106 protein-coding genes (2 of these 106 running past the window's edge) are annotated in these 111,305 nt (G+C 68.2%); 58 read left to right on the plus strand and 48 right to left on the minus strand.

Features of this window, described 5'->3' with window-relative positions; genetic code table 11:
- Together ACPTTC_RS16945 and ACPTTC_RS16950 are read left to right on the plus strand one after the other, a co-directional pair.
- A protein-coding gene (locus tag ACPTTC_RS16945) for an ABC transporter substrate-binding protein (RefSeq protein ID WP_423393146.1) crosses the window boundary here: on the plus strand, positions 1–319 show its final stretch. Its footprint begins 1,277 nt before the window's first position; 319 of the gene's 1,596 nt are visible here — the last part of the coding sequence; the start codon falls outside the window, past its left edge; the stop codon is at positions 317–319.
- A gap of 199 nt (positions 320–518) precedes the next feature.
- Positions 519–2,159, plus strand: a complete 1,641-nt coding sequence (locus tag ACPTTC_RS16950; protein ID WP_423393147.1) for an ABC-F family ATP-binding cassette domain-containing protein — start codon at positions 519–521, stop codon at positions 2,157–2,159.
- A 16-nt stretch (positions 2,160–2,175) separates the two neighbouring features.
- On the opposite strand, the gene ACPTTC_RS16955 is transcribed toward ACPTTC_RS16950, so the two are convergent.
- A complete protein-coding gene (locus tag ACPTTC_RS16955) occupies positions 2,176–3,255 on the minus strand; it encodes an MBL fold metallo-hydrolase (RefSeq protein WP_423393148.1) in 1,080 nt (359 codons plus the stop codon).
- A 304-nt stretch (positions 3,256–3,559) separates the two neighbouring features.
- Here ACPTTC_RS16955 and aceK point away from each other — a divergent pair, with 304 nt between their 5' ends.
- The 9 genes from aceK to bioB all read left to right on the plus strand — a co-directional run bounded on the left by aceK (position 3,560) and on the right by bioB (position 13,686).
- Positions 3,560–5,377 carry a bifunctional isocitrate dehydrogenase kinase/phosphatase gene (gene aceK / locus ACPTTC_RS16960; protein ID WP_175951392.1) on the plus strand — a complete coding sequence of 606 codons (1,818 nt, stop codon included), beginning with the start codon at positions 3,560–3,562 and terminating at the stop codon, positions 5,375–5,377.
- A 56-nt stretch (positions 5,378–5,433) separates the two neighbouring features.
- Complete coding sequence (gene can / locus ACPTTC_RS16965; RefSeq protein WP_423393149.1) at positions 5,434–6,201, plus strand: carbonate dehydratase; 768 nt, start codon at positions 5,434–5,436, stop codon at positions 6,199–6,201.
- A gap of 93 nt (positions 6,202–6,294) precedes the next feature.
- Positions 6,295–6,972, plus strand: a complete 678-nt coding sequence (locus ACPTTC_RS16970) for an SDR family oxidoreductase (protein ID WP_175970754.1) — start codon at positions 6,295–6,297, stop codon at positions 6,970–6,972.
- Positions 6,973–7,009: 37 nt separating this feature from the next.
- Positions 7,010–7,447, plus strand: a complete 438-nt coding sequence (locus tag ACPTTC_RS16975; protein ID WP_423393150.1) for a YchJ family protein — start codon at positions 7,010–7,012, stop codon at positions 7,445–7,447.
- A 106-nt stretch (positions 7,448–7,553) separates the two neighbouring features.
- Entirely contained in the window at positions 7,554–8,825 is a 1,272-nt protein-coding gene (locus tag ACPTTC_RS16980) for a dienelactone hydrolase family protein (protein WP_423393151.1), read from the plus strand.
- 496 nt (positions 8,826–9,321) lie between these two features.
- Entirely contained in the window at positions 9,322–10,668 is a 1,347-nt protein-coding gene (gene bioA / locus ACPTTC_RS16985) for an adenosylmethionine--8-amino-7-oxononanoate transaminase (protein ID WP_423393152.1), read from the plus strand.
- The gene (gene bioF / locus ACPTTC_RS16990) at positions 10,665–11,891 is read left to right on the plus strand and encodes an 8-amino-7-oxononanoate synthase (RefSeq protein ID WP_423393153.1); all 1,227 of its coding nucleotides are present in this window, start codon (positions 10,665–10,667) and stop codon (positions 11,889–11,891) included. Before bioA ends, bioF begins: the two co-directional genes overlap by 4 nt.
- Complete coding sequence (bioD, locus tag ACPTTC_RS16995; RefSeq protein ID WP_423393154.1) at positions 11,888–12,607, plus strand: dethiobiotin synthase; 720 nt, start codon at positions 11,888–11,890, stop codon at positions 12,605–12,607. Before bioF ends, bioD begins: the two co-directional genes overlap by 4 nt.
- Positions 12,608–12,663: 56 nt before the next feature.
- A complete protein-coding gene (gene bioB / locus ACPTTC_RS17000; RefSeq protein ID WP_423393155.1) occupies positions 12,664–13,686 on the plus strand; it encodes a biotin synthase BioB in 1,023 nt (340 codons plus the stop codon).
- 108 nt (positions 13,687–13,794) lie between these two features.
- On the opposite strand, the gene ACPTTC_RS17005 is transcribed toward bioB, so the two are convergent.
- From ACPTTC_RS17005 to ACPTTC_RS17025, 5 genes are all read right to left on the minus strand, one after another.
- A complete protein-coding gene (locus ACPTTC_RS17005) occupies positions 13,795–14,844 on the minus strand; it encodes a suppressor of fused domain protein (protein WP_423393156.1) in 1,050 nt (349 codons plus the stop codon).
- Positions 14,845–14,921: 77 nt separating this feature from the next.
- On the minus strand, positions 14,922–15,647 hold the full coding sequence (locus ACPTTC_RS17010; RefSeq protein ID WP_423393157.1) for a copper homeostasis protein CutC: 726 nt from the start codon (positions 15,645–15,647) through the stop codon (positions 14,922–14,924).
- Positions 15,648–15,741: 94 nt separating this feature from the next.
- On the minus strand, positions 15,742–16,146 hold the full coding sequence (locus ACPTTC_RS17015; protein ID WP_423393158.1) for a hypothetical protein: 405 nt from the start codon (positions 16,144–16,146) through the stop codon (positions 15,742–15,744).
- Positions 16,143–16,526 (minus strand): hypothetical protein, encoded by a 384-nt coding sequence (locus ACPTTC_RS17020; RefSeq protein WP_423393159.1) that lies wholly within the window; start codon positions 16,524–16,526, stop codon positions 16,143–16,145. The genes ACPTTC_RS17015 and ACPTTC_RS17020 overlap by 4 nt, the downstream gene beginning before the upstream one ends.
- 154 nt (positions 16,527–16,680) lie before the next feature.
- A complete protein-coding gene (locus ACPTTC_RS17025) occupies positions 16,681–17,967 on the minus strand; it encodes a sensor domain-containing phosphodiesterase (RefSeq protein WP_226198516.1) in 1,287 nt (428 codons plus the stop codon).
- A 297-nt stretch (positions 17,968–18,264) separates the two neighbouring features.
- Here ACPTTC_RS17025 and ACPTTC_RS17030 point away from each other — a divergent pair, with 297 nt between their 5' ends.
- Positions 18,265–19,932 carry a Na+/H+ antiporter gene (locus ACPTTC_RS17030; protein WP_423393160.1) on the plus strand — a complete coding sequence of 556 codons (1,668 nt, stop codon included), beginning with the start codon at positions 18,265–18,267 and terminating at the stop codon, positions 19,930–19,932.
- 71 nt (positions 19,933–20,003) lie between these two features.
- Here the strand turns inward: ACPTTC_RS17030 and ACPTTC_RS17035 are convergent, their stop codons facing one another.
- Positions 20,004–23,576 (minus strand): indolepyruvate ferredoxin oxidoreductase family protein, encoded by a 3,573-nt coding sequence (locus tag ACPTTC_RS17035; RefSeq protein WP_423393161.1) that lies wholly within the window; start codon positions 23,574–23,576, stop codon positions 20,004–20,006.
- Between the two features lie 1,901 nt (positions 23,577–25,477).
- The gene (locus ACPTTC_RS17040) at positions 25,478–26,035 is read right to left on the minus strand and encodes a sugar O-acetyltransferase (RefSeq protein WP_423393373.1); all 558 of its coding nucleotides are present in this window, start codon (positions 26,033–26,035) and stop codon (positions 25,478–25,480) included.
- A gap of 371 nt (positions 26,036–26,406) precedes the next feature.
- On the opposite strand from ACPTTC_RS17040, the gene ACPTTC_RS17045 reads away from it, so the two are divergent.
- Positions 26,407–27,021 carry a glutathione S-transferase family protein gene (locus ACPTTC_RS17045; protein ID WP_089426459.1) on the plus strand — a complete coding sequence of 205 codons (615 nt, stop codon included), beginning with the start codon at positions 26,407–26,409 and terminating at the stop codon, positions 27,019–27,021.
- A gap of 51 nt (positions 27,022–27,072) precedes the next feature.
- Here ACPTTC_RS17045 and ACPTTC_RS17050 read toward each other — a convergent pair whose 3' ends face one another.
- Both ACPTTC_RS17050 and ACPTTC_RS17055 read right to left on the minus strand, forming a co-directional pair.
- Entirely contained in the window at positions 27,073–28,035 is a 963-nt protein-coding gene (locus tag ACPTTC_RS17050; protein ID WP_423393162.1) for an ion channel, read from the minus strand.
- A 177-nt stretch (positions 28,036–28,212) separates the two neighbouring features.
- On the minus strand, positions 28,213–29,232 hold the full coding sequence (locus ACPTTC_RS17055; protein WP_226198522.1) for a sulfate ABC transporter substrate-binding protein: 1,020 nt from the start codon (positions 29,230–29,232) through the stop codon (positions 28,213–28,215).
- A gap of 451 nt (positions 29,233–29,683) precedes the next feature.
- Here ACPTTC_RS17055 and dapA point away from each other — a divergent pair, with 451 nt between their 5' ends.
- Positions 29,684–30,577: a 4-hydroxy-tetrahydrodipicolinate synthase gene (gene dapA / locus ACPTTC_RS17060; RefSeq protein WP_423393163.1), complete on the plus strand. Its 894-nt coding sequence runs from the start codon at positions 29,684–29,686 to the stop codon at positions 30,575–30,577.
- Positions 30,578–30,632: 55 nt separating this feature from the next.
- Here dapA and ACPTTC_RS17065 read toward each other — a convergent pair whose 3' ends face one another.
- From ACPTTC_RS17065 to ACPTTC_RS17075, 3 genes are all read right to left on the minus strand, one after another.
- Positions 30,633–31,013 (minus strand): type II toxin-antitoxin system VapC family toxin, encoded by a 381-nt coding sequence (locus ACPTTC_RS17065; protein WP_423393164.1) that lies wholly within the window; start codon positions 31,011–31,013, stop codon positions 30,633–30,635.
- On the minus strand, positions 31,013–31,204 hold the full coding sequence (locus ACPTTC_RS17070) for a hypothetical protein (protein WP_423393165.1): 192 nt from the start codon (positions 31,202–31,204) through the stop codon (positions 31,013–31,015). The genes ACPTTC_RS17065 and ACPTTC_RS17070 overlap by 1 nt, the downstream gene beginning before the upstream one ends.
- Positions 31,205–31,321: 117 nt before the next feature.
- Complete coding sequence (locus ACPTTC_RS17075) at positions 31,322–32,362, minus strand: LysR substrate-binding domain-containing protein (protein WP_423393166.1); 1,041 nt, start codon at positions 32,360–32,362, stop codon at positions 31,322–31,324.
- Between the two features lie 106 nt (positions 32,363–32,468).
- Between ACPTTC_RS17075 and ACPTTC_RS17080 the strand changes: the two genes are divergently transcribed.
- Positions 32,469–33,740 (plus strand): MFS transporter, encoded by a 1,272-nt coding sequence (locus tag ACPTTC_RS17080; RefSeq protein WP_423393167.1) that lies wholly within the window; start codon positions 32,469–32,471, stop codon positions 33,738–33,740.
- A 68-nt stretch (positions 33,741–33,808) separates the two neighbouring features.
- Here the strand turns inward: ACPTTC_RS17080 and ACPTTC_RS17085 are convergent, their stop codons facing one another.
- A complete protein-coding gene (locus tag ACPTTC_RS17085; protein WP_423393168.1) occupies positions 33,809–34,447 on the minus strand; it encodes a glutathione S-transferase family protein in 639 nt (212 codons plus the stop codon).
- Between the two features lie 112 nt (positions 34,448–34,559).
- On the opposite strand from ACPTTC_RS17085, the gene ACPTTC_RS17090 reads away from it, so the two are divergent.
- The 3 genes from ACPTTC_RS17090 to ACPTTC_RS17100 all read left to right on the plus strand — a co-directional run bounded on the left by ACPTTC_RS17090 (position 34,560) and on the right by ACPTTC_RS17100 (position 38,197).
- Positions 34,560–35,480, plus strand: a complete 921-nt coding sequence (locus ACPTTC_RS17090) for a LysR substrate-binding domain-containing protein (RefSeq protein ID WP_423393169.1) — start codon at positions 34,560–34,562, stop codon at positions 35,478–35,480.
- Positions 35,481–35,746: 266 nt separating this feature from the next.
- The gene (locus tag ACPTTC_RS17095; RefSeq protein ID WP_423393170.1) at positions 35,747–36,028 is read left to right on the plus strand and encodes a hypothetical protein; all 282 of its coding nucleotides are present in this window, start codon (positions 35,747–35,749) and stop codon (positions 36,026–36,028) included.
- A gap of 48 nt (positions 36,029–36,076) precedes the next feature.
- Positions 36,077–38,197 (plus strand): phosphocholine-specific phospholipase C, encoded by a 2,121-nt coding sequence (locus ACPTTC_RS17100; RefSeq protein WP_423393171.1) that lies wholly within the window; start codon positions 36,077–36,079, stop codon positions 38,195–38,197.
- Between the two features lie 51 nt (positions 38,198–38,248).
- On the opposite strand, the gene ACPTTC_RS17105 is transcribed toward ACPTTC_RS17100, so the two are convergent.
- Positions 38,249–38,872 carry an RBBP9/YdeN family alpha/beta hydrolase gene (locus tag ACPTTC_RS17105; RefSeq protein WP_423393172.1) on the minus strand — a complete coding sequence of 208 codons (624 nt, stop codon included), beginning with the start codon at positions 38,870–38,872 and terminating at the stop codon, positions 38,249–38,251.
- Positions 38,873–39,220: 348 nt separating this feature from the next.
- Between ACPTTC_RS17105 and ACPTTC_RS17110 the strand changes: the two genes are divergently transcribed.
- Genes ACPTTC_RS17110 through ACPTTC_RS17125 form a run of 4 tightly spaced genes read left to right on the plus strand, consistent with a single transcriptional unit; the run spans position 39,221 to position 41,863 of the window.
- A complete protein-coding gene (locus ACPTTC_RS17110; protein WP_423393173.1) occupies positions 39,221–40,162 on the plus strand; it encodes a 2-hydroxyacid dehydrogenase in 942 nt (313 codons plus the stop codon).
- A gap of 26 nt (positions 40,163–40,188) precedes the next feature.
- On the plus strand, positions 40,189–41,121 hold the full coding sequence (locus ACPTTC_RS17115; RefSeq protein WP_423393174.1) for a hydroxymethylglutaryl-CoA lyase: 933 nt from the start codon (positions 40,189–40,191) through the stop codon (positions 41,119–41,121).
- Between the two features lie 26 nt (positions 41,122–41,147).
- Positions 41,148–41,654 (plus strand): YbaK/EbsC family protein, encoded by a 507-nt coding sequence (locus tag ACPTTC_RS17120; protein ID WP_423393175.1) that lies wholly within the window; start codon positions 41,148–41,150, stop codon positions 41,652–41,654.
- Positions 41,651–41,863, plus strand: coding sequence for a DUF1289 domain-containing protein (locus ACPTTC_RS17125; protein ID WP_175970782.1), 213 nt, complete (start codon positions 41,651–41,653; stop codon positions 41,861–41,863). The genes ACPTTC_RS17120 and ACPTTC_RS17125 overlap by 4 nt, the downstream gene beginning before the upstream one ends.
- 263 nt (positions 41,864–42,126) lie before the next feature.
- On the opposite strand, the gene ACPTTC_RS17130 is transcribed toward ACPTTC_RS17125, so the two are convergent.
- Positions 42,127–43,029 carry a DMT family transporter gene (locus ACPTTC_RS17130; RefSeq protein ID WP_423393176.1) on the minus strand — a complete coding sequence of 301 codons (903 nt, stop codon included), beginning with the start codon at positions 43,027–43,029 and terminating at the stop codon, positions 42,127–42,129.
- Between the two features lie 112 nt (positions 43,030–43,141).
- On the opposite strand from ACPTTC_RS17130, the gene ACPTTC_RS17135 reads away from it, so the two are divergent.
- Positions 43,142–43,633 carry an Lrp/AsnC family transcriptional regulator gene (locus ACPTTC_RS17135; protein WP_226198536.1) on the plus strand — a complete coding sequence of 164 codons (492 nt, stop codon included), beginning with the start codon at positions 43,142–43,144 and terminating at the stop codon, positions 43,631–43,633.
- Between the two features lie 30 nt (positions 43,634–43,663).
- Here the strand turns inward: ACPTTC_RS17135 and ACPTTC_RS17140 are convergent, their stop codons facing one another.
- Positions 43,664–44,560: an alpha/beta fold hydrolase gene (locus ACPTTC_RS17140; protein WP_423393177.1), complete on the minus strand. Its 897-nt coding sequence runs from the start codon at positions 44,558–44,560 to the stop codon at positions 43,664–43,666.
- Positions 44,561–44,836: 276 nt separating this feature from the next.
- Here ACPTTC_RS17140 and ACPTTC_RS17145 point away from each other — a divergent pair, with 276 nt between their 5' ends.
- On the plus strand, positions 44,837–45,796 hold the full coding sequence (locus tag ACPTTC_RS17145) for an NAD(P)H-dependent flavin oxidoreductase (protein WP_047852303.1): 960 nt from the start codon (positions 44,837–44,839) through the stop codon (positions 45,794–45,796).
- Between the two features lie 115 nt (positions 45,797–45,911).
- On the opposite strand, the gene ACPTTC_RS17150 is transcribed toward ACPTTC_RS17145, so the two are convergent.
- The 3 genes from ACPTTC_RS17150 to ACPTTC_RS17160 all read right to left on the minus strand — a co-directional run bounded on the left by ACPTTC_RS17150 (position 45,912) and on the right by ACPTTC_RS17160 (position 48,950).
- The gene (locus ACPTTC_RS17150; RefSeq protein ID WP_175951356.1) at positions 45,912–46,874 is read right to left on the minus strand and encodes a LysR family transcriptional regulator; all 963 of its coding nucleotides are present in this window, start codon (positions 46,872–46,874) and stop codon (positions 45,912–45,914) included.
- Between the two features lie 181 nt (positions 46,875–47,055).
- Positions 47,056–48,132: a porin gene (locus tag ACPTTC_RS17155; protein ID WP_175951355.1), complete on the minus strand. Its 1,077-nt coding sequence runs from the start codon at positions 48,130–48,132 to the stop codon at positions 47,056–47,058.
- A 335-nt stretch (positions 48,133–48,467) separates the two neighbouring features.
- Positions 48,468–48,950 (minus strand): peptide-binding protein, encoded by a 483-nt coding sequence (locus tag ACPTTC_RS17160; RefSeq protein ID WP_423393178.1) that lies wholly within the window; start codon positions 48,948–48,950, stop codon positions 48,468–48,470.
- 347 nt (positions 48,951–49,297) lie between these two features.
- Here ACPTTC_RS17160 and ACPTTC_RS17165 point away from each other — a divergent pair, with 347 nt between their 5' ends.
- The 6 genes from ACPTTC_RS17165 to ACPTTC_RS17190 all read left to right on the plus strand — a co-directional run bounded on the left by ACPTTC_RS17165 (position 49,298) and on the right by ACPTTC_RS17190 (position 56,441).
- On the plus strand, positions 49,298–50,329 hold the full coding sequence (locus ACPTTC_RS17165) for a bile acid:sodium symporter family protein (protein WP_011353419.1): 1,032 nt from the start codon (positions 49,298–49,300) through the stop codon (positions 50,327–50,329).
- A gap of 359 nt (positions 50,330–50,688) precedes the next feature.
- On the plus strand, positions 50,689–52,527 hold the full coding sequence (locus tag ACPTTC_RS17170; protein WP_423393179.1) for an EAL domain-containing protein: 1,839 nt from the start codon (positions 50,689–50,691) through the stop codon (positions 52,525–52,527).
- Between the two features lie 368 nt (positions 52,528–52,895).
- On the plus strand, positions 52,896–53,918 hold the full coding sequence (locus ACPTTC_RS17175) for a LacI family DNA-binding transcriptional regulator (RefSeq protein WP_046544274.1): 1,023 nt from the start codon (positions 52,896–52,898) through the stop codon (positions 53,916–53,918).
- Positions 53,915–55,195, plus strand: coding sequence for an AGE family epimerase/isomerase (locus ACPTTC_RS17180; RefSeq protein ID WP_423393180.1), 1,281 nt, complete (start codon positions 53,915–53,917; stop codon positions 55,193–55,195). Before ACPTTC_RS17175 ends, ACPTTC_RS17180 begins: the two co-directional genes overlap by 4 nt.
- Complete coding sequence (locus ACPTTC_RS17185; protein ID WP_226198541.1) at positions 55,192–56,100, plus strand: carbohydrate kinase family protein; 909 nt, start codon at positions 55,192–55,194, stop codon at positions 56,098–56,100. The genes ACPTTC_RS17180 and ACPTTC_RS17185 overlap by 4 nt, the downstream gene beginning before the upstream one ends.
- A gap of 119 nt (positions 56,101–56,219) precedes the next feature.
- On the plus strand, positions 56,220–56,441 hold the full coding sequence (locus ACPTTC_RS17190; RefSeq protein WP_129513135.1) for a hypothetical protein: 222 nt from the start codon (positions 56,220–56,222) through the stop codon (positions 56,439–56,441).
- Positions 56,442–56,463: 22 nt separating this feature from the next.
- Here the strand turns inward: ACPTTC_RS17190 and ACPTTC_RS17195 are convergent, their stop codons facing one another.
- Both ACPTTC_RS17195 and ACPTTC_RS17200 read right to left on the minus strand, forming a co-directional pair.
- Positions 56,464–56,658, minus strand: coding sequence for a DUF2905 domain-containing protein (locus ACPTTC_RS17195; protein WP_006484654.1), 195 nt, complete (start codon positions 56,656–56,658; stop codon positions 56,464–56,466).
- An 11-nt stretch (positions 56,659–56,669) separates the two neighbouring features.
- On the minus strand, positions 56,670–57,866 hold the full coding sequence (locus ACPTTC_RS17200) for a class I SAM-dependent methyltransferase (protein ID WP_423393181.1): 1,197 nt from the start codon (positions 57,864–57,866) through the stop codon (positions 56,670–56,672).
- 13 nt (positions 57,867–57,879) lie between these two features.
- On the opposite strand from ACPTTC_RS17200, the gene ACPTTC_RS17205 reads away from it, so the two are divergent.
- The 10 genes from ACPTTC_RS17205 to ACPTTC_RS17250 all read left to right on the plus strand — a co-directional run bounded on the left by ACPTTC_RS17205 (position 57,880) and on the right by ACPTTC_RS17250 (position 65,399).
- Positions 57,880–58,623: an SDR family oxidoreductase gene (locus tag ACPTTC_RS17205; protein ID WP_047852306.1), complete on the plus strand. Its 744-nt coding sequence runs from the start codon at positions 57,880–57,882 to the stop codon at positions 58,621–58,623.
- A gap of 78 nt (positions 58,624–58,701) precedes the next feature.
- Entirely contained in the window at positions 58,702–59,106 is a 405-nt protein-coding gene (locus ACPTTC_RS17210; RefSeq protein WP_043186999.1) for a dihydroneopterin aldolase, read from the plus strand.
- On the plus strand, positions 59,103–60,098 hold the full coding sequence (gene ttcA / locus ACPTTC_RS17215; protein WP_423393182.1) for a tRNA 2-thiocytidine(32) synthetase TtcA: 996 nt from the start codon (positions 59,103–59,105) through the stop codon (positions 60,096–60,098). The genes ACPTTC_RS17210 and ttcA overlap by 4 nt, the downstream gene beginning before the upstream one ends.
- Positions 60,099–60,233: 135 nt before the next feature.
- A complete protein-coding gene (gene glmU, locus ACPTTC_RS17220) occupies positions 60,234–61,595 on the plus strand; it encodes a bifunctional UDP-N-acetylglucosamine diphosphorylase/glucosamine-1-phosphate N-acetyltransferase GlmU (protein WP_423393183.1) in 1,362 nt (453 codons plus the stop codon).
- A gap of 55 nt (positions 61,596–61,650) precedes the next feature.
- Positions 61,651–63,468, plus strand: coding sequence for a glutamine--fructose-6-phosphate transaminase (isomerizing) (gene glmS, locus ACPTTC_RS17225; RefSeq protein ID WP_423393184.1), 1,818 nt, complete (start codon positions 61,651–61,653; stop codon positions 63,466–63,468).
- Between the two features lie 130 nt (positions 63,469–63,598).
- A complete protein-coding gene (locus ACPTTC_RS17230; protein ID WP_175951345.1) occupies positions 63,599–63,964 on the plus strand; it encodes a type II toxin-antitoxin system RelE/ParE family toxin in 366 nt (121 codons plus the stop codon).
- The gene (locus tag ACPTTC_RS17235; RefSeq protein ID WP_175951344.1) at positions 63,957–64,277 is read left to right on the plus strand and encodes a helix-turn-helix domain-containing protein; all 321 of its coding nucleotides are present in this window, start codon (positions 63,957–63,959) and stop codon (positions 64,275–64,277) included. The genes ACPTTC_RS17230 and ACPTTC_RS17235 overlap by 8 nt, the downstream gene beginning before the upstream one ends.
- Positions 64,278–64,344: 67 nt before the next feature.
- The gene (locus ACPTTC_RS17240) at positions 64,345–64,812 is read left to right on the plus strand and encodes a hypothetical protein (protein ID WP_423393185.1); all 468 of its coding nucleotides are present in this window, start codon (positions 64,345–64,347) and stop codon (positions 64,810–64,812) included.
- The gene (locus tag ACPTTC_RS17245) at positions 64,812–65,030 is read left to right on the plus strand and encodes a hypothetical protein (protein WP_021162109.1); all 219 of its coding nucleotides are present in this window, start codon (positions 64,812–64,814) and stop codon (positions 65,028–65,030) included. The genes ACPTTC_RS17240 and ACPTTC_RS17245 overlap by 1 nt, the downstream gene beginning before the upstream one ends.
- Before the next feature lie 168 nt (positions 65,031–65,198).
- Positions 65,199–65,399 (plus strand): heavy-metal-associated domain-containing protein, encoded by a 201-nt coding sequence (locus ACPTTC_RS17250; protein ID WP_011353438.1) that lies wholly within the window; start codon positions 65,199–65,201, stop codon positions 65,397–65,399.
- A gap of 64 nt (positions 65,400–65,463) precedes the next feature.
- Here ACPTTC_RS17250 and ACPTTC_RS17255 read toward each other — a convergent pair whose 3' ends face one another.
- Both ACPTTC_RS17255 and ACPTTC_RS17260 read right to left on the minus strand, forming a co-directional pair.
- Entirely contained in the window at positions 65,464–66,954 is a 1,491-nt protein-coding gene (locus ACPTTC_RS17255) for an aldehyde dehydrogenase (protein WP_423393186.1), read from the minus strand.
- A gap of 97 nt (positions 66,955–67,051) precedes the next feature.
- On the minus strand, positions 67,052–67,603 hold the full coding sequence (locus tag ACPTTC_RS17260; RefSeq protein ID WP_226198572.1) for a cupin domain-containing protein: 552 nt from the start codon (positions 67,601–67,603) through the stop codon (positions 67,052–67,054).
- Positions 67,604–68,058: 455 nt separating this feature from the next.
- Here ACPTTC_RS17260 and ACPTTC_RS17265 point away from each other — a divergent pair, with 455 nt between their 5' ends.
- The 11 genes from ACPTTC_RS17265 (at position 68,059) to ACPTTC_RS17315 (ending at position 80,957) form a co-directional block, all read left to right on the plus strand.
- Positions 68,059–68,244, plus strand: a complete 186-nt coding sequence (locus ACPTTC_RS17265; protein WP_043184603.1) for a hypothetical protein — start codon at positions 68,059–68,061, stop codon at positions 68,242–68,244.
- Between the two features lie 283 nt (positions 68,245–68,527).
- A complete protein-coding gene (locus tag ACPTTC_RS17270; protein WP_423393187.1) occupies positions 68,528–69,316 on the plus strand; it encodes a gamma-glutamyl-gamma-aminobutyrate hydrolase family protein in 789 nt (262 codons plus the stop codon).
- A gap of 29 nt (positions 69,317–69,345) precedes the next feature.
- Complete coding sequence (locus ACPTTC_RS17275; RefSeq protein ID WP_175951338.1) at positions 69,346–70,683, plus strand: glutamine synthetase family protein; 1,338 nt, start codon at positions 69,346–69,348, stop codon at positions 70,681–70,683.
- A 37-nt stretch (positions 70,684–70,720) separates the two neighbouring features.
- Positions 70,721–72,163 carry an aspartate aminotransferase family protein gene (locus ACPTTC_RS17280; RefSeq protein WP_423393188.1) on the plus strand — a complete coding sequence of 481 codons (1,443 nt, stop codon included), beginning with the start codon at positions 70,721–70,723 and terminating at the stop codon, positions 72,161–72,163.
- 61 nt (positions 72,164–72,224) lie between these two features.
- Positions 72,225–73,340, plus strand: coding sequence for a polyamine ABC transporter substrate-binding protein (locus tag ACPTTC_RS17285; protein WP_423393189.1), 1,116 nt, complete (start codon positions 72,225–72,227; stop codon positions 73,338–73,340).
- Between the two features lie 188 nt (positions 73,341–73,528).
- Positions 73,529–74,683 carry an ABC transporter ATP-binding protein gene (locus tag ACPTTC_RS17290; RefSeq protein ID WP_423393190.1) on the plus strand — a complete coding sequence of 385 codons (1,155 nt, stop codon included), beginning with the start codon at positions 73,529–73,531 and terminating at the stop codon, positions 74,681–74,683.
- Positions 74,684–74,693: 10 nt separating this feature from the next.
- Positions 74,694–75,680 carry an ABC transporter permease subunit gene (locus ACPTTC_RS17295; RefSeq protein WP_423393374.1) on the plus strand — a complete coding sequence of 329 codons (987 nt, stop codon included), beginning with the start codon at positions 74,694–74,696 and terminating at the stop codon, positions 75,678–75,680.
- A complete protein-coding gene (locus ACPTTC_RS17300) occupies positions 75,677–76,516 on the plus strand; it encodes an ABC transporter permease subunit (RefSeq protein WP_423393191.1) in 840 nt (279 codons plus the stop codon). Before ACPTTC_RS17295 ends, ACPTTC_RS17300 begins: the two co-directional genes overlap by 4 nt.
- A gap of 114 nt (positions 76,517–76,630) precedes the next feature.
- Entirely contained in the window at positions 76,631–78,214 is a 1,584-nt protein-coding gene (locus ACPTTC_RS17305) for a DUF3138 family protein (protein WP_423393192.1), read from the plus strand.
- Between the two features lie 111 nt (positions 78,215–78,325).
- Entirely contained in the window at positions 78,326–79,630 is a 1,305-nt protein-coding gene (locus ACPTTC_RS17310; protein ID WP_423393193.1) for an NAD(P)/FAD-dependent oxidoreductase, read from the plus strand.
- Between the two features lie 25 nt (positions 79,631–79,655).
- The gene (locus ACPTTC_RS17315) at positions 79,656–80,957 is read left to right on the plus strand and encodes an NAD(P)/FAD-dependent oxidoreductase (protein ID WP_423393194.1); all 1,302 of its coding nucleotides are present in this window, start codon (positions 79,656–79,658) and stop codon (positions 80,955–80,957) included.
- A 96-nt stretch (positions 80,958–81,053) separates the two neighbouring features.
- On the opposite strand, the gene ACPTTC_RS17320 is transcribed toward ACPTTC_RS17315, so the two are convergent.
- From ACPTTC_RS17320 to ACPTTC_RS17330, 3 genes are all read right to left on the minus strand, one after another.
- Positions 81,054–81,716: a DUF799 domain-containing protein gene (locus ACPTTC_RS17320; RefSeq protein ID WP_175970987.1), complete on the minus strand. Its 663-nt coding sequence runs from the start codon at positions 81,714–81,716 to the stop codon at positions 81,054–81,056.
- Positions 81,717–81,726: 10 nt separating this feature from the next.
- On the minus strand, positions 81,727–82,170 hold the full coding sequence (locus ACPTTC_RS17325; RefSeq protein ID WP_423393195.1) for a DUF4810 domain-containing protein: 444 nt from the start codon (positions 82,168–82,170) through the stop codon (positions 81,727–81,729).
- 67 nt (positions 82,171–82,237) lie between these two features.
- Positions 82,238–82,915 (minus strand): CsgG/HfaB family protein, encoded by a 678-nt coding sequence (locus tag ACPTTC_RS17330; RefSeq protein ID WP_175951328.1) that lies wholly within the window; start codon positions 82,913–82,915, stop codon positions 82,238–82,240.
- 440 nt (positions 82,916–83,355) lie between these two features.
- Here ACPTTC_RS17330 and ACPTTC_RS17335 point away from each other — a divergent pair, with 440 nt between their 5' ends.
- Positions 83,356–83,556 (plus strand): hypothetical protein, encoded by a 201-nt coding sequence (locus tag ACPTTC_RS17335; RefSeq protein WP_423393196.1) that lies wholly within the window; start codon positions 83,356–83,358, stop codon positions 83,554–83,556.
- Here the strand turns inward: ACPTTC_RS17335 and gor are convergent.
- The 6 genes from gor to ACPTTC_RS17365 form a co-directional block, all read right to left on the minus strand.
- Positions 83,553–84,911 carry a glutathione-disulfide reductase gene (gor, locus tag ACPTTC_RS17340; RefSeq protein WP_423393197.1) on the minus strand — a complete coding sequence of 453 codons (1,359 nt, stop codon included), beginning with the start codon at positions 84,909–84,911 and terminating at the stop codon, positions 83,553–83,555. The genes ACPTTC_RS17335 and gor overlap by 4 nt on opposite strands.
- Positions 84,912–85,153: 242 nt before the next feature.
- On the minus strand, positions 85,154–85,378 hold the full coding sequence (locus ACPTTC_RS17345) for a hypothetical protein (protein WP_175951326.1): 225 nt from the start codon (positions 85,376–85,378) through the stop codon (positions 85,154–85,156).
- Between the two features lie 374 nt (positions 85,379–85,752).
- Positions 85,753–86,874 carry a porin gene (locus ACPTTC_RS17350; protein ID WP_107314348.1) on the minus strand — a complete coding sequence of 374 codons (1,122 nt, stop codon included), beginning with the start codon at positions 86,872–86,874 and terminating at the stop codon, positions 85,753–85,755.
- 329 nt (positions 86,875–87,203) lie between these two features.
- Entirely contained in the window at positions 87,204–87,902 is a 699-nt protein-coding gene (locus ACPTTC_RS17355; protein ID WP_226198584.1) for a YoaK family protein, read from the minus strand.
- Between the two features lie 57 nt (positions 87,903–87,959).
- Positions 87,960–88,487: a chromate transporter gene (locus ACPTTC_RS17360; RefSeq protein WP_043184629.1), complete on the minus strand. Its 528-nt coding sequence runs from the start codon at positions 88,485–88,487 to the stop codon at positions 87,960–87,962.
- A complete protein-coding gene (locus tag ACPTTC_RS17365) occupies positions 88,484–89,122 on the minus strand; it encodes a chromate transporter (protein ID WP_423393198.1) in 639 nt (212 codons plus the stop codon). Before ACPTTC_RS17365 ends, ACPTTC_RS17360 begins: the two co-directional genes overlap by 4 nt.
- Before the next feature lie 96 nt (positions 89,123–89,218).
- On the opposite strand from ACPTTC_RS17365, the gene ACPTTC_RS17370 reads away from it, so the two are divergent.
- The gene (locus ACPTTC_RS17370) at positions 89,219–90,103 is read left to right on the plus strand and encodes a transcriptional regulator GcvA (RefSeq protein WP_089457063.1); all 885 of its coding nucleotides are present in this window, start codon (positions 89,219–89,221) and stop codon (positions 90,101–90,103) included.
- Between the two features lie 58 nt (positions 90,104–90,161).
- Here the strand turns inward: ACPTTC_RS17370 and ACPTTC_RS17375 are convergent, their stop codons facing one another.
- The 13 genes from ACPTTC_RS17375 to ACPTTC_RS17435 all read right to left on the minus strand — a co-directional run bounded on the left by ACPTTC_RS17375 (position 90,162) and on the right by ACPTTC_RS17435 (position 103,667).
- Positions 90,162–91,469 carry a solute carrier family 23 protein gene (locus ACPTTC_RS17375; protein WP_226198586.1) on the minus strand — a complete coding sequence of 436 codons (1,308 nt, stop codon included), beginning with the start codon at positions 91,467–91,469 and terminating at the stop codon, positions 90,162–90,164.
- A gap of 316 nt (positions 91,470–91,785) precedes the next feature.
- Positions 91,786–93,024 carry a flagellar hook-associated protein FlgL gene (gene flgL / locus ACPTTC_RS17380; RefSeq protein ID WP_423393199.1) on the minus strand — a complete coding sequence of 413 codons (1,239 nt, stop codon included), beginning with the start codon at positions 93,022–93,024 and terminating at the stop codon, positions 91,786–91,788.
- A 17-nt stretch (positions 93,025–93,041) separates the two neighbouring features.
- Positions 93,042–94,973, minus strand: coding sequence for a flagellar hook-associated protein FlgK (gene flgK / locus ACPTTC_RS17385; protein ID WP_423393200.1), 1,932 nt, complete (start codon positions 94,971–94,973; stop codon positions 93,042–93,044).
- Positions 94,974–95,168: 195 nt separating this feature from the next.
- Positions 95,169–95,924 (minus strand): flagellar brake protein, encoded by a 756-nt coding sequence (locus ACPTTC_RS17390; RefSeq protein WP_175951319.1) that lies wholly within the window; start codon positions 95,922–95,924, stop codon positions 95,169–95,171.
- A gap of 217 nt (positions 95,925–96,141) precedes the next feature.
- A complete protein-coding gene (flgJ, locus tag ACPTTC_RS17395) occupies positions 96,142–97,125 on the minus strand; it encodes a flagellar assembly peptidoglycan hydrolase FlgJ (protein WP_226198589.1) in 984 nt (327 codons plus the stop codon).
- Complete coding sequence (locus ACPTTC_RS17400; RefSeq protein ID WP_423393201.1) at positions 97,126–98,304, minus strand: flagellar basal body P-ring protein FlgI; 1,179 nt, start codon at positions 98,302–98,304, stop codon at positions 97,126–97,128.
- A 5-nt stretch (positions 98,305–98,309) separates the two neighbouring features.
- On the minus strand, positions 98,310–99,002 hold the full coding sequence (flgH, locus tag ACPTTC_RS17405; protein ID WP_226198591.1) for a flagellar basal body L-ring protein FlgH: 693 nt from the start codon (positions 99,000–99,002) through the stop codon (positions 98,310–98,312).
- A 20-nt stretch (positions 99,003–99,022) separates the two neighbouring features.
- Positions 99,023–99,811: a flagellar basal-body rod protein FlgG gene (gene flgG, locus ACPTTC_RS17410; RefSeq protein ID WP_174937548.1), complete on the minus strand. Its 789-nt coding sequence runs from the start codon at positions 99,809–99,811 to the stop codon at positions 99,023–99,025.
- A gap of 34 nt (positions 99,812–99,845) precedes the next feature.
- Positions 99,846–100,604 (minus strand): flagellar basal-body rod protein FlgF, encoded by a 759-nt coding sequence (flgF, locus tag ACPTTC_RS17415; protein ID WP_226198593.1) that lies wholly within the window; start codon positions 100,602–100,604, stop codon positions 99,846–99,848.
- 19 nt (positions 100,605–100,623) lie between these two features.
- On the minus strand, positions 100,624–101,865 hold the full coding sequence (gene flgE / locus ACPTTC_RS17420; protein ID WP_226198594.1) for a flagellar hook protein FlgE: 1,242 nt from the start codon (positions 101,863–101,865) through the stop codon (positions 100,624–100,626).
- A 33-nt stretch (positions 101,866–101,898) separates the two neighbouring features.
- A complete protein-coding gene (locus ACPTTC_RS17425; protein WP_226198595.1) occupies positions 101,899–102,657 on the minus strand; it encodes a flagellar hook assembly protein FlgD in 759 nt (252 codons plus the stop codon).
- Positions 102,658–102,712: 55 nt separating this feature from the next.
- Positions 102,713–103,138: a flagellar basal body rod protein FlgC gene (flgC, locus tag ACPTTC_RS17430; RefSeq protein ID WP_021164156.1), complete on the minus strand. Its 426-nt coding sequence runs from the start codon at positions 103,136–103,138 to the stop codon at positions 102,713–102,715.
- Between the two features lie 40 nt (positions 103,139–103,178).
- Positions 103,179–103,667 carry a flagellar basal body rod protein FlgB gene (locus ACPTTC_RS17435; protein WP_175016540.1) on the minus strand — a complete coding sequence of 163 codons (489 nt, stop codon included), beginning with the start codon at positions 103,665–103,667 and terminating at the stop codon, positions 103,179–103,181.
- Between the two features lie 204 nt (positions 103,668–103,871).
- Between ACPTTC_RS17435 and flgA the strand changes: the two genes are divergently transcribed.
- The 4 genes from flgA to ACPTTC_RS17455 all read left to right on the plus strand — a co-directional run bounded on the left by flgA (position 103,872) and on the right by ACPTTC_RS17455 (position 107,603).
- On the plus strand, positions 103,872–105,119 hold the full coding sequence (gene flgA, locus ACPTTC_RS17440; RefSeq protein ID WP_423393202.1) for a flagellar basal body P-ring formation chaperone FlgA: 1,248 nt from the start codon (positions 103,872–103,874) through the stop codon (positions 105,117–105,119).
- Between the two features lie 118 nt (positions 105,120–105,237).
- On the plus strand, positions 105,238–105,567 hold the full coding sequence (gene flgM, locus ACPTTC_RS17445) for a flagellar biosynthesis anti-sigma factor FlgM (RefSeq protein WP_423393203.1): 330 nt from the start codon (positions 105,238–105,240) through the stop codon (positions 105,565–105,567).
- A 68-nt stretch (positions 105,568–105,635) separates the two neighbouring features.
- Positions 105,636–106,076: a flagella synthesis protein FlgN gene (locus tag ACPTTC_RS17450; protein WP_226198598.1), complete on the plus strand. Its 441-nt coding sequence runs from the start codon at positions 105,636–105,638 to the stop codon at positions 106,074–106,076.
- Positions 106,077–106,247: 171 nt separating this feature from the next.
- Positions 106,248–107,603 carry an SGNH/GDSL hydrolase family protein gene (locus ACPTTC_RS17455; protein ID WP_423393204.1) on the plus strand — a complete coding sequence of 452 codons (1,356 nt, stop codon included), beginning with the start codon at positions 106,248–106,250 and terminating at the stop codon, positions 107,601–107,603.
- Positions 107,604–107,622: 19 nt separating this feature from the next.
- Here the strand turns inward: ACPTTC_RS17455 and ACPTTC_RS17460 are convergent, their stop codons facing one another.
- Entirely contained in the window at positions 107,623–109,473 is a 1,851-nt protein-coding gene (locus ACPTTC_RS17460; protein ID WP_423393205.1) for a M24 family metallopeptidase, read from the minus strand.
- A gap of 425 nt (positions 109,474–109,898) precedes the next feature.
- Between ACPTTC_RS17460 and ACPTTC_RS17465 the strand changes: the two genes are divergently transcribed.
- A complete protein-coding gene (locus ACPTTC_RS17465; protein WP_423393206.1) occupies positions 109,899–110,696 on the plus strand; it encodes a helix-turn-helix domain-containing protein in 798 nt (265 codons plus the stop codon).
- A gap of 34 nt (positions 110,697–110,730) precedes the next feature.
- Here the strand turns inward: ACPTTC_RS17465 and ACPTTC_RS17470 are convergent, their stop codons facing one another.
- Positions 110,731–111,305, minus strand: the end of a protein-coding gene (locus ACPTTC_RS17470; protein WP_423393207.1) for a multifunctional CCA addition/repair protein. The gene runs 667 nt beyond the window's last position; 575 of the gene's 1,242 nt are visible here — the last part of the coding sequence; its start codon lies beyond the right edge, outside the window; the stop codon is at positions 110,731–110,733.

The following is a 111,305-nucleotide window of genomic DNA, read 5'->3' on the forward strand; positions in this document are numbered from 1 at the left end:
CATGGGCTGGGCCGGCGACAACGGCGATCCGGACAACTACCTGACGCCGCAGTTCAGCTGCAATGCGGTGAAATCGGGCATCAACTTCGCGCGCTTCTGCGACGCGCAGCTCGACAAGCTGATCACCGACGGCAAGTCGACCGCCGACCAAGCCAAGCGCGCGAAGCTGTACGAAGCCGCGCAGAAGATCATCCACGACCAGGCGCTATGGATCCCGCTCGGCTACCCCACCGCCGCTGCGCTGACGCGCACGAACGTGAGCGGCTATCGCGTGAGCCCGTTCGGACGGCAAAACTTCACGACCGTCGCCGTGCAGTAACGCGACCCTCGCGCGTGGCGCGCAGGCGACGGTGCGCCGGGCCGTCGCTTGCGGCCCGCGCGCCGCGCTTGCTACACTGCGCGCTCATTCCTCATACCGGACGCCAGCCAAAGTGAACAACTAAGCCTTCCCGAAATGTTTTCGCCGCCGTGCCACGCACGCCGCGCGCGAAGGTCTTCACGCATTTTCGGAGGTGCTTATGGCTGCCGCCACGCCCACCGGCGCGCTCGTCGCGCTTCATCACGTTTCCTTCCGCTTCGACGACGGCGTCACGCTGTTCGATTCGCTCGACCTTTTGATCGACCGCACGCCGACCGGCATCGTCGGCCGCAACGGCATCGGCAAGAGCCAGCTCGCGCAACTGATCGCGGGCCGCTGCGCGCCGAGTGCGGGGACGATCGACCGGCGCACGCCAGTCGTCTACGTCGCGCAGCAGCACGACGACGCAGCCGCCGGCCCGCGAACCGTCGCGCAGGTTGCCGCGCTCGATGCGCCGCTCGACGCGCTCGCGCGTCTCGCCGACGGCCGCGCGGAACCGCACGACTTCGACCTGATCGGCGATCGCTGGGATCTCGCCGAACGGCTGCGCGCGGCGCTCGATGCGACCGGCCTACACGACGTGCGCGCCGACACGCCGGCGCAAGCGCTGAGCGGCGGGCAACTCGCGCGCGTCGCACTGATCGGCGCCCTGCTGTCCGGCGCCGGCCTCCTGGTGCTCGACGAACCGACCAACCATCTCGACGCGCAGGGCCGCGCATGGCTGCGGGCGGCGCTCGACGGCTGGCGCGGCGGCCTCGTCATCGTGAGCCACGACCGTGCGCTGCTCGCCGACGTGCAGCGCATCGTCGAGCTGACGCCGCAAGGCGTGCGCTCGTATGATGGCAACTATGCGCTCTACCGTGCGCAGCGCGACGCTGAACAGGATGCCGCGCAGTCTGCACTCGACAACGCGCGTGCCGAGCGCGGACGCGTCAGGCGCAGGCTCCAACAGGAGCACGACACGATCCAGCGTCACGCGGCCGCGTCGCTGCGCGAGGCGAAGACAGCCAACCTGTCGTCGGGGGCCCGCCAGAGCCGCAAGGGCGCGGCGCGCAACATCATGGGGCAGGTCCGGCGCCACCAGAACGAATTCAAGACGACGCTCGACGAACGCGTGCAGGAGACGGCCGCGCGCGTCGACGCCGATGCGCCCGTGCTCGTGTCGCTGCCGGGCACCGAGGTCAGCGCGCGCCGCCAGCTGTTCACGCTCGACCGCGCGCAACCGCCGTGGCGCATCGCCAGCGATGCCGACGCGCTCACATGGTCGGCAAGCGGCCCGGTGCGCATCGCGCTGACCGGCCCGAACGGCTGCGGCAAATCGACCTTGCTGCGCATGCTCGCGGGCGAGCTCGCGCCGCGTTCAGGCACCTGCACGACGCACGTAGGCGCCGCGTATCTCGACCAGCGGCTCGCGCTGCTCGATCCTGATCGTTCGGTCGTCGAGCAACTGGGGCTGCTCGATACGCCGCTCGCCGAAGGCGACCTGCGCAGCCGGCTCGCGCTGCTGCAGCTCGACGCGGCGCGCGCGACGCAGCCGGCACGGCAGCTGAGCGGCGGCGAACGGCTGAAGGCCGCACTCGCGTGCGCATTGTGGCGCGGCACGCCCGCGCAACTGCTGCTGCTCGACGAGCCGACCAACCACCTCGATCTCGAATCGGTGCGTGCGATCGAAGCCGCATTGGCCGGCTTCCCCGGCGCGATCGTGGTCGCGTCGCACGACACCGCATTTCTCGCGGCGCTCGACCCGACGCACACGATGCAATGGCATCGCGACGGGTGGCGCTACGAACCCGTCGCATGAGAAAACCGCAGCGGTATCAGCCGGCGGTACGGAACCGCAGCACGCCGTCGTCGCCCTGCTCGCGCACGAGTTCGCCCGCGAGCCACAGCAGGTTCAGGTGCGCGAGCGCCTCGCCCAGCGCGAACGTCATCTGGTGGATGTCGAGCTCGCGGCGGCGGAACATGATCGGCACGATGTCGGCCGCGCTCATCGGCTTTTCCGCGCACGCGACGCGCACTTCGGCCAGGCGCGCGTCGTGGTGTTCGCGCAGTTGCGTGATGCGCGTGCGCACGCCACGGAACGGCTTGCCGTGCGACGGCAGCACCAGCGTATCGGGCGCCATCGTCTCGTAGCGGCCGAGCGACTGCAGATACAGCGCGAGCGGATTCGCCTCCGGTTCGAGGTCGAACACGGACACGTTCGTCGAGATGCGCGGCAGCACCATGTCGCCGGAGATCAGCACGCCGTCCGCTTCGCTGTGCAGCGCGCAATGTTCAGGCGAATGGCCGAAGCCGGTCACGACGCGCCAGGTGCGTGCGCCGATCGTCACCGCATCGCCTTCGCGCAGGCGCCGGTAGCGCGGCGGCACGGCCGGCACGAGATCCGAGTAGTAGTGGCGGCGGTTGCGCAGCTTGTCGAGCGCGGCCGGATCGGTCAGCCCGTGGCGCGCGAAGTGTTCGGCGGCAGCCGCACCGCCCGCGTTCGAGCCGTTGCCGGCCGCCATCAGGCAGCCGAACATGTACTCGCCGAGCGTCATCCACAGCCGCACGCTCCAGCGGCCCTTGTCACCGCCTTCGCACAGCCAGTTCGCGAGGCCGAAGTGATCGGGGTGGCAGTGCGTGACCAGCACGCGCAGCACGGGCAGGCCGTCGAGATGCGTGTCGAAGATCTGCTCCCAGTGCGTGCGGATCGCATCCGACGAGATCCCGCAATCGACGATCGTCCAGCCGGCCTGCCCGTCGATCTCGTCACGCAGCAGCCAGAGGTTGATGTGATCGAGCGAGAACGGCAGCGGCATGCGCAGCCAGCGTACGCCGGGCGCGACCTCGAACGTGTCGCCCGCGGCGGGCAGCGTGTCGGCGAAGGGATAGTCGAGTTGGTGTTCCAGTGCGTTCATCGGTGGGGCGTCTCATCGTTATCGGTACGAATGCGCGCCGGCGGCAGGCCGCGGCGGGCGGTGCGTCGATTCTATCGCCGTCGCGCGGAACACGTGCCCGGCGGCTTGCCGCCCGTCAAAAAAAGTTCGTGCCAGAATCGGTTCCGTACCCGTATCTTTACGCGAAGATGCACCGAACGGCATCCAACGGCGGACAACCCGCCGCCTGCCGGCCGGCCGCACATTGCCGCAAAGCCCTTGAACCGCCCGCTTGGGCGCTAAAATGGCGAGTGCTTACAGCCCCTCCCGAACGAGCCTGCACGCGATGAATCACTTCCCCAAACTGCTGTCTTCGCAGATCGGTTTCGACGTCGCGCAGACGATGCTCGAAAACTTCGACCGCCACTACCGGATCTTCCGCGAAGCGGCCGTCGAAGCGAAGACGCTGTACGAGCAAGGCGACTGGCACGGGCTGCAGCGGCTCGCGCGCGAGCGGATCACGTCGTACGACGATCGCGTGAAGGAATGCGTCGAGGTGCTGGAAGACGAATACGACGCGGAGAACATCGACGACGAAGTGTGGCAGCAGATCAAGCTGCACTACATCGGCCTGCTCACGTCGCACCGCCAGCCCGAGTGCGCGGAGACCTTCTTCAATTCGGTGTGCTGCAAGATCCTGCACCGCTCGTACTTCAGCAACGATTTCATCTTCGTGCGCCCGGCGATCTCGACCGAGTATCTCGAGAACGACGAGCCGGCCGCGAAGCCGACCTACCGCGCGTACTATCCGGGCACCGACGGGCTCGCGGCCACGCTCGAGCGGATCGTCACGAACTTCCAGCTCGAGCCTGCGTTCGACGATCTTCCGCGCGACATCGCATGCGTGATGCAGGCGATCCACGACGAGTTCGGCCACTTCGACGAAGCGCCGAATTTCCAGATCCACGTGCTGTCGTCGCTGTTCTTCCGCAACAAGAGCGCGTACATCGTCGGCCGCATCATCAACGCCGACCGCGTGCTGCCGTTCGCGGTGCCGATCCGCCACGTGCGCCCGGGCGTGCTCTCGCTCGACACCGTGCTGCTGCGCCGCGACCAGCTGATGATCATCTTCGGCTTCTCGCACTCGTATTTCCTCGTCGACATGGGCGTGCCTTCCGCGTACGTCGACTTCCTGTGCACGATCATGCCCGGCAAGCCGAAGGCGGAGATCTACACGTCGGTCGGCCTGCAGAAGCAGGGCAAGAACCTGTTCTATCGCGACCTGCTGCACCACCTGTCGCATTCGAGCGACCGCTTCATCATCGCGCCCGGGATCAAGGGCCTCGTGATGCTCGTGTTCACGCTGCCGTCGTTCCCGTACGTGTTCAAGATCATCAAGGATCAGTTCCCGCCGCCGAAGGAAACGACGCGCGCGCAGATCATGGAGAAGTACCAGCTCGTGAAGCGCCACGACCGCCTCGGGCGGATGGCCGACACGCTCGAGTATTCGAGCGTCGCGCTGCCGCTCGCGCGGCTCGACCATGCGCTCGTGCGCGAGCTCGAGAAGGAAGTGCCGTCGCTGCTCGAATACGAGGACGACAATCTCGTGATCAAGCACCTGTACATCGAGCGCCGGATGACGCCGCTGAACCTGTATCTGCAGAACGGCACCGACGCCGACGTCGAGCACGGCGTGAAGGAGTACGGCAACGCGGTGAAGGAGCTGATGAAGGCGAACATCTTCCCCGGCGACATGCTGTACAAGAACTTCGGCGTCACGCGCCACGGCCGCGTCGTGTTCTACGACTACGACGAGATCGAGTACCTGACCGACTGCAACGTGCGCCGCGTGCCGCCGCCGCGCAACGAGGAAGACGAGCTGTCCGGCGAACCGTGGTATACCGTCGGCCCGCACGACATCTTTCCGGAGACCTACGGGCCGTTCCTGCTCGGCGACCCGCGCGTGCGTGACGTCTTCATGAAGCATCACGCGGACTTTTTCGATCCCGCGCTGTGGCAGGCCAGCAAGGACAAGCTGATGCAGGGCGAATTGCCCGATTTTTACCCGTACGACACCGCGCTGCGCTTTTGCATGCGCTACCCGGCGCGCTTCGGCGCGACGGACCAGAACGATGGCGCAGGCGACGCGCAGCGCGCCGCCTGACGCCGGTCACACCGAACCCGCTATCGACCTGATTGCCGAAAACGGAATCCAACCCGATGAACACCCCAGTCAACCCGCTCTCACACCTGTTCGACAACAACGACGCCTGGGTCAAGCGCCAGCTCGCCGACGATCCCGAGTTCTTCACGCGTCTCGCCGACCAGCAGGCGCCGGAATACCTGTGGATCGGCTGCTCGGATTCGCGCGTGCCCGCGAACCAGATCATCGGCCTGCCGCCGGGCGAAGTGTTCGTCCACCGCAATATCGCGAACGTAGTCGTGCACAGCGACCTGAACTGCCTGTCGGTGATCCAGTTCGCGGTCGACATCCTGCGCGTGAAGCACATCATGGTCGTCGGCCACTACGGCTGCTCGGGCGTGAACGCCGCACTGCTCAACCGCCGCGTCGGCCTCGCCGACAACTGGCTGCATCACGTGCAGGACGTGCGCGAACGCCACGCGGCGCTGCTCGACGGATGGCCGGTGGGCGAAGCGCGCTATCGCCGCCTGATCGAGCTGAACGCGATCGAGCAGGTCGTCAACGTCTGCCGCACGACGATCGTCAACGACGCGTGGGCGCGCGGCCAGTCGCTCACCGTGCACGGGCTCGTGTACGGCGTGCACGACGGCCGGATGCGCAACCTCGGGATGGCCGTGTCGAACTTCGATGCGCTCGACGAGACCTACAAACGTTGCGTGGCCGCGCTCACCGCCGGCGGCAAGCATGCGCCGGACAATGACATGGTCGCCGCCGATGCCGCGCAAATGAACGAAGTCGCGCAGGCGGTGGTCGATACCCTGAAGCCCTGCCCGGACGCCGAGTAAGCACGCGAGCCGCGTCGGCGGCGGCGCAACGGCGGCAACCCGCATCGAACTGACCTGACGCCGTCACCACGGCACTGCAAAGGAGCGGCGAACATGAAAACCGTATTGATCGTCGGTGCATCGCGCGGCCTCGGCCGCGAATTCGTCCGCCAATACCGGCGCGACGGCTGGAACGTGATCGCCACCGCGCGCGACGACGCGTCGCTCGACGCGCTGCGCGCGCTCGGCGCGCATGCGCATGCGCTCGACATCACGCAGCCCGAGCAAATCGCGGCGCTCGGCTGGAAGCTCGACGGCGAGCGGCTCGATGCGGCCGTGCTGGTGTCGGGTGTGTACGGGCCGCGCACCGAGGGCGTCGAGACGGTCACCGCCGAGGATTTCGACGCGGTGATGCACACGAACGTGCGCGGGCCGATGCAGCTGCTGCCGATCGTGCTGCCGCTCGTCGAGGACGCGCGCGGCGTACTGGCCGTCGTGTCGAGCCGGATGGGCAGCATCGCCGAGGCCACCGGCACGACCGGCTGGCTGTACCGTGCGAGCAAGGCCGCGCTGAACGACGCGCTGCGCATCGCGTCGCTGCAGACGCGCCACGCCGCGTGCATCTCGCTGCATCCCGGCTGGGTGCGCACCGACATGGGCGGCGCGCAGGCCGCGATCGATCCGGAAACCAGCGTGACCGGCATGCGCCGCGTGATCGCCGAATCCGGCGCCGACGTGTCGCAGGCAAACGGCCGTTTCTTCCAGTACGACGGTATCGAGCTGAGCTGGTAGGCAGCCGACAACCTTGCGTCGTTAATTCCCGTTTCGCATGATTTTGAACCGACCTGACGCGTGCCCGTGCGGCGGCGCGTCCCCCGCTCCCGCCGGCAAAGCGCCGGCGCCCCGCTATGCGGCCTGCTGCGGCCGCTTCATCGACGGCGGCGAAGCCGCGCCGACCGCGCTCGAGTTGATGCGCTCGCGGTATAGCGCCTACGTGCTCGGCGCGAGCGACTACCTGCGCGCGACCTGGGCCGCGCGCACCTGCCCGCCGGATCTCGACACCGACCCCGAAGCGCCCGACGCGCCGCGCTGGCTCGGGCTCGCGGTCAAACACCACGCGCCGCTCGACGAACGGCACGCGGAGGTCGAATTCGTGGCCCGCTACAAGGTCGGCGGACGCGCTTACCGGCTTCACGAGACGAGCCGTTTCGAGCGCGACGAGCATGGTTTCTGGCGCTACGTCGACGGCGAAGTAAGTGAACGCTGACAAATAGTTGCCATGTCAGACGCCGGGTAATTCCCGCATTGCACAACCCCATTTTGTCCGGCTACGATGACCTCGAATTGGTCATGTTGCATGGCAGGGCTTACGAATGGCGTTCAGCAAGGGTTTGGTGGGATGGATGGCGGCCTGCGCGCTGTCGGCCGCTCAGGCCGGTACGCTGCCGAACGCCGATACGGGGACGGGTGCCGGCGCCAGCGGGTCGCTCGCCCACGCCGAACGCTTCGACTACGGCGATTCGAACCTGCCGCAGGTCGCCGCCGACCTGAACGAACAGATCCTCCGCATTCCGGCCGACGCCTCGGGCTCCGTCACGCTCGAGGCCACGCTCTTCAAGCCGAACGGCCCCGGCCCGTTCCCGCTCGTCGTCTTCAACCACGGCAAGAACACCGGCGATCTCCATCTGCAGCCGCGCAGCCGGCCGCTCGCGTTCGCGCGCGAATTCGTGCGCCGCGGCTATGCGGTGATCGCACCGAACCGCCAGGGCTTCGCGGGCTCGGGCGGCACGTACCAGCAGGAAGGCTGCAATGTCGGCAAGAACGGCCTCGCGCAGGCGGCCGACGTCGACGCGACGGTGCGCTACATGTCGCGCCAGCCGTATGTCGATGCGTCGCGCATCGTCGTCGCCGGCACGTCGCACGGCGGCCTCGTATCGGTCGCGTACGGCACCGAAGCCGCACCGGGCGTGCGCGGCATCATCAACTTCTCCGGCGGGCTGCGCCAGGATCTCTGCGACGGCTGGCAGAAAAACCTCGTCGACGCGTTCGACCAGTACGGCGCGCATACGGCCGTGCGGTCGCTGTGGCTGTATGGCGACAACGACTCGGTGTGGACGCCCGGGCTCGTCGCGCAAATGCACGACGCGTACGTTTCGCACGGCACGCAGGCCCAGTTCATCGATTTCGGCCGCTACAAGGACGACGCGCACCGGCTGATCGTCGACCGCGACGGCGTGCCCGTGTGGTGGCCGGCCGTCAACGCGTTCCTCGCGCAGCTGAACCTGCCGACCTCCGTGCGCTACGCGGTCGCGAACCCGCACGAGCCGAAAGCGAGCGGCTATGCGTCGATCGACTCGGTCAACGCGGTGCCGTATGTCGACGAAGCCGGCCGCGAAGGCTATCGCCGCTTCCTGAGCCAGCATCCGAGCCGTGCGTTCGCGGTGTCGTCGGAAGGCGCATGGTCGTGGGCCGAAGGCGGCGACGACCCGATGGCGCTCGCGCTCGACAACTGCGCGAAGCAGGGCGCCGGTTCTTGCCGGCTGTACGCGGTCAACGACCGCGTCGTGTGGAACACGACGCAGACGGCCGACAACGACGACAGCAACGCACGCGACACCGGTACGCCGGCGCTGGCTTCGCGTTGACGAGCGGCGGCCTTCGCCGCCGTTTTTCGTTCTCCTCCCCGCCTCCCTTTCGTCGCTGCGCGCAGCGTTCGCGGCGGATGTCACACATGTGGCACGGCACGCATGCCGGCATGAATGCGCCGTATCGCAACCCCACGCTCGCGTTCTCCCCGCCCCCGCTTGCCGTCAAACGCGTTCCGCTCACGTGGGGGCCACATCATTCCCCGCCACCCGCCTTCGCGCTCCGATTTTTCATCCCGCCGCCCCGCTCGGCGCACGATTTTTTTCGGTTGGGGGGGCTCACTCGAACGTCGTCATCTGCGGTCATTTCGGGACATCTGAACCGTACCGTCACGAGCCGCCCCGATCTGCGCCGAACTCCCGCCCGGCAAGGCTTTGCGGCGTTTGTAACCGGTAGTGCAACGGGTCGCGGAACACGCTAATCTCAGCGCGTTTCGTGTCTCGCCGCGCGGCATCCCATCGATGCCGCGCGGCCGTTTTATCCCCCGGAGCCGCCTTGAGTACGCCAGCCACCGACGACTGGGTCGCGCGCAGCCTGCGCGCGGTCTGGCATCCCTGCACCCAGATGAAGCATCACGAGCGCCTGCCGCTCATCCCCGTCGCGCGTGGCGCGGGCCTGTGGCTGTACGACCGTGACGGCCGCCGCTACTTCGACGCGATCAGCTCGTGGTGGGTCAACCTGTTCGGTCATGCGAACCCGGACATCAACGCGGCGCTGAAGGACCAGCTCGACACGCTCGAGCACGCGATGCTCGCCGGCTGCACGCACGAGCCCGCGATCGAGCTCGCGGAGCGGCTGCACGCGCTCACCGCGCGCACGCTCGGCCATGCGTTCTTCGCATCGGACGGCGCGTCGGCGGTCGAGATCGCGCTGAAGATGAGCTTCCACGCGTGGCGCAACCGCGGCCGCGCCAACAAGCAGGAATTCGTCTGCGTCGCGAACAGCTATCACGGCGAGACGATCGGCGCGCTCGGCGTGACCGACGTCGCGCTGTTCAAGGACGCGTACGACCCGCTGATCCGCCACGCGCATGTCGTCGCGTCACCCGACGCACGCGGCGCGCTGGCAGGCGAAACGGCCGCCGACGTCGCGGGCCGCGCGCTTGCGGACGTGCGGCGCCTGTTCGTCGAGCGCGGCGAGCGGATCGCCGCACTGATCGTCGAGCCGCTCGTGCAGTGCGCGGCCGGCATGGCGATGCACGATCCGTCGTATGTACGCGGGCTGCGCGCGCTGTGCGACGAATTCGGCGTGCACCTGATCGCCGACGAGATCGCGGTCGGCTGCGGCCGCACCGGCACCTTCTTCGCGTGCGAGCAGGCCGGTGTCTGGCCCGATTTCCTGTGCCTGTCGAAAGGCATCAGCGGCGGCTACCTGCCGCTGTCGCTCGTGCTCACGCGCGACGATGTGTTCGCCGCGTTCTACGACGACGACACGACGCGCGGCTTCCTGCACTCGCATTCGTACACGGGCAACCCGCTCGCGTGCCGCGCGGCGGTCGCGACGCTCGACCTGTTCGCCCGCGACGACGTGCTCGCGGCCAACGCCCGCAAGTCGGCCACGATGCGCGCGGCGCTCGCGCCGCTCGATGCACACCCGCGGGTGCGCCACCTGCGCGAGCGCGGCACGCTGTTCGCGTTCGACGTCGCGCTCGACGGCGACGCGGCGCGCGGCTTCTCGCGGCGCTTTTTCGAACGCGCGCTGGAACGCGAGCTGCTGCTGCGCCCGATCGGCACGACCGTGTACTTGATGCCGCCGTACGTGATGAGCGACGACGACATCGCGTGGCTCGCTCAACGCACGCGCGACACGCTCGATGCAACGCTCGCGGAGATCATTGGATGACGAACCCTCTGCTCGATCACCTGCAGCGCGGCCTCGCCGATCTCGACGCGCAAGGGCTGCGCCGCGTGCGCCGCACCGCCGACACCGCGTGCGATGCGCGCATGACCGTCGACGGTCGCAAGATCATCGGCTTCGCGAGCAACGACTATCTCGGCCTCGCCGCGCACCCGGCGCTCGTCGCCGCGTTCGCCGAAGGCGCGCGGCGCTACGGCGCCGGCAGCGGCGGCTCGCACCTGCTCGGCGGCCATTCGCGTGCGCACGCGACGCTCGAGGAAGAACTCGCAGCCTTCTCGGGCGGCTTCTCCGACGCGCCGCGCGCGCTGTACTTCAGCACCGGCTACATGGCGAACCTCGCCGCGATGACGGCGCTCGCCGGCAAGGGCGCGACGATCTTCTCCGACGCGCTGAACCACGCGTCGCTGATCGACGGCATGCGGCTGTCGCGCGCGAACGTCCAGGTCTATCCGCATGCGGACACGGCCGCGCTCGCCGCGTTGCTCGATGCATCGGAGGCCGAAACGAAGCTGATCGTCAGCGACACCGTGTTCAGCATGGACGGCGATCTCGCGCCGCTCGCCGAACTCGTCGCGCTGGCCGAACGCCATCGCGCATGGCTCGTCGTCGACGATGCGCACGGCTTCGGCGTGCTCGGCCCGCAGGGCCGCGGCGCGCTCGCGGCCGCCGCGCTGCGCTCCCCGCATCTCGTGTACGTCGGCACGCTCGGCAAGGCCGCCGGCGTCGCGGGCGCATTCGTGATCGCGCACGAGACCGTGATCGAATGGATGATCCAGCGCGCGCGTAGCTACATCTTCACGACGGCCGCGCCGCCGGCCGTCGCGCACGCGGTATCGGCCAGCCTGAAAGTGATCGCGGGCGACGAAGGCGACGCGCGACGCGCGCATCTCGCCGCGCTGATCGAACGCACGCGCGCGCTGCTGCGCAACACGCGCTGGCAGCCGGTCGATTCGCACACGGCCGTGCAACCGCTCGTGATCGGCAACAACGACGCGACGCTCGCGGCAATGCGCGCGCTCGACGCGCACGGCCTGTGGGTGCCCGCGATCCGGCCGCCGACGGTGCCCGCCGGCACGTCGCGGCTGCGCGTGTCGCTGTCGGCCGCGCATTCGTTCGACGATCTCGCGCGGCTCGAAGCGGCGCTGATCGAAGCCGGCAAGGGCGCTGCCGCCTCCGTTGACGCGGTTCCGCAGGAGGCCGCGGCATGACCGCCCCGCTCTCGCTGTTCGTCACCGGCACCGACACCGAAATCGGCAAGACCTTCGTGTCGGCCGCGATGCTGCACGGCTTCGCGCGGCACGGCCTGCGCGCGGCCGCGCTGAAGCCCGTCGCGGCCGGCGCGTATGAGCGCGACGGCGTGTGGCGCAACGAGGACGCCGACCAGCTCGACGCGGCCGCGAACGTCGTGCTGCCGCCCGGGCTGCGCACGCCGTTCCTGCTGAAAGCACCGGCCGCGCCGCATATCGTCGCCGCGCAGGAAGGCGTGACGCTCGACATCGACACGATCGTCGCGTGCCATCGCGAAGCGCTGGCGCGCGCGGATATCGTCGTCGTCGAAGGCGCCGGCGGCTTTCGCGTGCCGATGAACGACACGCAGGACATGGCCGATCTCGCGGTTTCGCTCGGCGTGCCGGTCGTGCTCGTGGTCGGCGTGCGGCTCGGCTGCATCAACCACGCGCTGTTGACCGCCGACGCGATTGCCGCGCGCGGCCTCAAGCTCGCCGGCTGGGTCGCGAACCACGTCGACCCGGCCATGTCGTTCCCCGACGAAAACATCGCGACGATGCGCGACTGGCTCGCCCGCGAGCACGGCGCGCCGCTGCTCGGCCGCATTCCGCACCTGCGTCCGGCCGCCCCCGAATCCGCCGCGGCGATGCTCGACATCGCCGCGCTCGTCGAGACGCTGCGCGCCGCGCAGCCTTGACCCAATCGAAAACAGATCCTCCGATCCCTCATCCCCGACCAGGACAGGAAAACGATATGACCCAAGCCCAGACTGCCGCCACCGTGCAACCTGACGCGATTCCCGTGGCCGCTCCGGCCTCGCAGCGCTGGCGCGTCGCCGACGTCGTCGCGCTGTTCGAGCTGCCGTTCAACGACCTGATCTTCCGCGCGCAGCAGGTGCACCGCGAACACTTCGACGCGAACGCGGTGCAGCTGTCGACGCTGCTGTCGATCAAGACGGGCGGCTGCGAGGAAGATTGCGGCTACTGCTCGCAGTCGTCGCACCACGACACGGGCCTGAAGGCCGAGAAGCTGATGGACGTCGACGCGGTGCTCGACGCCGCACGCGCGGCGAAGGCGAACGGCGCGAGCCGCTTCTGCATGGGCGCCGCGTGGCGCAACCCGAAGGAGCGCCACATGCCGGCGCTGACCGAGATGGTGCGCGGCGTGAAGGAACTCGGCCTCGAGACCTGCATGACGCTCGGCATGCTGGAAGACGAGCAGGCGCAGGAACTCGCGAACGCGGGCCTCGACTACTACAACCACAACCTCGACACGTCGCCGGAGTTCTACGGCCAGGTCATCTCGACGCGCACCTACCAGGATCGCCTCGACACGCTCGATCGCGTGCGCGACGCGGGCATCAACGTGTGCTGCGGCGGCATCATCGGGATGGGCGAATCGCGCCGCGAACGCGCGGGCCTGATCTCGCAGCTCGCGAACCTGAACCCGTATCCGGATTCGGTGCCGATCAACAACCTCGTCGCGATCGAAGGCACGCCGCTCGAAGGCACCGCACCGCTCGACCCGTTCGAATTCGTGCGCACGATCGCGGTCGCGCGGATCACGATGCCGAAGGCCGTCGTGCGCCTGTCGGCGGGCCGCGAGCAGCTCGACGACGGGCTGCAGGCGCTGTGCTTCCTCGCCGGCGCGAACTCGATGTTCTATGGCGACCAGCTGCTGACGACGAGCAATCCGCAGTCGCAGAAGGACCGGGCGCTGTTCGAGCGCCTCGGCATCCGTTCGAGCGATGCAGACGCGATGTCGGCGAACGCATAAGCGCAACGCACGGCGGATTCGTTCGCCACATGAAAAGCCGGGTACGTCCCGGCTTTTTTACGCGGTTCGTACGCAATACGCGACGGGCCGCCCGCGCGCCGCCGCGCGTCACCCGATCGTCTGCACCGCGTTGCCCTGTGTATCGCGGATCACGGTCTTCTCCACGCGCCACCGCACGCCGTCGAGACCGTCGAGCGCATACTCGCCGGCGCGCGGCTGCAGTGTGCGCGCCAGCGCCTGCACCGTCGCATCCGTGAGCCGCAGCGTCAGCGTGCCGCCCTCGTCGGTCACGCCATTCGCATCGCCGTGCACGAACCGCACCGCGCCGTCATGGCCGACCAGGCCGAACGGCCGGTCGAACGGCAACCGCAGCGGCAGCAGCATGACGAGTTCGTCGACCTGTCGTGCGCCGACGGTAATCTCGATCACGGGCGCACGCAGCAGCCGCTTGCGGGTTTCCCATCGGAGCACGTTACCGGCGTCGACCTCGGCGCGCACGTCCGCGCGCTCGAGCAGCGACGCGCGGCCGAGATCGGTCACCCATAGCGGCATGTGCGGCAGCAGCGTGTCGAGCAGCGCGCGCGTGCGCCAGCGCTTCGCGGCGCGCTCCTCGTCGAGCGTCAGCCCGACGATCTGCAGGAACGCCAGGCTGCCGTGCGGCGTATCGATCGCCGGCAGTTCCGGATCGAACGCGAAACCCATCGAGCAGAGCTGCGTAGCGGTATCGAGCGCAATCGGGCCGTTGGCCGTCATCCAGTGGCCGTCGTCGAACGCGTTGCCGCTCTGGAATACGTAGCGCGCGAGGTTCTGCAGGAAGCTGAACACCCAGTTCGGCGGCGCTTCGTCGGCGCCGCCGCGGGCGACGCGCATCGTCAGCTCGAATCCGAAGCCGCTGACGGCCGGATCATCCGATTCCTTCGCATACAGCTCCGAGAGCCCGTACGTGACGAAATGCCAGTGCGGCACGGGTGCCGCGCGCTTCCACACGCTGATTCCGTCGAGCGGATCGTGGCCGCCGAGCCGCCACTTGAGCAGCGTGGCGTAGTGCTTCGGCGCCTGCCCCGGATAGACGCGCGCGAGCGCGCCGTCGATCGCGTCCCAGCCCGGCGCGCTGTCATCGGTTGCGCGGCCCTGCGGATCGTGCGTTGCGTCCGTCATGTGGCCCTCTGTCCCGGCTCGTGTCCCGGTGGGTGGTGTCGGTGCGTGCGGCGGCGGCCTGCAGGCCGCCGAGTGCGTCACACGTGTGCCGCCGCGCCGTCGATCGCCGCGCGCACGCGCTCGACGAGTTGCTGATCGACCGGCGCGAGCACCTCGCCGCGCGGCCGCACGCCCGAACCGAAATGCACCGCGCGCACGCCCGTGGCGCGGACAAAATCGCCGACCGCATCGATCGTGAGCCCCGAGCCTGCCAGCACCGTGCAGGTCGAGCCCGCCGCCTGCCGCACCAGCCGCGTGATCGTCGCGGCCGCGTCGAGCACCGACGGATGGCCGCCCGACGTCAGCACCGACGTGACGGCCGGCACGCGCAACAGCGCGTCGAATGCGGCGTTGAGGTCGCGCGACACGTCGAATGCTCGGTGGAACGTCAGCGCGCGGCCGTCCGCCGCGGCCGCGATGCGGGCCAGTGCGCCGAGATCGACGTCGCCGCGCGCGTCGAGCGCGCCGAACACGACACCGTTCGCCCCGGCCGCGACGGCGGCACGCACGTCGCGCTCGATCACGCGCAAGTCGTCGGCGTCGTAGACGAACGACCGGCTGTGCGGTCGCACGATCACGTTGACGGGAATCGGCACGGCGGCCACGACGGCTTCGATCAGGCCGACACTCGGCGTCAGCCCGCCTTCGGTGATGGCGGTCACGAGTTCGAGGCGGTCGGCGCCCGCCCGGGCGGCGGCCTTGGCATCGCCGACGGTCGTGGCGATCACTTCGAGGAGAATGGAAGAGGCGGCGTTTCGGTTCATGGGCGGCCCGCGAATCGTCAGGACAATTCGCGCATCCTAGCCGAGCCGCGTGACGGACGCCAGCGTGCCGGCCGCGGCACCGTCGGTCGCACCGTCAGCCGCGGCGCGCGAGCCACACGCCGACGAGCGCGGACAGGCCGGTCACCGCGGCGCCGGGCACGACCCGGAACATCCGCACGTTCATGTTCACGCCTTGCTGCTGCAATACGTCGACGATCCCCGGCGCCATCAGCATCGTCGCCCAGCCGATCATCCCGAACGCGGTGGTCGCGGTCGCGATGAGGAGCGCGATGCCCGCGCCGCGCGCGCGTGGCCGGAACGCGCCGGCGAACGCACCCACGGCCAGGAGCACGGCCGACAACACGCACAGCACGGTGACGAACACGAACATCGCCCCCGTATGGCCGAGCTTCATGAACGCCATCATCTGCGCGGTGATCACGCACATGCCCGCGAGCGTGAACAGCCCGATCGCGATGGCGTTGCGCGCGAAGCTCATGCGTTCGCCTGGAAATACGCGGTCGCGGGGCGCCGGAACATCAGGTAGACGAACAGCGCGAACAGCAGGACGCCCGGAATCAGCACCGCATACATCGACGCCGGCATGTTGATGAACGAGAACGCGAAGCTGAATACGGAGATCGCGATGTAGGTCTTGCGCGACCATTCGCGGCCCTTGAGGATCGCGATGCCGACCACGACGTTCACGACTTCGAGAATCACGCTGATGCCGAGCGTCGCCCAGACGGGCAGCAGGTAGTGCGACAGCAGCGCCTGGGTGGTCGGCATGCCGATCGTGAATGGCGTATAGACGCACGTTATCGCATTGGTCACGATGATGATCCACGCGAGAATGGTCAGCGAAATCGGTCTTTTCATTGTGTTTTCCTTGTTATTCGCCGCCATGGTGGCCCCCGGGACGGCGCGCTCGCGGTCACGATGGCCGCGGTCGGGCCATTGTCGGGGAAGCTCGCGGCGAACGCAACGGCCGGCCCGCTCCGCCCGCCGCCCGCCGCTTGCGGTGCGCGCGGGACTAGCCGGCGTCCGCTTCGTCGTCGCCCCAGTCGATATCGCCGCACAGCACGCGCTGCGCATCGCCGACGCGCACGGCCACCGACAGCGTCACGCATGGCTGCGCCTCGTTGATCGACAGGTACGGCCGCGTGACCTGCACGCGCCCCGGCTCGGCGATCGCCGAGCGGAAATACGGCCGGCGCAGCCAGTTCGCGCCCTGCGCGTCCGCCAGCGGCGAAAAGCGCGCCTCGGCGAGCGCACGGTCGGCGCGCAGCACGACGTTGCGGCCCGACTGGCGGCCGTGCGCGTCGAGCAGGAAGCAGCGCGCGGCCGAGTCGAGCGCAAGGAAATTCCAGCACACCTCGTCGAGCGGCTCGCCGGCCGCGAGACGCTCGGCCGCGCGCTCGAACGCGCGCAGGTAGGGCGCGAGCCGCTGCGCATCGCGCCGCTCGCGCGCGTCGGTCTGCTGCCGGAAACGCTCGGTCAGCTCGCCGATGCAGCCCGTCGCGGCCGCGCTGTCGGGCAGCCCCGGCGCCGGCCGGCCGAAGTAGTAGCCCTGCACGAAATCGGCCTCGCATGACAGCGCGATCTGCGCCTCGTGTTCGGTCTCGATGCCCTCGACGAGCACCAGCTTGCCGGCCTCGTGCAGCAGCGTCACGAGCCCGTGCAGGATCGCGGTGAGCCCGGTACGGTGCGCCGCGTGCGACAGCATGATCCGGTCGAGCTTCACGATGTCCGGGTTCAGTTGCCAGATCCGCTCGAGATTCGAATGGCCCGCGCCGAAATCGTCGAGCGCGATCAGGAAACCGTGCGTGCGGAATTCACGCACGGCCTCGGCGAGCCGCTCGACGTCTTCCGCGCGCTGTTCAAGCACTTCGAGCACGATGCGGCGCGGCGGCATGCCGAGCCGCTTCAGGTTCGCGAGCAGCGCGGCCGCCTGGAACGGGTCGGTGAGCACGCCCGGATGGACGTTGAGGAACAGCCACTCGCGCTCGGCGCCGAGCAGCATGAAGTTCTCGAGATGCAGCGCCTGCGCGAGCCGGTCGAGCTGCAGCAGCTCGCCCTGGCGCGCGGCTTCGCCGAACACGTCGAGCGGCGACACGGCGCGGTCGAGCGCATCGTGCGCGCGCAGCAGCGCCTCGTAGCCCACCGCGCGCTGGTGCGACAGGCTGAAAATCGGCTGGAACACGGTCGTGAGCGTCAGGTCGCGGTGCTGCGTCGCCAGACGTTCGAGGCCGGAACTCACTTCCCGCTCGAAGCGGTACGGCGACGCGGCGGCCGGACGCTCCTGTTGCACGATCGTCATGCCTTCCTCCTGGTAGTGCCTTCGAACGCGGCGTCCGACGAAGCGAACGGCGCGTGCAATGTCATGGTTGGACCCTCGGTTGCCCGGTCGACGCCGGACGGCTGGCCAACATCAAGCAAGCTCCGTGCAAGGCGCGGACAACCCGTGCGCAGCACCGCTCGCGCCGTGCTGCCGCACCAACGCGGCGCATGTCTCGCGCACCATTTTCGTGCGCGCGCACCGGCCGCTCGAACGCACCCGTCACGCTGTCACGCTACACTCCGTACGATCGTTTCATTCCCCGTATTCGCCGTATCGATGGAAATCGTCTTCACCGTCCTGATCCTGCTGCTGACCGTTGCGCTGTCCGGCGCCGTCACGCGCATCCTGCCGTTCCAGCTGCCGTTGCCGCTGATGCAGATCGCGTTCGGCGCGATGCTCGCGTGGCCGAAGCTGAACCTGCACGTCACGTTCGATCCCGAAATCTTCATGCTGCTGTTCATTCCGCCGCTGCTGTTCGCGGACGGCTGGCGGATTCCGAAGCGCGAGCTGTACCTGCAGCGCCGCGCGATCCTGATGCTCGCGTTCGGGCTCGTGTTCATGACGGTACTCGCAGTGGGCTACTTCGCGCACTGGCTGATACCCGAGTTGCCGCTGCCGATCGCGTTCGCGCTCGCGGCCGTGCTGTCGCCGACCGACGCGGTCGCGCTGTCGGGCATCGCCGGCCGTGGCCGGATCCCGCCGCAGCTGATGCACATCCTCGAAGGCGAGGCGCTGATGAACGACGCGTCGGGCCTCGTCGCACTGAAATTCGCGATCGCGGCCGCGCTGACGGGCATGTTCTCGCTGCGCGACGCCTCGGTCACGTTCGTGATCGTCGCGGCCGGCGGGCTCGCGACGGGCGCGATCGTATCGTGGGCCTTCAGTGCGCTGTCGACGCGCTTCCTGAACGCCGAGCAGGAAGGCGATCCGGCCCCCGGCATCGTGATGACGCTGCTCGTGCCGTTCGCGGCCTACCTGTTCGCCGAGCACCTCGACCTGTCGGGCGTGCTGGCGGCCGTGTCGGCCGGGATGATGATGAATTACACGAGCTTCTCGCGCAAAAGCACCGTCGCGTCGCGCGTGCGCGCCGAAAGCACGTGGGCGATGATCGAGTTCGTGTTCAACGGCATGGTGTTCATCATGCTCGGGCTGCAGCTGCCGCACATCATCGGCCGCACGCTCGTCGACGCGCACCACACGAGCGACGCACTCGTCGGCCGGATGATCTTCAACGTCTGCGCGATGATGCTCGCGCTGTATGCGATCCGCTTCCTGTGGGTCTGGCTGCTGCGCTGGTTCGCGAGCCGTCGCGCCGCGCGCCAGGGCCTCGCGGGCACGATGGCCGGCGTGCGCACGATCGCGGTGATGACGGTCGGCGGCGTGCGCGGCGCGGTCACGCTCGCCGGCGTGCTGTCGATTCCGGTCGCGCTGTCCGACGGCGTGCCGCTGCCGGGCCGCGACACGGCGATCTTCGTGGCATCGGCCGTGATCCTCGGCTCGCTCATCGTCGCGGTGATCGGCCTGCCGCTGCTGCTGCGCGGCGTGCGTTCGTCGCGCAGCCCGCTCGGCGACGAGGAACGCGCCGCACGCGCGGCCGCCGCGCAGGCCGCAATCCGTGCGATCGACTCGTCGCACGACGCGATCTCGGCCGATCTCGACGAATCGGGCGCCGCGCGCTGCGCGGATATCTCCGCACGCGTGATGGACCAGTACCGCCGCCGCCTCGCGACGCTCGCCGAGGACGGCCCCACGCCGCGCGCGGAAGCGAAGCAGGCCGAAACGATGGAACTGCAGATGCGGATCGCGGCCGTGCGCGCGGAACGTTCCGCGCTTTATCGGCTGCGCAGCGAAAGCAGGATTTCCGACGAGACGCTGACGAAGCTGCTCCGCGAGATCGACCTGTCGGAGACCGCGCTGTCGACGCGCAAGAAAGGCATTCTCTAAACGGCCGGGCGCCGCCCATAAAAAACGGCGACGCACCGGCGTCGCCGTTTTCACTTCCGCCCGCGTTCGCGTTACTTCGCGACGACGACCGGAATCCCCTTCAGCATCCCCGCGCCCTTCATCTCGTCGAGCGCGTGCTGCACGGCCGCGCTCGTCGCCGCTTCGATGCCGAGCTGCAACGCGAGCTCGCGCTCCGCGCGCTTCACGCCGGCCAGGTTGCGCACCTTCACGTGCCCGAAGCCGCGCACGCGGGCGTGCAGATCGGCCAGTTGCGTGACCTGCGCCGCATTGCCGGCGGTCGTCGCGGCGAGCGCACGCGTGAGCGTCGTCTCGTAGTCGTCGGCGAGCGCGCGCTCCATCTTGCGCTCGACGGTGCGGCCGAACGGATCGAGCCACGTGCCGCGCAGGCTGCGCACGCGCGCCAGCATGCCGAACACCGGCCACATCCACTGGCCGAACACGCGCTTCTTCGGCGCGCTGCCGTCGCGGCCGGCCTTCGCGACCGTCGGCGGCGCCAGGTTGAACTTCACGCGATAAGCCTGCCCCGGCACGCCTTCGAATTGCGCTTCGAGCGCGGTGCGGAACGCGTCGTCCGTGTACAGCCGCGCGACCTCGTATTCGTCCTTCACCGCGAGCAGCCGGTAGAACGTCGTCGCGACCGCGCGCGTCAGCGCATCGTCGCCCTTCGCGCGCGCCGCGTTCACGAGCGCACGGTAGCGTTCGACATAGCGTGCGCCGCCGTACGCATCGAGACGCGCCTCGCGATCGGCGATCAGTTCGGCAAGCGTTTCCGGTGCGGCGTGTGTGGCCACCGCGTGACGCGCGTTCCACAACGCATCGAGGCCCGCCGCGTCGCCGGCCGCCATCCGGCCGATCGAGAACGCGAGCTTGTTCATCGGCACCGCGACGTTGTTCAGCTCGATCGCGCGCATCATCGCGGCGAGCGACACCGGCACGAGGCCGAGCTGCCACGCGTAGCCGAGCATCAGGATGTTCGCGCCGATCGAATCGCCGAGGAACTTCGCGGCGAGCGCTTGCGCGTCGCAGCTCGACAGGTAGCCGTCGCCGGCCGCGTGACGCATCTTCTCGAGCAGCGCATCCGCATGCAGGTTCGCGTCGGGGTTCTGCACGAACGACGCGTTCGGGATCCGGTGTGTATTGACGACGATCCGCGAGCGCTCGTGACGCACCGTCTGCAGCGCCTCGGCGCTCGCGCCGACCACCATGTCGCACGCGAGCAGCACGTCGGCCTGCTGCGTGTCGATACGCACCTGGTTCAGCCACCGGTCGCTCGATGCGATCCGCACGAACGACAGCACCGAGCCGCCCTTCTGCGCGAAGCCCATGAAGTCGAGCACCGATGCGCTCTTGCCTTCGAGGTGCGCGGCCATGCTGATCAGCGCGCCGACCGTCACGACGCCCGTGCCGCCGACGCCCGTCACGAGCATGTCGAACGGCGCCGCGTCGAGATGCGTGGCCGGCACCGGCAGCGCGTCGACGCGCGCGGCGAGCGCGGCTTCGTCGAACGCGGCACCGGCGGCCTTCTTCAGCGCCGCGCCTTCGACCGTCACGAAGCTCGGGCAGAAGCCGTTCACGCACGAATAGTCCTTGTTGCACGACGACTGGTCGATGCGGCGCTTGCGGCCGAGCGGCGTCTCCAGCGGCTCGACCGACAGGCAGTTCGACTGCACGCCGCAATCGCCGCAGCCTTCGCACACCGCGTCGTTGATGAACAGGCGCTTGTCCGGGTCGGGGAATTCGCCCTTCTTGCGGCGGCGGCGCTTCTCGGCGGCGCAGGTCTGGTCGTAGATCAGCACGGTGACGCCCGGCGTCTCGCGCAGCTCGCGCTGCACCGTGTCGAGCTCGCTGCGGTGATGGAACGTCGTGCCCTTCGGGAACAGCCCGTGATGACCGTCGTACTTCTCCGGTTCGTCGGACACGACGACGAAGCGCGACACGCCTTCCGCCTCGACCTGCCGCGCGATCTGCGGCACCGAGATGCTGCCGTCGACCGGCTGGCCGCCCGTCATCGCGACCGCGTCGTTGTAGAGGATCTTGTACGTGATGTTCGCTTTCGCGGCCACGGCCTGGCGGATCGCGAGGATGCCGGAGTGGAAGTAGGTGCCGTCGCCGAGGTTCTGGAACACGTGCTTGGTGTTGGTGAACATCGCGTGCGCGGCCCAGTCGACGCCCTCGCCGCCCATCTGGATCAGCCCGGTCGTGTCGCGCTCCATCCACGACGCCATGAAGTGGCAGCCGATGCCGGCCTGCGCGATCGAGCCTTCCGGCACCTTCGTCGACGTGTTGTGCGGGCAGCCCGAGCAGAAGTACGGCGTGCGCTTCACCGCGTCCGCCTCGTTCGACAGGATCTGCGGCGCGACGAGATCGACGACGCGTTCGCGGCGGTCGAGCGCCGGCTTGTGGCGCGCGAGCCAGTCGGCGAACACCGGCAGGATGCGCGACGGGCGCAGTTCGCCAAGCTCGGACAGCAGGCAGGCGCCGGCGGCGTCATGCTTGCCGAGCACGCGCGGGCGTGCGCCTTCCGTGCGGTTGTACAGGTAGTCCTTGATCTGCTGCTCGATGACGGGGCCCTTCTCCTCGATCACGAGCACTTCGGCGAGCCCGTCGACGAAGGTCTCGATGCGCGTCATCTCGAGCGGGTACGACAGGCCGACCTTGTAGATCCGCACGCCGGCCGCGTCGAGGTCGGCCACCGTCAGGTCGAGACGGCGCAGCGCCTCCATCAGGTCGAGGTGTGCCTTGCCGCAGGTCACGATGCCGACGTTCGCCTGCGCGCTCGGCGCGATCCACTTGTCGATGCTGTTGGTGCGCGCGAAATGGCGCACCGCGTCGAGCTTCGCGGCGAGGCGCGCCTCGATCGTGAGGCTCGGCAGGTCGGGCCAGCGGTTGTGCAGGCCGCCCGCCGGCGGCGTGTAGCCTTCCGGCGCCGGCCACTGCGTCTGCAATGCGTCGAGGTCGACGGTCGAGCCCGATTCGACCGTCTCCGAGATCGCCTTGAAACCGACCCACGCGCCCGAGTAGCGCGACAGCGCCCAGCCATACAGGCCGAATTCGAGCATGTCGGCGATGTTCGCCGGGTTCACGACCGGCATGTGCCACGCGATCATCGCGAAGTCGCTCTGGTGCGGCATCGACGACGACACGCAGCCGTGGTCGTCGCCCGCGACGACGAGCACGCCGCCATGCGGCGACGAACCGTACGCGTTGCCGTGCTTCAGCGCGTCGCCCGCGCGATCGACGCCCGGGCCCTTGCCGTACCACATCGCATACACGCCCTCGACCGTGCGCTCGGGATCGGCCTCGACCCGCTGCGTGCCGAGCACGGCCGTGCCGCCGAGTTCCTCGTTGATCGCGGGCAGGAAGCGCACGCCGCCGGCGTCGAGCAGTTTCTTCGCCTTCCACAGCTGCTGGTCGACCATGCCGAGCGGCGAACCGCGATAGCCGCTGACGAAGCCGGCCGTGTCGAGCCCCTGTTCGGTGTCGACCGTGCGCTGCATCAGCAGCAGGCGGACCAGCGCCTGCGTGCCGGTCAGGAAGATCCGGCCGCGCGTCGCGGTCAGGTTGTCGGTCAGGCGGTAGTCGGACAGGGCAGGCGTGCCGTCGATGGGCAAGCGGGCGGTCATGGGGGATGTCTCCGGATCGTGTTGTTCTGGGCTGCTCGGTGGGGCGTCGGACGACGCGTGACCAGCGGCAGCGAATGGCTCTATTTTTTCGCGCGCAGCCGAGAATGTTTTTTCTCATCTTGCTCGGGCGGGCCCTCAGTGAGAAAAACTGCGCAGCTTTTTGCCAGGATTTGAGAGAGTTTTCGCGCACGGCGGCCGGGCGGGATGGGCGACGTGTCGGGACCGGCGGGTCGCCTGCCGGGCAAACACGTGGCTGTCCGACGGTGGCCCGGGCAGGTGGCGGATGGCGCTCACGCCCCGTGTGACAAGGGTTTCAGCGGCTCGATGCGGTGACCCTCACCGATGAAATGCACAGCATTGCGATTGGTCGGTGGGGCGGGATGTCCACAATGCCGCGCCCCTCGGCCGACCGGGCTCGCGCGCTCACCGTTCGATTGCACAGCGTTTCGAGTGGCGTGGAGGCCGGGATGTCCACACCGTTGACGGCATGCGTCCCGCGCTTGCCTCGACGCTCACCGTTGAAATGCACAGCGCGGCGAGTGGGTTTGAACCGTGGATATCCACATCGATGGGGACCTGTTGCGTCGATCCACGGCTCGCCTTCAGCGCTCGAATACTCAGGGCCGCGAGTGGGTTTGTCGGCCGGAAGGGCGTGCCGGAACACGCATGCCGGGCAATCGCAGGCTCGCACTCACCGTAGAAATACGCCAGGTTGATCGTCCGGACAGGCGCGCGGTTACACGCGTGCGCCACGATCGCGGGCCCGCACTCACCGCGGAAATACGCCGGGACGCGAGTGGTTTAGGGGCCGGGCATACACGCCGGAACGCGCATGCGGCACAATCGCGGGCTCGCGCTCACCATTGAAATACACAGGGCTTCGAGTGTCTGCAACGGCGGTTATCCACGCCTGATCCGGTATTGCCGTGCGGCCACGCGGTCACCCTCACCGTTGAAAACCACAGCCCTTCGAGTGCTTCCGCGCGCAGGATATCCACATGGACGAGCATCCGCCGAGGCGATGACGGATGCGCGCCGCGGCAGGTGCGGCAGGCCGGCGATTCATGCTGCACGCGGCTCATCGGGCGATCGGGCACGGACACTCACCGTCGAAATGCACAGTGTCGCGAGTCGTTTCCGCGGCCGGATATCCACACGGGGGCCCGTGTGTTCGTCGTTCGCATGCGCGCGTGCCAGCCTGAGATACACGATGCGCCAGACGCCGCCGACGGCCGAATGATCGCATCTTGGTGCGCTGAGCGCCGATCTCGTGTTCACGCTCGCCCTTGCATCGCGCAGCGCTTCGAATCGCTTGCGAACGCGGCGGTGCGCAGCGAAATCTGCGGATTGCAGACCACGCGCCCGTGCTCGCCGTTAAAATGCACGGCCTTTCGAGCGACAGCCGGAACCGGATCTCCCCGTCGCGGCACCCGCGCGGTTGCGCCGCGCACGCGCGCGTTCGGCTAGAATGCGCGACGCTTCGAACCACGGCAACGATCGGAAAACCTCGCCAGGACAGGCGCATCGCCCGATCGGGCGCCGACCCTCACCGCTGAATTCCACAGCATTTCGCGTCGTTTCGCGGGCGAGTTGTCCACACCCTGCTTCACGCATACCGCATCATCCGGTGACCCTCACCTGTGAAATGCACAGGGCGCCGAGTCGTTTCGGCGTGAGGATATCCACAACCGACCGCGCGGCGCGACCTTCGTCGGACCATCGGCAGGAGCGGCTCACGCATCTGCCGGCGGCTATCGGGCAGTCACCGGAAAGCCCCGCCCGGACGGCCTCGGCGGCACTCTCACCGATCAAATGCACAGCATTTCGAGTCGCCTCGATGGCGGGTTATCCACATCCGTCCCGCCCGGCTGCATCGAGCGGGCACGCACCCGCGGGTCGCGTTACGGGGCAATCGACCGGATGACCGATGCCGGATTCCCCCCGACCAGCACATTCGGCGGGACATCGCGCGTGACGACGGCCCCGGCCGCGACCACCGAGTTCTCGCCCACCGTCACACCGCCAATGATCGTCGCGCCGGCGCCGATCCACACGTTCCGTTCGATCACGATCGGCTTCGCGACGACGAAGTCGCGCCGTCGCGAAGATTCGACGGGATGGCCCGACGTGATGAGGCTGACGTTCGGCCCGATCATCGCGTCGTCGCCGATTTCGAGCCCGCCGAGATCGTAGAACGTGCAGTTCTGGTTGATGAACACATTGCGCCCGAGCTTCATGCCGGTGCCGCCCGTCGCATGGAACGGCGGGATCAATACGAAGGCGTCGTCCACCTGCGTGCCGATCAGTTCTCCGAACAATGCGCGAACCTCGGCGGCATCGTCGAACGTCAGGCGATTGATCCGCGCGGCGATCGACATCGCCCGCTTGACCTCGGCCACCATCGCCGCAGATTCCGGCGTTCTTCTCGGAATGACCGTGGTGCGATCGTCGTTTGCCATGCGTGAGTTGTCTCCCATGATTTCCCTGTTTCGTGATGCATCGGCGATTGCGGAAGGATGCCAGTGTTGCCGTGTGCGCAGGCGCCGCGGACTCCGTGATGCCGTGCGCGGCATGCCGGTTCACGACGGGATTTCGATGCTTTTTATAACTAGTATTGATATGACTAGTCATTGTCCTACAACATTGTTCCATAAGACTTTTCCGGCCTTGTGCCCGATTCACGCACGGCACACGACATATCCGGCCATCACACGCAGATAGCCGCCCCTAGCCGGGCACCCCTAGCCGGGCGCCCCTGTCCGATCCTGCGGCGCTCGGGTACGCTTGAGCATCCACCGGACCGACGGCTGCACCCGAACACGGAGGCACGATGAAGCTCTACTACTGGCCGAAGACCCGGGCATTCCGGGCGTTGTGGATGCTCGAGGAGCTCGGCGTGGTGTACGAACTCGTGCCGATCGACTTGCGCTCGCACGAGCAGGGCAGCGACGCGTTCGTGCAGGTCAACCCGATGGCCAAGCTACCCGCGCTCGACGACGGCAGCGTGCCGTTCGCCGAATCGGGCGCCGTGCTGCTCTATCTTGCCGACCGCTGCCCGGGCGCCGGGCTCGGCGTCGCGCCCGACGATCCGCTGCGCGGCCGCTTCCTCCAATGGATGTTCTTCACGCCAACCTGCCTCGAACCGGCGATGGCCGAAAAATTCACCGGCGCGTCGGGCAATCCGGTCGCGTTCGGCTGGGGCAACATCACACGCGTGCAGCGCGCCCTTGCGCAAGCGCTCGCCCATCGTCCGTGGCTCGTCGGCGATCGCTTCACCGCGGCCGACCTGCTGCTCGCCAGCACGCTGAAGATCGCGTTCGACGCGCATCTGCTGCCGCACGAAGGCGTGCTCGGCGACTACGTCGCCCGCGCCGAGGATCGCGACGCCTTCCGCCGCGCGGTCGCGATCGAACAGCGCGAAGCGGCGCGCCTGCTGCATGCGTGACGTGTAGACGCGTAGCGCGTGGGCGGCACGACCCGCCGCCCGCGAGCGCACCTACGCGGCCGGGCCCGGCGTCGCGGCGCCGGCATTGACCACCGCACCCGGCGAGCCGCGCTCGTCGGTATCGGCGTCGACCGGCACCACGTCGTGAAAATGCGTGTAATCGATGTGCGTGATGCCGCCTTCGTCGTGCATCAGGTCGACATAGCGGTGACGCCAGCGGATCTCGCCATGCACCCACGAGTGACGCGCCTGCATCACCTGCGCGGTCGTCTCGTCCGAGCCTTCGATCGTGATCAGCAACGACGCGTCGCGCGCGGCAAGCGATTCGGGCGTCTCGCCGAACAGCGCGCTCGATTCGTCGATCACGTGCATCAGGTTCCAGCCGAGCAGGAAAATCGGATGCTCGCTGCGCACGAGCGGCAGGTCGTGGATCTTGCGCAGCGTGTAGCCCTCGTGCGTCCCTTCGACGCGCATCAGCCGCAGCTTCGCCTGCGCCTCGGCAATCACGTTCTGGCGCGCATTCGCGGCGCGCACCATCAGCGTCATCCGGCCGTTCAACGGCCGGACGATCGCGTAGCGCGCGAACAGGATCTTCGCCTGCGGCCGCGAAAACCGCGCGAATACGAGCCCGGTGGCCAGCGCGATGCCCGACATCCCGATGAAGATCTCGAACGTCGCGACCAGGTGCGCATAGACGGTCTGCGGATGCATGTCGCCATAGCCGACGGTCGCGAGTGTCTCGACGCTGAAGAAGAACGCGCCGCCGAATCCTGCGGGCGACTGGTTCGCGATCGACGCATGGCCAAGCAGGTAGAGGGTCGCAAAAGCGCCGTTGAGCAGCAGGAACAGCACGGCGAGCGACAGGAAGAACACGGGCCAACTCACCGTCAGCGCGCGATGATAGAGATCGCGCCAGCCGAGCGGCGGCATTCCGTACGCGATGACCGGGCGCGTGCCCGACCAGATCTTGCGGCCACGGCCGCGGGAGGATGGGGAGGACGAATCGACGTTCATCGCGCGGCGCCGGAAGCAGGGAGGCGATGAGCGTAGCACGCGCGGCGGCGGCCGGGTATGCGTGCCGGTTCGGAACGGGAATCCGCCGCGCCGCCGGCCGCGCGGCACAAAAAAACGGCCGCGGAAGCGGCCGGCTGCGTCGTCAGCGCGTGGGCAAGCGCGCGATGCGCGCGGCACTCACTTGCGGTCGACGATCACCTGGTCGAACGTGCCGCCGTCCGCGAAATGCGTCTTCTGCGCGTTCGCCCAGCTGCCGAAAACCTGCTCGACGCTGAACGTCTTCAGCGGCTTGAATTCGGCCGCATGCTTCTTCAGCACGTTCGCGTCGCGCGGGCGCAGATGGTGCTGCGCGATGATCTCCTGCGCTTGCGGCGTGTACAGGTAGTCGAGATACGCTTGCGCGACCTTGCGCGTGCCCTTCTTGTCGACGACCTTGTCGACCACGGCAACGGGCGGCTCCGCGAGGATGCTCGCCGACGGATACACCGCGTCGAACTGCGCGCCCGATGCGCCGGTGTCCATCAGCGCGACTTCGTTCTCGAACGTGACCAGCACGTCGCCGATGCCGCGCTGCGTGAACGTCGTCGTCGCGCCGCGACCGCCCGAGTCGAGCACCGGCACATTGCGGAAGATCGCCTTCTCGAAGTCGATCGCCTGCTGGTCGGTCGCGCCCTTCTGCTTCTGGAAGCCCCACGCGGCGAGATACGCATAGCGGCCGTTGCCTGAAGTCTTCGGGTTCGCGATGATCACCTGGACACCCGGCTTCGCGAGATCGCTCCAGTCCTTGATCGCCTTCGGGTTGCCCTTGCGGACCAGGAACACCATCGTGGTCGAGTACGGCGAACTGTTGTCCGGGAAGCGCGCGCGCCAGTCCTTCGGCAGCAACTGGCCACGCTCGGCGAGCAGGTCGATGTCGTTCGGCTGGTTCATCGTCACGACATCGGCCTGCAGCCCTTGCAGCACCGACAGCGCCTGCGCGCTCGACGCGCCGTGCGACTGCTTGATCGCGATCGTCTCGCCGGTTTTCTGCTTGTAGGCCGCGGCAAAACCCGCGTTGATGTCCTTGTACAGTTCGCGCGTCACGTCGTACGACACGTTCAGGATCGACGTATCCGCGTGCGCGGCCGTTGCCGCCACGACCAGCGCCGCCGCCGCGCCCGTGTGCAGCCAGCGGCCGATCCCCTTCATGCTTGCCATCGTGATATGCCCCGTTTCCAGTGTGGGTGAATGTGCATGACGGCACGCATACGCGCTGTCATCGAAACGTAAGCGGGCATTCTAGCGGCCGGACGCGGCGCGCTTTCCAATCAGTCGTGGAAAGCAAATCTCGAATCCTGCTAAACGGCGGCGCGCACTCGCGCACGGATCGGATCCGATGTTAAGATCGCCGCTCAGCCCACTCACGGTTCCTCCATGTCCGCTCCCCTGCGCTCGCTTCCGATCCTCGCCGCCGTCGCGGCAGGTGCGCGCGCGGCCGGGCTGAAACTGAAAAAACGACTCCTCGACTGACGGGGACGTCGCGTCCCGTCAGGCGAATGCCGGACGGGATGCCCGCAGGTCGTTTCTTTCTCCTTGCTCGCACGCCTCGCTCCGGCTCTCCGCCGGCGGAACGGTTCTTTCCCACTCCGTTTCCACCATGAGGCTTTGCATGAACACACGTTTCGAAGGTATCTGGCTGCCGATCATCACGCCGTTCCACGACGGCGAAGTCGACCATGCCGCGCTCGCGCGGCTCGCGCGCCACTATGCGTCCGCGGGCATCGCGGGCTTCGTCGCGGGCGCGACGACCGGTGAAGGCGTGCTGCTCGACGCGCGCGAACAGGACGCGGTGTTCGCGACGCTGCGCGACGCGGCGCCCGGGCTGCCGATCGTCGTCGGGCTGACCGCGAGCGCGACGCATGTCGCGGCCGCCCGCGCGCGCGAACTCGCGACATTGCGGCCCGACGGGCTGCTCGTCACGCCGCCCGTCTATGTGCGGCCGACGCAGGACGGCATCCGCCGCCACGTCGAGGCGATCGTCGACGCGGCCGACCTGCCGGTGCTCGTCTACAACATCCCGTACCGCACCGGCGTGAACGTCGAACTGGACACGCTGCAGGCGCTGGCCCGCGACCCGCGCGTCGCGGGCATCAAGGAATGCGGCGGCACGCTCGACCGGATGAGCCGGCTCGTGCACGACACGCCGCTCGCGATCCTGTCCGGCGACGACAACCAGAACTTCGCGGCGATGTGCGCCGGCGCGCACGGCGCGATCGCAAGCAGCGCACACGTGCTGCCCGAATGGCATGTGCGCATCCATGCGCTGCTGCGCGACGGCCGGCTCGCCGATGCGCGGCGCGTGTCGGTTGCGCTGCAGCCGCTCGTCGCGGCGCTGTTCGCGGAGCCGAACCCGGCGCCGGTGAAGGCCGTGCTGGCCGCGCAAGGGTGGTGCGAGGACGGGTTGCGGCTGCCGTTCGTGCCGGCGAGCGAAGGGTTGCGGGCGCGGCTGGCAGCGATCCGTGCGGCACTGAGCGAGGTCGAGCCGGACATCGCCGCGATATAAATCCCGACGTCACATGTCACGGGGCAACCGACGGATAGCGGGCCGAGAGATTGCTTCAAACTGTCAGAACAAGAGGTCGGCCATACCGCACAAGAAGGGTATCGGCCGTCATGAGCTGAAGCGGCTCGAGCCGGGCCTGTGCAACCAGCAAGCGATCGAATGGATCACGATGGTGATGCGGCAAATCATGGACCGTGGCCCCATGCACGGCCCGCACCGGTAGTTCACGAATCCCGCTTGAACCGATCGAGCCGATCAGCTTGCCGACGTCGATATCGAGCTTCCCCAGGCCGACCTTGATGGCCGCCTCCCAGATACTCGCGCTGCTGACGAAACGTTCGTCGGCGGCCGAGATCAGCGTGCGCGCCCGCGCGCTGAGCCTGGGGTCGTTGGTCACGATCCACAAAAAGATGTGCGTATCGAGCAACAGCCGCATCAGCGCCCTTCGAAAGCATCCAGCAGGTAATCGGGCAGCGGGGCGTCAAAATCGTCCGCGATCCAGGCCTGCCCTTGCAGCACGCCGAACCGAACGGGTGGATCGGCTGAAGCCCTGTCACTGCGAATCGCGGCATCTGTCCTTTGGGGCGGATCGACCTCACTACCGCCGGGTGTATGGGCGTTTTGCACGATGCCCTCCATTTCAAGTGATCACCACTGTAGTCAGGTTCACCCGATCGATCCATTCGACCGATCGGCAGAGGGACTGCAGAACCGCACCCCGCGCGGCGGCGATCGAACGTTTCGTCACGCCGCCAGCGCCGCCCCCTCCGTCGCATCCCGCACCGCCTGCGTCACGATCCGCGCAAGCCGATCGACGGTCGGCGTCGCCGACGACGTGCGTCGCAGCAAGATCAGCGGCAGGCTCGGCAGTGCCGGCAGCCCGCACGAAGCCGCATCGAGCACGCGCACCGACGCGGGCAGCCCGTAGTGCGAGCGCACCGTCAGCCCGAGGCCGGCCGCCGCCGCGGCCCATAGCCCGGCGAGACTCGGTGTCGTGAACGCGACGCGCCACGGCACGCCCGCGCGATCGAGCGCACCGGTCGCCGCGCCGAAGAACCGGCATGGCCGGTCGAACACGACGAGCGGCAGCGGCTCGCCCGGATCCCGCGCCGCACGGCCGCCCGTTTCGACCACCCCGCCTTCCCCCCCTTCGTCCGCACCGCCGCCCGGCATGCCGAAGCCGCCGGCCGCCCCGACCCACTGCATCGGCACCTGCGCGATCGCTTCGCTGTCGATCCCCGCGCGCGCCACCAGCGCCGCCGACGCCGGATCGCCCCACACCAGCGCGAGATCGAGCTGGTTCGCGTCGAGCCGGTCGAGCAGATCGGCATTGCGCGCCACGCGCGCCTCGATCCGCACCTTCGGATGCGCGCGCGCGAACCGCCCGAGCACGTCGGGCAGGATCGCCTCGCCGAAATCCTCCTGCAGCCCGACACGCACCCAGCCGTCGAGATTCATGCCGCGCACGGCCGCGGCCGCCTCGTCGTTCAACTCGATCATCCGCCGCGCGTAGCGCAGCATCGCTTCGCCGGCATCGGTCAGCGCGAGCCCGCGCCCGGCCTTCATGAACAGCGGCGTGCCAGCCTGCTCCTCGAGCTTGCGGATCTGCGCGCTCACCGCCGACGACGAGCGCGCGACGCGGTCGGCCGCCTTCGCGAAACTGCCGAGATCCACGCCTGCGACGAGGCTGCGCAGCGCCGCCACGTCGAAGTTGGGCCGGGCCTGCGCGACATCGGCCATTGCAAGCGGCTCGTCGTCGCCACGGGGAATATCGTGTTCCGACACGTCAATCATCCTGTTTTATCGAACGATTCATCAAAAAGTTTCCGATTTTCAGGATGAATCTAGGCGACCAGACTGTCGATGTCAATTTCCAACCAGGCCTGCCGCCATGGATACCACCTGCATCGCTTCCCCCACGTCGCCCGCCCGCGACACGCGCGGCCCGGCCCATCGCTGGCGCGTGCTCGCGGCCGGCGTCGCCGCGAACATGAGCTTTTCGGCCGCCGCGGCCGGCATTCCGACCACGGCCGTGTGGATGCGCTCGGCCTATCACCTCGACAACGGCGCGCTCGGCCTCGTGCTCGGCGCGCTCGGCTTCGGCGTCGCGTTGTCCGAGCTGCCGTGGGGCATGGCCGCCGACCGCTTCGGTGATCGCCGCGTGCTGCTGACCGGGCTCGTCGCGACGGCCGCGATGCTCGCGCTGATGGTGTGCACGATCGTCCCGACCGCGCACGCGGTGCCGCCGCTGATGCGCGTCGTCGCGGCGATGAGCTGTGTCGGCCTGCTTGGCGGCAGCGTGAACGGGTCAAGCGGGCGCGCGGTGATGCGCTGGTTCGGCGAGCGCGAACGCGGGCTCGCGATGAGCATCCGCCAGACGGCCGTGCCACTCGGCGGCGGCGTCGGCGCGGCGCTGCTGCCGTCGCTCGCGTCGCATCTCGGCTTCGCCGCGGTGTTCGGTGCGCTGATGCTGTTGTGCGCGGGATCGGCCGCGCTGACCTGGCGCTGGCTGCACGAGCCGCCCGCCGCGCCGGCCCCCGTGCACGGCATCGTGCATCGCTCCGTCGAGCAGCAGCAACCCGCCCGGCATGCGCGCAGCCCGCTCGCGAGCGGCAGCGTATGGCGCATCGTGCTCGGCATGGGCCTGCTGTGCGCGCCGCAGTTCGCGGTGCTCACGTTCGCGACGGTGTTCCTGCACGACTTCGGCCGGCTCGGCCTCGCCGGCATCAGCGCGGCGATGGTCGCGCTGCAGCTCGGCGCGATGGTGATGCGCGTCTGGAGCGGCCGTCATACCGACCGGCACGGCAACCGGCGCGCGTACCTGCGCGGTTCGGTGCTCGTCGCGGCCGGGTCGTTCGCGCTGCTTGCAGCCGCGACGGCAGGCAGTCCGCACGTGCCGCTCGCGGCGATCGTCGCGATTCTCGTGTTCGCGGGCGTCTGCGTATCGGCGTGGCACGGCGTCGCGTACACGGAGCTCGCGACGCTCGCGGGCGCGAACCACGCGGGCACCGCGCTCGGGATGGCGAACACGATCGTCTACCTCGGGCTGTTCGCGACGCCGCTCGCGATTCCGCCGCTGCTCGCCGTCAGTTCGTGGAGCGTGGTCTGGCTCGCGACTGCGCTGATCGCGGGTGCGACCTATCCGCTGTTCGCCGTGCGATAGCGGCCGCGCGTCGCGCGCGGGCGTCGTTCGCGGGCGTCGTTGTCTGCGCGGCGGCGCCCGCGCATCCGTCAGCCCGCCTCGCGCGCCAGCGCGCGCTGCGCAGCCGGTCGTTCGGCCTCGCGCTGAGCATGGGCCGTCCACGCGGGATGCCGCGTCATGTCGAGTCCGATCGCGACGCCCCAGCGATACAGCACGAACAGGAACGGATCGACGATCGAATGCGCGCCCGGTTCGGCCCACGGGCGGCCGTCGGCGAGCGCGGCTTCGATCGCCTCGTTCGCTGCATCGATCGTGCCGCACCCGTGCGTGCTGACCGCACCGTGCAGGGCCGGATCGTCGATGAAGCGGCCCGGCCGCCACAGCGCGCCGTAGCCGACGCCATGCACCCAGCCGACCAGCCAGGCGAGCCATTCGTGGCACCGCGCCTCGCGCAACGGATCGTCGAGCGGCAGCAATCGCGCATCCGGATAACGGCGCGCGAGATACGTGAGGATCGCCGGCGTTTCGGTGAGCACGCGCGGCTCGCCCGGAATCGCGAGCACCGGCACGCGCGCCTTCGCGTTGATCGCGAGATAGCGCGCTTCGAGGTTCTGCTGCTTCTGCACGGAGACGATCTCGACATCGAACGGCGCGCCGGTTTCCTCCAGCGCGATGTGGGCGGCAAGCGAGCAGGCGCCCGGCGAAAGATAGAGACGATAGGCGTTCATGGCGGTGTGGCCCGACGGGGCTTTGGAAGACGGAACCGAGTGTAGGAACGCGTGGCCGGGCGCCGCAAACGATGAATTGTCGTGCCTGGACATTAGTGTTACTAATACCCGAATGCGACGCATCCACCTTCCTCCGCTGCAGACGCTGCGTGCGTTCGAGACCGCCGTGCGGCTGCAGAGCTTCACGCGTGCGGCCGACGCACTCGCACTCACGCAAGGCGCCGTCAGCCAGCACATCCGCGCGCTCGAGGCGCAGCTCGGCTATCCGCTCTTCACGCGCGAGCGCAACGGCGCGACGCCGACGCACGCCGCGCACGCGCTCGCGCTGCAGGTGCGCCAGGGCCTCAGCGTGCTCGAACGCGCATTCGAGCCGGCACTCGCCGTGCGCAGCCGCCCGCGCACGTGCGACGTCACGCTGAACGTCAGCGTGCTGCCGAGCGTCGCCGAGCGCTGGCTCGCACCGCGCCTGCCGCGCTTCACGGCCGCGCATCCGCACATCGCGATCGCGCTGCACCCGGACGTGGCGCTCGCGCCGCTGCGCAAGCGCGACCGCATCGACGTCGCGCTGCGCTACGGGCCCGGCACGTGGCCGGGTGTCGTCGCCGAGAAGCTGATGAACGAGACGATCTTCCCGGTCGCGAGCCCCGCGTACCGCAATCGCGACGGCGTCGCACCGCGTGCGCCGGCCGATCTCGTGCGCGCGACGCTGCTGCGCCATCCCGCGCAGCCGTGGGAACCGTGGTTCCAGGCCGCGCGGCTCGATCTCACCGAATCCGAGCGCGCGCCGCGCTTCACCGATGCGAATGCGCTGATCGACGCGACGCTGAAGGGGCGCGGCGTTGCACTCGCGCGCCGCTCGCTGATCGAGCGACAACTCGCGGACGGCACGCTCGTGCGCGTATCGACGGTGCGCGTGACCGACGTGTACGCGCACTACGTCGTGTGGCGCCCGGGCCATCCGCACGAAGCGGCGATCCGCACCTGGCTCGACTGGCTGCGCAGCGAGGTCCGGCGACGCACGCCGCGTCGCTGAGGCAACGCGATCGGCTGCACGCGTCCATCACGAACGGTCGGGCTGCCCCGGACGCGCGCGTGCATCGCATCGCGAGCCCGGGTAAAAGTGCCCGGTCTGCATCACCCACCGGGAAATATTGCATCTCGTCGATCACACGAAAGACCTTGGTCAGGATATCGAAAGCATTTCGCGATCATGCTCCGGTCGCAAACGATTCACCGAAACGTCGCATCGCATCGGCATACTCGAAAACGTTTCCCGATCAGCCAGCCAGGAGAGAAGTCATGCGTCGCGTTTCCGTCGCCGTTCTTTGTGCCGCCGCTTTCGTCGCCGCCTGCAGTGACGACGCGCCGCACGACGCACACGCGACCGACGCTTCGCAGCAGGCCGGCGCATCGGCCGGCTCCGCGAGCGCATTCAACCACGATGCAGCCGCCAACACCGCCGCGTCCGATGCCGCACCGCTCGCGCCGCCCGTCGTGCACTACCCGCCCGATGACGACGACGATGCGAAGCCCACGGCAAATGCGGCCGCGTCGAGTGCGGCAGCGTCGTCACCCGGCTGATCCCGCCGCTTCCGTCCCCTGACCGCAGCAGAACCGAGGTGAAATAACATGACGTCATCGAGCCGCCGCCGTTTCCTGCATACCGTCGCACAATCCGCGGGCGCCGCCGTCGCGCTCAACGCCTTCCCCGAATCGATCCGGCGCGCGCTCGCGATTCCCGCCGCGCGCGGCACCGGCACGATCCGCGATGTCGAGCACATCGTCGTGTTCATGCAGGAAAACCGCTCGTTCGATCATTACTTCGGACACCTGCGCGGCGTGCGCGGCTACAACGACCGCTTCCCGATCCCGCTGCCGAACGGCAAGCCGGTGTGGTACCAGCCGTCGAAGGCCGATCCGACAAAGCCTGTATTGCCGTTCCGGCTGAACACGCTGACGACGAGCGCGCAGTGCGTCGGCGACCTCGACCACTCGTGGTACAAGACGCACGCGGCGATCGACGGTGGCCGTTACGACCAGTGGCCCGCGAACAAGACCGACATGACGATGGGCTATCACGTGCGCGAGGACATCCCGTTCCACTACGCGCTCGCCGATGCGTTCACCGTGTGCGACCACTACTTCTGCTCGCTGCCGGGGCCGACGCACCCGAACCGCTCGTACCTGATGACGGGCACCGTCGACCCGACCGGCAAGTTCGGCGGCCCGCTGCTCGACAACAGCGACTATGTCGACGGCGACGGGCCGCCCGCCTATCAGCTGCTGTCGTGGACGACCTTTCCCGAGCGTCTCGAAGCGCACGGCGTGTCGTGGCAGATCTACCAGCAGGGCACGACGGGCAACGATCCGTACAACGGCAACTACGGCACGAACGTGCTGCAGAACTTCGCGAACTTCATCAACGCGAAGCCCGGCTCGTCGCTGTACCAGCGCGCGCAGACGGTGCGCACGCTCGACAACCTGAAGGACGACGTGATCAACGACCGGCTGCCGCAGGTGTCGTGGCTGTGCCCGCCCGCGGCGTTCTCCGAGCATCCGAAATACACGCCCGCGTACGGCGCGAACTACACGTCGCAGATCCTCGATGCGCTCACGTCGAACCCGGACGTATGGCGCAAGACCGTGCTGTTCATCATGTACGACGAGAACGACGGCTTCTTCGACCACATCGTGCCGCCGCAGCCGCCGACGTCGGCCGCGCAGGGCGCGTCGACCGTGACGACCGACGGCGAGCTGCACACGGTCGTGAACCCCGGCCGAGGCGGCAGCTACACGGCCGACGGCCTGCCGTACGGCCTCGGGCCGCGCGTGCCGATGACGGTCGTGTCGCCGTGGACGAAAGGCGGCTTCGTGTGCTCGCAGGTGTTCGACCACACGTCGGTGATCCGCTTCATCGGCGAGCGCTTCGGCATCGACGAACCGAACATCACGCCGTGGCGCCGCACGGTGTGCGGCGACCTCACCGCCGCATTCGACTTCCGCTCGTCCGACGCGTCGTTCCCGCCGCTGCCCGACACGAGCCAGTACCGCTCGATTGCCGACCAGCAATGCACATCGCAGCCCGCGCCGACCGTGCCCGCGACGCCGTCGCCGGTCGACCCGCAGGAGCCCGGCGTGCGGCCGGCACGTGCGCTGCCGTACGAACTGCACGTGAACGCGAGCATCGATGGCGGGACCCGGCTGCGCATCGAGTTCGCGAACCGCGGCAACCAGGGCGCGCACTTCCACGTGTACGCGACGAACCGCACCGACGGCCCGTGGCGCTATACGGTCGGCGCGCGCCGCGTGCTGCATGCGGACTTCGACCTGACGGTGACGAACGGGGCGTACACGTTCGCGGTGTACGGGCCGAACGGCTTCGTGCGCGTGTTCTCGGGCAACGTGTCGGCCCCGGCCACGCCGCATCGCAACCCCGCGCGACCGGAAGTGAAGGCCGGCTACGACGTCGCGAACGGGAACCTGTACCTGAAGCTGCGCAACCATGGCGGGGCGCACGTCACGCTGACGCTGACCGACAACGCATACGGCGCGCCGTCGCGGCAGGTGACGCTGCATGGCGGTGACGAGCGCGTCGAGCAGTGGGCGCTCGCATCGAGCCACCAATGGTATGACGTGACGGTGAGCGACGGCGCGAACGGCACCTTCTCGCGCCGTTTCGCGGGCCACGTCGAGAACGGCCGGCCGAGCTATTCGGATCCGGCGGCAGTGCGGCCCGTCTCCGCGGCGTAAGCGCGACGGCGCGGCGTGGCACGGCACTCGCCGTGCCGCCCGCCCGGCTCGTCAGATCGCGTGCGCGAGCGCGCGATCGACGCGTGCGGCGTCGAAGCCGTCGTCCGCGTCGCGAAAGCGCAGCGGCGCCGCGCAGTGGACGAGCGTGTCGACGAAGTACTTCGCGCGCGGCCACGGCCCGAAGCCGGCGGCGGTGTTGATGTGCCCGGCATCGCCGAGGTTCACGAACGCGCTGCCCAGGTGCTGCGCGAGCGTGCGTGCGTCGCCGAGCGGCATCCACGGATCGGTCTCGCTGCCGATCACGATCGACGGCACGGCGAGCCGGCGCGCGTCGAACGGCCCGGCAAACGTGAATTTCTTCGGACTGGCGGGCGCGACGAGCAGGACGCCCGCGACATCGCCCGGATGCGGCCACTGCGCGAGCGCATGCGCGGCCGCGAGGCAGCCGAAGCTGTGCGCGGCCAGCACGAACGGGCCGCGTTCGCGGTCGAGCAAGGTGCGCACCGATTGCGCCCAGCGCGCGAGATCGGGCGCGTCCCAGTCGTCCTGCTCGACGCGCAGCGAGCGCGGGAACTGCCGTTCGAGCCAGGTCTGCCAGTGAGCGCCTTCGCTGCCGTGCAGGCCCGGAACGGTCACGAGCCGCGGCGGCCACGCCGATTTGCTGCATGCGCGCATGATTGCCCTCGCTTGCCTGAAGACGGGATTCGATTGTGGCGCGGCGTCCCCGGCGGACGAACCAATATTTTGTGCTTTGCATTTGCGTCGGACGGCGCCCGGGGGCCGGCGCCCCGGAGCAGCCGCCCCACGCCGGTCGCCCGCATCGCGCACCGGCGCGCGATGCGCCGCGAGACCGTAGAATGTGGGCTTCCCGTCAGCTTCACACGGAACCGGGGCCGGACGCCGACGCGCCGGGCGCCCGGTCGTCAGGAGACGCCCGATGTCCGCTACGCCCGCCGGCGCGCTGCGCCCGGCCCTGCTCGCCGTGCCCGTGACGCGCCTCGCCGGCGCGCGCGCCGTCATCCAATGAAGATCCTGTTCCATTCCCCGCACCAGGAAGCCGGCGCGTGGCGCGACGAGATCGCGCATGCGCTGCCGGAAGCCCAACTGCGCGCGTGGCAGCCGGGCGACACGGCCGCCGCCGACTACGCGCTCGTGTGGCGCGCGCCGCGCGAATTCTTCACCCCGCGCGACGGCCTGCGCGCGATCTTCAACCTCGGCGCCGGCGTCGACGCGCTGCTCGCGCTCGAGCACGCGCATCCGGGCACGCTGCCGCGGCACGTGCCGCTCGTGCGGCTGGAAGATTCGGGCATGGCGCGGCAGATGGTCGAATACGTGACGCACGCGGTGCTGCGCTACCTGCGCCGCTTCGACGAATACGAAGCGTTGCAGCGCGAGCGCCGCTGGCGGCCGCTCGAGCCGCATGCGCGCGCAAGCTTCACCGTCGCCGTGCTCGGCCTCGGCGTGCTCGGCGCGCAGGTCGCGCTCGCGCTCGCCGCGCTCGGCCTGCCCGTGCGCGGCTACAGCCGCAGCGCGAAGCAGCTCGACGGCATTGCGACCTTCGCCGGCGACGGCGCGTTCGATGCGTGCATCGACGGCGCGAAGGTGCTCGTCAACCTGCTGCCGAGCACGCCCGACACCGACGGCATCCTGTCGTCGCGCACCTTCGCGCGGCTCGCGCCCGGTGCGTATGTCGTCAACGTCGCGCGCGGCGCGCATCTCGTCGAGGCCGATCTGCTCGACGCGCTCTCGAGCGGCCAGGTGGCCGCCGCGACGCTCGACGTATTCCAGCGCGAGCCGCTGCCCGAAGACCATCCGTTCTGGCACACGCCGCGCATCACGATCACGCCGCACAGCTCGGCCGAGACGCTGCGCGACGAAGCCGTCGCGCAGATCGCCGGCAAGATCCGCGCGCTCGAGCGCGGCGAGCGCGTCGGCGGCATCGTCGACTACGCACGCGGCTACTGAACCTACAAGCAAACCAGGAGACAACCATGACGTTCCCCTCCGCCGTCAAGATCGTCGAAGTCGGCCCGCGCGACGGGCTGCAGAACGAGAAGACCTTCGTGCCGACCGACGTGAAGATCGCGCTCGTCGACCGGCTGTCGCGCGCCGGCTTCCGCAATGTCGAGGCCGCATCGTTCGTGTCGCCGAAATGGGTGCCGCAGATGGCCGACGGCGCCGACGTGATGGCCGGCATCGAGCGCCGCGCGGGCACCGTGTACTCGGTGCTCACGCCGAACCTGAAGGGCTTCGAGAATGCGCTCGCCGCGCGCGCCGACGAAGTCGTGATCTTCGGCGCGGCGAGCGAGGCGTTCTCGCAGCGCAACATCAACTGCAGCATCGCCGAGAGCATCGCGCGCTTCGAGCCCGTCGCGAAGGCGGCGAAGGACGCGGGCCTGCGGCTGCGCGGCAGCGTGTCGTGCACGCTCGGCTGCCCGTACCAGGGCGACGTGCCGGTCGCCTCGGTCGTCGACGTCGTCGAGCGCTTCGCCGCGCTCGGCTGCGACGAGATCGACATCGCCGACACGATCGGCGTCGGCACGCCGAAGCGCACCCGCGAAGTGCTTGCGGCCGTCACGCGCGTGTTCCCGCGCGAACGCCTGTCGGGCCACTTCCACGACACCTACGGACAGGCGCTCGCGAACATCTACGCGGCGCTGTTCGAGGGGATCGAGATTTTCCACGCGTCGGTCGCGGGCCTCGGCGGCTGCCCGTACGCGAAGGGCGCGACCGGCAACGTCGCGACCGAGGACGTGCTGTACCTGATGCAGGGCCTCGGCATCGACACCGGCATCGATCTCGCGCAAGTGGTCGCCGCCGGCGACTTCATCTCGAACGCGATCGGCCGCGCGAACGTGTCGCGCGCCGGTCGCGCACTGCTCGCCAAGGCGCAGAGCGCGGCCGACGCCGCGAACTGCGTGTGACCCCGGTATTCCATGGATTCCTCAACATGACGACACCCGCTTCATTCGATTCCCTCCCCGATTCCGCGCGGCGCGTCGCGCTGCTGCTGCGCGAGCGCGGCCATGCGAAAGGCATCGTGATGCTCGCCGAAACCGGCAAGACTTCGGCCGAAGCCGCAGCCGGGCTCGGCTGCTCGGTCGCGCAGATCGCGAAGTCGATCCTGTTTCGCCGCCAGTCGGACGGCGCGCCGGTGCTCGTGGTCGCGAGCGGCGTCAATCGCGTCGACGAGAAGAAGGTTGCCGCGCAAGTCGGCGCGGTCGGCCGCGCGGACGCGAAGTTCGTGCGCGACAACACCGGCTATGCGATCGGCGGCGTCTGCCCGATCGGCCATCTCGTCGACCCCGTCACGCTGATCGACGCCGACCTGCTCGAGCTCGACAGCCTGTGGGCGGCCGCCGGCCATCCGCACGCGGTGTTCAACCTGTCGCCGAACGAACTCGTATCGCTGACGGGCGCGCCGGTGGCGGACATCGCATTGCGGGAGCCCGCATGAGCGACGTGCCGGTGACGGCGCCGGTCGCCACGGTCGCGTCGCCGTGCACCGACGTATGCCGGATCGATCCGCGCACCGACTGGTGCGCGGGTTGCCTGCGCACGCGCGACGAGATCAAGGGGTGGCGTGCGTCGGACGACGACGCGAGGCGCGCGTTGCTCGCGCGGCTCGATGCGCGGCGGCGTCTGCTGGCGAGAAGCGGCGCATAAAAAAAAGCCGTTCAGCCTGACAGGCGAACGGCATGAGATCGGAATCCTGTGAACGTGATCAACGTCACAGCCCGCATCATACGAGCGACGCGGCCGCATCGCATCGGGTGTTTCCCTACAACTTCTTACAGCGTCTTCCACGCATGCGCGCGCAGCGCTTTCGCTCGCCGTGGACACGCCATCCGCGCGCCATGCTCGTTCCTGAAACGCGCATTCGACGCGCCGCTGCGCTGCCCGCGGCGGCGCCGAATCGCACGACCGTTTCAGTTGCCGACGGCCGCGCGACGGGCGGGCACGATGCGCCAGCCGAGATTCACGCCGGCCGCCGCGAGCAGGATCAGCAGCGCGCCGAACACCTGCGTCCACGCGAGCGTCTGCCCGAACGCAACGTGATCGACGACGATCGCGACGACCGGATAGACGAACGACAGCGCACCGGTCATCGCGGTCGGCAACTTCTGGATCGCGCCGTACAGCAGCACATACATCAGACCGGTGTTCACGACGCCGAGCACGACGAGGTCGAGCCACTGCCCGGCGGTCGCCGGCAACGTACCGAAGTGCGCGAACGGCGCGAGCAGCAGGACCCCGAGGCCGGCCTGCAGCAGCGCGAGCAGATGTGGCGGCGTGCCCTTCAGGTGCTTCGTGACGATCGACGAGATCGCATACAGAAAGGCCGCGCCGAGCGACAGCGCGACGCCTTCCAGATATTCGCCCGGCACCGCGAGCACGGCCGGCTCGACGCGCACCACGGCGACGAGCCCGACGAATGCGAGCGCGAGCCACACGACCGTCGACGCGGTGATCCGCTCGCGGAACACGATCGCGCCGAGCGCGACGAGCATGAACGGCTGCGTGTTGTAGACGGCGGTCGCCATCGAGATCGACGCGCGCGAGTAGGCAGCGAACAGCAGCAGCCAGTTCGCGACGATCGCGACGCTGCCGAGCATCGCAAGCGCAAGCATGCGCGGCGAGAACAGCGCGCGGCGCAGAAACCCGAACGCCGCGCAGACGATCGCGAGCGTCGCGGCGCCGAACAGGCAGCGAAAGAACACGACGTTCGTCAGCGGCTGCCGCGATGACATCACGAGCCAGCCGATCGTGCCGGACATCATCATTGCGACGACCATCTCGGCGGCGCCGCGGCGAATTTCATTCGAAGCCATCGTGAACTCCGTTCAGAAGCGTGGATGACTTCGATTCTAGAAACTTGCTTTCGCGGCGACCACGGCTAAACTGAAGTGAATCGACCGATTCACCTTCGAAACCAAAGCGATCATGCCGAAACGCCTTCCCCCGCCTGCCGTCGCGTCGCTCGACGCGACCGACCGCGCGATCGTCGCGGCGCTGGCCGACGACGCGCGCATCGCGACCAGCGAGCTCGCCCGGCAGATCGGGCTGTCGGCGCCCGCGACCGCGGACCGCGTGCGGCGGCTCGAAGCGCAAGGCGTGATTGCCGCGTTCACCGTCGAGCTCGACCCGCGCGCGCTCGGCTACACGCTGCAGGCAATCGTCCGCGTGAAGCCGCTGCCCGGCCAGTTGCATCTCGTCGAAGAGATGCTGCGGCGGATTCCCGAATTCGTCGAGTGCGACAAGGTCACCGGCGACGACTGCTTCATCTGCCGGCTCTACCTGCGCACGATCGAGCACCTCGACGACATCCTGTCGAAAGTGACGGAGCGCGCCGAGACGAGCACCGCGATCGTCAAATCGACGCCGGTGCCGCGCCGGCTGCCGCCGCTCATCGAGGACGACGGCGCGCACCGCTGAGCAGCCGGGTCGCGCGCCGCTCGCGCATCGTCAGGCAGCCGTGTCGCGCGCGTCGAAGAACGCCAGCAGTTCGTCGATCAGCGCGACGGGCGCCTCTTCCGGAATGTAGTGTCCGCACTCGAGCGCGCGGCCGCTGACGTCGCGCGCCACGCGGCGCCATTCCTCGAGCGGATCGAAGCAGCGGCCGACGATCCCGTGCTCGCCCCACAGCACGCGCAGCGGACACGCAACCTTGTTGCCGCGCTCGAGATCCGCACGATCGTGCTCGAGATCGATCGTCGCGGATGCGCGGTAGTCCTCGCACATCGCATGCACGGCGCCCGGCTGCGCGAGCGCGGCCCGGTACGCGGCGAGCGCTTCGGGCGCGAACGGTGCGAGCCCGGCGGACCGGTTGCCCATCACGCGCTCGATGTACGCATCGGTATGCGCGCCGACCAGCGTCTCGGGCAGCGGCTCCGGCTGGATCAGGAAGAACCAGTGGAAATACGCGGTCGCGAACGCGCGATCGGTTTTCTCGTACATCGCGAGCGTCGGTGCGATGTCGAGCAGCATCATCCGCTCGACGGCGTCCGCGTGATCGAGCGCAAGCCGGTGTGCGACCCGCGCGCCGCGATCGTGCGCGCACACGTGGAAGTGCTCGAAGCCGAAATGCCGCATCACGGCGACCTGGTCGGCCGCCATCGCACGTTTCGAATACGGCGCATGCCGCGCGTCGCTCGGCGGCTTGCCCGACGCGCCGTAACCGCGCAGGTCGGTGGCGATCACCGTGAAATGATCCGCGAGCGTCGCGGCAACGCGATGCCAGATCATGTGGGTTTGCGGATGTCCGTGCAGCAACAGGAGCGGCGGACCCGCGCCTCCTTTGACACCGAAGATGTCGGTGTCCTGCACCGTCACGCGAAACGGTGCAAACGCCTCAAACGACATGGTTTGTTTCTCGTTGGTTTGTTATGGCGGCTATTTTAGGAGCGCTTGCACATCTCCACAGCGGGGCGACAGCCGGAATCCGTAGAAAGAGAACACTCACTCGATTGCCGGCACACCGCGCATTTTGTTAAGCTCGCGTAGAATCGCACGATCGTTCGTATTAATATGAACGACCTCGTTTCGCAGCTACACTCGAATCATCATCACCGTTCGACCGCAAAGCATGGCGGCGTCGGCGCGACCGCGCGGCCGCCCCCTGGAGACTGGAGACATCACATGGCCTTGCCCACCGTCCTGCAGAACCTGACGCTGCCCGTCATCGCGTCGCCGATGTTCATCGTCAGCTACCCCGAACTTGTGCTCGCGCAATGCAAGGCGGGCATCGTCGGTTCGTTCCCCGCGCTCAACGCCCGTCCGGCCGAACTGCTCGACGAGTGGCTCACGCAGATCCAGTCCGAGCTCGCCGACCACCAGGCAAAAAATCCCGACGCGGTGATCGGCCCGATCGCGGTCAACCAGATCGTCCACCAGTCGAATGCGCGGCTCGAACACGACGTGCGCGTGTGCGTCGAGCACAAGGTGCCGATCTTCATCACGAGCCTGCGCGCACCGGCGCGCGAGATCGTCGACGCGGTGCACAGCTACGGCGGCATCGTGCTGCACGACGTGATCAATCTGCGTCATGCGCAGAAGGCGCTCGAAGCCGGGGTCGACGGGCTGATCCTCGTCGCGGCCGGCGCAGGCGGCCACGCGGGCACGACGTCGCCGTTCGCGCTTGTCGGCGAAGTCCGCAAGATCTTCGACGGCCCGATCGTGCTGTCCGGCGCGATCGCGAACGGCGGCTCGATCCTGGCGGCGCAGGCGATGGGCGCCGACTTCGCGTACATGGGCACGCGCTTCATCGCGACGCAGGAAGCGCACGCGATCGACGACTACAAGCACGCGATCGTGAACGCGAAATCGTCGGACATCATCTACACGAACCTCTTCACGGGCGTGCACGGCAACTACATCCGCGAGAGCATCGAGAAGGCCGGCCTCGATCCGGAAGCGCTGCCAGAATCCGACAAGACCAAGATGAATTTCGGCAGCGACAAGACGAAGGCGTGGAAGGACATCTGGGGTGCCGGCCAGGGCGTCGGCCTGATGGACGACCTGCCGAGCGTGGGCGCGCTCGTCGAGCGCCTGAAGCGCGAGTACGACGACGCAAAGGCGCGGCTCGGCATCCCGCGCTGACGGATGCGGCGGCCATGGCGGCCGCCGCCGGCGCGAATGCCATCCGACAAAACAAAAAGCGCGAACCGAAGCGGTTCGCGCTTTTTTATTGCCCCGCTTCCGCGGGAAAGACGGCTCAGACCGCGCGCTTCATCCGCGTCATCGGCAGCACGCGCAGGCGCGATTCGATCGACGGACACAGCGACTGCCCTTCGAAACGCGCCGCCAGGAAGTCGACGAACGAACGCACCTTCGCGGACACGTGACGACGGCTCGCGTAGACCGCATAGATCGGCGCCTCGTGCGGCGGCACCGCATCGAGCAGCACCGGCACGAGCCGGCCGGACTCGATGTCGTCGCCGACCACCTCGGTGCCGAGCAGCGCGATGCCCGCGCCCGCGAGCACGGCCGCACGCAGCCCTTCGAGATGATTCACGATCAGGTTGCCGTTGAGGTTCACGCGCGACGCGGCGGCCGCATCGATCACCAGCGAATCGAGCATCGTCGAATTCGAGTCGCGCCGCAGATAGTTGTGGTGCGCGAGATCGGCGATCGTCGCGGGCGTGCCGTGCTTCTCGAGATACTCGGGCGACGCGACCAGCAGGATGTGCGCGGTCGCGATCTGCCGCGCGACCAGCGACGACGATTTCAATCCGTTCGGCGCCGCACGCACCGCGACGTCGTAGCCTTCCTCGATCAGGTCGACCACGCGATCGGACAGCGTCATGTCGACGGTCACGTCCGGAAACCGGCCCGCATAATCGGTGACGGCCTGCATCACGTGCCGCAGCCCGAACGCCGAGAGCGACGTCACGCGCAGCCTGCCTTGCGGCACCACGCTCGCGGCGCCGACGGCCTGCCCGGCTTCGTCGAGTTCAGACAGCGCCTGCACGAGGCGCTCATAGTATTCGCGTCCCGCCTCGGTAGGGGCGACGCGTCGTGTCGTGCGATGCAGCAGCCGCGCACCGAGCTGCTGCTCGAGATGCATCACGTGCTTGCTCGCCATCGCAGCCGACATCTGCATGCGCTCGGCCGCGCCGACGAAGCTGCCCACTTCGACGACGTAGCGAAACACATTCATGCTGACGAGGGTATCCATCGAACTAGCTCGTAATGACGGGGGAATGGTCCAATTACGAGATAGGGTAACAAAGGCGGGGAAACAGAAAGGTCAAGAAAGGCAAAACGGCGCCGCGGGGTCGCGGCGCCGTTTTGGCGGGAAAACATGCAGTCCGGCCGCGCTTTTGGCGCGCGGCCGGCGCACCGGTCGCGCGTGCGCGTCAGAACTTCGCGCGGATGCCGGCGCCGAACGTGTTGCCGGTCGACAGGCCGCTGATGTGGTCGTTCATGTACGCAGCGTAGACGTCCGTACGCTTGGACAGCGGATAGTCGTAGCCGACGGCCCAGGTCTGGCGCGTCTGATCGAGGCCGCCCGCATCGCGCGAGTACGCGTACGACGCCATCGCGCTGCCGACGCCGAGCGGCACCGACACGCCGCCCTGCGCGGTATTCACGTGCCAGCTGCCCGCGACCTGGTCGTTCTTCGTATACATGTACTGGCCGAACAGCTTCACGTATTTCAGGTCGTAGGTCGCGCCGACTTGCGCGATGCCCTGGCTCTTCATGCCGGCCACCAGCGCGCTCAGGTCACGCGGGCCGTTGTTGAAGTTCACGTACTGGTAGACCGCGGTCGCCGCGAACGGGCCGTTCGCGTAGTTGAACTGCGCGCTCCACTTCTTCGAGCCGTTGTCGCCGGCCTGGTTGCCGAGCGCGTACATCGCGCCGAAATTCAGGCCACCGAACGACGGCGACGTGTACGACAGCGCGTTGTTCCAGCCCGAATCGCCGACGGCACCCTGGTCGCTCGGGTAGGTCGGGAACGTGCCGAGGCCGAGGAACACGTGGTACACCATCGGCGAGAAGGTGTACGAGTCGTAGAACGGGTTGAACAGGATCGTCGACAGGAACAGGTGCGTCGTCAGGCGGCCGGCCGTCACCGTGCCGTACGGCGAATCGATGCCGACATAGGCGTTGCGTGCGAAGAACGTGTCACCCTGGAAGCGGCCGAACTGGCCGTTCTGCGCGCGGAAGAAGCTTTCCAGCGTAAAGATCGCCTTATAGCCGTTGCCGAGATCCTCGGCGCCGTGCAAGCCCCAGTACGACGTCGACATCCCGCCGCCGCTCACGTTCCACGCGCGGTCGCCGCCCGGGAACTTGGTTGCGCCGACCCATTCGTCGACCTGACCGTAGAGCGACACGCTCGACTGTGCATGGACGGGAGCGGCAGCCGCCACGCAGGCGGCCGCGGCGATCAGCTTGACGGACGTGCGCGACGCACGGCGAGCGAGTGCTTTCATGGGATCTCCAGGTTTTGTCGAATAGTCGATAAGTGGCGCGAGCGTTGTTTTTGGGAGCCGAGTGCTTGCGTCGTATGGGGCGCAGCCATCTTTACGGATCATTCGTCCGGTCAAAATTGCGCACACTTATTGCGGGTATAGCGGCGGCATTAACTTCGCGGAATGGATGCATGGCCGGGCAGCCCGGCGTGAACGCGATCGCACGGCGGGACGGCAGCGTGGCGCACGCGAACCGGGCGCGAAAGATAGCGCAATGCGACGGGAAAATCAGCGGAAATCTGTGCGCGACTGTGGCGAATTCGCATCAGCCGGCGGAGGGACGAGCGCGCAGGCGCTCAGTTTCGGTAGAACGGGGAGAAAAACGGCGAGTGCGCAGGTTCTTCCTGCGAGCGGGGCGGCGGCATCGGACGTCCGCCGCGCTCCTCGTTATAGCGCGCGACATCGGCGCGGATCGACCCGGCGCGCAGCGGCACGTTGCCGCCGCCCGGCGGGCGCGGCATCTGGCGCACGTCGGTGCTGATCGGGCGATACGGGCTTTGCGCGGCGTAATGGCCATACGACGGCGTCGGCCGCAGCCCCCAGCGGGAGCCGTAGCCGTTCACGCCGCCGGCGCGTGCACCGGCGGGCGGCGCAGCGCGGCGCCAGACCGCCCCCCCGCCGGCCGGCTGACCGTACGCGCGCATGTCGCCACCGCCGAAGCCGTGGCCACCGAACGCATGACCACCGTGGGGCGGTTGCGCGAGCGCGAGCGGCATCAGCAGCGCGCCGAGCACGCCTGCCACCCATCGTCCGATCTTCCGTTTCACCCGTTCCGTCATCGTTCAGTGCCTGTCCATGCCCGGTGCCGGCCGCTTTTTGGCCGACGCAAGGCTTTCAGCAGTAATTTATGAGCGGGCCGAAAGCGTGTCGAGCCAAAAAGTGTTATGTCGCCGGCATCGGTGTAACACCATGTTACTGCTAGGTTTTTTCACTTCTGCAGGGGACCGGGACAGAACATTCTTCTGCCGTTTTGCGCATGGCCGGGCCGGTGCGGTGAGCACTATTACATGAGACTGGCTCATCAATCGATTCCCACAATGAATTTGTGTAGTGAATCGCCAACCGGGACAATGGCGCCATCCGCGCGCGCGACGCGCGCCTCCGTCGTTTCCGAATCGAGTTCCCGATGGCCCGTCCCCGTTTTCTTCCCGACAACTTCACGCTCGCGCTCGTCGGCACCGTCGTGCTCGCGAGCCTCCTGCCGTGCCGCGGCCCGGCCGCCCACGCGTTCAACTGGGCGACCAACATCGCCGTCGGCCTGCTGTTCTTCCTGCACGGCGCGAAGCTGTCGCGCGAAGCCGTCGTCGCGGGCGCGACCCACTGGCGGCTGCACGCGGTCGTGCTGCTCAGCACGTTCGCGCTGTTCCCGCTGCTCGGTCTCGCGCTGAAACCCGTGCTGCAGCCGCTCGTCACGCCGACGTTGTATGCGGGCGTGCTGTTCCTGTGCACGCTGCCGTCGACGGTCCAGTCGTCGATCGCGTTCACGTCGATCGCGAAGGGCAACGTGCCTGCCGCCGTGTGCGCGGCATCCGCGTCGAGCCTGCTCGGAATCTTCGTCACGCCGGCGCTCGTCGGGCTGATGATCACGTCGCAGTCGGCAGCCGCCGCGTCGCCGTGGAGCACCGTCGGCAGCATCGTGATGCAGCTGCTCGTGCCGTTCATCGCCGGCCAGTTGCTGCGGCCCGTGATCGGCGGCTGGATCGACCGCAACCGCGGCGTACTGCGCTTCGTCGACCAGGGTTCGATCCTGCTCGTCGTCTACGTCGCCTTCAGCGAGGCCGTCAACGAAGGCCTGTGGCACCAGATCCCACCGCGCGCGCTCGGCGGCCTGCTCGTCGTCAACCTCGTGCTGCTCGCGATCGCGCTGCTGCTGACCGCGTTCGTCAGCAAACGGCTCGGCTTCAACCGCGCCGACCAGATCACGATCATCTTCTGCGGATCGAAGAAGAGCCTCGCGGCCGGCGTGCCGATGGCGAAGGTGATCTTCTCGGCGAACGCGGTCGGCGCGATCGTGCTGCCGTTGATGCTGTTCCACCAGATTCAGTTGATGGCCTGCGCGGCACTCGCGCAGCGTTGGGGCGCGCGCGACATGAGCGGCGAGCACGACGAGGGCGACGCGACATCGGCGCCGGGCGCGCTGAGCGCGGGCAAGCGCTGACGATCCGCGCGTCGGGACGGCCGTCGAGGGGCGCCGTCCCGACGTTCTCGGGTTCTCGGGTTCTCGGGTTCTCGGGTTCTCGGGTTCTCGGGTTCTCGGGTTCTCGGGTTCTCGGGTTCTCGGGTTCTCGGGTTCTCGGGTTCTCGGGTTCTCGGGTTCTCGGGTTCCGGGTTCCGGGTTCCGGGTTCCGGGCTCCGGGTGCCCGCCTTCCCTCCACACGCCCCCCACTTCCAAACGCACACCGATGCGCCCCAAGCGCGATGCACCAGCAGCGCCCATCGCGTCACGAAATCTTCATTCAATTATCCGCGAGCGGTGCCGTTAAATCGGGCGTCCCGTCGATTCGGCTGTCCTCGCCCATGCCCGCGCCCCACCCCGACTCCGCTGCCGCCAGCATCACGCGCCTGATCGCGGATCGCGCGCTCGCCGCCGTGTTCCAGCCGATCGTCGATCTCGGGTCGGGAACGGTCGTCGGATACGAGGGCCTGATACGCGGCCCAAGCGGCACCGACCTCGAGCCGCCCGTCGCGCTGTTCGCGCAGGCCGCGCGCGAAGGCGAAACCATCGCGCTCGAACAGGCGGCCGCGCTCACCTGCCTCGACGCGTTCGCGGCGCTCGGCTGCGACGGCAAGCTGTTCCTCAATTTCAGCGCGGGCACGATCCTGCAGCTCGCGCGCGAACGGGAGCGCGTACGCCAGCGCCTCGTCCGCGCGCGGATCGGCGCCGAGCGCATCGTGATCGAGCTAACCGAACAGAACGCGACGCCGGACATCGCCCAGATCGGGCCGGCCGTCGCGTCGCTGCGCGACGCCGGCGTCCAGTTCGCGCTCGACGACTACGGCACCGCGAACGCGAGCATGAACCTGTGGCTGCGCCTGCAGCCGGACGTCGTGAAGATCGACCGCTTCTTCATCCACGACATCGCCCGCGACCCGCTGAAGTTCGAGGCCGTGAAAGCGATGCAGCACTTCGCGCAGGCGAGCGGCGCGCAACTGATCGCGGAAGGCATCGAGAACGAATGCGACCTGATCGTCGTGCGCGACATGGGCATCCGCTGCGTACAGGGCTTCCTGCTCGGCCGGCCGAACGCGCAGCCGTCGCAGGTCGTCGCGCCGGCCGCGCGCGATGCGATCCGCGCGCCGCACATCGCGGTGTTTCCCGGCGCGACGCGCTCGGTGCGGCCGGCCGGCACGATCGCCGGGAAGATGCTGGTGCCGGCGCCGGCGCTGCCGCGCGACGCGACCAGCAACGACGTGCTCGACTTGTTCAACCGAATGCCCGACCTGCATGCGGTCGCGCTCGTCGAACGCGGGCGGCCCGTCGCGCTCGTGAATCGCCGCGGCTTCATCGACCGCTTCGCGCTGCCGTACCACCGCGAGGTGTTCGGGAAGAAGCCGTGCCTCCAGTTCGCGAACGACGCACCGCTGATGATCGACAACGCGACGACGTTCGAGCAGCTCGCGACGCTGCTCGCGAGCCACGACCAGCGCTATCTCGCGGACGGCTTCGTGATCACCGAACACGGCCGCTACGTCGGGCTCGGCACCGGCGAGAGCCTCGTTCGCGCGGTGACCGAGATGCGCATCGAGGCCGCGCGCTACGCGAATCCGCTGACGTTCCTGCCCGGCAACATCCCGATCAGCGCGCACATCGACCGCCTGCTCCAGCGCGACGCGGGCTTTCATGCGTGCTACGTCGACCTGAACCTGTTCAAGCCGTTCAACGACCAGTACGGCTACTGGCAGGGCGACGAGGTGCTGAAGTTCGCGGCGACGGTGCTGGCCGGCGTGTGCGACCCGCAGCGCGACTTTCTCGGGCACGTCGGCGGCGACGATTTCCTCGTGCTGTTCCAGCGCGCCGACTGGCGCGAGCGCGCCGCCGACGCGATCGCCCGCTTCAACGACGGCGCGCAGCTGTTCTACACGCAGGCCGACCGGCAGGCAGGCGGGCTGCGTGGCGAGGACCGCCACGGCAACCCGGCATTCTTCGGCTTCGTGACGATGGCGATCGGCGCGGTCGGCGTGCCGGCCGGCGCGCACGGCGCGAAGCGCTACGGCAGCGACGAGATCGCGTCGGTCGCAGCGCTCGCGAAGCGGCGCGCGAAACAGCAGCCGGACGGGCTCGCGGTCGTCGACCTCGACGCGGGGCGCGCCGCGCTGCGCCATCGCGGCGAACCGCCGGCCGTGGCGATACGCTGAGCGGCGGGCGGCCGGCGTTTGCACGCCCGGCGGCGCCCGGTGCGGCGGGGGCGCGCCTGCGCCCCCGCCCATCAAGCAGCCGGACCGTTAGTTGCACACCGACCTCCCGGTGGTCGGCGGAGGCAGTCGGGCACGGTTCGCGCTGACGCGTGAAGCCAGTCCGTTTGCCCCCATTTCCTGCTCGCCAGGCGCCCGCACGTCCACCTTGCCTTTTTCGCGTTTTGTTTAGTATTTTTAGTAACGGCGTTTTCGCAGATTAGCGCTTAAAAACCGGGATTTCACGGGTATTCCCCTGTTATCCGGCCCGAATTCCGCGACACGTTTTACTATACAATCGCTTTCACCCTAAACAAACCGGACCCCGAACGATGGGTACGACCATTCGCGATGTGGCGCGGGCGGCAGAGGTTTCGATCGGCACCGTCTCCCGCGCGCTGAAAAACCAGCCGGGCCTGTCCGAAGCGACGCGTGCGCGCATCGTCGAGATCGCGCAGCGGCTCGGCTACGACCCCGCGCAGTTGCGGCCGCGCATCCGCCGGCTCACCTTCCTGCTGCACCGCCAGCACAACCGCTTTCCGGCCAGCCCGTTCTTCTCGCACGTGCTGCACGGCGTCGAGGACGCGTGCCGGGAGCGCGGCATCGTGCCGACGCTGCTCACGGTCGGGCCGAACGACGACGTGCTGCGCCAGATGCGCCCGCACGCGCCCGACGCGATCGCGGTGGCCGGCTTCATCGAGCCGGAAACGATCGAGGCGCTCGCCGCGACCGGCCGGCCGCTCGTGCTGATCGACCTGTGGGCGCCCGGGTTGCGCTCGGTGAACATCGACAACGCGACGGGCGCGGCGCTCGCGATGCGCCACCTGCTCGCCACCGGCCGCACGCGGATCGCGTTCATCGGCGGCTCGCCCGCGCACTACAGCATCGCGCAGCGCGCGATCGGCTACCGGCGCGCGTTCTTCGAGGCCGGGCGGCTGTTCGATCCCGCGTACGAAGTAACGATCGATGCAGGGCTCGATCCCGACACCGGCGCCGCGCGCGCGATGGAGCAGCTGCTCGACGCGCCGGGCCCGCGCCCGGAAGCCGTCTTCGCGTACAACGACGCAGCCGCGCTCGCCGCGCAGCGCGTCTGCACCGCGCGCGGGCTGCGCATTCCCGACGACATCGCGATCGTCGGCTTCGACAACATCCCGGCTGCCGCACACGCAAGCCCGCCGCTCACAACGCTCGCGGTCGACAAGGAAGCGCTCGGCCGCCGCGGCGTCGAGCTGCTGCTCGCGGAAGCACCCGAGCGCACCGAGATTTCCCTGCCCGTCGAGCTGATCGTGCGGGCCAGCAGTCAGCCCGCCGGCTCCCCGGCACTCGATACCGCCACGGTCACCGAATCATCATGAACATGCCCCCGGTCCAACCCTGCACGGCCGCGCCGGCCGCCCACACACAAGCCGCGCCGTTCGTCGCGAGTTTCCGCGATCCGTCGTTCCTGCTGTCGCACATCGAGGACACGCTGCGCTTCTACGCAACGAATGCGTTCGACCCGACGGGCGGCTTCCATCATTACTTCCGCGACGACGGCAGCCTTTACAACCGCACGTCGCGCCACCTCGTCAGCAGTTGCCGGTTCGTCTTCAACTACGCGATGGCGTACCGGCATTTCGGCGATCCGCGCCACCTGGAATATGCGCGCCACGGGCTGCGCTTCCTGCGCGACGCGCACTGGGACGACGAACTGCAGGGCTACGACTGGGAACTCGACTGGCGCGACGGCGCGAAGCGCGCGACGCTCGACGGCACGCGCCACTGCTACGGGCTCGCGTTCGTGCTGCTCGCGGCCGCGCACGCGACGATGGCCGGCCTCGACGAGGCCCGCCCGCTGATCGCGGCCACCTTCGAGCTCGCCGAACACCGCTTCTGGGATGCGGCCGCGGGCCTCTATGCGGACGACGCGACGCCGAACTGGGTCGTGTCGTCGTACCGCGGCCAGAACGCGAACATGCACATGACGGAGGCGCTGCTCGCGGCCTACGAGGCGACCGGCCACCTCACGTACCTCGATCGCGCAGAGAAAATCGCGAGCCACGTCACGCAGCGCCAGGCCGCGCTGTCGGGCGGGCTCGTGTGGGAGCACTACCATGCGGACTGGTCGGTCGACTGGGACTACAACAAGGAAGACAGCTCGAACATCTTCCGTCCGTGGGGCTTCCAGCCCGGGCACCAGACCGAATGGGCGAAGCTGCTGCTGATCCTCGAGCGGCACCGCCCGCTCGACTGGCTCGTGCCGCGCGCGACCGAACTGTTCGACGCGGCGCTCGCGCACGCATGGGACGCCGATCACGGCGGCCTGTGCTACGGCTTCGGCCCCGACTTCACGATCTGCGACCACAACAAGTATTTCTGGGTGCAGGCGGAAACCTTCGCGGCGGCCGCGATGCTCGGCGCGCGCACCGGCAGCGAGCGCTTCTGGGACTGGTACGACGAGATCTGGCGCTACAGCTGGACGCACTTCGTCGATCACCGCTACGGCGCGTGGTACCGCATCCTCACCTGCGACAACCGCAAGTACGGCGACGAGAAGAGCCCGGCCGGCAAGACCGACTATCACACGATGGGCGCATGCTACGACGTGCTCGCGACCCTCGCGCGCGCGCAGCGCAGCGAGCCGACGCAATGAGCGGCGGCACGTTTCCGGCTTTCGTGTCGGCGGGCGACATCCTGACCGACATGGTGCGTGCGGGCGACGCGCAATGGACCTCGGTGCCGGGCGGCGCCGGCTGGAACGTCGCGCGCGCGGTGGCGCGGCTCGGCGTGCCGAGCGCGCTCGCGGGCTCGATTGGCGAAGACTGCTTCTCCGACGTGCTGTGGCGCACGAGCGAAGCGGCCGGGCTCGACCTGCGCTTCCTGCAGCGCGTCGCGCGGCCGCCGCTGCTCGCGATCGTCCACGAGACCCGCCCGCCCGCGTACTTCTTCATCGGCGAAGCGAGCGCCGATCTCGCGTTCGATCCGGCGCAACTGCCGGCCGGCTGGACCGACCATGTGAAATGGGCGCATTTCGGCTGCATCAGCCTCGTGCGCGAACCGCTCGCCGGCACGCTGGCCGCGCTCGCGGCCGACCTGCACGCGCGTGGCGTGAAGATCAGCTTCGACCCGAACGTCCGGAACCTGATGACGGCCGCATACCGGCCGACGCTGGAAAAGATGGCCGCGCTCGCCGACCTGATCAAGGTGTCCGACGAGGACCTGCGGCACCTGTTCGGCGGCGACGGCCCCGACGCGATTGGCGCGGTGCGCGCGCTGAACCCGCACGCGGCGGTGCTCGTCACGCGCGGCGCGCAGGCGGCGACGCTCTACGCGGACGGCGACGTGCATGAAGCCAGCCCGCCGCGCGTCGAAGTGGCCGACACGGTTGGCGCGGGCGACGCGTCGATCGGCGGCATGCTGTTCAGCCTGATGGCCGCGCCGCAGCGATCGTGGCGCGAGCATCTCGCGTTCGCGCTGGCGGCGGGCGCCGCGGCGTGCCGGCATACGGGCGCGCACGCGCCGACGCTCGACGAGGTCGTCGCGCTGATCGAAGGCTGACCGAGGGTCGATCGAACGCGGCCGGACGCGCGCCGGCCGCCGTTCGGTCACCGATAAGCGGCGCTGTACATGCTGCGCCGCAGTGCTACGATGAAGTGTCCTTTTGCGGGAGAGGCACGATGGACACGAACACGTTCACGAAGGGCATCTACACGGCCAAGGCGCATACCCAGCATTCGGCCAACGGTCAGTTCCAGGGTTACGTGATCCTCTCGCGGGACGACGGAGACGACACCGAGAACACACGCTACGACGTCCACTCGACGAGCCCCAGCGAGGAAGAAGCGTTCGACGAGGCGAAGGCGCTCGCGCACCGGATCCTCGGCGAAATCGAGCTGTAACGCGCCGCCGTTCAGGCGCGGCTCAGAGGAGCCGCGCCACCATCGATACCAGCATCGTCAGCACCAGCGTCGACATGAACGGGAACGGGTAGCGCCGCCCGCCGAGCGTCAGCGTGACGTCGCCCGGCATCCGCCCGATGCCGAGCTTGCCGAGCCACGGCCAGCAGCGCGTCAGGATCATCACCGCGACGAACGACGCCATCAGCCAGCGCAGCATGTCGGCTCCCGTCAGAGTGCGTGCGAGCGGTCGCCGCGCGCGAACGCGTCGAGCGTGCCGTCGATGCCGCGCGAGAACGCGATCACCTTGAACAGCTCGCCCATCTCGGCTTCCGAGATCAGCTTCTGCACCGCGTTCGCGGCCGGCAGGAACGCGTGGATGTCCGACGGATCGATCGCGGCCAGCGCGTCGGTGATGCCTGCGTTCAGCAGGAAGCGCGCCTGCGACGTGTAGCCGAGCAGGTCGGCGCCGGCGGCAATGGCCGCGTCGTAGATGCCGGTGAATTCGACGTGCGCGGTGATGTCCTGCAGCCCCGGGTACAGGAACGGATCGTCGTGCGCGTGATGGCGGTAGTGGCACATCAGCGTGCCGCGGTCGCGCTGCGGATGGTAGTACTCGTGCGCGGGAAAGCCGTAGTCGACCAGCAGCACCGCGCCGCGCCCGAGCATCGCGCAGACGGTGCGCGTGAACGCCAGCGCGGCCTCGTGCGTCTCGGTCACATAGCCGTCGGCGACCTCGGCGGTGAGCCGCGCGAGCACCGGCGGCTGGCTGGCCGGCGCGGCGGGCCGATCCTCGAACACGAACGCCTGCCGCGCGTCGAGCGCGACGCCGCGCTCGTGCCACGCGCCGCCCGCCTTCGCGAACAGCCGCACGGGCATCGCATCGAGCACCTCGTTGCCGACGACGACGCCGTCGAACCGCTCGGGCAGCGCGTCGAGCCAGCGCACCTTCGCGGCAAGCGCCGGTGCGGCGGCCGTGATCGTGTCGCGCTGCCGTTCGCGCAGCTCGCCGGACAGGTCGACGATCAGGTATTCGTCGAGCCCGGCGCCGAGCGCGTCGAGCGCCGCGAGCAGCCCGGCCGCGAGCTTGCCCGTGCCGGCGCCGAATTCCATCACGCGACGCGTGCCGCTCGCCGCGAGCGCTTGCGCGACCGGTTGCGCGAGCGTCTGCGCGAACAGCGGCGACAGCTCGGGCGCGGTGACGAAGTCGCTGCCGTCGTCAGCGCGACGCCCGAACTTGCGCGCGCCGCCGCTGTAGTAGCCGAGGCCGGGCGCATACAGCGCGCGCTCCATGAAGCGGTCGAACGGCAGCCAGCCACCGGCAGCCGCGATCTCGTCGCGCAGTTGCGCGGCAAGGGTTTCGGACTGCGCAAGCGCGTCAGGGCCGGGAGCGGGTAAACTAGCGGGTTCGTGAGCTTTCGGGTTCATCCCGGCATTGTAAATGACCGTTTCAGCCGATACGTCGACCCAGCGCGTGGCGCTCGTCACAGGTGCCCTGGGCAGCGCGGCCGACGCCGCGTCGATCGGTCGCGCGCTCGCGACGGGATTCGCCCGGCGCGGCTGGGACGTCGCGCTGCAGCGCAGCCACGGCACGCCGCATGCGGCGGCCGACGCACTCGTCGCCGAAGTTGCGGCGCTCGGCCGCCGCGCGGTCGTGCTCGACGCCGATCTGGCCCTGGAAGCCGACGCCGCCGGACTCGTCGCCGCGTGCGGCGCGGCGCTCGGCCGGCCCGCGTGCGCGGTGTTCGTGAGCGCCAGCGCAGGCGCCGACGATGCCCATACGGTAGACGGCGCGTCGCTCGCCGGCGCACTCGCGCGCAACGTGACGGCCCCGCTCGCGCTGGCCCGCGCGCTCGCCGATGCGACGCCCGACGCCGCGCGCGAGCACGAAGCGCTGCGCGCCTGCGCGATCCACGTGCTGGATCAGGCACTGTTTCACCCTGCGCCGGCGCAGATGTCGCACGCGCTGATGCAGGCCGCGCTGAACCGCGCGACGTCGGCGCTGGCGCTGGCGCTCGCGCCGAAGGTGCGGGTCGCGGCGCTCGTGCGCGGCCACGCGCCGCACGCGGACGACATCGCGGCGGCCGCCTGCTATCTCGCGAGCGCACCGGGCGTCACCGGCGCGACGCTAACCGTCGACGGCGGCGAGCACCTCGTGCCGCCCGCCGCCGGCCCGAATGAATGAACTGCGCGGATCGCGCGGCCTGACTGCCGCCGCCCGCGCCGCTTTGCGTGTGCGCACGCCAATTTGACTGGGACGACCATGTTTTCCGCTCTCCTGCACCCCCGCCTCGCGGACTGCCGCAGGCTCTACCTGCGCGACTACGAAGTGCACATCAACATCGGTGCCTTCGAACACGAGAAGCGCGGCGAGCAGCGCGTCGTCATCAATGTCGACCTGTTCGTGCCGCTCGCGCTGTCCACCCCCGTCGACGACCGGCTGCATGAAATCGTCGACTACGATCTGATGAAGCAGAGCGTCACGCAATGCCTGGCGCGCGGCCACATCCACCTGCAGGAAACGCTGTGCGACGCGATCGCCGCGCGCCTGCTGGCGCACGATGCCGTGCGCGCGGTACGCGTCTGTACCGAGAAACCGGACGCTTATCCGGACTGCGACGCCGTCGGCGTCGAAGTCTTTCGCATCAAGGACGAGGAGCGCGCATGAACGCCCCCCACATGAATGACACGGCGGCCGATGCCGCCACCCTCGACGCGACCGCCGCCCCGGCCGCCCGCCCGGTGCTGACGCGCCGCGAACAGAAGGACGCGTACGAGAACAACAAGCTGTTCAAGCGGATCGTGCGCCAGGTCGGCCAGGCGATCGGCGACTTCAACATGATCGAGCAAGGCGACAAGGTGATGGTCTGCCTGTCGGGCGGCAAGGACAGCTACGCGATGCTCGACGTGCTGCTGCGCCTGCGCGAGCGCGCGCCGATCGACTTCGACATCGTCGCGGTGAACCTCGACCAGAAGCAGCCGGGCTTCCCCGAGCACGTGCTGCCGGAATACCTGAAGCAGGTCGGCGTGCCGTTCCACATCGAGAACCAGGACACCTACAGCATCGTGAAGCGGCTCGTGCCCGAGGGCAAGACGACCTGCTCGCTGTGCTCGCGGCTGCGCCGCGGGATCCTGTACCGCGTGGCCGGCGAGCTCGGCGCGACCAAGATCGCGCTCGGCCACCACCGCGACGACATCGTGCAGACGCTGCTGCTCAACATGTTCTACGGCGGCAAGCTGAAGGGGATGCCGCCGAAGCTGCAGTCGGACGACGGCAAGAACATCGTGATCCGCCCGCTCGCGTACGTGAAGGAAACCGATCTCGAGAAATACGCGGAACTGCGCGAATTCCCGATCATCCCGTGCAACCTGTGCGGCAGCCAGCCGAACCTGAAGCGCGCGGAAATGAAGGCGCTGATCCGCGAATGGGACAAGCGCTTCCCGGGCCGCGTCGACAACATGTTCAACGCGCTCGCGAAGGTCGTTCCGTCGCACCTGATGGACACGACGCTGTACCCGTTCCAGTCGCTGCGCGCGACAGGCGTTGCCGACCCGCAAGGCGACATCGCGTTCGACGAGGAACCGTGCGCGTCGGGCGACGACAGCGCCGCGCCGGGTGGCGCCCGGCCGATCTCGATCGTCCAGTTCGACGACCTGTAAGCAGGGCCCGAACACCTGCCGGAACGGGGCCGCAACGCCGCTTTCCGGCGCTGTCGCCCCGCCGCGACAGGCCCGGAACGGCGGGGGCCGCATGCTAAAATGGACGGCTTCGAACTCCTCTGACAAGCTGGCGCCATGAATATCGTGATTTTGGCGGCAGGCACCGGCAAGCGCATGCGTTCCGCGCTGCCGAAAGTGCTTCATCCCCTGGCCCGCAGGCCGCTCCTCTCCCACGTCATCGACACCGCGCGCACGCTGCAGCCGTCCCGGCTCGTCGTCGTCGTCGGTCATGGCGGCGAGCAGGTCCAGGCCGCCGTCGCCGCACCCGACGTCCAGTTCGCGGTGCAGGCCGAGCAGCTCGGCACCGGCCACGCGGTGCGCCAGGCGCTGCCGCTCCTCGATCCCGCGCAACCGACGCTCGTGCTGTACGGCGACGTGCCGCTCACCCGCGCATCGACGCTGCAACGCCTCGTCGACGCCGCGCGCGAAGGCCGCTACGGGATCCTGACGGTCACGCTCGACGATCCGACCGGCTACGGCCGCATCGTGCGCGACGCGGCCGGCTTCGTCACGCGCATCGTCGAACAGAAGGACGCGTCGCCCGAACAACTGAAGATCGCCGAGATCAACACCGGCATCATCGTCACGCCCACGGCCCAGCTGTCGATGTGGCTCGGCGCGCTGAAGAACGAGAACGCGCAGGGCGAGTACTACCTGACCGACGTCGTCGAACTCGCGATCGAGGCCGGTTTCGAGGTCGTCACCGCGCAGCCCGACGAGGAATGGGAAACGCTCGGCGTGAACAGCAAGGCGCAGCTCGCCGAGCTCGAACGCATCCACCAGCGCAATATCGCCGACGCGCTGCTCGTCGACGGCGTCACGCTCGCCGATCCGGCGCGCGTCGACGTGCGCGGCACGCTGCGCTGCGGCCGCGACGTGTCGATCGACGTGAACTGCGTGTTCGAAGGCAACGTGACGCTCGCCGACAACGTGACGATCGGCGCGAACTGCGTGATCCGCAACGCGTCGGTCGGCGCAGGCACGCGCATCGACGCATTCACGCACATCGACGGCGCCGAGCTCGGCGCGCACACCGTGATCGGCCCGTACGCGCGGCTGCGCCCCGGCACGCAACTCGCGGACGAAGCGCACGTCGGCAACTTCGTCGAGGTGAAGAACGCGGTGATCGGCCACGGCTCGAAGGCAAACCACCTCACGTACATCGGCGACGCCGACATCGGCGCACGCGTGAACATCGGCGCGGGCACGATCACCTGCAACTACGACGGCGCGAACAAGTTCCGCACCGTGATCGAGGACGACGTGTTCGTCGGCTCCGATACGCAGCTCGTCGCGCCCGTGCGCGTCGGCCGCGGCGTGACGATCGCCGCCGGCACGACGATCTGGAAGGACGTGGCCGACGGCCTGCTCGCGTTGAACGAGAAGACCCAGACCGCGAAGAGCGGCTACGTCCGCCCGGTCAAGAAGAAAAGCTGAACCTTTTTGCGGGCGCCCGGCGGCGTCCGCGTCGACTTACAGGACTCACTCATTCATGTGCGGCATTGTCGGCGCAGTTGCGCAGCGTAATATCGTTCCGGTGCTGATCGAAGGATTGCGGCGCCTCGAATACCGTGGCTACGACTCGTGCGGCGTCGCCGTGCTCGAGCCGGGCGCACCGAAGCGCGCGCGCAGCGTCGCGCGCGTCGCCGATCTCGACGCGCAGGTGCGCGAATCGCACCTCGAAGGCACCACCGGCGTCGCGCATACGCGCTGGGCGACGCACGGCGCGCCCGTCACGCACAACGCGCACCCGATCTTCTCGTCGAACGCGCTGGCGCTCGTCCACAACGGCATCATCGAGAACTTCGAATCGCTGCGCGAAGCGCTGCGCGCGAAGGGCTACGAATTCGTGTCGCAGACCGACACCGAAGTGATCGCCCACCTCGTGCACAGCCTGTATCGCGGCAACCTGTTCGACGCGGTGCGCGAAGCGGTGGGGCAGCTGCACGGCGCGTATGCGATCGCCGTGATCCACAAGGACCAGCCGCACACCGTCGTCGGCGCGCGCCAGGGTTCGCCGCTCGTGGTCGGCCACGGCGACGGCGAGAACTTCCTCGCGTCCGACGCGCTCGCGCTCGCGGGCAGCACCGACCGCTTCACGTTCCTCGAGGAAGGCGACGTGTGCGAGTTGTCGCTCGACGGCGTGAAGATCGTCGACCGGAACGGCGCGCTCGTGCAGCGCGAGATCCGCGTGGTGAGCGCCTACGGCGGCGCGGTCGAACTCGGGCCGTATCGCCACTTCATGCAGAAGGAAATCTTCGAGCAGCCGCGCGCGATCAGCGACACCGTGCCGCAAACCGAAACCTTCGACGCAACGCTGTTCGGCGACGCCGCGCCCGCCGCCTTCGCGGATATCGACAGCCTGCTGATCCTCGCGTGCGGCACGAGCTACTACTCGGGCCTCACCGCGAAATACTGGCTCGAATCGATCGCGAAGATCCCGACGCAGGTCGAGATCGCGAGCGAATACCGCTACCGCGAATCGGTGCCGAACCCGCGCCAGCTCGTGCTGGTGATCTCGCAGTCGGGCGAGACGGCCGACACGCTCGCCGCGCTCAAGCACGCGCAGTCGCTCGGCCACACGCACACGCTGGCCGTCTGCAACGTCGCGACGAGCGCGATGGTGCGCCTCACCGAAATGCAGTTCCTGACGCACGCGGGCACCGAGATCGGCGTCGCGTCGACGAAGGCGTTCACGACGCAACTCGTCGCGCTGTTCGTACTCGCGGCCACGCTCGGCAAGCTGCGCGGGCACGTCGATGCCGCTCAGGAAGCCGAATTCCTGAAGCAGTTGCGCCACCTGCCGGCCGCGCTGAACAGCGTGCTCGCGCTGGAGCCGCAGATCATCGCGTGGTCGGAGGAATTCGCACGCAAGGAAAACGCGCTGTTCCTCGGCCGCGGGCTGCACTACCCGATCGCGCTCGAAGGCGCGCTGAAGCTGAAGGAAATCTCGTACATCCACGCCGAGGCCTATCCGGCCGGCGAACTGAAGCACGGGCCGCTCGCGCTCGTCACGGAAGCGATGCCGGTCGTCACGGTCGCGCCGAACGACACGCTGCTCGAGAAGCTGAAGTCGAACATGCAGGAAGTGCGTGCGCGCGGCGGCGAACTGTACGTGTTCGCCGATGCGGACACGCAGATCGTCAACGACGACGGCCTGCACGTGATCCGGATGCCGGAACACTACGGGCAGCTGTCGCCGATCCTGCACGTCGTGCCGCTGCAATTGCTCGCGTATCACACCGCATGCGCGCGCGGCACCGACGTCGACAAGCCGCGGAACCTCGCGAAATCGGTGACGGTGGAGTAACGCGGGACGACCGGGATGGTCCTTGCCGGACCGTCCCGACCGCGTATCGGCGGGCAGCAGGCCATTCGGCCAGGTCGAAATATGTACCACGTAGTGGTATATAATCCTGTGCTAACTCGACCGGTCCGACATGCCTGCCTCCGTACGACGCGTCTTCAAGACGAAGTGGTTTCACAAGGCAGCCAGAAAAGCAGGAATCGCCGATGCCGAACTCTGCCGCGCCGCGCGGGAACTGGCGCGCGGCCAGGGCGTCGAGCTCGGCGGCAACGTCTGGAAAAAGCGCCTGGACGGGAATCGGCAGCGCGGGATCGTGCTGAGCAAGGTCGGGCAGGCGTGGGTTTTCGTGTTCCTGTTCGCAAAACGCGACAGGGACGACATCGACGAACGCGAACTGCGCGCCTTCAGAAAGCTCGCCGCGGATGTCGGGCGCCGCACCGACGCCGATATCGCGACGCTGATCGCACTGAAAGAGCTGGTGGAGATTTGCAATGGCTAAGAGTCGATTCAAGAGCGACGCAACGGAGGCGATCCACAGCGCCGCGTCGGGCCTCTATCGCGCAAACCTGATCGACAAGAAAACGATGCGCGAATACGACAATCTCTGCATCGAAGCCGCCCCGCAGTTCGATCCGCAAGCGATCGCCCGCATCCGCAAATCCGTCAACGTCAGCCAGAGCGTGTTCGCGCTCTACCTGAACACGACGACGTCGACGATCCGCCAATGGGAACAGGGCGACAAGCGGCCGAGCGGCATCGCGGCCCGGATGCTCCAGATCGTCGAGAAGCACGGGCTCGAGGTGTTCTCCTGAGCCGCTGCCCCGAATGCGCATGCACGGCCGGCCGAACGCGGGTCGCAAGGAATATGACGGAGAGACAATGGTAAGACTGATTGGATGCGGTGTGCTGGCGCTGACGTTCGTGTCGACGGGCTGGGCCGCCGAGCATTACGTCGAGGTCTGGAACCCGCCCGAGGCGCGGCTTCCGGCGGCCCACGCGCCGGAAGCCCGTACCCCGGCCGCGCACACGGGCGCCGACGCGCGCGCCGTCAAGAGCGCGGAGAAGCACGCGAATGCCACGCCCAAAGCCGCGGTGAAGCCGCACAAGCGCCGCGTCGCGCAGGCCGTGAAAGCCGGTTCGCATCGTTCGCCCGCGACCGCGGCCGAGAGGCCGGCCGCTCCGCGCCCCGTCGCGCAGCCCGCGCCGGGACGCCTGACGGTGATGCAGCCGGCTGCACCCGACGCGCAGCACGCCCTGAATGACTCCAACATCCCGCGGCAATACACGCCGGACGGCAACGTGCTGCAGGTCGGCACGCACGGCCGCTCCGCGGAGGTGACTCGATAATGGAAGCGCAAACCTACCACGGCTACCAGATCTGGGGCCACGCGATCCTGCAGCAGGACGAAATCCTGCAGCCCGAGCGCTTCGCGGCAAGCGGCACGATCACGCAGAACAACAAGCTGGTCGAGGCATCCGGCGTACTCGGCGTGTTCGACACCGAGGACGACGCGCGCGAAGCGGGGCTCGAATGGGCTCGCGCCTGGATCGACAGCCACCGCTGACCGCCCTCGGTCGCCCCTTCTCACCCGTTCGCACGGCGGCAGGCGGCCCGCCCGCCGCCTGATCGCTCATCCCGCAACCGCACGAGCACGCATGACGGCGCTTGACCTTCCCACCGTGGCAAGCTTCATGCTGTCGATGCTTGTCAATCGTCAACCCAGGAGAACACGATGGAATTCGAAGTCCAGGACATGACCTGCGGCGGCTGTGCCAACGCCATCACGCGCGCGGTGACGGCCGCCGATCCCGCCGCGAAGCTCGACATCGACGTCGCGGCGAAGATCGTCAAGGTCGAATCGGCACAAGGCGCGGAGCGCGTGCAGTCGATCATCGAAGCCGCCGGCTTCCACCCCGCGCTGCGCGCCGCATAACGCACACGCAACGCGACCCGCGGGCACACCGCCGCACGGCGCTGCGCCCGCGGCCGATTTCGCGTCAGCGCAGCCTGATCAGCGTCGACTTCAGCTCGGTGTACTTCTCGAGCGCGTGCAGCGACTTGTCGCGGCCGTTGCCCGACTGCTTGTAGCCGCCGAACGGGAAGTTCATGTCGCCGCCCTCGTCGTAGCAGTTCACCCAGACGGTGCCCGCACGCAGCCGGCGCGACACGTCGTGCGCGGTCGTCAGGTTCGATGTCCACACGGCCGCGGCCAACCCGTATTCGGTGTCGTTCGCGATCCGCACGGCCTCGTCGACGTCGTCGAACACGATCACCGACAGCACGGGCCCGAAGATCTCCTCACGCGCGATCCTCGCATCGGGCTTCACCTCGAACACCGTCGGCTCCACGTAGAAGCCGCCCGTTTCCTCCTTCACGCGCGCCCCGCCCGTGACGAGCCTGCCTTCGCCGCGCCCGGCCTCGATATAGCCGAGCACGCGCTCGAGCTGGATGCCGTCGACGATCGCGCCCATCGACACCGACGGATCGAGCGGGTTGCCGGGCACGTATGCGCGCGCGGCCGCGACGAGTTTCTCGATGAACGCGTCCTTGATGTCGCGATGCACGAGCAGCCGCGAACCCGCCGTGCACATCTCGCCCATGTTGTAGAAGATCGCGCCGGCGGCGGCCTGCGCCGCGCGGTCGAGATCGGGACAATCGGGCAGCACGATGTTCGGCGACTTGCCGCCGAGTTCGAGCCACGCGCGCTTCAGGTTCGACTGCGCGGCGTATTGCATGATCAGCTTGCCGACCGCAGTCGAGCCCGTGAACGCGATGCAGTCGACGTCGCGATGCAGCGCGAGCAGCTTGCCCGGCTCGCCCGCGCCCGGCACGACGTTGAACACGCCGGCCGGAATGCCGGCCTCGTACGCGAGCTGCGCGACACGGATCGCGGTCAGCGGCGATTTCTCCGACGGCTTCAGCACCACGCTGTTGCCGGCCGCGAGCGCCGGCCCGAATTTCCACGCGGCCATCAGGATCGGGAAGTTCCATGGCACGACGGCGGCCACCACGCCGACCGGCTCGCGCGTGACGAGACCGACGAGATGATGATCGGCCGGCGCGACCTCGCCGCCGACCTTGTCGATCGCTTCCGCGAACCATTCGACGCAGTACGCGGCGCCCGGCACGTCGACCGTCGTCGTGTCGCCGATCGGCTTGCCGGCGTCGAGCGTCTCGAGCAGCGACAGCTCGTCGAGATGCTCGCGCATCAGCGCGGCCCAGCGCAGCAGCACGGCCTTGCGCGCACGCGGGTTCAGCCCGGCCCACACGCCCGCGTCGAACGCGCGGCGCGCAGCGGCGACGGCCGCGTTCACGTCGGCTTCGCCGCAATCGGCGACCTTCGCGAGCACGCGGCCGTCGATCGGGCTCACGCAGTCGAACGTCTTGCCGCCGTGCGCATCGCGCGATGCGCCGTCGATGAATGCGCGCCCTTCGATCTTGAGCGACGCCGCCTTGTCCTGCCAGTCAGCCAAAGTCAACTTGTTCATCAGGATGCCTCAGTTTTTTGGCATTCGCGATGCGGCACGCCGCTGCGCATGACGCGCAGCCGGCCGGCAGCGAATGCAGTGACGCGCGGTGCGAAGGTCAGAAGGTCGCCGGCGAATTGGCCGAGACGACCTCGCAGATCTGTTCCGCGCTGGGATTGCGAAAACGGTGCGGCAAACGGCTTTCGAAGTAGTAGCCGTCTCCGGGGTCGAGCAGCCACGTCGCGCCGTCGACGGTCAGCTCGAGCCGGCCCGACACGACGACCCCGCCCTCGTGCCCTGCGTGCACGAGCATCTCGGGCCCTGTGTCGGCCTGCGGCTGGTAGACCTCGCGCAGGATGCACATATTGCGGTCCTTCATGCTCGCGCCGACCAGGTGAAACGCGAGCGTGTCGTTGCCGAGGTTCGGCATCTCGTCGCGACGCGACACGACCGAACGCGATTCGACGAGCTCGAACGTGAAGAATTCCGCGAGGCTCATCGGGATGCATTCGAGCAGCTTCTTCAGCGAGCCGACCGACGGGCTCACGCGGCCCTGTTCGATCAGCGAGATCGTGCCGTTGGTCACGCCGGCCCGCTTCGCGAGTTCGCGCTGCGACAGGCCTTGCTTGTTGCGCACGAAACGCAGGCGCTCGGCGACTTCGGTGGACATCGATTCGGTTTCGGACACGGTATGTGCGATGGCAAAGTGAAACGACGCGGTGGACAGCCGTTGAATATTCTAATCACTTTATGCCGAGCATTAGCGGGGAAAACCCTGAAAGGCGTTCGAAATAATGAACACCTCGCACATTATTCCGTTTGCGAATCTTTTGTTCGCACTGCTCGGGAAAGCCCTGATGCAGCACCGTTAAAAAACATTTGACGCCGTTTTTGGCTCGTATATGCTGGCTCTCAGGTTAGCGTCATCACGCTTTCATGGGCAGCAAAAAACGTTATTGCAACGCAAAAATTGAGGCCCATCAATGTAAATAACGTGTAACCGGCACCTCGATTATTTTAAACGCCCAGCGCGTCGAAACGGTCAGGTGTTCAATACTTTCAACAACCCAGTCGAGTGTAATCGTGAGAGTCCGTGGCCCTCTGGTGAGGTGGGATCGAGGCGATGTGCGAAGTTTGCGCAGCGCGGCGTCCGCTTCCGACGACGGCAGTTGCGGCTGGCATAGTCCTCGCCTGCTTCACCTGTCGATCTACACCATCCTGTCCCGTCGTTCCGTTCGGCGTCACAACGCCGTTTCCGCACGCGCATTCGTCGCCGTCGATACGGACGAAGTGGCGTCGCTGTTGCCGTAGCGCCTCTCCCTTCTTTACGTCGTTCGTTTCGTCTGCTGATTCGTCAACCGCATCGTCCGTGCGGTGACGGAACGCGTTCGCGCATTCGTTGCCGCGTCGCGTCTCGCAATGAAACGAACGACGGCCTGATCGTCGCGCGCAGCGCGGATCGCCACGCCATCCCGTTGCGCCCATTCACCAGCGGCCCTGCGTCTCACGCAAGGCTGCGGGGCTGTTGCACGCCGGCGTTTCGCTCCATCCGGCAAGCAAGACGCAACAACCCTCCGGATAACTGATTGACGTCATGGATAGAAGGAAACCCCTCGTCGGCCTCACCGCCGACCATACGCAAATCGGCACACACGCATCGCACACGGTCGGCGACAAGTATGTCGCCGCGATCGTCGACGGCGCGCAGGCGTTCGCCATGGTGCTGCCCGCGCTCGGCGAGCGCCAGTCGGTCGACGACGTACTCGACGCGGTCGACGGCCTGCTGTTTACCGGCAGCTACTCGAACGTCGAGCCACACCTGTACGGCGGCGAACCGAGCGCACCGGGCACGAAGCACGACCCGGCCCGCGACGCGACCACGCTGCCGCTGCTGCGCGCGGCGATCGCCGCGGGCGTGCCCGTGCTGGCCGTCTGCCGCGGCTTCCAGGAACTGAACGTCGCCTGCGGCGGCACGCTGCACCAGCGCGTGCATGAAGTGCCGGGCCTCGCCGATCACCGCGAGGACGACGATGCGCCGATGGACACGCAATACGGCCCCGCGCACGTCGTGCGCCTGACGCCCGGCGGCAAGCTGCACGCGCTCGCCGGCGGCCGCGACGACGTGCAGGTGAACTCGCTGCACAAGCAGGGCATCGCCCAGCTCGGCGCCGGCCTCGCCGTCGAGGCCGTCGCGCCGGACGGCCTGATCGAAGCCGTGAGCGTCGTCGATGCACCGGCTTTCGCCCTCGCCGTGCAGTGGCATCCGGAATGGCGCCATGCGCAGGACCCGCTGTCGAGCGCGATCTTCCGCGCCTTCGGCGATGCCTGCCGCGCCCGCCGCGCTGCCCGCACGCGTGCCATGGCCGCCGCCGCGCTCGCCTGAGCGCGCCGACCAAACCAACGAGAACAGACATGCAAGACATCGAAAGTTTTCTGAAGCAACACCGGATCACCGAAGTCGAGGCGATCATTCCCGACATGGCCGGCATCGCGCGCGGCAAGATCACGCCGCGCAACAAGTTCACGTCCGGCGAATCGATGCGGCTGCCGCAGGCCGTGATGGTGCAGACCGTCACCGGCGAATATCCGGAAGACGGCTCGCTGACCGGCGTGACCGACCCCGACATGGTGTGCGTGCCCGACGAGTCGACGATCCGCCTGATCCCGTGGGCCGTCGACCCGACCGCGCAGGTGATCCACGACTGTGTGCACTTCGACGGCTCGCCGGTCGAGATCTCGCCGCGCTACGTGCTGCGCCGCGTGCTCGAGCTGTACAAGGCGAAGGGCTGGAAGCCCGTCGTCGCACCGGAGCTCGAGTTCTACCTGGTCGACATGAACAAGGACCCCGACCTGCCGCTGCGCCCGCCGGTGGGCCGCACGGGCCGCCCCGAAACGGGCCGCCAGTCGTATTCGATCGAGGCCGTCAACGAGTTCGATCCGCTGTTCGAGGACATCTACGAGTACTGCGAAGCACAGAACCTCGACATCGACACGCTGATCCACGAGGTCGGCGCCGCGCAGATGGAGATCAACTTCATGCACGGCGACGCGCTGTCGCTGGCCGACCAGGTGTTCCTGTTCAAGCGCACCGTGCGCGAGGCCGCGCTGCGTCACAACATGTACGCGACGTTCATGGCCAAGCCGATGGAAGACGAGCCGGGTTCGGCGATGCACGTGCACCAGAGCATCGTCGACGAGGAAACGGGCCAGAACCTGTTCACGTCGCCGGAAACCGGCGGCGCGACGTCGATGTTCTACAACTACCTCGCGGGGCTGCAGAAGTACACGCCGGCACTGATGCCGATCTTCGCACCGTACATCAACTCGTATCGCCGCCTGTCGCGCTTCATGGCCGCGCCGATCAACGTGCAGTGGGGCTACGACAACCGCACGGTCGGCTTCCGCATCCCGCACTCGGGCCCGTCCGCGCGCCGGATCGAGAACCGCATTCCGGGCGTCGACTGCAACCCGTACCTCGCGCTCGCCGCGACGCTCGCGGCCGGCTATCTCGGCATGACGCAGCGCCTGGAGCCGACCGAGCCGCTCGTCAGCGACGGCTACGAACTGCCGTACCAGTTGCCGCGCAACCTCGAGGAAGGGCTGACGCTGATGGCCGCCTGCGAGCCGCTCGGCGAGATCCTCGGCCACAAGTTCCTGAAGGCGTATTTCGCGCTGAAGGAAACCGAATACGAAGCGTTCTTCCGCGTGATCAGCTCGTGGGAACGCCGCCATCTGCTGCTGCACGTCTGAGCGTGCACACAACCGAATACGGAATCACGGAGGAAACATGACTTACCGCAACGACTCTGCCTGGATCCAGCCGGCCGCGCCGAGCGCCACGGCCGCAGCGCCCCGCGCGACGCAGGCACGCACGACCGCCGAATACCGCGCGCTCGATGCCGCGCACCACATCCACCCGTTCTCGGACATGGGCGCGTTGAACCGCGCGGGCAGCCGCGTGATCGTGAAGGCCGACGGCGTCTACCTGTGGGACTCGGACGGCAACAAGGTCATCGACGGGATGGCCGGCCTGTGGTGCGTGAACGTCGGCTACGGCCGCAAGGAACTCGCCGACGCCGCGTATCGCCAAATCCAGGAACTGCCGTTCTACAACACGTTCTTCAAGACCACGCACCCGCCGGTAATCGAGCTTTCCGCGATGCTCGCGGAAGTCACGCCCGCCGGCTTCAACCACTTCTTCTATTGCAACAGCGGCTCGGAAGGCAACGACACCGTGCTGCGCCTCGTGCACCAGTACTGGCGCGTGCAAGGCCAGCCGCAGAAGAAATATGTGATCTCGCGCAAGAACGGCTATCACGGCTCGACGATCGCCGGCGGCACGCTCGGCGGGATGGGCTACATGCACGAGCAGATGCCGTCGAAGGTCGAGCACATCGTGCATATCGACCAGCCGTATTTCTTCGGCGAAGCAGCGGCCGGTGAAACGCCGGAAGCGTTCGGCCTGGCCCGCGCGCAGCAGCTCGAAGCGAAGATCCTCGAACTCGGCGCGGAGAACGTCGCCGCGTTCATCGGCGAGCCGTTCCAGGGCGCGGGCGGCGTGATTTTCCCGCCGTCGACGTACTGGCCTGAAATCCAGCGGATCTGCCGCAAGTACGACATCCTGCTGGTGGCCGACGAAGTGATCGGCGGCTTCGGCCGCACCGGCGAATGGTTCGCACACCAGCATTTCGGCTTCGAGCCCGATCTGATCACGATGGCGAAGGGCCTCACGTCGGGCTACGTGCCGATGGGCGCCGTCGGCATTCACGAGCGCGTGGCGCGCCCGATCATCGACAACGGCGAATTCAACCACGGCCTCACATACTCGGGGCACCCGGTTGCAGCGGCCGTCGCGGTCGCGAACCTGAAGCTGCTGCGCGACGAAGGGATCGTCGAGCGCGTGAAGAACGACACGGGCCCGTACTTCCAGGCGCTGATGCGCGAAACCTTCGCGCGTCACCCGATCGTCGGCGAAGTGCACGGCCACGGCCTCGTCGCGAGCCTGCAACTCGCCGAGGCGCCGGCCGAACGCCGCCGCTTCGCGAACGGCGGCGACGTCGGCACGATCTGCCGCGACTTCTGCTTCAACGGCAACCTGATCATGCGTGCGACCGGCGACCGGATGCTGCTGTCGCCGCCGCTCGTGATCTCGCGTCCGGAAATTGATGAACTCGTATCGAAGGCGAAAAAAGCAGTCGATGCAACCGCCCAGCAACTGGGTATTTCGTAACGGTTTTGCCTACAGGCGTGCGGCGGGCGCCGCACGTCGCCATAACCAGGGGAACTCCACCATGCGTGCCTGCTTTCTTCGCCAAGCCTGCTCCGTTGCCGCCCTTGCCGCCGCGGCAGCATTCACGTCGATCGCCAGCCCGTCGGCGCATGCCGAAGAGCTGAATGTCTACAACTGGTCCGACTACATCGCACCGGACACGATCCCGAACTTCCAGAAGCAGACGGGCATCCACGTCAAGTACGACAACTACGACAGCGACGACACGCTTCAGGCGAAGCTGCTTGCCGGCAGTTCGGGCTACGACATCGTCGTGCCGACGTCGAACTACATGGCCAAGCAGATCCAGGCCGGCGTGTACCAGAAGCTCGACAAGTCGAAGCTGCCGAACCTCGCGAACCTCGACCCGCTGCTGATGAAGATGATCTCGGATGCCGATCCGGGCAACCAGTACGGCGTGCCCTGGGCCTACGGCACGGACGGCATCGGCTACAACGCGCAGGCGGTGAAGAAGGCGCTCGGCGACAAGGCGCCGGTCGACAGCTGGGCGCTGGTATTCGACCCGGCGAACATGGAGAAGCTGAAGGGCTGCGGCGTGTCGTTCCTCGACCAGGCCGTCGACGTGTTCGCCGCCACGCTGCAGTACATGGGCAAGGATCCGAACAGCAAGAACCCCGGCGACTACCAGGCTGCATTCGAAGTCCTGAAGAAAGTCCGCCCGTACATCACCCAGTTCAACTCGTCCGGCTACATCAACGACCTCGCGAACAACGACGTGTGCGTCGCGCTCGGCTGGTCGGGCGACGTCGGCATCGCGCATCGCCGCTCGGCCGAAGCGAAGCGTTCGTACGACATCAAGTTCTCGAACCCGAAGGAAGGCGGCCTGCTGTGGTTCGACGTGATGGTGATCCCGAAGGATGCACCGCACCCCGAGGCCGCGCTGAAGTGGATCAACTACATTTCCGATCCGAAGGTCAACGCGGCGATCACCAACACGGTGTTCTACCCGACCGCGAACAAGGCCGCGCACCAGTTCGTCACGCCGGCCGTCGCGCAGGACCCGACCGTCTACCCGCCTGAAGACGTGCTGAAGAAGATGGTGCTGATGAAGCCGATGCCGGCCGACATCCTGCGCCTCCAGAACCGCCTGTGGGCCCAATTGAAGACCGGCCACTGATCGCCCTGCATTCCGGCGGCGCAGGCATCGCTCGACGCCTGCCCGCCTGAGATCCGCGGACCTCCGTCCGCCCGCGCGCGTCGCGCGCACTGTTCCATCCGGCACGAGCCGTCGTCCGTGAGTCGCATCGCGCGCCTCGCGCGGGGACGCTCACGCCTGCAATCCGTGAAGAACGAATGGTGAATCCCATGCAATCGATACCCTCTTCCGCTGCTGCACGACAGACCCAACCGGCCCCCGCGGCCCGTACGCAAAACGATGCTTTCGTGCGCATCGAGAACGTCGTGAAGAAATTCGGCGACAGCACGGCCGTCGACAACGTGAACCTGACGATCGCGAAAAACGAGCTGTTCGCGCTGCTCGGCAGCTCGGGCTGCGGCAAGTCGACGTTGCTGCGCATGCTCGCCGGGCTCGAGACGGCCACCTCCGGCAAGATCTTCGTCGACGGCGAGGATCTCGCCGCGCTGCCGCCGTACCGCCGCCCGGTGAACATGATGTTCCAGTCGTACGCGCTGTTCCCGCACATGACGGTCGAATCGAACGTCGCGTTCGGCCTGAAGCAGGAAGGCACGCCGAAAAACGAGATCAAGGAACGCGTGGCCGACGCACTCGCGCTCGTGCAGATGAGCAAGTACGCGAAGCGCAAGCCGCACCAGCTCTCCGGCGGCCAGCAGCAGCGCGTCGCGCTGGCCCGCTCGCTGGTCAAGCGCCCGAAGCTGCTGCTGCTCGACGAGCCGATGTCCGCGCTCGACAAGAAGATCCGCCAGAAGACCCAGCTCGAGTTGGTCAACATCATCGAGAAGGTCGACGTGACCTGCGTGATGGTCACGCACGACCAGGAAGAAGCGATGACGATGGCCAGCCGCCTCGCGGTGATGAGCGAAGGCAAGATCGTGCAGATCGGCTCGCCCGGCGAAGTCTACGAATACCCGAACAGCCGCTTCTCGGCCGAATTCATCGGCTCGACCAACCTGTTCGAGGGGCGCGTGGTCGAGGACGAACCCGACCACATCTTCGTCGAGAGCGACGACCTCGAGGCGCGCATGTACGTGAGCCACGGCGTGACGGGCCCGCTCGGGATGCCGGTCGGCATCTCGGTGCGCCCGGAGCGCGTGCACGTGTCGCGCGAAAAGCCGGGTTCGAAACACAACTGGGCGCGCGGCGTCGTGACCGACATCGCGTACATGGGCAGCTACTCGCTGTATCACGTGCGCCTGCCGAGCGGCAAGACGGTGGTGTCGAACCTGTCGAGTTCGCACCTGATGAACGACGGCGCGCCGGCGTGGAACGACGACGTGTTCGTGTCGTGGTCGCCGGCCAGCGGCGTCGTGCTGACGCAATGAGGGCGACATGATGAGAACCTCCGCTTCCACGCCGTCCGCGCCGGTGTCGTCCGGCGCCGCGAGCACCGGCGCCGGCCGGGCGCGCCCGGGCCGCTTCGCCGCGCTGTCGCGCTTGTTGCCGTCGGGCCGCAGCGTCGCGATCGGCGTGCCGTTCATGTGGCTCGCGATCTTCTTCGCGCTGCCGTTCGTGCTGGTGCTGAAGATCAGCTTCGCCGACCAGGTGATGGGCATTCCGCCGTACACATCGCTCGTCGAGTTCAAGGACGGCGTCGTGCACTTCGCGCTGCAGCTGTCGCACTACGCGTTCCTGCTGCAGGACGACCTGTACATCGCGACCTACCTCAGCTCGCTGAAGATGGCCGCCGTGTCGACGGTGCTGTGCCTGCTGATCGGCTATCCGATGGCGTACTACATCGCCCGCTCGGAACCGAACCGCCGTAACGTGCTGATGATGGCCGTGATGCTGCCGTTCTGGACGTCGTTCCTGATCCGCGTGTACGCATGGATCGGCATCCTGAAGGATGACGGCCTGCTGAACCACACGCTGATCGCGCTCGGCATCATCCACACGCCGCTGCGGCTGTATCACAGCGACGCGGGCGTCTACATCGGGATGGTCTATTCGTACCTGCCGTTCATGGTGATGCCGCTGTACGCGCACCTCGTGAAGATGGACCTCACGCTGCTCGAAGCCGCGTACGACCTCGGCGCGAAACCGTGGGTCGCGTTCACGCGCATCACGCTGCCGCTGTCGAAGAACGGGATCATCGCCGGCAGCCTGCTGGTGTTCATCCCGGCGGTGGGCGAGTACGTGATTCCAGAGCTGCTCGGCGGCGCCGACACGCTGATGATCGGCCGCGTGATGTGGGATGAATTCTTCAACAACATGGACTGGCCGATGGCGTCCGCGGTGACGGTCGCGATGGTGATGCTGCTGCTGGTGCCGATGGCGCTGTTCCAGTACTACCAGGTCAAGGAACTGGAGGACGCGAAATGATCAAGCCGAGCAAACCGCTGTCGACGGGCGTACTCGCCTTCGGCTTCCTGTTCCTGTACATCCCGATCATCAGCCTGGTCGTGTACTCGTTCAACGAGTCGAAGCTGGTGACGGTGTGGTCGGGCTTCTCGCTGAAGTGGTACGCGGCGCTGCTGGACGACGACGAGCTGTTGAGCGCGGCGTGGCTGTCGCTGAAGATCGGCCTGCTGACCGCGACCGCGTCGGTCGTGATCGGCACGTGGGCGGGCTTCGTGCTCGCGCGCTTCGGCCGCTTCAGGGGCTTCACGCTGTACACGGGGATGATCAACGCGCCGCTGGTGATTCCGGAGGTGATCCAGGGCATCTCGCTGCTGCTGCTGTTCGTGGCGCTGGAGCAGATGTTCGGCTGGCCGAAGGGGCGCGGGATGCTGACGATCTGGATCGGTCACGTGATGCTGTGCGTGTCGTACGTGGCGATCATCGTGCAGTCGCGCGTGAAGGAGATGAACAAGTCGCTGGAAGAGGCGGCGCTGGACCTGGGGGCGACGCCGCTGAAGGTGTTCTTCGTGGTGACGCTGCCGCTGATCTCGCAGGCGCTGCTGTCGGGGTGGCTGCTGTCGTTCACGCTGTCGATCGACGACCTGGTGCTGTCGGCGTTCCTGTCGGGGCCGGGCTCGACGACGCTGCCGCTGGTGGTGTTCTCGCGCGTGCGGCTGGGGCTGAACCCGGAGATGAACGCACTGGCGACGCTGTTCATCACGGCGGTGACGATCGGCGTGATCGTCGTGAACCGGATGATGATCGCCCGCGAACGCCGCCGCGTGGCGGACATGAAGGCGGCGTTCGCGGTGGCGTGACGCCCCTCCGGCTTCAAGGATAACAAGCACTGCAGACAAGCACGATGCGCTGCCCCAGGGGGGGGCGCGCGATTCGATTCCGATTTGACAGGCCCACGACAAGGAGAATCCGCAATGAAGAAGAAACTGATCTGCCTGCTGGTGGCCGGCGCGTTGCCGGGCATCGCGCTGGCCGGTTCCACATCCGCCGAGATCAAGGCGCTGCAGGCGCAGGTCGCCGCGTTGCAGAAACAGATGAAGGCGATGCAGGCGCAGCTGTCGGCGAAGGGCGGCACCGCGCCCCTCCAGGCCGGCACGAAGGCGGGGGCCGGCGCCGGTGCGGCGCCGGTCGCCGTGGCCGTCGATCCGAGCTCGCCGGACTACGGCAAGGCGCAGGCCACGCTGACCAACGACGAGGTCGGCGAGATGAAGCAGCAGATCGCGAACCAGCAGCTGAAGGTCGACTCGCTGACGGACGCGGCCAATACGGGCCCGCTCGCCGGCCTGTCGGTGACGGGCTACATCGACCCGACCTACATCTACAACCGCGCGGCCGGCACGTCGTCGTTCCTGTTCGCGAACCACGAGAACGCGTACAACTACTTCAACAGCACGTTCGGCGACCTGTACCTCGACATCAAGAAGACGTTCGGCGTCGGCCCGATGGCGCCGTCGGCGGAAATCACGCTGATGCCGAACCGCGGCAACGGCATCACGCTGCTGCAGAACTCGCGCGGCTCGATCACCGACAACCTGCTGAACACCGCGGTCGTCAACGTGCCGATCACCGCCGAAACGACGCTGGTCGCCGGCCTGATCCCGAGCTTCGGCGGCTACGAGGTGCAGCAGTCGAACCAGATGCTCACGCTCACGCACAACCTGCTGTACGACTTCTCCGACCCGGGCAGCTACGTGGGTGCCGGGGCGAACTACACGAAGGGCAACTGGGCGTGGAAGTTCTTCGTCGGCAACGAGCAGTACCGTACGTACGGTTCGGTCACGCAGACGGGCACCAATGCGCTCGGCGATCCGATCACGACCAGCAACAAGGTGCCGACCTTCACCGCGCGAGCCGACTACACGTGGTCGAGCGCGCTCGACATCGGCGGATCGTTCAACATCGGCCGCCAGACGCTCTCGAGCTCGATCGATTCGAACGGCGTCGTGCACTACGGCCCGGGCGCCAACGCACCGAGCGGCTATGGCACGTTCTTCTTCGCGGAAGCCGATGCGACCTATACGCTCGCCGACGTCCAGTACAACGCCGAACTCGACTACGGCCAGCAGCAGCATGCGGCATACAACGGCGGGCTCGCGCAGTGGTACGGCCTGTCGCTGCTCGCGCACCGCAAGTTCAACGCGCCGGTGGTCGGCCGCATGGGCGTGACGCTGCGCTACGATGCGCTCGTGAACAGCAAGAACGGCGGCGGCGGCGGCGGCATCGCGCTGAACGGCAACGGGATGGATCCGAACAACGGCTTCGGCATCGATTCGGACTGCCTCGCGACGTCGAAGGCCGGCGGTGGCCTCGGCTTCGAGTGCAAGGGCGCGATCCGTCAGGACGTTGCGCTCGACCTGCTGTTCTATCCGACCCAGCAGATCACCGTGAAGGTCGAATACCGCCACGACTGGGCGAACAACAAGGTGTTCCTGCGCAACGACGGGTCGTACGGCAAGTCCAACGACCTGCTCGCGACGCAGTTCATCTATTCGTTCTGACGCAGCGCGCGCGGGACGCCGTGCCGTGCGCACGGCGTCCCGCGCCGTTTTTACCGGCCGGCTGACGGTGCGCGACGCACCGCCGCCGGCTGCAACGAGGGAGTCGGTTTCATGACGCAGTCTTTCACCCGCCGCGCCGACGCGCTCGCGCGCGACTCGTACTACGAAGCGACGGCCGTGCGGCCCGTGGATGACGACCCCGGGCTCGACGCCACGATCGACGTCGACGTCTGCGTGATCGGCGCCGGCTTCGCGGGCCTGTCGACCGCGCTCGACTGCCGCGCTCGCGGGCTGTCCGTCGCAGTGATCGACGCGCACCGGCCCGGCTGGGGCGCATCGGGCCGCAACGGCGGCCAGGCGATCACCGGCTTCGCGAAGGACGAGGAGATCGAGCGGCAGCTCGGCGCCGACGGCGCGCGTGCCGCGTGGTCGCTGTCGCTCGACGGTGTCGCACTGATCGCCGAGCGGATCGCGCGCTACGGGATCGACTGCGATTTCACGCGCGGCTACCTGACGGTCGCGACGAAGCCGCGCCGCGTCGACGACCTGCATGCCTGGATGGACGCCGCAACCCGGCGCTGGGGCCATCCGTCGCTGTCATGGCTCGACACCGGCGAGATCCGCACGCGCATCGCGTCGACCCGCTATCTCGCAGGGGTCTACGATCCGCTGTCGGGCCACCTGCATCCGCTCAAGTACTGCCTCGGCCTCGCCGACGCCGCCCGGCGCGAAGGCGTCGCGCTGTATGCGCATACGCCCGCGCTCGACATCGTGCGCGGCGCGCGGCCCGTCGTGCGCACGCCGTCGGGCGAGGTGCGGTGCCGCTTCGTCGTGTCGTGCTGCAACGCGGGCCCCGGCGGTGTGCTGCCGGCCGCGACGGCCGCGCGCATCGCGCCGATCGCGTCGACCATCATCGCGACCGAACCGCTCGGCCAGGCGCGCGCCGATGCGCTGATCGCGCGGCGCGAAGCCGTGTGCGACAACAACTTCTTCCTCGACTATTTCCGGCTGTCGGCCGACCACCGGATGCTGTTCGGCGGCCGCGCGAATTCGGCCGGTGCATCGCCCGCCACGCTCGCCGAAACGATCCGGCGGCGCATGGTCGGCGTGTTTCCGCAGCTCGGCGACGTGCGCGTCGACCACGCGTGGGGCGGCTTCGTCGACGTCACACGCAATCGCGCGCCGGATTTCGGCGCCCTCGACCCGAACGTCTTCTACGTCCAGGGCTTCAGCGGCCACGGCGTCGCGCTCACCGGCATCGCCGGACGCGCGGTCGCCGGCGCGATCGCGGGCGACACGCGCGCGTTCGACCTGTTCGCGCGCATACGTCACCGGCGCTTCCCCGGCGGCGACGCATGGCGGCAACCCGCGCTCGAACTCGGGATGCTGTACCACCGCGTGCGCGAGCTGTTCTGAGCCCACTTTCTCCGTTCTCCTGATCATGCAGACATTCGCCAACCAGCCGCACGTCGCGTCCTACTACGCGGCGACCGCCAACGATACGACCCGCCATGCGCCGCTCGCCGGCACGACCGATGCCGACGTGTGCGTGATCGGCGCGGGCCTCACGGGCCTGTCCGCCGCGCTCAACCTCGCCGAGCGCGGCCATTCGGTGACCGTGCTCGAAGCGTCGCGGGTCGGATGGGCGGCGAGCGGCCGCAACGGCGGCCAGTTGATCGGCGGGTTTGCATGCGACATCGACACGTTCGGGCAATTCATGCCGGAAGCCGACGTGAAGCGGATCTGGGACATGGGGCTCGAAACGCTGTCGCTCGTGAAGTCGCGCATCGCACAGCACCACATCGACTGCGCGCTGGTGCCCGGCTACCTGACCGCCGCGAACACCGAACGCGATGCCGACGCGCTGAAACGCTGGCGCGACGAAGCCGCGAAGCGCTTCGGCTACGACCGCTTCCACTTCGTCGAAGCCGACGAACTCGGCGACTACGTACAGTCCGAGCGCTATTGCGGCGGCCTGTACGACCCGGACAGCGGCCACCTCCATCCGCTCAACTACACGCTCGGCCTCGCCCGCGCGGCGGTCGATGCTGGCGTGCGCATTCACGAGGACAGCTGCGTGACGCGCGTGCGCGACGTCGCGGGCGGCCATGTCGTCGAGACGAGCGGCGGCAACGTGCGCGCGCGCTTCGTCGTGCTCGCCTGCAATACCTTCGTCGGCACGCTGGCGCCCGCGCTGTCGAAGAAGATCATGCCGGTCGGCACGTATGTGATCGCGACCGAGCCGCTCGGCGACGCGCGCGCCGCCGCGCTGATGCCCGCACGCGCGGCGATCTGCGACAGCCGCTTCGTGCTCGACTATTTCCGGCCGGCGCCCGACACGCGGCTCGTGTGGGGCGGCAAGGTCAGCTATTCGACGCGGGAGCCGCGCGATCTCGCGGCGGCGATGCGCGCGGACATGCTGAAGACGTTCCCGCAGCTCGCGGACGTGAAGATCGACTACGCATGGGGCGGCTTCGTCGACATCACGATGAATCGCGCGCCGCACTTCGGCCGCATCGCGCCGACGATGTATTTCGCGCAGGGATTCTCGGGGCACGGCGTGAACACGACCGCGCTCGCAGGCAAGCTGATCGCCGAGGCGATCGATGGACAGGCGAGCCGCTTCGACCTGTTCGACAAGATCCGCCATCGCGACTTCCCGGGCGGCGAGGCATTGCGCACGCCGGCGCTCGTGCTCGCGATGAGCTGGTACCGGCTGCTCGACGCGTTCGGCGTGCATTGAACCGTCACGCGTGCGCCGGCTTCCCGGCGCCGTATCCATGCAAAACGGCTGCGCATCGACGCAGCCGTTTTGCGTTGATGGCGCGCGCGACGCGCGTCAGTCGGTGCCGTACTTCGGCGAGTGCGGGCCGTACAGCAGGCCGGTCGGCGGCCCCGCCGTCAGCAGCCGGCCGCTCGTGAACGCCGCTACGTCGTGGCTCTGGTCCATCAGCGTGTTCGCAACCTGCTTGACCGCGGCCATCACGAGCATGCCGATCAGGCTGCCGCCGTTGTTGCCGCCCTCGTCGCTGGCCGCGCTGGCCTGGCCTTGCCACAGCACGTCGCCGGTGCGCAGGTCGACGAGCTTGGTCGACGCGGACACGACCGTCGCGCTCGCGATGATCCGGTATACGGTGCCGTACTGCGAAACCTTCGTGTACAGCGCGGCATCCGCGCCGAAGATTTCGCGCAGTTTCGCGGGCGGCGTCTCCTGGATCTCGGCCGCGTTGGTCAGGCCGTTCTGCTTGAAGGTCTCGTCCATCACCGCGACCGGCACGACGTAATAGCCGGATTCGGCGAGCGGCAACGTCATCTGCGACAGCATCCCGTAGGTCGCGCCGACCTCGGACGTTTCGTTGACCGGCGGCAGCACGAGGATCGAGCGCGGCTGGCTCTTCTTGAACGCCGTGTAGTCTGGGCGTTTCACCGGCTGCGCGCACGCGCTCAGCAGCGCGACGAGCGACAGCACGGACATCAGCTTGAATGAGAGGGTCTTGAACATGGCGGGCGCGTCACTGTTTGGCGGAGGTCGGATCGGCATTCTTCCGGCCGGCGATCGTCTGGCCGGCGCCCTGCTGCGCGGCGGCCTTCGGATCCGCCGCCTTCGGCGCACCGGTTTTCTTCTTCAGCAGGAAATCCATGTAGGTCGCGGATTCCGGGAACAGCTGCTTCTCGGCCTGCAATTCCTGCTCGGCCTGCTGCTCGTTGCCGACGCTCGCGTACAGCATCCCCAGATGCGCATGGAAACCCGGCGGCGGCGTATGGCCCTTGCCGCGGATGTCCTGCAGCGCCTTTTCGAGCGCGTCGATCTGTTCCTGCGGCGACTTCTGCCCCTTGAAGTACTCGTACACCTGCGGCTGATAGCCCGTCCACTGATACAGCGGCGGCGTGGAGCTCGCGCAGCCGGCGAGCAGCAATGCAGCGGCCGTCGCCGGCAGCCAGTTACCCCGTTTCATGGTCTTGTCTCGTTTGATGTCGTGGTGAATCGATCGGCCCGTGCGCCGGCCCCGGCGCACGCGGCACTCACTGCGCCGCCTTCAGCGCACCGGCGTCGACCTGGTCGACAAGGTGATTCACGGCTTCCTGGATCGCGAGGTCCAGTACCTTGCCGTTCAGCGTCGAGTCGTAGCCGGCCGTGCCGCCGAAACCGATCACTTCGCGGTTCGACAGGCTGAATTCGCCCGCGCCCTGGCTCGATGCGATGACTTCCGACGTCGTCGTGTCGACGATGTTCAGGTTGACCTTCGCGTACGCGACCTGCGTCTTGCCGCGGCCGAGAATGCCGAACAGCTGGTGATCGCCGACGTCCTTGCGGCCGAATTCGGTCACGTCGCCCGTCACCACGTAGTTCGCGCCCTTCACGGCCTGCGCCTTCTTCATGAAGCCGGCTTCCTGCTTGATCTCGTCGAGATTCTCGCGATCGAGCACGTTGAAGCGCCGGCTCTGCTGCAGGCGCGTGACGAGGATCGTCTTCGCCTGCCCGCCCAGGCGGTCGATGCCGTCCGAGAAGATGCCGCGCATGTAGCTCGAGCGGTTGTCGAACTTGCCGACGGCGATCGCGACAGGCTTGCCCGCATACGGCTTCTGCGCGCTGCTGACGGGCGGCACGTCGAGCGTGCGCGACGATTCGGTCGCGCAGCCGGACAGCGCTGCGACGACCGCTGCCGCCACGAGAACGGTGCGTCGTGTCTGAATGTTCACTGCTGGTCTCCTTGCATGAAAAGATGGCCCTGAGCGGGCGCGCCGGCTCGCGGACGATCCGGCGGTCGAAACGGCTACGGTGCGAACGGGGATGCGCGCATCGGTGCGACGCGCGCGCGCATTCATCGCCGGGCTGGCGATCGTGTCAGGTGACAGGCAGGTGCGTGCAACGGACGTGTTGCGGCACAAAGCGGATGGGCGACGCGATACGCGACTGATTCGCGTACGGGCGCTATGTCTTGATTCTGGTTACTGCGCTGTTGATCGCGCATGGCCGGCCCCGGATATGATTTTTCGCGATCATATCAAGCCTTGTTATCGGGACGAGGTGTCTTGATAATAATTGACGATTTTCTTACATTTACATGAATAACGCCTGCAACTCCGCCCTGAGACCTTGCCGGACAATGCCTTTCCGACATCGGAACGGAGCATCTTGATTGCTCGCTTTTGCCACGGCGCATCGCGCGCCGGCCCGCCAATATCAACGCATATTGCCGGCGACGCTCGTCCGAATTGCCAATGCATTGAAAACAATCGCCGAGAATAATCCGGCTTTATTGCGCCAGAAAATGGCTCGCCGGCGCATTCCCGATCCGGCAATCCGGCGCACATTCGACGCGCATGTCCGCTCCTGCTAGCCGGCCACCTTCTGCCGCATCGTCACGAACTCCTCGGCCGCGGTCGGGTGAATGCCGATCGTGTCGTCGAACTGCGCCTTCGTCGCGCCCGCGCGAATCGCGATCGCGATCCCCTGGATGATCTCGCCCGCGTCGCGGCCGACCATGTGCGCGCCGACCACGCGCTGGCTGTCGCGCGCGACGACGAGCTTCATCAGCGTGCGCTCGTCGCGGCCCGACAGCGTATGGCGCAGCGCCTTGAACGACGTGCGGTAGATGTCGACGTCGCCATCGTACAGGTCGCGCGCGGTCGACTCGGTGAGGCCGACCGTCGCGACCTCGGGCTGGCTGAACACCGCCGACGGCACCCATTCGTGATCGGCCGCGACGCGCGACCCGCCGAACAACGTGCGCGCGAGCAGCCCGCCGTCGCGCGTCGCGACAGGCGTGAGCTGCGGCCGCGACGTGACGTCGCCGATCGCATGGATCGAAGGCACCGACGTCGCCGAATACGCATCGACAGCAATCGCGCCGCGCGCATCGAGCGCCACCCCCGCCTGTTCGAGCCCGAGCCCGCCGACGTTCGGCACGCGGCCGGTCGCATAGAGCACTGCGTCGTACGGCCCGTGCCGCGCAGCGCCGACGCGCACGCTCAGCGTGCCGTCGTCCGCGCGCTCGATCGACTCGACCACCGCGCGCGCGTGGATCGTGACGCCCTGCTTCGTCATCTCGTCGGTCAGGAACTGGCGCACGTCGTCGTCGAAGCCGCGCAGGATCTTCTCGCCGCGATAGAACAGGTCGACGTGGCTGCCGAAGCCGTTGAAGATGCCCGCGAACTCGACCGCGATATAACCGCCGCCGACCACCGCGATGCGTTTGGGCAACGCGGCAAGCGACAGCGCCTCGCGCGACGTGATCGCATGCTCGATGCCGGGCCGCGCCGGCAGCGACGGGCGCGAACCGGTCGCGATCGCGATGTGGCGCGCGCGGATCGTGCGTTCGCCGATCGCGACCGTGTGCGCATCGACGAGCGTCGCGCGCCCCGCGTGCATCTCGACGCCCGATTGCCGCAGCAGGTTGATGTAGATGTCGCTGAGCCGGTTGATCTCGCGATCCTTCGCGGCGATCAGCGCGGGCCAGTCGAGCGCGCCGGCGCCGAAGGTCCAGCCGAAGCCCTTCGCGTCCTCGACTTCATGCGGGTAGTGCGATGCGTAGACGAGCAGCTTCTTCGGAATGCAGCCGCGCAGCACGCAGGTGCCGCCGATCTGCTCTTGTTCCGCTATGCCGACGCGCGCGCCGTAAGACGCGGACATGCGCGCAAGCCGCACGCCGCCCGAGCCGGCGCCGATGACGAACAGGTCGTAATCGAAATCCATCGCATCCCCTCATCGCAGTTCGGATGAAGGCACGATAGCAAGATTCCGGAATTCCTGCGGCGCACGGCGCCGCCACGCGTGCCCAATAAAAAACGGCGAGAGACGTCGCCTCTCGCCGGTCAAACCGGTTGCCGGGTGTGCCATGCGTCACCGATCGACCGCATGCCCGACCTGCCGGCCGCGCGGCACCGATCCGCCCGGGCGCGCGAAGGGCGCGCCCACGGCCGGACCAGCCGCCATGCTCATGCCTGCGACGTGTCGCTGCCGTCCGTCGCCTGCGTGTCGTCTGCCTGCTGCGGCTGCTCTTCCTTCTTCTCGAGCATGCCTTCGACCGCTTCCGCACCCTTGAAGCCGGCGACGGCGGCTGCCGCCTTGGTCAGCAGGCCCGCATCCGGATCCAGCTTTTCCGCGCCTTCGACAGCCGCGACTGCGCCAGCGATTTCACCCACGGTGTTCAGGATACCCATCGTCATCCCCTTTCAAGAAAATCGTGAGCGCATCGTCCCACGAAAAAAACCGGCGGACCGCGATTGTCATCACCGGATACACAAGTTACGCCCCAGGCCGGCCGCACTCGACGAGCGCAACCGGAACGACGCACGCGCGCGCCTGACGGCACGCAACGGGCGATGCACGCAGCGTAGCGGAAACGCTTCGCGCGTACTGTAAAAGTATGTTCTGGATTGCCGACGGAACCCTTACGGCGCGGGGGTCTCGTGATGAAGCATTCGCCGAATAGTCGTGCGCGCGTATGAAGGTCGCGTGACGAAAAAAAGAGGCGCCTGGCGGCGCCCCTTCGATACCCGCCGGACGACTGCCGGCGCATGCGTTCCGACGTTCGTCAGAAGATATTGCGCAGGCCGATCGCGATGCCGGTCTGGTTGCTGCGGCCCGGCAGCTCGACGTTCGCCGCGCCGTTCGTCTTGTTGAAGTCGACGGTGCCGTAGACTTCCGTGCGCTTGCTGAGTGCGTACTCGGCGATGCCGACGACCGCGTAGCGGTTGCCGCTCGCGAGCGTGCCGTTCGTGGTCATCGCATTGCGCATGTGGTCGTAGTAGAACGCGCCCGTCAGCGTCAGCGGCGCGCTGACCTGCCAGCTCACGCCCGCGAACGGACCGTCATCGATCCGGCCGGTGCCCTTCGCGACCGGAATCGTCTGCTGCGCGAGCAGGCTGTCGACGAAGCCCGTGTCGTCCTTCGAGCGCAGGTAGCCCGCGTAGATCTTCGCCTTGCTGAACGCATACACGACGTTCGCGTGATAGATCGTCTGCTTGCGCGCCGAGTTGTCGCTGTTCTGCTGCGCGCCGGCCGCGATGCTGAGCGGACCCATCACGTACGACAGCGACACGCCCCACGCATTGCCCTTGCCGAGCGAACCCGGGATCTGGCCCGAGAAGCCGCCGGCGCCGGTCGATTCGTAGTTGGTGCCGGTCGAGTACATCGCCTTCGCGGTCAGCCCGTCGAACTTGCCCGTGTACTTGATCTGGTTGTCCGCATACAGGCCGCCGCCGAGTGCGACCGGCAGCCACGCGTTTTCGAGGTAGTTGCCGACCGTCAGCGGATCGTAGGTGTCCGACAGCAGATCGAACAGCGGCGTCTTCTGGCGGCCGAGGGTCACCGTGCCGTACGGGCTCTGCAGGCCGACGTACGCTGCGCGGTTGAACAGGCGGCCGCTGTCGGCGAAGGCGCCGTTCTGCAGGTTCACGCCGCTCTCGAGGTTGAACACGGCCTTCAGGCCGCCGCCGAGGTCTTCCGTGCCGTAGATGCCGAAGCGGCTGTTCGTGATCGCGCCGTTGGTCATCGACAGCAGGCCGTCGTTCTTGGCGTTGGCGTTGGTCAGGTAGCGGATGCTGGCGTCGGCGACGCCCCAGAGCGTCACGGAACTTTGTGCGGCCGCGTACTGGCTGGCAAATGCGAGCGCGGCGCCCCCTGCGATGGCTGCGAGTCGGGTGGTCTGCTTCACGAGCTTTCCTTTTTGTAGGTGTCTCCGTTCATGGCCGGCCGCGTGCGCAGCCGGGTGGCGATCGCTCACGCTCCTGGCGCGCGCGATGTGGGCTGAATCATATGACGAGTGCAATCGCTGAAAGAAATTGAAATGCGCGGTAACGGCGGAACTGTCGCCCGCGCACAACGCCGCGCGCGCGAGGCTTGCCCGGCGGGCGTCGGGCACCGCACGGCAGCGATCGCTCGCGCGGCTTACGGCATGTCGGATCTGTAAGGATCGCGCGGCAGGCGCCGCGGATCGGACGCAGGCCCGGGGCGCACGCGGCGGTGCGCCCGCGGGATGCGCGGCTATGCCGCCGCCGGGCCGCCGTCGGCCGTGTGCCGGCGCCATGCGCGCCGCACGATTTCCGCGAACGCGCCGACGAGCAGCAGCACGGCGCCCCACAGCGCGCCTTCCGGCACGAGCCGCGTCACGAGGCCGCCCGCCACCGCGCCGGCCAGGAAGCAGAAGCTGATCGTCGCGAGCAGCGCCGAGTCGTGCAGCGCGCCCGCGTCGTAGCGCGGGATCAGCCCGACGAACAGCTTCTGCGCGGCGCGCCGCAGGTTGCCGGTGGTCATCACCGACGTGTACGACAGTTCCTCGAGATGGGTGAACGACAGCGTCTGCAGCGTCGCGACGAACGAAATGCCCGGAATCAGCCACGCGCTCGACGCGCCGACGAGGCCGCTCGCGGCGACGCCGAGAAAGGCGATCTCGACGAGCAGGCACGCGAACGCCGTGTGCTTCATCCAGCCGCGCTGCGCGGCGAGGCCGAGCAGGTGCGCGACGAATACCGCGATCACGAAGCCGACGAGCGGCGGCACGTGATGCAGCGCGGCGGCCCAGTCGCCCGCCGACAGGTTGATGCCGAGCAGCGCGACGTTGCCGGTCATCGTGTTCGCGAACACGTGGCCATGGCCGACATACGTGTACGCGTCGAGATAGCCGCCGGACAGCGTCAGCAACGCGGCGACAGTGAGATTGCGGCTGGCGCCGTCGAGATCCATCGAGCCTCCCGTGAAGATTCGCGCCAGTATGGCGCACGGGCGGTCAGTGTGCGCGGGTCACTGCCCGATGCCCGTGAGCCCGATCAGCGCGCCGCCCGCGAGCAGCCACAGCGGATGGATGCGCGTGCGCCACGCGAGCACCGCGCACGCGGCCGTGATGCCCCACTGGATCGCCGTGCGGTTCGACGCCTCGGAGATCAGCACCGCGCTTGCCGCAACGAGCCCGGCGGTGACGGGCATCATCCCCTGCTGCACGTAGCGGCGCCACGGCCGGTCGCGAAAGCGCTCCCACGCATGCAGCGCGAGCACGGTGACGATCGACGACGGCCCGAACTTCGCGAGCGACGCGACCAGCAGCCCGCTCCAGCCGGCCACATGCCAGCCGACCAGCGACACGATCATCATGTTCGGCCCGGGCGCCGCCTGGGCCAGCGCGAACAGCGCGGTGAACTCGTGCGCGCTCATCCAGTGATGGACGTCGACGACCTGCCGCTGCATCTCCGGCAGGATCGTGTTGCCGCCGCCGAATGCGAGCAGCGACAACTGGCTGAAGATCGTCGCGATGGCGATCAGCGTGTCGTTCATGGCCGGCCCCCTGGCTGCGCGTCGCGCGCCGCGGCCGGCGCGGGCTGCGGCGTGTCCGCGTCGCGGCGCCGCGACGCGAGCCAGATGCTGAGCGGCGTCAGCACGAGCATCGCGGTCAGCAGCGGGATGCGCAGCACCGCGATCGCGACGAACGCGAGCGCCGCGATGCCGGCCGCCGCACGCGCGTGCCGCAACGGCTTCAAGACCTTCACGGCCATCGCGACGAGCAGCCCGGCCGCCGCCGCGGCGAGCCCCGCGAACAGGTGCTGCACGCGCGGATCGTTCTGCGTCTTCGCGTACAGCACGCCGAGCGCGACGACGACGAGCGTCGGGCCCGCGATCAGCCCGAGAATGCCGGCGAACGCGCCGGCGACACCGCGAAAGCGCATGCCGACGGCCACCGACAGGTTGATCACGTTGCCGCCCGGCAGGAACTGGCACAGCCCGAGCAGATCGGTGAATTCGTCGGCGGAAAGCCACTTGCGCTCTTCCACGATGGTGCGCCGCGCGAACGGCAGCGCGCCGCCGAACGACATGAGGCCAAGCGACAGGAAACCGGTGAACAGCTCGGCGAGGCCGATGCTGCGGGGGGAAGCGGCCGGCGGCGGTGCGGCAGGCGGAGAAGCGGATTGCATGGGGTTCCTTATCAAACGGTGACCCGAGGTTACCGCCGTTCGGCATGCCGGCAAAACGATTTTATCGGCGCGACTTTGTGATCTAGAATCACAAGCATGGCACGCGACCTCCCGCCCTTTTCCGCGCTTCGGGCCTTTGAAGCCGCGGCACGACATGAAAGCTTCAGCGCTGCCGGCGACGAGCTGCATGTGACTCACGGTGCCATCAGCCGGCAGATTGCCGGGTTCGAGGCCTGGCTCGGCAAGCCGGTGTTCCACCGCTACGGCAAGCGCGTGAAGCTCACCGACGAAGGCCGCCGCTACCTGGATACCGTGCGCGCGGCGTTCGACAGCATCGCGCTCGCGACCGAGCAGCTGCGCAACACGGGCGCGGCACGCGTGCTGCGCATCAATGCGCTGCCGACCTTCGCGATGAAATGGCTGCTGCCGCGCCTGTCGCGGTTCCAGCGCGACGTACCGAACGTCGAGCTGAAGCTGTCGACGTCGAATGCGCCGCTCGACACGCTCGACGGCTTCGATGTCGCGATCCGCCGCGGCCCCGGCCACTGGCCGAACTGCACGAGCGGCCACTTCCTCGACGAAAGCGTGATTCCCGTCTGCAGCCCCGCGCTGCTCAAGCGCGTGCCGATCGCGCGCGCGGACGATCTCGCGCGCCATGTGCTGCTGCATTCGGATACGCGGCCGGAAGGCTGGCGCGACTGGTTCGCGGCGGCCGGCGTGGCGATGAAGGGGCGCAAGCGGCAGTCGTTCGACCACTTCTACCTGGCGCTGCAGGCGGCCGTCGACGGGCTCGGCGTCGCGCTCGGCCCGTTGCCGCTGATCGACGACGAGCTCGCGAGCGGCCGGCTCGTGATGCCGCTGGAGGGGCCGCGCATCGCGACGCGCAGCTACTGGTGGATCGCGCCGCGCGCGCCGGCCGACGATCCGCTCGTCGCGCAGTTCTGCGCGTGGCTGCAGACGCAGTCGAACGTCGGCGCGTAGCGCGTCGACGTTTGACGCGGACCATGACGCGGGCGGCACGACACCGCCCGCCGCAGGCTCAGACCACCGGGCCCGGTTCCTTTTCCTTGCGCAGGATCGCGTAAAGGATGATCGCGCCGAACGTCGCGGTGCCGATCCCGCCGAGCCCGAAGCCGCCGATCTTCAGCGAGAAGTCGCCGGCGCCGAGCACCAGCGTGACGGCCGCGACGATCAGGTTGCGGTTGTCGGAGAAGTCGACCTTGTTGACGACCCAGATCCGCGCGCCCGTCACCGCGATCAGCCCGAACACGACGATCGACACGCCGCCGAGCACGGGGCCCGGAATCGTCTGGATCACCGCACCGAACTTCGGCGAGAAGCCGAGCACGATCGCGATCAGCGCGGCGACCGCGAACACGAGCGTCGAGTAGATCCGCGTGACGGCCATCACGCCGATGTTCTCCGCGTAGGTCGTCACGCCCGTGCCGCCGACGCTGCCCGACACGATCGTCGCGAGCCCGTCGCCGATGAACGCGCGGCCCACGTAGCGATCGAGGTTCGCGCCCGTCATCGCGCTGACGGCCTTGATGTGGCCGAGGTTTTCCGCAACCAGGATCACCGCGATCGGCGCCAGCATCAGCATCGCGTGCGGATCGAACACCGGCGCGCGGAAGCTCGGCACCCCGAACCAGGCCGCATGCTCGACGATCGAGAAATCGATCGGCTTGCCGAGCCCCATCCCGTTGGTCGCGACCGCGTAGATCGCGTAGGCGATCACCAGCCCCACCAGGATCAGCAGGCGCTGCACCATCCCGCGCGAGAACACCGCGACGCCGCCGACGCACAGCACCGTGACGAGCGCCATCACCGATTCGAAGGTCGACCCGGACACGCCCTTGACCGCGATCGGCGCCAGGTTCAGCCCGATCACCGCGACCACCGCGCCGGTCACGACGGGCGGCATCAGCGTCTCGATCCAGTTCGTGCCGATCGCCTGCACCAGCGCGCCGATCGCGACGTACACGACGCCGCACGCGACGATCCCGCCGAGTGCGACCGGGATGTTCGGGTTCGGGCCGCTGCCGCCGTAGCCGGTCACCGCGATCACGAGGCCGATGAACGCGAAGCTCGAGCCGAGGTAGCTCGGCACGCGGCCGCCGACCAGCACGAAGAACAGCAGCGTGCCGATCCCCGACATGAAGATGCACAGGTTCGGGTCGAAGCCCATCAGCAGCGGCGCGAGCACGGTCGAGCCGAACATCGCGACGACGTGCTGCACGCCCATCGCAACCATCTGCGGCCACGCGAGGCGCTCGTCGGGGCCGACCACGCGCGAGGCCGCGCCGGTCGATTGCACCCGCCAGCGCGGGAAGTAGGAATCGGACATGGGGAAAAGGGCTCCTGTCGGTCGCCGGCTGCGGAGGATGCGCCGGTCTGGAATCTGGCGCGAGTTTACGGAGCGGAAATGGGGCTGGCAAGCGGACTGGCGAGCGGGCCGATGCGCGGGCCGGCGAGCGGGGCCGGCAAGGCCGAAGCGCGGCTTGCCGCGTGGGTGAAACGGGGCCGGATGAAAGGGGCCCGATGAATGGGCGCGACGGCGCGACCCGGTGCAGCGCCTGCCCGCGCGGGGACATGCGCGGGCGGTGATCGACGCCGGCCGCGACGCCGAGCGTGCGCTCACGTCGCGGCCGGCGCGTCGTGCATCAGGGATTGATGTACTGGAACAGCGACAGGTTCTGCAACTGCGCGTAAGCCTTCTGCGAGCCCGTCAGCGCGTTCTGCATCTGCAGGAACTGGCTGATCGTCGACACCATGTCGGTGCTCGTCAGGTCGGCCAGGTTGCTGCTGACCTGCAGCGTGTTGGTCTGGTTCACCGTCTGCATCGCCTTGATTTCCTGCTCGCGGCCGCCGACCGACGCCTGCACGGTGAGGACGTTCGTCATCATGTTGTTCAGCTTCGTCGTGCCGGTGGTCATCGCGTTCTGGAGCGCGGCGGCGGCGGTCGTGTTGCTGCTGACCGGCACCTTCAGCGCGGCGATCATCGAGTCGAGCGCGGCGAACACGTCGGTGCCGGCCTGCGGCGCCGGCGTGACCGTGAACGAATCGCCGGGCGCCGGGTTGCCCGACACGGGCACCGACAGGCCATTGCCGAGCGCGATCCCGGCGCCGGCCGAATACGGCTGTGCGGCGGTCACGTTGTTCGGCGGCGGAAGGGAATTGTCGGTCACCGTATAGGTCGGCGCGGCCGCGGTGCCGCCGAAGTTGATCGTGAACTGGTGCGTGTTGGTCGCGGCCGACGGGCTCGTGATCGACACCGAGCCGATCGTGCCCGTGCCCGTGTTGCCCGCGCCGGCGACCGGCACCGGCTGGCTGCCGAGCATCGGCACCGACAGGAACACGCTCACGCCGTTGTCGCCCTGCGAGATCGAGCGCGTGTCGGCGATCTGCACCTGCCGCGAACCCGTGTCGCCGCTGTAGGCCACACCGCCGCCCGCCGCGTTCGAGAACGGCGCCGTGGCCGTCTGGAAACCCGCGAACAGGTAGTTGCCCGCGCCGTCCGTCGAGTTCGCGAGCGTCAGCAGCTGGTTGCGATAGCCCTGCAGTTGCGTCGACAGCGCCGAACGGTCGCTGTCGGACAGCGAGCCGTCGCCGGCCTGGATCACGACCGTATGAATGCTGTTCAGCAGGTTGTTGACGCTGAAGAGCGCCTGGTCTTCCGCCTGCAGCGAAGACAGCGCGGTGTTCTGGTTCGACGAATACTGCGACAGCGTGGCCGACGTCATCGACAGCTGCACCGCCTGCGCGGCGCCGAGCGGGTTGTCGGCCGGGGTCGACAGGCTCACGCCGCTCGAGATCTGCTGGTACAGCTGCGCGAGCTGTGCCTGCTGGTCGCTCATCTGGGCGACATTCATCTGGTAGAACTGGGCAGTGGAAATCCGCATCGCTTCGATCCCCGAAATCAGTTGAACAGGCCGAGCACGGTCTGGAACAGCGTCGACGCGGTCTGGATCACCTTCGCGTTCGCCTGGTAGAGCTGCTGGTACTGCATCAGGTTGGCCGCTTCCTCGTTCTGGTTCACGCCCGACACCGACTGCTGCGCTTGCGTGATCTGGCCGATCAGCGAGGTCTGCGCGGCGCTCGACGACTTCAGCTGGCTCGTCGTGTTGCCGATGTTGTTCACGTAGTTCGCATACGCGCCCGTCAGCGTGGTCGTGCCGTTGCCGAACGATTTCGCGCTGACGAGCTTCGACAGCGCGAGCGCGTTGCTGCCGTCGTTCGTGCCGCCCGTGTTCGGCGCGACCTTGAACGTGTCGCCCGCTGCCGGCGTGCCCGACACCGCGACCGTGACGCCGGCCGCCAGCGTGATCGGCGAGCCGGACTGGTAATTCTGCGGCGCGCTCGTGGTCACCGGGTTGGCGGAGTTGTCGGTGACCGTGTACTGCAGATTGCCGGCGGTGCCGGTCATCGTGATCGTGTAGTTGTGCGGGTTGGCCGCGGCCGCCGCGCTCGTGACCGACAGGCCGCCGATCGTGCCGGTGCCGGTGTTCGTCGTGGTCGCCGACGGCACGAACGGCGCCGCCGCCGCGATCGCCGAGCCGTTCGACGTGGCGAGGCCGAAGCCGTTCAGCGCGCCGCGCGTCGGCTGCACGGTGAACTTGTCGCCGGCGTTCATCGTGCCGGACGAGAACGAGAAATTCAGCCCGCCGATCGTGGCCGGCATCGAGGTCGACTGGCCGACCACCGCGCCGCTGGCGCTGTCGGTCAGCGTGTAGTTCGTGCCGTCGAACGACAGCGTGTAGTCGCTCGTGGTCGGCTGCGACGCGTTCGCGAACGACACGGACAGTGCCGCGTTGCCGGTATTGCCCTGGTTCGCGTACGTGATCGGGCTACCGGTCGTGAACAGGTTGCCGCCGACGTTGCCCGACAGGTCGATGCCGAGCGCGTTCTGCGCGTTGACCTGCGCGGCGAAGCTGGTCGCGATCGCGCCGAGCTGCGCTTCGGCCGGGTCGAGCGTCTGGTTGCGGAACGCGAGCAGGCCGCCGAGCGTGCCGCCCGACAGCGACGCGTCCGACAGGAACTGGTTCGGCCCCTGCGGGTTCGCGCCGGCGATGCCCTGCGACACGACGGTCAGCTCGCTCGGGTCGGACGGCGACGCGACGGTCGCGAGCTGGTAGCTGGTGTTCGAGACGACGAGCGGCGTGCCGCCCGCCAGAAACACGCTGTAGCCGTCGCTGTTGCGCACGACCTGCACGCCGGCGAGGTTCGACAGGTTCGACACCGCGAGGTCGCGCTGGTCCATCAGCTGGTTAGGCGGCTGCCCCTGGCTGCTCGCGGATGCGATCTGCTGGTTCAGCTGCGCGATCTGCGCGGTGTACGCGTTGATCTGCGTGACGGTGCTCGTCAGCTGCGTATTCACGCTCTGGCGCAGCGCGTCGTACTGCTGGCCGGCCGCCGTGATCTGGTTCGCGAGCGTCTGCGCATTGCTCATCGCGGTCTGCCGCACCGACGAGTCGGCCGCGCTGTTCGCGACGTTCTGCAGCCCGGTGAAGTAGCTCGTGATCGCGGTCGAGATGCCCGACGTCGGGCTGCCGACGTAGTTGTTCAGCTGCGTGACGAGCGAATACCACGTCGACAGCGCGCCGCTCTGCGTCTGCGCGCCGTTCAGCTGGTCGCTCAGGTACTGGCTGTACTGCCGCTGCACGGTGACGGTGTTCACGCCCTGCGGCATGTAGCCGCTGCTCGTGTACTGGCCGCTCGCCTCGGCATAGACCGGGCGTTCGACCGAATAGCCCGGCGTCGCCGAGTTGCTGATGTTCTGGCCGGTCGTCGTGAGGCCCCAGAGCGCGGCATTCAGGCCGCTGACGCCGAGGTTCATGAGTGTGTTGGACATGCGCGATCCTGATGAGCCGGCCGCGCTGCGGCCGCCGGGTTGCGTGACTCCCGGTATAACGGCCGCGATTTCAGAAAATTGAGGAAAAAATGCACGCGCGACGCGCATGCGCGCGACGCCGGTTCAAGCGTGCGGCCGAGGGTGCCGCGAACGCCGCGCGGGCCGCCCCGGGCGGGGCCGGCCGTCGCCTGCGCGTCAGGCCCGCGCGAGCGAGCGGCGCTTCATTTCGAGCTGCGTGATCAGCCGCTGCAGCGTGTTCTCCGCGCTGCCCGGCAGCGACATGTAGCGGAAGCCGAGCTGGTAGCGCCGCGACCCGTTCGGCATCTGCGTCGAACGCTGCGACACGAGCTGCAGGTCGAGCGACAGCTTGCCATGGCCGGTCAGGTCGAGCTCGACGTCGGGCAGCAGCGTGCCGACCTCGAGCGCCTCGACGCGTTCGTCGGCCGTGCGCAGCCCCACGCCGCCGAGCGACAGGTTGTGCACCTCGAACAGGAAGCTCTCGCCGTCCGGCAGCTTGCCGCGGCACAGGAACGGATCGACGATCGGTGCATCGACGCGGAAATATTCGCGGCGCTGGATGCACATCAGCACGTCGGGGAAATCGGCGACGAACGCGGGCAGCCCCTCGAAGCGCGTCTCGCGCGGCGTGCCCGTGGTGAATTCGACGCGCACGCCCTCCGGCGCGGCCGCGAACGTGCAGTGCGACGCGCCGAGGATGCCGGCGTTCTGCTCGGCCAGCGCACCCCAGTCGAACGTGAACGTCCGCGCGCCGACATCCACCTCGAGCAGGCGCGTGACGAGCTGGCCGCCCGGATACTGGACGGTCAGGAAATCGCCGCGATTGACGAGGTTGCGCAGCTGCACGCCGATTTCCAGCGGATTGCGGCGGGCATAGTCGGGCCCGGAGTGGCCTGCATCCAGGCTGGGGTCCGTCGACGTTTCGATATTCATGGCTAGCCGGTCTGTCTTCTCATGGGCGCCCGGGCAACCGGTGCGCAATAAAACCGGGCCAGAACGGGGGCCCGGTCGCAGGTCTCTCACACTTAGCGGCAGTGCTGACCGAAAGTTTAGATCGAATTGGGGATTTTTTTCGCGCAAACGTTGAAACCGCGCGCGGCGGTCTGCCGGGCGCGGTCCAGAGGGTACGACGGCGGTCGCCGACGGGTCGTCAGCCGATCTGCTGCATGATCGAAATCAGCTTCTTCGCGTAGTTCGGGTCGGTCGCATAGCCGGCCTTCTGCATCCCGTGCGCGAAGCCTTCGACGCTGCGGCTCGCGCTCAGCACGCCCGCGTAGCGCGGATTGTTCTTCAGCAGGTTCGCGTAATCGGTCATCGCGTGCTCGTACGAATCGTACGCGCGGAACTTCGCGACCACGCGGCGCGGCGCGCCGTTCACGTATTCCGTCGTCAGCGCGGACACCGTGCGGCCGGTCCAGCCCTTGGTCGCCTTGATGCCGAACACGTTGTAACTCGTCGAGCCGTCGCCCGCGCGGATCTCGCGCTTGCCCCAGCCCGATTCGAGCGCGGCCTGGCCGACGATGAAGCGCGCCGGGATGCCGGTCGACGCGCTGGCCGCCTGCGCGGGGCCCGCGAGCCGGTCGACGAACGCGTCGGCGTCCTGCACGCCGCTCGCGCCCTTCAGCGGCGGCGTCAGCGCGCTGCCGGCCGAATAGCCGCGCGTGCCGGCGAGCCCGCCGTTGTTCGCCGCGTTCGCGTAGGCCTTCGCCATCGCGTTCATCGCGGCGAGGCCGCCTTCGTTGCCGGACGCGCCGAAGCCGTCCGCGCCCAGTCCGGCCGCGCCGACGTCGGCCGCCGTGTCGCTGCCCGCGCCCTGCCCCGCGTTGCGCAGCAGCTGCTTCATCAGTGCGTCGGCGACGCCGATCCCGCGCGTCGACATCTGCTGCGCGAGCTGCTGGTCGAGCATCGACGTGTACATCTTCGACGTATGCGAATCGAACAGCCCGCCGTCGGGCGACGCGTCGCGCATGCTCTTGAGCATCATCTGCGTGAACATCGCGTCGAACTGGCCGGCGACCGCCTTCGCGCCGGCCTGCGGCGACTGCCTCGCCTGCGCGCGCAGTGCATCGAAACCCTGCACGTCGAGCGCAAAGCGCTGCGTGAGGTCGTTCGCGTTCGGGAGACTGGCTGCCATTTAGATGATCTCCAGGTCGGCGCGCAGCGCGCCGGCGGCCTTCATCGCCTGCAGGATCGACATCAGGTCTGCGGGCGTTGCGCCGAGCGTGTTCAGCGCCTTCACGACGTCGGCGAGATTCGCGCCGGCCGTCACCATCTTCAGCGCGCCGTTGTCCTGCTTCAGCTGGATCTGCGACTGCTGCGCCACCACCGTCTGCCCGTTCGAGAACGGGCCCGGCTGCGACACGACCGGCTGCGTGTTGACGACGACCGACAGGTTGCCGTGCGCGACCGCGCAGCTCTGCAGCGTCACCATCTGGTTCATCACGATCGAGCCGGTGCGCGCGTTCAGGATCACCTTCGCCGCAGCCTTGTCCGGGCTGACGTCGAGGTTCTGCAGCCGCGCCATGAACGCGACCTGCTGCGCCGAATCGGCCGGCGCGGCGAGCTGGATCGTGCGGCCGTCGAGCGCCGTCGCGGTGCCCGGGCCGAAGCTCGAATTGACCGCGGACACGATCCGCTGCGCGGTGCCGTAGTCCATGTCGTTCAGCTGCAGCTGCAGCACGCCGTTCATCTGCGCGATCGCGTTCGGCACCGAACGCTCGACGATCGCGCCGCCGACGATCCGGCCGGCCGCGAGCTGGTTCACCTGCACGCGGCTGCCGTTCGCGCTGGCGCCGGCACCGCCGACCGCCATGTTGCCCTGCGCGAGCGCATAGACCTGGCCGTCCGCGCCTTTCAGCGGCGTCAGCAGCAGCGTGCCGCCGCGCAGGCTCTTCGCGTTGCCGAGCGACGACACGGTGACGTCGAGCGCCTCGCCCGGCCGCGCGAACGGCGGCAGCGTGGCGGTCACCATCACGGCCGCGACGTTCTTCAGCTGCATGTTGCTCAGCTGCGACGCGCCGCCGTTGGCCGAGCCGTTGTTGATCGAGATGCCGAGGTTCGCGAGCATGTTCGCGAGCGTCTGCGTCGTGAACGGGGTCTGCATCGTCTGGTCGCCCGTGCCGTCGAGGCCGACGACGAGGCCATAGCCGATCAGCGGGTTGTCGCGCACGCCCTGGATCTGCGCGAGATCCTTCAGGCGTTCCGCGTGCGCGGGCGCCGCGCCGAACACGCAGGCCAAGGCCACGAACGCGACGGCGAGCCGCGCGAAGGCTTGCGCGCGGAACGACGGGCGGTTGAACGGGGGCTTCTGCATCGTCATCACCACGGCGCGATGTTGAGGAAGAAGCGCTGCAGCCAGCCCATCGTCTCGGCTTCGTTGATGTAGCCCTTCGACGAGTATTCGATCTTCGCGTCGGCAACCTGCGTCGAGTAGACGGAGTTCGCGCCCGAGATCGTGTTCGGGTTGACGACCCCCGAGAAGCGCACGAATTCGTTGCCCTGGTTGATCAGCATCTGCTTCTCGCCGCTGACCACGAGATTGCCGTTCGGCAGCACGTTGGTGACGGTCACCGTGATCGTCCCGTTGAACGTGTTCGCCGCGCTCGCGCCGCCGGTCGCCGCGAACTTGTTGTTGCCGGTCGCCGACAGGTTCGCCTTCGCGAACAGGCCGCCGAGGAAGCCGGCCGTCGGCACGTTGAAGTCGGTGTTGCCCTGCCGGTTCGTGTTCGCGCCCGACGACTTGGTCGCGTTGATGTTCTCCGCGATCATGATCGTCAGGATGTCGCCGATGTTGCGCGGACGCTGATCCTCGAACAGCGGCCGCCCCGCGTAGCCGGGGTTGTAGATCGAGCCGGGCGCCTGCATCGACATCGGCATCGGCGGCTGTGCCGTCATTGGCTGCTGGATGATCGGATCGCGCGGAATCTGCGCGCAACCGGCGGCGAACGCCGCCACCGCGACCGCGCATGCGGCGCGGACGGTGGCTGACGGGAGGAGGCGAACCTGCTTCATGGCGACGACGGGTGTTCCGGTTAGCTCTTCATCTGCGTGACGGTCTGCAGCATCTGGTCGGACGTCGTCACGGCCTTGCTGTTGATCTCGTAGGCACGCTGCGTCTGGATCATGTTGACGAGCTCCTGCACGACGTTCACGTTCGACGATTCGACGTAGTTCTGGCTGAGCGTGCCCGCGCCGTTCAGGCCCGGCTGCGACACGTTCGGCGCACCCGACGACGTCGTCTCGGAGAACAGGTTCTCGCCGCGCGCTTCGAGACCGGCCGGGTTGATGAAGGTCGCGACCTGCAGCGAGCCGATCTGCACCGAATTGGTCGAGCCCGCCTGCGTGATCGTCACGACGCCGTCCTTGCCGATCGTCAGCGACGTCGCGTTCTGCGGGATCGTGATCGCCGGCAGGACCTGGTAGCCGCTCGACGTGACGAGCTGGCCCTGCGCGTTGGTCTGGAACGAGCCGTCGCGCGTGTATGCATTCGTGCCGTCCGGCATCAGCACCTGGAAGAAGCCCGCGCCGTTGATCGCGACGTCCTTCGAGTTGCCGGTCTGCGTGAGGCCGCCCTGCGTGTACAGGCGCTCGGTGGCGACCTGCTGCACGCCGGTGCCGAGCTGCAGGCCCGACGGCAGCTCGGTCTGCTGCGTCGAGTTCGCGCCGGGCTGGCGGATGGTTTGGTACAGCAGATCCTCGAACACCGCGCGCGACGCCTTGAAGCCGTTCGTGCTGGTGTTCGCGAGGTTGTTCGAAATCACGTCCATCTGCGCCTGCTGCGCATTCATGCCGGTGGCGGCGATGTAGAGCGAACGGTTCACTTTTAAGGTCTCCTGCTTGGGCTGGCGCGGGCGCTCAGCTGAAGTTGAGCAGCTGGTTCGCCGACTGCTCGTTCTGGTCGGCCGTCTGGATCAGCTTCGACTGAAGCTGGAACGCGCGCGCGTTGTCGATCATCGCGACCATCGCGGTCACCGGGTTGACGTTGCTGCCTTCGAGCGAATTCGGCGTGACGACCACGTTCGGGTCGGCATCGGCCGGATTGCCGTCGGCGGTGCGGAACAACCCGTCGTTGCCGCGCGTGAGCGTGGCCGGATCGGGATTGACGAGCTTCATCTGGTCGACGATCGCGACCGCCGTCGGCGGGTCGCCCGGCATCAGCGCGGAAATCGTGCCGTCCTTGCCGATCGTCACTTCTGCGTTCGGCGGCACCGAGATCGGGCCGCCATTGCCGACCACCGGCAGGTTGCTCGCGTTGACCAGCTGGCCGTTCTCGTCGACGTGCAGGTTGCCGGCGCGCGTGTACGCCTCGCTGCCGTCGGCCGCCTGCACCGCCAGCCAGCCCGCGCCCTGCACGGCGACGTCCAGCGGGTTGCCGGTGCGCGTGATCGGACCCGGCGCGTAATCGGCGCCGGGCGTCGACGCGAGCACGTAGGTGCGCGTCGTCGTCGGGTCGATCGTGCTGCCGTCGCCGAAATTCATCGGCACCGCGCGATACGTCGCGAGTTGCGCGCGAAAGCCCGTCGTCGACGCGTTCGCGAGGTTGTTCGCGACGATCGCCTGCTGGTCGAGCGACTGCGACGCACCCGTCATCGCCGTGTAGATCAGTCGGTCCATGGCTGCCCGTTATCCGCGCTTACAGGTTGATGAGCGTCTGGTCGACGGTCTGCTGCGTCTTGATCGTCTGCGCGTTCGCCTGGTAGTTGCGCTGCGCGGTGATCAGGTTCACGAGCTCCGACGTGAGGTCGACGTTCGAGTTTTCCAGCGCGCTGCCCTGCAGCGTGCCGTGGTTCGTGCTGCCCGGCGCCGAGATCTGCGGCACGCCCGATGCGGAGCTTTCCGCATACTGGTTGCCGCCGAGGTTCACCAGCCCGTTCGGGTTGTTGAAGTTCGCGAGCGCGATCTGGCCGAGCACGGCGGTCTGGCCGTTCGAGTAGTTGCCGGTCAGCTTGCCGTCGGTGCCGATCGTGTAGGTCGTCAGCGTGCCGCTCGCGTAGCCGTCCTGCGCGAGGTTGTTCACGCCGTCCTTGCCGCCGTACTGCGTCGTGCCGGTCAGGTCGAGCGTGAGGCTCTGCGGCGTCGCCGAGCCGTCGGTGTTCGGCACCGTGAACTGGAACTGGCCGACCGACGCGGTCGGCACGGGCGGCGTGCCCGTCGTCGTGCTCTGGATCGCGCCCGACGAATTGAAGTTGACCGTGCCGAGATCCGTCGTGGCGCCGCCCTGCACGCCCGCATACGCTTCCCACGTGCCGGCCGCCGACTTCACGAAGTACATGTTGACCGCCTGCGAACCGCCGAGCGAGTCGTACACCTGGATCGACGTCGAGTAGTTGTAGGTCGTGTTGTCGGTCGCGCTGAACGGCGTCTTGGCCGGCACCGTGTCCTGCGAGTTCAGGTTGAACTGGGCCGAGATCTTGGTCGTCGCGGTCGGCGCGATGTTGGTCGTCGGCGCCTGCAGCGGCACGGTCTGCGCGGTGTTGATCACGCCGCCCGCGTTGGCTGCGTAGCCCATCAGGTTGCGGCCTTGCGAGTCGACGATGTAGCCGTTCTTGTCGCGCTGGAACGTGCCGTCGCGCGAGTACGTCGTCACGCCGTTGTTCGACATCTGGAAGAAGCCGTTGCCGTTGATCGCGACGTCGAGCGACGAGTTCGTCGTGTTGATCGTGCCCTGGCCGAAGTTCTGCTCGACCGCGTTCAGCGCGGTGCCGATGCCGATCTGCGTGTTGGTCGACGTCGCGACCGAGTTCGCGTACATGTCGGCGAACTGCGCGGTGCTCGACTTGAAGCCGACCGTGTTCGCGTTCGCGATGTTGTTGCCGATCACGTCGAGCGCGTTCGATGCACCCGAGAGGCCGCTCAGACCCTGTTGATAACCCATTTCGGTCTCCGTTTCGAGATTGCTCGATCAGTATCAGTTGGAGGGGGTGCCGCTGCCGGACGAAGCCGATGCGGTCGACGTCGTGTTCGGGAAAATCGACGCGACCTGGGTCAGCCCCACCGTCGTGCCGTTCGACAGCACGAGCCCCGCCGTGCCGTCCGCCTGCTTGATCACGCTCTGCACGGTCGACGCCGCAAGCGTCGTGGCCGGCTGCGGCGTGCCGTTGCTGTCGGTGTACGACGCGCTGACGGTGTACTGGCCGTCCGGCAGTGCGTTGCCCGCCGAGTCGGTCGGCGTCCAGTTGAACGGCACGGTGCCGGCCGACTGCGCGCCCGCGTTGATCGTGTTCACCACGGTGCCCGCCGAGTTCTTCACGGTGATCGTCAGGTTCGACACCGCGCTCGACAGCGACACGCCGAACGGCGATGCCGCGCCGCTCTTCACCGCGACCGCGTTGCCCGGCGCGAGCACATTCGTGCCGATCAGCAGCGCGGCCTGCGTCTGCTGGCCGGCCGTGAGCTGCGTCGACAGCGACGTGAGCGACGTGTTCAGCTGCGCGATGCCGCTCACCGTGTTGATCTGCGCGAGCTGCGACGTCATCTGCGAGCTGTCGACCGGGCTGGTCGGGTCCTGGTTCTGCAGCTGCGTGACGAGCAGCTTCAGGAACGTCGCCTGCAGGTCGCTCGCCGACGTGCCGTTGGTGTTCGACACGTTGTTGGTGTTCATCGTGTCGGTCGGCAGGTTCGACACGGTGGTGCCGTTGCTGCCGATCGTGGTGCTGGAGGAAGTCATCCTGGGTGGCCTTCTGTCGGAACTGTCGAGTCTGTAAGGTCGGTCGGCGCGCGGCTTACGAGCCGATCGTCAGCGTCTTGAGCATCAGCGTCTTCGCGGTGTTCAGCGTCTCGACGTTGGCCTGGTACGAGCGCGACGCCGAGATCATGTTCACCATCTCCTGCACCGGATCGACGTTCGGCATCTGCACGTAGCCGTTCGCGTCGGCGGCCGGGTTCGACGGGTCATAGGTCGACTTCATCGGCGACGGGTCGTCCATCACCTTCGTCACGCGCACGCCGCCCACGCCCTGGCCGGACGCGGTGCGCGCGCCGCCGATCGGGTCGGTCGCGAACACGACCTGCTTGGCCTTGTACGGCTTGCCGTCGGGGCCGGTCGCGCTGTCGGCGTTCGCGAGGTTCGACGCGGTGACGTTCAGGCGCTGCGACTGCGCGGACAGCGCCGAGCCGGCGACGCCGAAGATGTTCATCAACGAAGGCATGGAAGCTCCTTTTGCTCGGATTCGGAGGCGGCGCGCGCCGTCACTGGTTCGTCGTGATCGCGGCGATCATCGCCTTGATCTGCTGGGTCATCACGGTCATCCCGGTCTGGTAGTGCAGCGCGTTGTTCGCGAACTGCACGCGCTCGACGTCGAGATCGACCGTGTTGCCGTCGAGCGCCGGCTGCAGCGGCATCCGGTATTGCGCACGGCCGTAGTCGTCCGACGGGCCGCCCGTCGGGATCAGCTTCGCGGTGCCCGCCATGTGGCCCGCCGCCGTCGACACCATCGACATCCCGCTCGTCACGCCGGCCGGCTGCGTCATCGGCAGTTGCGCCGCGTTGCTCGGCGCGAGGCCGCCGCCCGCCTGCTTCAGCGAGCGTGCGAGCGTCGACGCGAAATCGACGTCGCGGGCTTGGTAGCCGGGTGTGTCGGAGTTCGCGATGTTCGACGACAGCAGTTCCTGCCGGTAGGCGCGCACGTCCAGCGCCTGGCGGCCGAACGCGAATTCCGCATCGAGTTTGTCCAGCATGTGTGCGTCTCTCCGTATGAAGCGCTGCACGCCCCTCGCGCCGGATGGCGACCCGAGAGGCTTTTTTCCATGACAGCGATGGTAGGCGTCGGACGCAACCGGCAATCGGGCGAATAACGCGGCAAAGGCCCCCTCTATTCATCGTTTGCGCGACGGCCCGGCTCCCTAGAATGCAAAGCGGGGCAACGGATCGGGGATACGGCGATGACTGGCAGCGCACTTCGCGGAAGGAACGGGCGGCTCACGCACGTCCGGCGTGCGTTTGCGCTCGCCGCGGCGCTGTGGATCGCCGCCCCGGCCGCGCACGCGGACGACGCGATGATCGTGATTCCGGGGCGCGGCGAGACGGCCGAAACCGCGCTCGCGCATGCCAATGCGGCAAGCGGCGGGCAGTTCGGCGGGAATGCGGCGCCGGCGCCAGGTTCGGGCCTCGCGCCGGACACGGGACGCGCGGCGAGCAGCACGGGCGCCGCCGGCGCGTCCGGCACCGGCTACGCGGCGCAACCGGCGGACACGATGGTCGTGACGACCGTCCCGCCGCCGGCTCCCGCACCGGCCCCTGCGCCTCGCCCCGTCTACGCAGCCGCCCGCACGAACGCCGGAACCGGATATGGCGCGCCGCGCGCCGCCGATCCGAACGCGATCGCGACGGTCGTCGCCGGCACGTCCGAACCCGCGTCGAATCCCGTACGGCCAGCCCCGCAGCCGGCCATGGCCTCGCGCCTGGCGGCGGCCCGCGCCGCGCCGACGCCGCGCGCCGTACCGGTTGCCGCGAACCCGGCCCCGGCGGTCAATGCCGCCAATGCGGCCCAACCCGCGACGCCGCCCGGCCAGCAGGATCCCGAGTCGATCCGCCGCACGGCCCTCTCGTTCCTGCAGCAGCAGATCGCGGGGCTGCCCGGCAAGACCACCGCCACGGTCACGACCGCGTTTCCGCGCGGGCTCGCCGCGTGCACGACGCTCGAACCGTTCATGCCGACGGGCGCGCGCCTGTGGGGCCGCACGACGGTCGGCGTGCGCTGCGCAGGCGAGCGCCCGTGGACCGTCTACCTGCAGGCGAAAGTCACCGTGCAGGCCACCTATTACGTCGCCGCGCGCCAGATCGCGCCCGGCGAGCCGCTCTCCGCGGCCGACCTGGTCGCCCGCGACGGCGACCTGACGGTGCTGCCGCTCGCGGTGGTCACCGATCCGGCTCAGGCGATCGGCGCGACCGCGCTCGCGCGCATCTCGGCCGGGCTGCCGCTGCGGCAGGACATGCTGAAGAGCGCGGCATCGGTGTCGGCCGGCCAGACGGTGCGGGTGGTCGCGGCCGGGCCCGGTTTCACGATTTCGGCCGAGGGCAGCGCGCTGGCGAACGCGGCGCCCGGCCAGTCGGTGCGGGTGCGGATGGCGGCGGGCCAGATCGTCACGGCGATCGTCAAGGACGCCGGCACCGTGGAAATTCCGCTGTAGGGCCGGCTCTCTCGGCAAGAATGTAAAGAATTGTTTATTCGGAGCATTTCGGGCTCGCGATGCTAAAGTTCGGGCCGACCCGGCCGTTATCTGGGTCAAACCGAACAGGAAACCCATCGTGAAGATCGATTCCACTCCGAACCCGAGCCCCCTGGCGCCGACCGGCAACGGCGCGACCCGTGCGCAATCCGGCGCGGCCTCGTCCTCGTCCGCGCAGGCGGCCGACGCGGGGTCGACCGGCGGCGACACGACCGTGAACCTGTCGGGTCTGTCCGACCAGTTGCGTTCGGTATCGGCGTCCGCCAACGGCGATATCGACACCGGTCTGGTCCAGTCGATCAAGGACGCGCTGAACAACGGCACGCTGACGATCGATGCGAACAAGATCGCCGACGGCGTATTGAATACCGCCCGCGAGCTGCTGCAGCAGCAGCGCCCGGGCAACTGAAGCCGGCCCTGGCCGGTCCCCCGGTTTGCCGGCGCGTCCACCCGCGCCGGCGCGACGAGCATGACGCGATGAGAGAAGAGCTGCTGGCCACGGTCAACGACGAACACGCGACGGTCGAAGCGTTCGCGTCCCTGCTCGCCTACGAGGAAAAGGCGCTGACGATGGCCCAGCCGCTCGAGATGCTGCCCGGGATCGTCGAAAGGAAAAGCGAGCTGATCGACCGGCTCGCGCAGCTCGAACGCACGCGCGACACGCAGCTTTCCGCACTCGGCTTTCCGGCCGGCAAGAAGGGGATGGACCAGGCAGCCGAGCGCGATGCCCGCCTCGCCGGCCGCTGGCAGTTGCTGCAGCAGTCCGCCGAACGCGCGCGCCAGGCCAATGCGAACAACGGGATGCTGATCCGGATCCGGATGGACTACAACGAGCGCGCGCTCGCGGTACTGCGCTCGGCCCCCGCACCGGCCGGCGTCTACGGCCCCGACGGGCGCGTGTCGGCACTCATGCGCTGAAGCACTGACTGACCGGCGGCCGCGCCGCCACCGTACGCTCCGCCTCTCGCCGCCATGCGCGGCAGCTCACGTTTCGACAGACCGGGCCCGAGCCCGGCACTCACGGTCCCTTCCGATACACGGCCGCGCAGCCGCGCCGCCGTCCCGTCACGACAATCAGAAGAGGGCCGCATGCCAGTTTTCCGCATTCCGTTTTCATCCCGCGTCACCGCCGCTTCCGCCATCGCGGCACTCGGCGCCGCATTGACGCTCCCCGCGGCGCAGGCCGCCGGCCCCGCGCCGCTGCCCACGCCGACGGGCGACATGTCGCTGTCGCCGGCCGGCCCCGACATCGTGCCGCCGGCCGCATCGACCCCGCCGGACGCCACGCCGCGCGCCTCGCGCCGCGGCTCCGACACCTACACGTACTTGCGCTGCTGGTACCGGATCGACGCCGATCCGCTGAAGCCGGCCGCGACCTACGAATGGGCGCGCAACCCCGCCGCCGGCGACTGGTATCGCGTGTCCGGCTACTGGTGGGCGGACGGCATCACGCAGTGGAAGAACATGTTCTACAGCACGACGACGCAGGACACGCTCGCCGACGTGTGCCGCAAGACGCTCTCCGCGAAAGGCATCAGGACCGAGCTCGTGCAGGCGGTCGCGGCCAACAACGCGCTGTCGTTCAACTACACGGTGTGGACCATCGACGCCGCGCAGCAGGACGCGCGCGTCAACAAGCTGATCGTGTTCGGCGACAGCCTGTCCGACACGCAGAACATGTTCAACGCGAGCCAGTGGAAGCTGCCGAACGGCACGAGCTGGCAGGCGGGACGCTTCAGCAACGGCCCGGTGTGGGCCGAATATCTCGCGAACGCGCTGCGGCTGCCGTTCTACAACTGGGCGATCGGTGGCGCGGCAACCGACCAGTACCTCGTCGTGCCGGGCCTCGTGCAGCAGGTCGATTCGTGGCGCGAATACATGGATCGCGCGCCGGACTACCGGCCCGCCAACACGCTGTTCGCGGTGTTCGCGGGCGGCAACGACCTGGTGAACTACGGGCGCTCCCCCGAGCAGGCGGCGAATGCGGTGCGCGACAGCCTCGAGCGGCTCGCCGCGGCCGGCGCGACGCGGATCATGCTCGTCACGCTGCCGGACGTGTCGCGCGCGCCGGTGTTCGCGACCCGCACCGACACCGCGAGTGTCGCCGCGCAGGTCAAGGACTACAACCGGCGCCTCGCCGACGCGGCTGCCGCGCTGCGCGCCCGCTACGGCGCGACGCTGCGGCTCGAGGTCTTCGATGCGTCCGCGCTGTTCGACGACCTGCTGAGCCATCCGGCCCAGTACGGCTTCGACGACGCGAAGCGTTCGTGCCTCGACATCCCGAAGCCGTCCTCGCTCACCTACCTGAGCGCCCAGACACCGCGTGCGGACTGCCGCGATCCGGCGCGCTTCGTGTTCTGGGACACGCTGCACCCGACCACGCGCACGCACGCGTGGCTCGCCGAGCGGATCGCGCCGTTCGTGCGCGCACGCCTGCTGAACTGACCGGTGCGGGCGGCGGCGCTTACAGCAGCGGACACGCGGTGACCTGCGTGCCGCGCGCCACGCACAGCCGCTCGTAGTCGCGCAGGTACGCGCGCTCGTCGTCGTCGAGCAGGTCGAGATCGATCAGGTCCCAGTCGTAGCCGACCGTCACGATGTTCTCGAACGTGACGGTATCCGGCTGCGCGTCGTCCTGGCGGATGATCACGATGTTCTCGATCCGCACGCCGCCCTTGCCCGGCACGTAGATGCCCGGCTCGATCGAAATCACCGCATTCGGCACGAGCCCGTACTTCGCGCCCGGCGCGAACCGCACGCCGCCCTCGTGCACGTGAATTCCGACACCGTGCCCGGTGCCGTGGCCGAAATCGTGGCCGTGGTCGCGGCACACCTGCCGCACGAGCGCATCGACGTCGCCGCCCTTGGCGGTGCTCGGGAAGCGCGTGACGAGCCCCTTGATGCAGGCCTTCAGCGCGACCGTGTAGATCTCGCGCTGCCACGGCTGCGCGACCGTATCCGGCCGGGTCCGGCGCAGCACCACGCGCGTGCAGTCCGTCGCGAAGCCGGCTTCGTAGTAGGCGCCGCTGTCGAGCAGCACGAGTTCGCCTTCCGTCAGCTCGACGTCGGCGCTCGCCGCCGTGTAATGCGCGAACGCGCTGTTCGCGCCGTTCGCCGCGATCGACGGAAACGTCAGCGCAACCGCCGAACGCGCGCCGTACGCGTCGTTGATCGTGCGCGCCAGGTCGTATTCGGTGTGGCGCGTGCCCGGCTCGCCGGTCTTCGCCCAGCGCATCGTCTCGGCGATCGCCGCGGAACTGCGCGCGAACGCGTCGCGGAACCGGTCGAGCACCGCCGGCGTCTTGCCGGCCCGCATCGCCTCGACCGGGTTGAAGTCGGCATGCCGCGCGCGCGGCCACACCCGCTTCACCGCGTCGACGAGCGCGCAGTTCACCGATTCGAAGCCGTAGCACACGTGCTCGACGTCGAACTGGGCAAGGAAGCGCTCGAGCGCCGCGACATCGCGCCGGATCACGTGCAGCGCCGGATACGACTCGAGCGTGACCTCGCAGCGGTCGCAGCCTTCCGGCAGGAACAACGCCACCTCGGCGCCGACCGCGAACAGGAAACCGAGGTGCGACGACGCATTCGGGATGTGATAGCCGCGGCTGTTCAGCAGATACGCAAGATCGTCCGACGCGCAGGTGAAGAACGCGGTCTTGCCGTCCGGCGCGCCGGTATGCGCGGCGAGCTTGCGGTTCAGCGTGTCGAGGTTCTGCGCGACGCTCAGGCCGGTCGCCGATTCCGGCACTTCGAAGATCGGCCGCTCGACGACCCAGCCCGGCAACGCGATCGCACGATCGATTTCCCGGTCGGCGAGGCTCGTCCAGTCGAGCGACGCGGCCTGCGTCTGTTCGAACAGACGATCGCGCTGCGCGACGCTGATCCGCCGCGCGTCGTAGCCGACCCGGGCGAGCCGGCTACCGTGCGCGAGCAGCCAGTCGGCCATCGCCTGCCAGATCGTCACGTTCATCCCGAGCTTCTCGATACGCACGCGCGCCGGATCGCACTGCTGTTCGGCCTGCAGGTGATAGCGGCCGTCGACGAACAGCACGAACGGGGGCAGATCGAGCGCCTGCGCGGTCGCCGCGCTCAGGAAGATCCCGCAACCGGCCGAGCCGTCGAAACCCGATACCGCGTAGCGCGGATTGTTGGCGAGCGGCAGGTACTCGGTCACGTATTCGTCCTGCGACGTGACCAGCACCGCGTCGAGCCGCGCGGCATCGAGCAGGCGCAACAGGCCCGCCTGCGTGTCGACGACGGATGCGTCGTACGGTGGAAGGCCGGAGAAGCTGTATTTCAGTCGATCGATCATCGGAAGCCCGTTATGCATTGTTGTCGGCGGCCGGCGGTGACGCGGCGGGGTGCAGGCCCGAGGCAGGCCTGACGCGGCACGGCGCCGCTGCGGGTGGACGCTCGGCCCGGCGCGGCGCCGTGCCGCCATGCCGTTCCGGCAGCAGGCCTTTAAAAAAATTTCGTCTCACTTAACTTTTTTTGATACTCGCGACAGAATCTAGAGCACGCCGAAATTGAGGTCAAGCTGAAATTTTCGTAGGGCTAAAATCAGCGCGGCGCATGCGCATCCCGGCACAACGAGCCTTCCCCCGGCGACACCGCGCGGTACAATTCGTCGGCATCGCCGTCCCGACGGCCATGCTTCGTGCGATGTGCGGAAATCACCGCCCAGCGACTGCACCGCCCGTCCGCCCGCCTCCCGACTCGTTGCCACGAAAGAGATTCATGGATTCAGACATGATGCGTATCGGCCAGCGCATTCGCCGCCTGCGCCGGGAAGCGAAGAAGACGCTGCTGGAAGTCGCGACCGAAGCGAAACTCTCGGTCGGGTTCCTGTCCCAGGTCGAGCGCCACCTCACGGGCATCTCGCTGACGTCGCTCGTCAATGTCGCGAAGGCACTCGACGTGCCGCTCGGCGCGCTGATCGACCAGCCGCGCCAGGCCCAGCCCGATTCGCGCGCGGGCCGCCGCAGGCCGTACGCGCTCGACGCGTCGTCGCAGTGGTACGAACGCCTCTCCACCACGTTCGACGGCAGCCAGATCAACGCGCTCAAGGTGCAGATGATGGAAGGCTACCGATCGGAATGGGTCGCGCACGGCGGCGACGAATTCGTGTACGTGCTGGCCGGCCGGATCTGCTACACGGTCGGCAAGAAGGATTACCCGCTGTCGCCCGGCGACTCGCTGCACTTCGACGCGCGCAAGCGGCACCGGGTCGCCAACGTGGGCGACGGGCCGGCCGAGGTGATCGCGGTCGGCACGCTGCCGCTGTTCGACGACCGTGGCGCCGGGTTCGTGTCCGCGACGATGGACCTCGGGAAACCGGCGCCCGTCGCGCGCGCGACGCCGGGCGAGCCGCGCACGAGCCGCCGCGGGCCGGCGCCCAAGCGGGCAGAGCGCGATCGCGACGCCGGCACGGCAGGAAAAGACAAGAAGGCGGCGGCCAAGCCGCGCGCATCCGCCGGCAAACGTCCGGCGGCCGCCAAGCCGGCGCGCAAGAAGAAGTCGAAACGGTCGGCGTGAGGAAGGCGCGCGACGCGCCCCCTTCCCGTCACCCCTATTCGCCGATCTCGAGCGCCTGCGCGACGGCCTCGATCCGCGCGCGATGCACGGCGTCCCGGATCTTCTCCGTGTCATTGCCGATGCCGCGCGCGATTGCGCCGGCATCGACGCTGCGCGCGGCCGCGAGCGCGACGCGCAGCCGCTCGGCCTGCGGATACGGCTGGGCTTCGAGCCCGAGCCGCCCGCGCGCATCCGATTCGCATGCCTGCAGCATCTCGGCGAAACGCGCCGGCTTGCGCAGTGCGTCGCTGCGCTCGAACAGCCGCACCAGCGCGGCCGCGCCCATCTCCATCACGCGATGCAGGTTGCCGTGCTCGCGCGCGACCACGAGCGCGAGATCGCGGCATTCGTTCGGCACGCGCAGCCGCTCGCACAACGGCTTGAGCAGGTCGACGCTGCGGCCCTCGTGGCCGATGTGGCGCGGCAGCACGTCGGCGGGCGTCGTCGCCTTGCCGAGATCGTGCGTGAGCGCCGCGAAGCGCACCGGCAGCGAATAACCCTGCTTCGCCGCGTAGTCCACCACCATCATCACGTGCACGCCGGTGTCGACCTCCGGGTGGTAATCGGCGC

This window comes from Burkholderia mycopellens (genome assembly GCF_964265025.1).
GTDB lineage: Bacteria > Pseudomonadota > Gammaproteobacteria > Burkholderiales > Burkholderiaceae > Burkholderia.

Excerpts from the sequence above, each read along its gene's own strand:
- ACPTTC_RS17100 (WP_423393171.1), top strand. The coding sequence starts at position 36,077 with ATGACGTCATCGAGCCGCCGCCGTTTCCTGCATACCGTCGCACAATCC.
- glmU (WP_423393183.1), top strand. The coding sequence starts at position 60,234 with ATGAATATCGTGATTTTGGCGGCAGGCACCGGCAAGCGCATGCGTTCC.
- ACPTTC_RS17105 (WP_423393172.1), bottom strand. The coding sequence starts at position 38,872 with ATGCGCGCATGCAGCAAATCGGCGTGGCCGCCGCGGCTCGTGACCGTT.
- ACPTTC_RS17205 (WP_047852306.1), top strand. The coding sequence starts at position 57,880 with ATGACCGTTTCAGCCGATACGTCGACCCAGCGCGTGGCGCTCGTCACA.
- ACPTTC_RS17020 (WP_423393159.1), bottom strand. The coding sequence starts at position 16,526 with ATGAAAAGACCGATTTCGCTGACCATTCTCGCGTGGATCATCATCGTG.
- ACPTTC_RS17185 (WP_226198541.1), top strand. The coding sequence starts at position 55,192 with ATGAGCGGCGGCACGTTTCCGGCTTTCGTGTCGGCGGGCGACATCCTG.
- ACPTTC_RS17300 (WP_423393191.1), top strand. The coding sequence starts at position 75,677 with ATGATCAAGCCGAGCAAACCGCTGTCGACGGGCGTACTCGCCTTCGGC.
- flgF (WP_226198593.1), bottom strand. The coding sequence starts at position 100,604 with ATGGACCGACTGATCTACACGGCGATGACGGGTGCGTCGCAGTCGCTC.
- ACPTTC_RS17055 (WP_226198522.1), bottom strand. The coding sequence starts at position 29,232 with ATGGCAAGCATGAAGGGGATCGGCCGCTGGCTGCACACGGGCGCGGCG.
- ACPTTC_RS17435 (WP_175016540.1), bottom strand. The coding sequence starts at position 103,667 with ATGCTGGACAAACTCGATGCGGAATTCGCGTTCGGCCGCCAGGCGCTG.
- flgL (WP_423393199.1), bottom strand. The coding sequence starts at position 93,024 with ATGCGGATTTCCACTGCCCAGTTCTACCAGATGAATGTCGCCCAGATG.
- ACPTTC_RS17310 (WP_423393193.1), top strand. The coding sequence starts at position 78,326 with ATGACGCAGTCTTTCACCCGCCGCGCCGACGCGCTCGCGCGCGACTCG.
- ACPTTC_RS17165 (WP_011353419.1), top strand. The coding sequence starts at position 49,298 with ATGGCCCGTCCCCGTTTTCTTCCCGACAACTTCACGCTCGCGCTCGTC.
- flgK (WP_423393200.1), bottom strand. The coding sequence starts at position 94,973 with ATGTCCAACACACTCATGAACCTCGGCGTCAGCGGCCTGAATGCCGCG.
- ACPTTC_RS17465 (WP_423393206.1), top strand. The coding sequence starts at position 109,899 with ATGGATTCAGACATGATGCGTATCGGCCAGCGCATTCGCCGCCTGCGC.
- ACPTTC_RS17150 (WP_175951356.1), bottom strand. The coding sequence starts at position 46,874 with ATGGATACCCTCGTCAGCATGAATGTGTTTCGCTACGTCGTCGAAGTG.
- ACPTTC_RS16980 (WP_423393151.1), top strand. The coding sequence starts at position 7,554 with ATGGCGTTCAGCAAGGGTTTGGTGGGATGGATGGCGGCCTGCGCGCTG.
- ACPTTC_RS17015 (WP_423393158.1), bottom strand. The coding sequence starts at position 16,146 with ATGAGCTTCGCGCGCAACGCCATCGCGATCGGGCTGTTCACGCTCGCG.
- can (WP_423393149.1), top strand. The coding sequence starts at position 5,434 with ATGAACACCCCAGTCAACCCGCTCTCACACCTGTTCGACAACAACGAC.
- ACPTTC_RS17320 (WP_175970987.1), bottom strand. The coding sequence starts at position 81,716 with ATGTTCAAGACCCTCTCATTCAAGCTGATGTCCGTGCTGTCGCTCGTC.
- ACPTTC_RS17315 (WP_423393194.1), top strand. The coding sequence starts at position 79,656 with ATGCAGACATTCGCCAACCAGCCGCACGTCGCGTCCTACTACGCGGCG.
- flgH (WP_226198591.1), bottom strand. The coding sequence starts at position 99,002 with ATGAAGCAGGTTCGCCTCCTCCCGTCAGCCACCGTCCGCGCCGCATGC.
- flgJ (WP_226198589.1), bottom strand. The coding sequence starts at position 97,125 with ATGGCAGCCAGTCTCCCGAACGCGAACGACCTCACGCAGCGCTTTGCG.
- ACPTTC_RS17250 (WP_011353438.1), top strand. The coding sequence starts at position 65,199 with ATGGAATTCGAAGTCCAGGACATGACCTGCGGCGGCTGTGCCAACGCC.
- aceK (WP_175951392.1), top strand. The coding sequence starts at position 3,560 with ATGAATCACTTCCCCAAACTGCTGTCTTCGCAGATCGGTTTCGACGTC.
- ACPTTC_RS17455 (WP_423393204.1), top strand. The coding sequence starts at position 106,248 with ATGCCAGTTTTCCGCATTCCGTTTTCATCCCGCGTCACCGCCGCTTCC.
- ACPTTC_RS17305 (WP_423393192.1), top strand. The coding sequence starts at position 76,631 with ATGAAGAAGAAACTGATCTGCCTGCTGGTGGCCGGCGCGTTGCCGGGC.
- ACPTTC_RS17190 (WP_129513135.1), top strand. The coding sequence starts at position 56,220 with ATGGACACGAACACGTTCACGAAGGGCATCTACACGGCCAAGGCGCAT.
- ACPTTC_RS17175 (WP_046544274.1), top strand. The coding sequence starts at position 52,896 with ATGGGTACGACCATTCGCGATGTGGCGCGGGCGGCAGAGGTTTCGATC.
- ACPTTC_RS16950 (WP_423393147.1), top strand. The coding sequence starts at position 519 with ATGGCTGCCGCCACGCCCACCGGCGCGCTCGTCGCGCTTCATCACGTT.
- ACPTTC_RS17200 (WP_423393181.1), bottom strand. The coding sequence starts at position 57,866 with ATGAACCCGAAAGCTCACGAACCCGCTAGTTTACCCGCTCCCGGCCCT.
- ACPTTC_RS17275 (WP_175951338.1), top strand. The coding sequence starts at position 69,346 with ATGCAAGACATCGAAAGTTTTCTGAAGCAACACCGGATCACCGAAGTC.
- ACPTTC_RS17325 (WP_423393195.1), bottom strand. The coding sequence starts at position 82,170 with ATGAAACGGGGTAACTGGCTGCCGGCGACGGCCGCTGCATTGCTGCTC.
- ACPTTC_RS17120 (WP_423393175.1), top strand. The coding sequence starts at position 41,148 with ATGACGACACCCGCTTCATTCGATTCCCTCCCCGATTCCGCGCGGCGC.
- ACPTTC_RS17005 (WP_423393156.1), bottom strand. The coding sequence starts at position 14,844 with ATGACGGACGCAACGCACGATCCGCAGGGCCGCGCAACCGATGACAGC.
- ACPTTC_RS17255 (WP_423393186.1), bottom strand. The coding sequence starts at position 66,954 with ATGAACAAGTTGACTTTGGCTGACTGGCAGGACAAGGCGGCGTCGCTC.
- ACPTTC_RS17125 (WP_175970782.1), top strand. The coding sequence starts at position 41,651 with ATGAGCGACGTGCCGGTGACGGCGCCGGTCGCCACGGTCGCGTCGCCG.
- ACPTTC_RS17400 (WP_423393201.1), bottom strand. The coding sequence starts at position 98,304 with ATGCAGAAGCCCCCGTTCAACCGCCCGTCGTTCCGCGCGCAAGCCTTC.
- ACPTTC_RS17040 (WP_423393373.1), bottom strand. The coding sequence starts at position 26,035 with ATGGCAAACGACGATCGCACCACGGTCATTCCGAGAAGAACGCCGGAA.
- ACPTTC_RS17230 (WP_175951345.1), top strand. The coding sequence starts at position 63,599 with ATGCCTGCCTCCGTACGACGCGTCTTCAAGACGAAGTGGTTTCACAAG.
- ACPTTC_RS17035 (WP_423393161.1), bottom strand. The coding sequence starts at position 23,576 with ATGACCGCCCGCTTGCCCATCGACGGCACGCCTGCCCTGTCCGACTAC.
- ACPTTC_RS17025 (WP_226198516.1), bottom strand. The coding sequence starts at position 17,967 with ATGACGATCGTGCAACAGGAGCGTCCGGCCGCCGCGTCGCCGTACCGC.
- ACPTTC_RS17135 (WP_226198536.1), top strand. The coding sequence starts at position 43,142 with ATGCCGAAACGCCTTCCCCCGCCTGCCGTCGCGTCGCTCGACGCGACC.
- ACPTTC_RS17375 (WP_226198586.1), bottom strand. The coding sequence starts at position 91,469 with ATGTCCGATTCCTACTTCCCGCGCTGGCGGGTGCAATCGACCGGCGCG.
- ACPTTC_RS17360 (WP_043184629.1), bottom strand. The coding sequence starts at position 88,487 with ATGAACGACACGCTGATCGCCATCGCGACGATCTTCAGCCAGTTGTCG.
- ACPTTC_RS17240 (WP_423393185.1), top strand. The coding sequence starts at position 64,345 with ATGGTAAGACTGATTGGATGCGGTGTGCTGGCGCTGACGTTCGTGTCG.
- ACPTTC_RS17390 (WP_175951319.1), bottom strand. The coding sequence starts at position 95,924 with ATGAATATCGAAACGTCGACGGACCCCAGCCTGGATGCAGGCCACTCC.
- ACPTTC_RS17145 (WP_047852303.1), top strand. The coding sequence starts at position 44,837 with ATGGCCTTGCCCACCGTCCTGCAGAACCTGACGCTGCCCGTCATCGCG.
- bioD (WP_423393154.1), top strand. The coding sequence starts at position 11,888 with ATGACCGCCCCGCTCTCGCTGTTCGTCACCGGCACCGACACCGAAATC.
- flgA (WP_423393202.1), top strand. The coding sequence starts at position 103,872 with ATGACTGGCAGCGCACTTCGCGGAAGGAACGGGCGGCTCACGCACGTC.
- ACPTTC_RS17280 (WP_423393188.1), top strand. The coding sequence starts at position 70,721 with ATGACTTACCGCAACGACTCTGCCTGGATCCAGCCGGCCGCGCCGAGC.
- flgC (WP_021164156.1), bottom strand. The coding sequence starts at position 103,138 with ATGCCTTCGTTGATGAACATCTTCGGCGTCGCCGGCTCGGCGCTGTCC.
- ACPTTC_RS17195 (WP_006484654.1), bottom strand. The coding sequence starts at position 56,658 with ATGCTGCGCTGGCTGATGGCGTCGTTCGTCGCGGTGATGATCCTGACG.
- ACPTTC_RS17155 (WP_175951355.1), bottom strand. The coding sequence starts at position 48,132 with ATGAAAGCACTCGCTCGCCGTGCGTCGCGCACGTCCGTCAAGCTGATC.
- ACPTTC_RS17285 (WP_423393189.1), top strand. The coding sequence starts at position 72,225 with ATGCGTGCCTGCTTTCTTCGCCAAGCCTGCTCCGTTGCCGCCCTTGCC.
- ACPTTC_RS17270 (WP_423393187.1), top strand. The coding sequence starts at position 68,528 with ATGGATAGAAGGAAACCCCTCGTCGGCCTCACCGCCGACCATACGCAA.
- ACPTTC_RS17180 (WP_423393180.1), top strand. The coding sequence starts at position 53,915 with ATGAACATGCCCCCGGTCCAACCCTGCACGGCCGCGCCGGCCGCCCAC.
- ACPTTC_RS17085 (WP_423393168.1), bottom strand. The coding sequence starts at position 34,447 with ATGAACGCCTATCGTCTCTATCTTTCGCCGGGCGCCTGCTCGCTTGCC.
- ACPTTC_RS17210 (WP_043186999.1), top strand. The coding sequence starts at position 58,702 with ATGTTTTCCGCTCTCCTGCACCCCCGCCTCGCGGACTGCCGCAGGCTC.
- ACPTTC_RS17010 (WP_423393157.1), bottom strand. The coding sequence starts at position 15,647 with ATGAACCGAAACGCCGCCTCTTCCATTCTCCTCGAAGTGATCGCCACG.
- ACPTTC_RS17365 (WP_423393198.1), bottom strand. The coding sequence starts at position 89,122 with ATGCAATCCGCTTCTCCGCCTGCCGCACCGCCGCCGGCCGCTTCCCCC.
- ACPTTC_RS17345 (WP_175951326.1), bottom strand. The coding sequence starts at position 85,378 with ATGGGTATCCTGAACACCGTGGGTGAAATCGCTGGCGCAGTCGCGGCT.
- ACPTTC_RS17295 (WP_423393374.1), top strand. The coding sequence starts at position 74,694 with ATGAGAACCTCCGCTTCCACGCCGTCCGCGCCGGTGTCGTCCGGCGCC.
- ACPTTC_RS17090 (WP_423393169.1), top strand. The coding sequence starts at position 34,560 with ATGCGACGCATCCACCTTCCTCCGCTGCAGACGCTGCGTGCGTTCGAG.
- ACPTTC_RS17290 (WP_423393190.1), top strand. The coding sequence starts at position 73,529 with ATGCAATCGATACCCTCTTCCGCTGCTGCACGACAGACCCAACCGGCC.
- ACPTTC_RS16970 (WP_175970754.1), top strand. The coding sequence starts at position 6,295 with ATGAAAACCGTATTGATCGTCGGTGCATCGCGCGGCCTCGGCCGCGAA.
- ACPTTC_RS17235 (WP_175951344.1), top strand. The coding sequence starts at position 63,957 with ATGGCTAAGAGTCGATTCAAGAGCGACGCAACGGAGGCGATCCACAGC.
- ACPTTC_RS17425 (WP_226198595.1), bottom strand. The coding sequence starts at position 102,657 with ATGACTTCCTCCAGCACCACGATCGGCAGCAACGGCACCACCGTGTCG.
- ACPTTC_RS17130 (WP_423393176.1), bottom strand. The coding sequence starts at position 43,029 with ATGGCTTCGAATGAAATTCGCCGCGGCGCCGCCGAGATGGTCGTCGCA.
- ACPTTC_RS17095 (WP_423393170.1), top strand. The coding sequence starts at position 35,747 with ATGCGTCGCGTTTCCGTCGCCGTTCTTTGTGCCGCCGCTTTCGTCGCC.
- ACPTTC_RS17370 (WP_089457063.1), top strand. The coding sequence starts at position 89,219 with ATGGCACGCGACCTCCCGCCCTTTTCCGCGCTTCGGGCCTTTGAAGCC.
- ACPTTC_RS17110 (WP_423393173.1), top strand. The coding sequence starts at position 39,221 with ATGAAGATCCTGTTCCATTCCCCGCACCAGGAAGCCGGCGCGTGGCGC.
- ACPTTC_RS17460 (WP_423393205.1), bottom strand. The coding sequence starts at position 109,473 with ATGATCGATCGACTGAAATACAGCTTCTCCGGCCTTCCACCGTACGAC.
- ACPTTC_RS17140 (WP_423393177.1), bottom strand. The coding sequence starts at position 44,560 with ATGTCGTTTGAGGCGTTTGCACCGTTTCGCGTGACGGTGCAGGACACC.
- ACPTTC_RS17245 (WP_021162109.1), top strand. The coding sequence starts at position 64,812 with ATGGAAGCGCAAACCTACCACGGCTACCAGATCTGGGGCCACGCGATC.
- ACPTTC_RS17355 (WP_226198584.1), bottom strand. The coding sequence starts at position 87,902 with ATGGATCTCGACGGCGCCAGCCGCAATCTCACTGTCGCCGCGTTGCTG.
- dapA (WP_423393163.1), top strand. The coding sequence starts at position 29,684 with ATGAACACACGTTTCGAAGGTATCTGGCTGCCGATCATCACGCCGTTC.
- ACPTTC_RS17450 (WP_226198598.1), top strand. The coding sequence starts at position 105,636 with ATGAGAGAAGAGCTGCTGGCCACGGTCAACGACGAACACGCGACGGTC.
- ttcA (WP_423393182.1), top strand. The coding sequence starts at position 59,103 with ATGAACGCCCCCCACATGAATGACACGGCGGCCGATGCCGCCACCCTC.
- ACPTTC_RS17045 (WP_089426459.1), top strand. The coding sequence starts at position 26,407 with ATGAAGCTCTACTACTGGCCGAAGACCCGGGCATTCCGGGCGTTGTGG.
- ACPTTC_RS16975 (WP_423393150.1), top strand. The coding sequence starts at position 7,010 with ATGATTTTGAACCGACCTGACGCGTGCCCGTGCGGCGGCGCGTCCCCC.
- ACPTTC_RS17030 (WP_423393160.1), top strand. The coding sequence starts at position 18,265 with ATGGAAATCGTCTTCACCGTCCTGATCCTGCTGCTGACCGTTGCGCTG.
- ACPTTC_RS17080 (WP_423393167.1), top strand. The coding sequence starts at position 32,469 with ATGGATACCACCTGCATCGCTTCCCCCACGTCGCCCGCCCGCGACACG.
- bioB (WP_423393155.1), top strand. The coding sequence starts at position 12,664 with ATGACCCAAGCCCAGACTGCCGCCACCGTGCAACCTGACGCGATTCCC.
- ACPTTC_RS17115 (WP_423393174.1), top strand. The coding sequence starts at position 40,189 with ATGACGTTCCCCTCCGCCGTCAAGATCGTCGAAGTCGGCCCGCGCGAC.
- glmS (WP_423393184.1), top strand. The coding sequence starts at position 61,651 with ATGTGCGGCATTGTCGGCGCAGTTGCGCAGCGTAATATCGTTCCGGTG.
- ACPTTC_RS17050 (WP_423393162.1), bottom strand. The coding sequence starts at position 28,035 with ATGAACGTCGATTCGTCCTCCCCATCCTCCCGCGGCCGTGGCCGCAAG.
- ACPTTC_RS17160 (WP_423393178.1), bottom strand. The coding sequence starts at position 48,950 with ATGACGGAACGGGTGAAACGGAAGATCGGACGATGGGTGGCAGGCGTG.
- gor (WP_423393197.1), bottom strand. The coding sequence starts at position 84,911 with ATGGATTTCGATTACGACCTGTTCGTCATCGGCGCCGGCTCGGGCGGC.
- ACPTTC_RS17260 (WP_226198572.1), bottom strand. The coding sequence starts at position 67,603 with ATGTCCACCGAAGTCGCCGAGCGCCTGCGTTTCGTGCGCAACAAGCAA.
- bioF (WP_423393153.1), top strand. The coding sequence starts at position 10,665 with ATGACGAACCCTCTGCTCGATCACCTGCAGCGCGGCCTCGCCGATCTC.
- ACPTTC_RS17170 (WP_423393179.1), top strand. The coding sequence starts at position 50,689 with ATGCCCGCGCCCCACCCCGACTCCGCTGCCGCCAGCATCACGCGCCTG.
- ACPTTC_RS16955 (WP_423393148.1), bottom strand. The coding sequence starts at position 3,255 with ATGAACGCACTGGAACACCAACTCGACTATCCCTTCGCCGACACGCTG.
- ACPTTC_RS17065 (WP_423393164.1), bottom strand. The coding sequence starts at position 31,013 with ATGCGGCTGTTGCTCGATACGCACATCTTTTTGTGGATCGTGACCAAC.
- flgE (WP_226198594.1), bottom strand. The coding sequence starts at position 101,865 with ATGGGTTATCAACAGGGTCTGAGCGGCCTCTCGGGTGCATCGAACGCG.